This is a genomic window from Streptomyces sp. CLCI03 (assembly GCF_053615355.1).
Map to the genome: position 1 here is coordinate 6,498,324 of NZ_CM132132.1, position 112,698 is coordinate 6,611,021.

Genomic DNA, 112,698 nt, shown 5'->3' on the forward strand with positions numbered 1-112,698 from the left:
TCACGGGCGCCCCCAAGTCCTCCGCCCTGCGGATCATCGAAGCCCTGGAGACCGCCCCACGCGGCCCCTACTGCGGAGGCATCGGCTGGGTCGACGCCGACCGGGGCACCGCCGAGCTCGCCGTGGGCATCCGTACATTCTGGATCGACCGCGAGGCCGCCGGTGGACCCCGCCTGCTCTTCGGCACCGGGGCGGGCATCACGTGGGGCTCCGACCCCGACCGCGAATGGGCGGAGACCGAACTCAAGGCCGCCCGGCTCCTGCGGGTGGCCATGGGCCACGAGGTGAGCGGCGGCACGCAGGGGACGAACGACACGATCGGAAGGACCGCACCATGAAGATCTGGCTCGACGGAGCCCTGACCGAGGTGGACAGCGCGAAGGTGTCCGTCCTCGACCACGGCCTGACCGTGGGCGACGGCGTCTTCGAGACACTGAAGGCGGAGCGCGGCCGCGCCTTCGCGCTCACCCGGCACCTGGAACGGCTCACCCGCTCGGCCCGGGGCCTGGGGCTGCCGGACCCCGACCTCGACGAGGTCCGCCGGGCCTGCGCCGCCGTCCTGGAGGCCAACCCGCTGGAGCACGGGCGCCTGCGCGTCACCTACACCGGCGGAGTCTCCCCCCTCGGCTCCGACCGCGGGGACGCCGGGACCACCCTGATCGCCGCCGTCGCCGACTCCCCCCGCCGGCCGGACACCACATCCGTCGTCACGGTGCCCTGGGTCCGCAACGAACGCTCCGCCGTGGCCGGGCTGAAGACCACCTCGTACGCCGAGAACGTGGTCGCCCTCGCCGCCGCGCACCGGGCCGGGGCCTCCGAGGCGCTGCTCGCCAACACCCTCGGCAGCCTCTGCGAGGGCACCGGCTCGAACGTCTTCGTGGTACTCGACGGAGAGCTGCACACCCCGCCGCTCGCCTCCGGCTGCCTGGCCGGCATCACCCGGGCCCTGATCGTCGACTGGGCCGGTGCCAAGGAGACCGACCTGCCCTTCGACGTGCTGGAGCGGGCCGAGGAGGTCTTCGTGACCTCCTCGCTGCGCGACGCCCAGGCCGTACTGCGGATCGACGACCGCGAACTGGGGTCCGCCCCCGGGCCGGTCACGGCCGAGGTGATGCGGATCTTCGAGGTGATGGCGGGCGCGGACCTCGACCCGTAGGGCGACCGGGACGGGAGCGGGGGCGGCTTCCGCCGGAGGAGGGCTGTCGCGGCGGCCGGGGGAGGGGTAGAACTCAAGGGATGACCACCACCCTGCGGCCGTCCGGGCCGCTCCAGCACACGGCGGACGGCGCGCGCTCGCGCCCGTACGAGATCCGGGTCAACAGCAGGCGGGTCGGCGCCCTGCTGATCGCCTCCGACACCCCCTTCGGGCCGACGGTCGGCGAGATCCGCGACCTCGCCGTCGAGCAGGGCGACCGGCGGCGGGGGCGGGCCACCGTCGCCGCGCTCGCGGCCGAGGAAGTGCTGCGCGGCTGGGGCTGCCGCCGGGTCCGCGTCTCGGTCCCGGCGGACTCGGAGGCCGGCCTGTGCATGGCCGAGGCCCTCGGATACACCGAGTACAGCCGGAACATGGCCAAGGACCTGCCGGCCGAGCCCCCCGCCCTCCCCGAGGAGGTACGCGGTCGCCCCATGACGGACACCGAGTACGAGGCCTGGTACGCCGGGGCCGTCGAGGCCTACGCCGCGAACTGGAGCAGCCGCAGCATGTCCGCGGAGGCCGCCCGCGCCAAGTCGGTGGCCGACCACGAGAGCCAACTGCCTCGGGGCCTGGCCACCCCCGGCGCCACCTTCGTCGTCCTGGAGGCGGCCGGGGTGCCCGTCGGCCACGTATGGCTCGCGCCGCGCGCGGAGGGCTCGTACATCTACGACGTCGAGGTCCGGGCCGAGCACCGGGGCCGCGGGTACGGCCGCCACCTGATGGCCCTCGCCGAACGCGCCGCCCTCGCCGCCGGCCACCGCTCTCTGGCGCTCCAGGTCTTCACCGACAACACCCCGGCCCTGAGGCTGTACGTCTCCCTCGGCTACCGACCCACCAACTTCAACTACGCCAAGGACCTCGTCTAGGACCTCGTCCAGGACCTTGTCCAGGACGGCCCTAGGCGGCGAGCAGGCGGTCGGCGATCTCCTCGATCCGGGCGCGCAGGCCGTCCTGGCTCTTGCCGCCGTCGAGACGCTGCCCGTCGATCACGTACGTCGGGGTGCCGGTCACACCGATCGCCTTGCCCTCGGCCTGGTCGGCGTCGACGATCAGGATGTGCCGGCCGTCGATCAGGGCGGTGTCGAACTCCTCGATGTCGAGCCCCAGTTCACGCGCCACGTCCAGCAGGACCGGCTCGCCGCGCTCGGCCAGCTCCGCGGTGCGCGCCAGCACCGCTTCCGCGTAGGGCCAGCCCTGGCCCTGCTCCACGGCCTCCTCGGCGGCCTGGGCCGCGGCGAAGGAGTGCTTGTGCTTCTCCAGGGGGAAGTGGCGCAGCCGGATGTCCAGCCGGTCGCCGTAGCGGGCCCGCAGGGCGCGTACGTCGTCCAGGGCGCGGTGGCAGTCCGGGCACTGCAGTTCGCACCAGACGTCGAGGATCACGGAATCGGTCATACGGACAGTCTCCCAGTCCCCGCCCGCCCCACCGACCGGGACCGGGAGCGTGGGACCTGGCCCCAGGGAGGAGGCGCGACCCGGAGATGTCCCGGAGATCCGCCCGGGGGCGGCCCGGACCCTGGCCGCCGCGGCGGCGGCCGGTGCAGGATGGATAGGGACAGATCGCCGAGCCGCCGAGAGTCCGGAGGACCGCATGCTTGCCGAGACCATTTGCTCCGCGGTGTCAGTGGCGGGCCTGGGCATCGCCGCGGTCACCGCCTACCGCAAGCGCTTCCTGGCCGCCACGCGGATCACCGCGTACGCGTTGGTGCCGGTCGCCCTGGTGATGACGGGGTTCGTGGAGTGGGTGTCCGGGATGGTCTTCAACCCGACCGTCTGGGCCGGCTTCGGGCTGCTGGGGCTGTCCTGGCTGCTCTTCATGACCACCCGGGCCATCGAGCGCCGCGGCCTGCCGGCGTCCGAGGGGTCCGGGAAGCCCGCGAAGAAGGTCAAGGGGAGCCCGGCCGCCGGGGCCGTCGCCCCGACCGCCTCCGCGCCGTCCCTGGGCACCACCCGGGCCCCTTCGCAGACGCAGCCCGCCGCCCCCGCGGATGACTTCTCCGACATCGAGGCCATCCTCAAGAAGCACGGGATCTGAGCCCGCGCGGCGAGCGCGGGGCCCGAGCACGCGTCGCGGTCCTGATCGGCCCGGATCGCGCTCGTCCACAAGATCGAGCGAACTCCCGCGCGGATGTTGGCGTGTTGAGGGCCGGTGCGGGGTGCGCTAGGTCATCATCGGCGCGACATGTTCGACACATCGCACCGTGACCCGCCGGTACCCGCCCCTGTGGTGGAGGAGCCGCGAGGCTGTCTCTTCGCCCTCTCCCAGCCACCCCTGATGATCTTCCTAGCGGTGATCGGCATCCTGCTGCTGCTCGCCGCGGTGCACGATCTCTTCATGCTCTGACGCCTCCGCGTCGGCCTCCTTGCGCCGTGCCCGGTACGCCGCCACGTGCAGCCGGTTCCCGCAGGTCCGGCTGTCGCAGTAGCGCCGGGACCGGTTGCGCGACAGGTCGACGAAGGCGCGCCGACAGTCCGGGGCCTCGCAGCGGCGCAGCCGTTCCTGCTCGCCGGAGACGACGATGAAGGCCAGCGCCATGCCGCCGTCGGCCGCCAGGTGGTCGCCCACCGACGCGCCCGGCGCGAAGTAGTGCACGTGCCAGTCGTAGCCGTCGTGGTCGGTCAGCTGCGGGGTGGTGCCCGCCGTGGCCACGAGCTCGTTGATCAGTATGGAAGCCGCACGCGGGTTCGGAGAGGCGAAGACCTGCGCGAACTTCCCGCGCACCGTCCGCACACCGGCCAGGTCGCGGGCGCTGAGCTCGCCGACGTCACTGATCGCGTACTCCTGGACGAATCCGCGCAACGCGCCGATGTCCGAGAGCCCGTCGGGCTGGTCGGTCTCGGCCGCGGTGTTCACCAGCGCGACGACGACGTCGAGCGCGCGACGGGTGTCGTGGGGGATCTGCACGGGGTCTCCCTCAGGGGCCGGGCCTGCGACGACGGGAGCCGTCGCCGCTGCCGCCCGACAATAGCGGGTCCCGCGGAGCACACCGGCGCCGTCCTCGCGGGTGGCTTCCGCGGGAACAGCGCCGGCATCGCCGTATGTGGTTGTCCGACCCGCACCGTCGCCCCGAGTCGGACGGTGTCGAGCGGCTGTAGGCCTGGCTCAGCTTTCGGCCAGGATGTGGGAGAGCTCCTTGTCGAGGTCGAAGTGTCGGTGCTCGGTCCCGGGTGGGACCGCGGCGTCCGTCCGCTTGAGGAACGACTCGAGTGCTCGGGCGGGTGCTTCGAGCAGTGCTTCTCCCTCCGGTGAGCTCAGGGCGATGCAGACGACGCCCTGACCGTGGCTGCGGGACGGCCAGACGCGGACGTCGCCGGTACCGGTGGGCCGGTGGAGGCCCTCCGCGAGGAGGTCGCGGGCGAATACCCATTCGACCGTTTCCTCGGCGCCGGTGTGGAAGGTGGCGTGCACGGCGTAGGGGTCGGCCGTGTCATACCGCAGGCCCGCGGGAACAGGCAGTGAGGACTCGCTCGACACAACGAGGCGCAGGTGCAGCTCGCAGCTGACCGTGGTGTTCATAAGCGCCAGGGCCTTTCGCTCAGTGTGCGCTCGGGGATTCGCACGTCGGCGAAATCGACATGCCACCTACGGTGCCGTTGTAAACCCCTCTGACCGTTTTGCGGACCTCTGGGTCCCTCGGACGGCGGATCCAAACCCGCATTCCCGTGTGCATCGAGCTCCGGTAGATTCGGGTCCATGAATACGGGGAGTGACCGCGGAACCCACGGGTCCGCCGCTGAAGACGCCACCACGGAAGCCGCCGCCGGATCGACCGCGGAAGCCGCCACCGAGGCCGCCGAGGCCGCCGAGGAGACGCCGCACGTGTCGAAGGCCCCGGCCTTCATCAAGCGGAACAGGAGCCTGCACCTGAGCTGGCAGGTCGGCGTCTTCATCGTCGGCCTCGCGGTGATCGGCGCCGGCATCGCCATGCTCGTCCTGCCCGGCCCCGGCTGGGTCGCGATCTTCGCGGGCCTGGCGATCTGGGCCACCGAGTTCGCCTGGGCCCACCTCGTGCTGCGCTGGACCAAGCGGAAAGTCACCGAGGCCGCACAGAAGGCGCTCGACCCCAAGGTCCGCCGCCGCAACATCATCCTGACCAGCGTGGGCCTCGTCATCGCGGGCGCGCTGATCGGCTTCTACCTGTGGAAGTACGGGCTCGTCCTGCCCTGGAGCCTCAAGGACCAGTGATGGTCAAGGAGCACCGCTGACATGCGGTAATGTTTGCGGTGCGTCCGGGCGATTAGCTCAGTGGGAGAGCACTTCGTTCACACCGAAGGGGTCACTGGTTCGAACCCAGTATCGCCCACCCGGACCAGGGGCCCGGAGACTTCACCGTCTCCGGGCCTCCGGCGTTCCCCCGTACGGACACCGCCTAGCGCAGTCGGCCGATCGCGGCCCGCAGTCGGCGGGCGTCGCGCAGCCGTCGCTCGTACGTCGCCCCCACCGCCAGCAGCAGCAGGCCCGCCAGGGCCGGCGGCACCCAGCGCGGGAGCGCACCCGCGACCTGCACCACGTACGGGGCCAGCTCGTGCACCGCCACCGCCGCCAGCACCGCCCCGCCGAGCAGCAGCGGAGCCTGCAGTCGCCACCGGGCGCCCACCAGCGTCACCGCCAGCGCCGCCGCCCCCAGCAGCAGCGGACGCATCCAGCCCGGGTCCCCCCAGGCCGCCAGCAGGCTCGGCACCAGCGTCGCCGCCAGGCCCGGGCCGTACGCCGTCCAGGACGAGGCCTGCGGGTCCCGGCGCCGCCGAAGCAGCCCCACCACGAGGGCGGGCACCGTCACCGGCAGCGTGTAGGCCTCCGGCGCGCTCACCCCGGCCTCCGCCAGCCGCACCCAGGTCGCCGCCGCCAGCAGCGCCCCGGCCGCCCAGCCCAGGACCCGCCGCTCCGGTCGTACCGCGGCGCCCGCGCAGACGACCCCGGCCAGCGCCAGGACCAGCGCCAGTGTTCCGGCCCGGCCGGCCGACAGGCCCAGCGCCAGTACGCCCGCCACGGCCGCCGCGATCTCGACGGGCAGTCGGACCTCACCCAGCCGCGGCCCGAGCGCCGCCGCCAGTGCCGGGACCGCGAGCACCGGGAGCGCCCACCAGACCACTGCCAGGTCGCTCACCGCGCCCACCGCCACCAACAGGCCCGTGGCGTACCCGACGGCGCACACGGCAGCCCCGGAGCGGACCGGCCGCGGAGCCGCCCCGTACGCCGCCCCCGCCGCGCAGCCCGCGCCCAGCAGCCCCCACACCGCGAAGGTCGCCGTCCGGCCGTCCAGCGCGCCCAGGGACACGCTCGCGGCACCGACCGCCGCACACACCGCCGCCGCGATCCGGACCCCGCGCCCCGAGGAGCGCAGGGCCAGGACACCCACCGCCGCGACCACCACGAGCTGCGCGGCGAAGACCGCCACCACCGGGAACCCGAACAGCATCGGGGCCGTGAACAGCCCCGCCCAGGCCAGGACCACCGCCACCACCGTCGGCTCCGGCCGGGACAGCGCCCGCGCCGTCCACCAGCCCGCGCCCGCCGCGATCAGCAGGATCAGCGTGACCGCCGCCCCCGGCGCGTACGGATCCCGGTCCGGGGTCGTCTGCGCCCACACCTCACCCAGCACCCGCAGCCGCGCCGCCAGGGCCGTGGCCGCCGCGGCACCCGCCGACAGCGCCGCCAGGCAGGCCACCACCGCCCCGGCGCGGGCCGACCCGCGCCGGACCGCCGCCGGGAGCGCGGGGACCCGTACCGCCGCCAGCAGCGGCAGCGCGAGGAGCAGGTGCACCAGCACCGTCCAGGCCGGGTCCAGGACCGGCCGGGCCACCCCACCCAGGCCGGCCACCGCCGCCAAGGCGCCCACCAGCGCCGCGGCCGAGGCACGCGGCTCGCGCCAGGCGGCGGCCACCCCGAGGGCCGCGCCCGCCAGCAGCAGCGCCGCCGGGGCCACGGCCGCCGCCGCGGACCCCGCCGACCACGACTGGGCCACCCCGATCAACAGCGCCCCGGCCGCCGTCACGGCCGCCGGGATCGCCACCCACCTGACCCGCAGCGCGAGCGCCGCGTCCAGCGCCGCCGTCGCCAGCAGCGCCCAGCCGAGCGCCTGCGGGCCCGGCCGGGCGGCCAGCGCCGCCAACGGCAGCGCGAACTGCGCCGCCAGCACCGCGGCCGGCAGCGGGAGCCGCAGCGTGCGCAGCCCCGAGCCGTAGCCGGCCCAAGCGGCCGCCAGCACGGCGGCCGCCCCCGCCGCGTAACCGGTGCCGTCCACGTCCGGCATACCGACCGCGTGGAGCGCGTACGCGTCGAGCACCGTCAGCAGCAGGCCGACCGCCGCGACCGACTCCGCCGTCGACCGCAGGCCGCGGCGCAGCAGGAGCACGGGCGCGGCCAGCGCCGCCGCCGTCACCGCGGCGAGCACCGCCGAGCGGCCGGCGATCCCCATCGAGCCCCAGCTGACCAGCGTGAACGCGAGCGCGGCGACCGCCAGCAGCACCGCGCCCAGGGTGAGCAGCACGTTCTGCGCGCTCGGGGCGGAGGCCTCCTTCGCCGGCCCGGCGGGCCCGGCGGACACCGCGGGCCCCCAACGGACGGGAGCGGGACCGGAGCCGGGCTGGAGCAGCAGACGCAGCAGCCAGTCCCGACGGCCCAGCAGATACAGCCGCCGGGCATCGAGTTGAGCCAGCTCGCGGTCGATGAGCGCCAGCTCTTCGGCGGGCGGCAGAGGCGTGTTCATATCCGGAGTGTGGCGGCGGTCACGCAGTCAGGACATGGGTGTGCGTACTCAGATGTGCCCTGAGTAGGTACCCGGCCATCGGCCCGCGGGCCCCCTCGGCGGAAGCGGTTTGAACCAGCCCCGAGCCTTCTGTATTGTTCAGTGCGTTCCCGGGCGATTAGCTCAGCGGGAGAGCACTTCGTTCACACCGAAGGGGTCACTGGTTCGATCCCAGTATCGCCCACCGGGACAGGCCGGTCCGTCATCGACGGACCGGCCTTCCGCATGTTCGGGCCCCTGTCGCCCTAGGCGGCCGTCGACAGGTCCGGCCGCAGCGGCCAGTGCGGATCCACCGCCTCCGGGGTCCCCTGACGCGCGAACCACGCCTGCAGACCCCGCGCCTGCGCCGCGTGCCACACCGCCTGCAGCGTGTGCAGCTCGGCCGGCGTCAGCCGCTCCAGCCGGGCCGCGAACCGCCGCCCCACCGCCCGGACGAGCTCCAGCGAGGCCATCGCGTCCGCCGCCGCGTCGTGCGCGCCCTCCAGCTCGATCCCGTAGTGCGCGCACAGGTCCGTCAGCGTCCGGCGACCCTTGCGGTACCGGTCCAGGTGCTTGTCCAGCACCCGCGGGTCCAGCACCGTGAGCGGCCGGTTGTCCAGGTACCGCGACAGCGAGGACGCCCGGTGCCGGCGCAACTCCCGGTCCAGCAGCGTCAGATCGAACGGCGCGTTCATCACCACCACCGGCCGACCGGCCACCTGCTGCTCCCCGAGCGCACGTGCTATCTCCTCCACCACCGGCGCCGGCCAGCGCCCGTGACGCTGCAGGTGCTCATCGGTCAGCCCGTGCACTTCCGTGGCCCCCGGGGGCACCGGAACCCCGGGATTGACCAGCCAGCGCGTGGTGCGGACCCGGCCGCCCGCACACTCCTGGACGATGAGCGCGGCGGACACGATCCGGTCCTGCTCGACGTCCACCCCGGTGGTCTCCGTGTCGAATGCGGCCAGCGGGCCCTCGTACCAGCGTGTCATGGCGAACTCCTCGTCCCCGAGCGGCGGGTGGAGCTTCCTGAACACACGACCCCCGCCGCATCGGTGATACCCGGGCTGTTTGCCCCGTACGCCGTTTGCGGGCGGTCTGCTACGGAGACAACTTCCTTGGGGGACCGTACGCATGACCGGTCGTCACCCAGCACCGCTCGCGGCAGAGCCCGCAAGGCACGGGGGAGCCGGCCATGGCGCTCACACAGCCCGAACCGGGCGGGGTGCTGCACGAGGGGACAGGTCCGCGGACCGGAGCCCTGCGCGGCACGCTCGCCACCACCGCCTGCATGGAGACCCTCCAGGTGGGATACCTGCACGCCGTCGCGGCCGCCGCCGGGTGCTCGCTGTCCCAACCCTTCCCCGACAACGGCATCGACTGGCACGTATCCCACGGAGCGCCCGAACACGTCGTCGACGACGAGGTCACCATCAAGGTGCAGCTCAAGGCGACCTACCAGATACCGCCGCGTCCGGCCGGGGCCACCTTCGGCTTCACCCTCGACAACGAGCACCTGGTGAAGCTGGCCCGGACGCCCGTCGCCGTCCACAAGATCCTCGTCGTGATGCTCGTGCCGAGGGAGCGCGACCAGTGGCTCGCCGCCGGACACGACCGGCTCGACCTGAGGCACTGCTGCTACTGGACCAACCTCGCCGGACACCCCGTGACCGGCCGGCGCCGCACCACCGTACGGATTCCGACCACGCGGATCTTCGACGACCGTGCGCTGTGCGAGATCATGACCCGGGTCGGGTCGGGAGGGACACCCTGATGAACCCGCACTCACCCCACCTCGAACCGATCCCGTCCCCGTCCCCGCCGTACACCCCGGGCGGCCCCGATCCCGCGCAGGTCGACCCGCAGGTGCTGGGGGCGCTGCTGCACCGGCACGGATGGCTGCGGCGCGGCGGCGCGGCCGGTCGGTACGGCCGCTGGACCCCGCCCGGCCGCTCGGGCACCAGCCTGCTCGTCCCGGAGAGTCGCGCCTTCCCCGACTGCGCGGACCTGCTGGACGAGGCGCTCACCGCCCTCGCGCACAGCGGCCTGCCCTCGGCCCGGGAGGTGCTCCTGGGGCTGAGCGTGCCCAGCGACGAGATCCGCTGGGAGCGGGAGATCCCGGAGGGGCCCCACGGGTACCGGGGCGAGGCCTCCTGGCCCGTACAGGAACAGCTGCGCTCGGCCGCCCGCCGGCTCCTGCTCGCGGGAGCCCTCGCCGACCGGGCCCGGGCCGGGTACTACGGGGCCCGGCACCAGGCGCAGGCCGAACGCACCCTGGACGGGGTGCTGGTGGGGCCCGCCCCGGGCGGGCGCCGACTGAGCGCGTACGTCCCCGTGGACGGCGGCCGGGGCCCCGTGACCCGGCTGCACCACGCCCTGCACGCGGCCCGCGAGGCGGTGGACTACCAGCGGGCCACCGGCGGCATGGAGGCCTTCGACGCGGCGGTGGCCGCCGGGGTCAGCCGGGAACTCGCCGAGGCGCTCATCGCCCTGGTCCGGGGCTCGGAGGGGGCCCGCATAGCACTCGCCTGGGCACCGGCGGCCGGGGTCCCGGCGGGCTGCGCGGCCCGCCCCGAGCCGGTGGAGTTCTCCCCGGGCGACCTGCCCGTGCTGCGCGAGGCCGCCGCCCGCTACACCCGAGCGGAACCGGCCGTACCGGTCCGGCTCGCCGGGGCCGTGGTGCGGATGCGGCGCAAGGCCGCCGGGGGCGGCGGGACGGTACGCCTACGGGTGCTGGCCGGGGCGGAGGTCCCGTACGTCCGGGCGGCCCTCGACGAGGAGGCGTACCGCATCGCGGGCCACGCCCACCTGGTGGGCCTGCCGGTCCGGATCACGGGCCGCCTCCAACGCCGGGGCGGTTTCCGGCGACTGTCCGACGCGGCGGAGGTGACACCGGTACCTCTGGACGAGGTCGAGCGCGACCGCCTGATGAAGTCCCTGGACGCGGCCTTCGACCCGGAGGACGTCCTCCCCTCGGACGACTAGGCCGGCCCGGAAACGGTTCGACAAACGCTGTCGCGAACGGCGACGCTTCGTGCGATGACCAGAATCGACGACACGCCTCCCACGTGGGACGAGCGCACCCAGCTCACCACGTTCCTCGACTACGCACGCGCCACCGCCCGCGCCAAGTGCCAGGGAGTCTCCGCGGAGGACGCCCACAAGGCGCTCCTGCCGAGCTCACCTCTGATGACCATGAGCGGACTGATCAACCACCTCCGCTGGGTCGAGTACTACTGGTTCCAGGTGGTCTTCCTCGGCCAAGCGGACGAGGGTCCCTGGACCGAGGAGGACCCCGACCGTGAGATGCGCATCGCGGTCGACTTCCCGCTCGCGCAATTGCTCGACGAGTACGCCGAACAGAGCGCCCGCCACCGCGAACTGGTAGCCGGGCAGGCCCTGGACGCCAAGGCCGAGCGAGCCGTCCGCGACGGCCTCCACGTCGACCTGCGCTGGATCCTCCTCCACCTCACCGAGGAGACGGCCCGCCACAACGGCCACCTGGACATCCTGCGCGAGCTGCTCGACGGTACGACCGGCACCTAGCGGGTGTCTTTCGGATCATGCCGGGCGGAAGGCGGTGGCGCGGACGGTGTCGCCGCACAGGGCGAACCGGCCGCCGTCGGACGGTGCCACCTGGAAGCCCATCCGCCCGACGCCCACCACCAGCGAGGGGGCGACGGTCGGATCGGCGCCGGAGGCGCAGTAGCCGTCCGCCTCGCCGAGGACCGGGGTGAAGGTCAGCAGCGTCGAGGCGGACCCGCCGTGGGCCAGCACCACCGGCCTGGCCTCGCCCCGGGGGATGACACGCAGCGGCTTGTTGCGGTCAGGGGAGCCCTGGCCCGAGAGCGCCACCGTCGGGAAGCCCCGCAGCTCACAGGTCGGGCCCTCGTTGACCACGGTGAACCGCACCCGTTCGGAATCCGTCCGGTCCGCGCCGGTGGCCGAGAGCTGGTCCCCGGTGCACGCGGCGGCGGGCGCCGCCACCGCCGGGGTGGCGACGAGCATCCCGCCCGCCAGCAGGGCCGTCGCGGCGCCCAGAGCGGCCGCCTTCCTGGTCACTCCCATGGGTGTCACCTCATGCCAGGTCGGAAGATCCCCTTCCACCTTCCCACGGGGTGCTGTCGGCGGCCCGGCCGAAGGAGGCCATGGTCAGCCCCGGGACGGGGGAGAAGTCCGGCCCACGGGTGAAGCCCAGGCGCTGGTACAGGGCCACAGCGGGCGCGTTGGCCGCTCCCGTGGTGACCTCGACCGTGCGACCCGGGAACAGCTCGGTCAGGGCATGGCGCAGCAGCAGCGAGGCGACACCCCGCCGGAACCAGGCCGGATCCACGCACAGCCGGTCGATGGAGACCCCGTCCTCGGGTTCCGACGCCCAGGCGAGGAAGCCGGCCAGGGCGCCGCTCTCGGAGAAGGCACCCACCCAGCGGAGGTCGGTCTGCCGCATCTCGGCGAGGCTCTCACCCAGGGCCGGGATCCCGTCGAAGCCGATCAGCTCGGCCTCCACCGCGTACGCGGCGTGCCCGATCCGGTGCACCGCCGTAGCGGTGGCGTCGTCGCTCAGGTCCAGCGCGCGTATCTGCATGGCGGGCCACGCTACCGGCGTCCACCGCCGGGCAACGGGTGGGGTGGGGCACACCGGGGCGTCCCCGCAGGTCGAGCGAACCCACCGCCGGGCGACGGGCCGACCCGGCCAAGGGTTCGCGAGCCGAGGAGACGCCCCGGGGGACCCCGCCCCACGGACCCGCCCGCGCCCGCCCTGACCGGAGCCACGGCTTCGCGACGGGCCGGTGCCCCTCCCCGCCCCGCGGTGCCCCTCCCCGCCCCGCGGTCCACCGGCTCGCCCCGCGGTCCACCGGCCCGGCCCGCGGCCCACCGGCCCGAGCCGGGAGCCCCCGTCCGGCGGGCCACCCGGTAACCGTTTAGCGGCGCGGCCACTCCGCTCGGTACGATTCAGGCGCGCGGCGTTCGCCCGCGCACCCCCTGAGTCAGGAGAGACCGGTGTCAGACGTCCGTGTGATCATCCAACGCGATTCCGAGCGGGACGAGCGCGTGGTGGCCACGGGCACTACGGCGGCGGAGCTCTTCGCCGGCGAGCGCACCATCGTCGCCGCGCGCATCGCGGGCGAGCTCAAGGACCTCGCGTACGAGGTGAAGGACGGCGAGACCGTCGAGCCGGTGGAGATCTCCTCCGAGGACGGCCTCAACATTCTGCGCCACTCGACCGCGCACGTCATGGCCCAGGCCGTGCAGGAGCTGTTCCCCGAGGCCAAGCTGGGCATCGGCCCGCCGGTCCAGAACGGCTTCTACTACGACTTCGACGTGGCCCGGCCCTTCACCCCGGAGGACCTCAAGGCCATCGAGAAGAAGATGCAGGAGATCCAGAAGCGCGGTCAGCGGTTCTCCCGCCGTGTGGTCACCGACGAGGCGGCCCGCGAGGAGCTCGCCGACGAGCCGTACAAGCTGGAGCTCATCGGCATCAAGGGTTCCGCGTCCACCGACGACGGCGCGAACGTCGAGGTGGGCGGCGGCGAGCTGACCATCTACGACAACCTGGACGCGAAGACCGGCGACCTGTGCTGGAAGGACCTCTGCCGCGGTCCCCACCTGCCCACCACCCGGAACATCCCGGCGTTCAAGCTCATGCGCAACGCGGCCGCCTACTGGCGCGGCAGCGAGAAGAACCCGATGCTCCAGCGCATCTACGGCACCGCGTGGCCGTCGAAGGAGGAGCTGAAGGCCCACCTCGACTTCCTCGCCGAGGCCGAGAAGCGCGACCACCGCAAGCTCGGCAACGAGCTCGACCTCTTCTCCATCCCGGACGAGATCGGCTCCGGCCTCGCCGTCTTCCACCCGCGCGGCGGCATCATCCGCCGGGTCATGGAGGACTACTCGCGCAAGCGGCACGAGGAGGAGGGCTACGAGTTCGTCTACTCCCCGCACGCCACCAAGGGCGCGCTCTTCGAGAAGAGCGGCCACCTGGACTGGTACGCGGAGGGCATGTACCCCCCCATGCAGCTCGACGGTGGTACCGACTACTACCTCAAGCCCATGAACTGCCCGATGCACAACCTGATCTTCGACGCGCGCGGCCGCTCCTACCGCGAACTGCCGCTGCGCCTGTTCGAGTTCGGCACCGTGTACCGGTACGAGAAGTCGGGTGTCGTCCACGGTCTGACCCGCGCCCGCGGCTTCACCCAGGACGACGCGCACATCTACTGCACCCGTGAGCAGATGGCGGAGGAGCTCGACACCACCCTCACCTTCGTGCTCAACCTGCTGCGCGACTACGGTCTGACCGACTTCTACCTGGAGCTGTCCACCAAGGACCCGGAGAAGTTCGTCGGCTCGGACGAGGCCTGGGAGGAGGCGACCGCGGTCCTCGCGCAGGTCGCCGAGAAGCAGGGCCTCCCGCTGGTCCCGGACCCGGGCGGCGCCGCCTTCTACGGGCCGAAGATCTCGGTGCAGTGCAAGGACGCCATCGGCCGTACCTGGCAGATGTCGACCGTGCAGCTCGACTTCAACCTGCCGGAGCGCTTCAACCTGGAGTACACCGCGCCCGACGGCTCCCGTCAGCGTCCGGTCATGATCCACCGCGCGCTGTTCGGCTCCATCGAGCGGTTCTTCGCCGTGCTGCTGGAGCACTACGCGGGCGCCATGCCGCCGTGGTTGGCCCCGGTCCAGGCGGTCGGCATCCCGATCGGCGACGGGCACGTCGAGTACCTGCAGGAATTCGCCGCGGCGGCGAAGAAGCAGGGCCTGCGGGTGGAGGTGGACGCCTCCTCCGACCGGATGCAGAAGAAGATCCGCAACCACCAGAAGCTCAAGGTCCCGTTCATGATCATCGTCGGTGACGAGGACATGGCCGCGGGCACGGTCTCCTTCCGCTACCGCGACGGTTCGCAGGAGAACGGCATCGCCAAGGACGAGGCGCTGGCCAAGCTGGCCAAGGTCGTCGCGGACCGCGTCCAGGTCTGATCGGACCGCTCCCGTACGAGGAAGGCCCCCGGAAAGTGATCACTTTCCGGGGGCCTTCCTCGTACGCCAGGCCAAGGTCATATGCTTGCCGCCATGACGACTCAGCCGGAGCAGCAGATCGGTGTGGGCACGCAGGACGCGTTCCAGCGTCTGTGGACGCCCCACCGGATGGCCTACATCCAGGGGGAGAACAAGCCGACCGGCCCGGAGGCCGGGGACGGCTGTCCCTTCTGCGGGATTCCGGACATGTCCGACCAGGACGGCCTGGTCGTCGCGCGGGGCCGGCACGTGTACGCGGTGCTGAACCTCTACCCGTACAACGGCGGCCACCTGATGGTCGTCCCGTACCGGCACGTCGCCGACTACACCGAGCTGGACGGGCCGGAGACGGCCGAGCTCGCCGACCTCACCAAGCGGGCCATGGTCGCGCTGCGCAAGGCCTCGGGCGCGCACGGATTCAACATCGGCATGAACCAGGGCGCGGCCGCCGGCGCCGGCATCGCCGCGCACCTGCACCAGCACATCGTGCCCCGCTGGGGCGGGGACACGAACTTCATGCCGGTCGTGGGCCACACCAAGGTGCTGCCCCAACTCCTGGCGGACACCCGCCAGATGCTCGCCGACGCCTGGCCCGTGGACTAGGCGCAACGTCAGGCCCGGTCAGGCCTGGGCCGGGCGGTCCCTGTGCCAGGCCCGTACCTCGGCCTCGACGTCGAACTCCGTCAGGCCCAGGGGCGGGCCCGGCGGGGGCATGCGCAGGGCCGCCGCGATCTTCTCGTTGATCTCCGTGAGGACGTCCCGTACCTGGCGTTCCGAGCGGGCCGCCCGGACCTTCTCCACGGCGTCCTCGGCCTCCTTGCGCAGCGCGAGCGCCGGCGGCAGGACGGCGAAGCCCTCGCGGTGCAGCTTGTCCTTGATCCACCACTGCTCGTCGTAGGGCGCGTCCAGCGAGGCCAGCGGCTTGCCGTAGCCGGGCAGGCTCGTGAAGTCGCCCCGTTCGGTGGCCTGTCGGATCTGCCGGTCCACGAAGGACTCGAAGCTGACACCCGGTGGCTTGCGCTCGGTCATGTTCCCTCCTCGGTCCCTGCTCGGCCGTCCCTCCAGCGTACCTACGCGTCGTAGACGTCGGCCTTGCGCGGAGCGGGCTCCTGGACGAGCCCGCTCATGATCGAGGAGCGGTTCGTGAAGCGGTCCGTGTCGACGCCGTTCTCCTCCAGCACCTTGAAGGTCGCCGCGTGGATCGACCGCAGGACCGGGGCCACCGTGCGCAGGGCGTCGTCCGCCATGAACCGGTGCCGCCACATCGAGCTCGCCCACACGTGACGCAGGCCGAACGGCTCGGGCAGGACCAGCTTGCCGCCGAAGAACTCCAGGAGCGGCGGGTACCAGGTCAGCGGGGCCCGCACCGCGAGGCGCACCACCTCCTGCGCGTCCACCAGCGGCAGCGGGCGCTCCACGGTCTCCCAGAAGCGGATGCTCTTGGGCACCTCCACCACCGGGGCCGCGGACTTGGACGTGAACAGCCCGTGCACGGGGCCCAGGGCGTGCGCGGTGACGTCCACGCGCAGCGTCTTGTACAGCACGGTCACCGTGACCAGCATGTTGATGACCAGCTGGCCGTCCCAGAGCGGGTACTGGATGCCCAGGTAGTGCCGGTTGCCGGCGCTGAACTGCTGCTCGTTGCAGATCCGGGTGATCTCGTGCGGCTTGATCAGGAAGGCGTCCACGTTCTCGCCGGTGGGGCGGGCCACCTCGGCGGCCCCCTCGCCGATCGGGGTGACGATCCAGTGCTGGATCGCGGCGGGCGGGAAGCCGCCGGTGTGCAGGGGGCCCCGCTCCAGCTTGCGGAGCTGGGCGTCGATCCCGCGTATGACGTCCCAGCTGCGGAAGGGATGGATCTCCATGCCCTCGCTCTTGGGGGCCAGCTCCTCGGCCATCTGCCAGCTGCCCCAGCGGGTGCCCATGCCGAGGATGCCCTTGGGGCCCGCGTAGAAGACCTGGTTGCTACGGTCCTCAGCGGTCAGCTTGGCGAGCTGGTGGCGCAGGTCCTCGCGGGCCTTCTCGTCGGGGTTGCCGGGCACGGCCTCCGGGATCTTGGCGCCGACCCCACCGCCCGACAGCAGTCCGTCCCAACGGGAGCGCAGGTCCTGGGCGGTGGCCTCACAGGTGCGGCGGGCCAGCAGCCAGCCCAGGGCCGGGGCGATGATCATGCCGCGGGCGTACAGGCCGAGGAATCCGGTCAGCGGCAGCTTGAACATCAGGACGGCCACCACCAGGGCGACGCCGACGAGGAGGACGGTGCCCAGCCACGAGCTCCTGCCCTCCTTGGAGGCGAGGCTCTTGCGCAGCTGGAACAGGCCCAGCCACAGCAGCAGCCCCGGCAGGAACAGCACACCGCAGACCAGCATGATCAGCCGGAGCTTGCGGTCGCGGGCCTTGCGGATGTGCGAGGCGGCCAGGCAGTGCTCCACCACCGTCTGAGGATCCGCGCCGAAGGACTGGATCAGTGGCTTGCGGCCGGCCCCGAGCGTGCGGGCCTCCACGGCGCGGCAGAAGGCCTCGCCGAGGCTGGGCTCGAAGAGGGAGATCTTCGGGGGCTTGACCGTCGCGGGGTGGTTCTCGTTGTTGGCGGTGAGTATCTTCTCGAGCTTGCTGTCCTTGCCGCCGTCCCGGTACGCGGCCGAGGCCAGGGCGTTGGTCGCCGCCGTCTGCCCGCCACCCCCCAGCAGCGGAACCTGAGCTCCGGGCCTGAAGTCGAATCCGTCGTCCGCCACCGCTGCCCCCATCGCTGTGCGTTCCTGCTCTTTTGGTGCGCCGATGAGCCTATCGGCGGATCTCACCCCATGGTCATGGGACAGGGAAATGCCGCCCACCGCAAGCTGGTTGGGTGGGCGGCCGATCCACTGCTACATCAATCAGGTTCCCTTCTCGGCCTGTTCACGCACCTTTTCCGCGATCTGCGGCGGCATCGGTTCGTGGCGGGCGTACGCCCGGGCGAAGCGGCCGGTCCCGTGCGAGACGGAGCGCAGCTCGACGGCGTAGCGGCCGATCTCGATCTCCGGGATCTCGGCGCGGACCCGGGTGCGCCCGGCCGAGGCCTGGTCGGTGCCGACGACGCGGCCGCGGCGGCCCGCGAGGTCGCTCATGACGGGGCCGACGTACTCGTCGGGGACGACGACGGCGAGCTCGGCGACCGGTTCGAGGAGCTCGATCCGGGCCTCGGCGGCCGCCTCGCGCAGGGCGAGGGCGCCGGCCGTCTGGAAGGCGGCGTCGGAGGAGTCCACCGAGTGCGCCTTGCCGTCGAGGAGGGTGATGCGCACGTCGACCAGCGGGTAGCCGGCGGCGACCCCGCGGGCGGCCTGGGTGCGTACGCCCTTCTCCACGGACGGGATGAACTGGCGGGGCACGGCGCCGCCGACGACCTTGTCGACGAACTCGATGCCGCTGCCGGGCGGGAGCGGCTCCACCTCGATCTCGCAGATGGCGAACTGGCCGTGGCCGCCGGACTGTTTGACGTGCCGGCCGCGCCCGGCGGCCTTGGCGCCGAAGGTCTCGCGCAGGCTCACCTTGTGCGGGACGGGGTCGACCTGGACGCCGTAGCGGGTGCGCAGCCGCTCCAGGGCCACGTCCTGGTGGGCCTCGCCCAGGCACCACAGGACGAGCTGGTGGGTGTGCGGGTTCTGCTCCAGCCGCATGGTCGGGTCCTCGGCGACGAGCCGGGCCAGGCCCTGGGACAGTTTGTCCTCGTCGGCCTTGCTGTGGGCCTCGATCGCGAGGGGGAGCAGCGGGTCGGGCATGGTCCACGGAGCCATGAGGAGCGGGTCGTCCTTGGCGGAGAGGGTGTCGCCGGTCTCCGCGCGGGTGAGTTTGGCCACGCAGGCCAGGTCGCCGGCGATGCAGCGGGTGAGGACGCGCTGCTGTTTGCCGAAGGGGGAGGAGAGGGAGCCGATCCGCTCGTCGACGTCGTGGTCCTCGTGCCCCCTGTCGGCGAGCCCGTGCCCGCTGACATGCACGGTCTCCTCGGCCTTCAGGGTGCCGGAGAAGACGCGGACGAGGGAGACACGGCCGACGTAGGGGTCGGAGGAGGTCTTGACGACCTCGGCCACGAGGGAGCCGTCGGGATCGCAGGTGACGTCCGGGCGGGCGGAGCCGTCGGGACGGGTGACGGGGACGGCGGCGCGCTCCAGCGGGGTGGGGAAGCCGCCGGTGACCAGTTCGAGGAGTTCCACGGTGCCCAGGCCCTGGCGGGCGCCGTCGGTGGCGGGGGCGGCCATCAGGACGGGGTGGAAGGTGCCGCGCGCCACCGCCCGCTCCAGGTCGTCGACGAGGGTCTTCAGGTCGATCTCCTCGCCGCCCAGGTAGCGGTCCATGAGGGACTCGTCCTCGCTCTCGGCGATGATCCCCTCGATGAGTCGGGCGCGGGCGTCGGTGATGAGGGCGAGCTCCGCGGGGTCCGGGTCGCGCTCCACGCGCTCGCCGGACGTGTACGCGTAGACGCGCTGCGAGAGCAGACCGAGCAGGCCGGTGACGGGGGCGTGCCCGTCGGGGCCGGGCGGGCCGTGCAGGGGGAGGTAGAGGGGGATGACCGCGTCGGGGTCGTCTGCGCCGAAGATCTCGCCGCAGACGGTGGTCATCTGTGTGTAGTCGGCGCGGGCGGCCTCCAGGTGGGTCACGACGATGGCCCGGGGCATGCCGACGGCCTCGCACTCGTCCCAGACCATGCGGGTGGCGCCGTCGATGCCGTCCGAGGCCGAGACGACGAAAAGGGCCGCGTCCGCCGCGCGCAGACCGGCCCTGAGTTCCCCGACGAAGTCGGCGTATCCGGGGGTGTCCAAGATATTGATCTTGATTCCGTCCCATTCGACGGGGACGAGGGACAGCTGGACGGACCGCTGCCGGCGGTGCTCCATCTCGTCGTAGTCGGAGACGGTGGCGCCGTCCTCGACCCGGCCGGCCCGGTTGACCGCTCCCGCGGTCAGGGCGAGTGCTTCGACCAGTGTGGTCTTGCCGGATCCGCTGTGGCCGACCAGCACGACATTCCGGATGGAAGAGGGGCGGTCGGCCGTCAGTGCCCTGCCGGCGGCTCCGGCTTGGTGTGATGTGGCTCCCATGATGCTCATGCCTCCCGGTGGTGACGGTGAGGAGGATCGGGTGAGGTGGGGATCGAGGTGTCCGGATCGGTGTCCCGGCCGCCTCCACGGAGGAGGAATGCGGGATTCTTCGAGCTTTGCACTGGTGTCACATCCCGTCCATACGTCGTACCGGGGAGGTACCCGGAGGCGTACCCAGGGCCCACCGGAGCCGGTCCATGGCGTGAAGTACGTCTTACGTGGCACGAACCGGTGGGTGCGCGGCGTCCGCGCGGTGGCGTGCCGGCTACGATGGGCCAGCCGGTGGCCGTGGTGGCCGTGCGGCCCAGCGACCCTCCGGGAAGGCCATGCTGAACAAGTACGCGCGTGCATTCTTCACGCGTGTTCTCACGCCATTCGCCGCTTTTCTGCTCCGGCGGGGGGTGAGCCCGGACGCGGTCACCCTGATCGGCACGGCCGGAGTGGTGGCCGGAGCGCTGTGGTTCTTCCCCCGCGGCGAGTTCTTCTGGGGCACCATCACGATCACCCTCTTCGTCTTCTCCGACCTGGTGGACGGGAACATGGCCCGCCAGGCCGGAGTCTCCAGCCGGTGGGGAGCCTTCCTCGACTCCACCCTCGACCGGGTCGCCGACGCGGCGATCTTCGGCGGCCTCGCCCTCTGGTACGCGGGCAACGGCAACGACAACGCACTGTGTGCGGTGGCGATCTTCTGCCTGGCCAGCGGCCAGGTGGTCTCGTACACCAAGGCGCGCGGCGAGTCGATCGGGCTGCCCGTGGCCGTCAACGGACTCATCGAACGGGCCGAGCGGCTGGTGATCTCGCTGGTCGCGGCCGGCCTGTCCGGTCTGCAGACCTTCGGCGTGCCCTCCTGGATCGGCGTGCTGTTGCCGATCGCCCTGTGGATCGTGGCGGTGGGCTCGCTCGTCACCCTGATCCAGCGGGTCGTCACCGTACGTCGCGAATCGGCTGAGGCCGACGCGGCGGCGGCCGCCGCCGAGGGCGGCGCGGCCTGATGGGCGCCATGCAGGACAAGCTGGTCGACTCGCTGTACGGGCTCGGCTGGGCCGGGGTCAAGAAGCTGCCCGAGCCGGCCGCCGTGGCCCTGGGCCGGCGGATCGCCGACTTCGCGTGGAAGCGGCGCGGCAAGAGCGTGCTGCGGCTGGAGTCGAACCTGGCGCGGGTGGTGCCCGACGCCGGTCCCGAGCGGCTGCGCGAGCTGTCGCAGGCCGGCATGCGCTCGTACATGCGGTACTGGATGGAATCCTTCCGGCTGCCGACCATGGACCCGAAACGGTTCAGCACGGACGTCGAGTTCAAGGACGAACACCTGCTGCGCGAGGCCCTCGACTCCGGCCGCGGCGTGGTCGTGGCCCTGCCGCACCTCGCCAACTGGGACCTCGCCGGAGCCTGGGCCATCGGCCACATGAACGCGCCGTTCACCACGGTCGCCGAGCGCCTCAAGCCCGAGACCCTCTACGACCGCTTCGTGGCCTACCGCGAGAGCCTGGGCATGGAGGTCCTCCCGCACAGCGGCGGCGCCGCCTTCGGCACCCTCGCCCGGCGACTGCGCTCCGGCGGACTGGTCTGCCTCGTCGCGGACCGGGACCTGTCGGCCTCCGGGGTCGAGGTGGACTTCTTCGGCGCCACGGCTCGCATGCCGGCCGGACCGGCGTTGCTGGCCCAGCAGACCGGCGCCGTGCTGCTCCCGGCCACCCTGCACTACGGCGACACGCCGAAGATGTACGGCCGGATCCACCCCGAGGTGGAGGTGCCGAGGACCGGGACCCGGACCGAGAAGACCACCGTCATGACCCAGGCGGTGGCGGACGCCTTCGCGTCGGGCATCGCCGAGCACCCGGAGGACTGGCACATGCTGCAGCGGTTGTGGCTGGACGACCTGGAGGAGCGCCCGTAGTGAAGATCGGCATCGTGTGCCCGTACTCGTGGGACGTGCCGGGTGGCGTCCAGTTCCACATCCGGGACCTGGCGGAGCACCTGATCCGCCTCGGCCACGAGGTGTCGGTGCTCGCCCCTGCGGACGACGACACCCCGCTGCCGCCCTACGTGGTCTCGGCCGGGCGGGCGGTGCCGGTCCCGTACAACGGATCGGTGGCCCGCCTCAACTTCGGGTTCCTCTCCGCCGCCCGGGTGCGGCGCTGGCTCCACGACGGCACCTTCGACGTGATCCACATCCACGAGCCGGCCTCGCCCTCGCTGGGGCTGCTGTCCTGCTGGGCGGCGCAGGGGCCGATCGTGGCGACGTTCCACACCTCGAACCCCCGGTCCCGGGCGATGATCGCGGCGTACCCGATCCTGCAGCCGGCCCTGGAGAAGATCAACGCCCGCATCGCGGTGAGCGAGTACGCCCGGCGCACGCTCGTGGAGCACCTGGGCGGCGACGCGGTCGTCATCCCCAACGGCGTCGACGTGGACTTCTTCGCCAAGGCCGAGCCCAACCCGGACTGGTCGGGGCGGACCCTGGGCTTCATCGGCCGCATCGACGAGCCCCGCAAGGGCCTGCCCGTGCTGATGGCGGCCTTCCCGAAGATCGTGGAGGCCTGCCCGGACGTACGGCTGCTCGTCGCGGGCCGCGGCGACGAGGAGGAGGCGGTCGCCTCCCTGCCGTCGGACCTGCGCAAACGGGTCGAATTCCTCGGCATGGTCTCGGACGAGGACAAGGCACGGCTGCTGCGCAGCGTGGACGTGTACGTGGCCCCGAACACCGGTGGCGAGAGTTTCGGCATCATCCTGGTCGAGGCCCTCTCGGCGGGCGCCGCCGTGCTCGCCTCCGACCTGGACGCCTTCGCGCAGGTCCTGGACCAGGGCGGGGCGGGCGACCTCTTCGCCAACGAGAACGCCGACGCCCTGGCGACGGCGGCGATCACCCTGCTGCGCGACCCGGAACGCCGGGCCGAACTCAGCGCCCGCGGCTCGGCGCACGTCCGCCGCTTCGACTGGTCCACGGTCGGCGCGGACATCCTGGCCGTCTACGAAACGGTGACGGACGGCGCGGCGGCGGTGGCCACGGACGAACGCGTCCCGCTCCGCACCCGCCTCGGCTTCTCGAAGGACGCCTCGTCCTCCTGACCGGACCGTCTCCGTCGGGCCGGCCGCCGGGGGCGAGCGTCACCTCGTGGACCGCGCCCCCCGGGGTGGTCATGCGGCAGGACCGCCCCTGTCAGGGCGGCCGGCGCGAGCCACCCCGGCAACACGACGTCTCGTGGACCCCCTGGAGAAGGACGAGACGGTCTTCATGGCTCCGACCGAGCCCGGCCATGGCCGTGACTGCGAGCGCCGTCCCCACCGTGAGCAGCGCGATGGCCGACGGCTTGCGGTAGCGCGTGAAGTTCATGATCCCCCCAGGATGTGGATCAAGCAGCTCAAGCGGTGCGGTGCCGATCGGCCCGACCTGATCGGCATGCCCTCCGCTGAGCGCACGGCCACGGCGGCACCAGGCCCGATGGGGGGCCGGGGGGTCCGGAGCGGTAGGGTCGCGCAGCGTGATCGAAACCCTTGTCTGGATCGCCCTGGCTCTCGGAGTCATCGGGGTCTACCTCAGCTGGACCGCCGGCCGGCTCGACCGGCTGCACTCGCGGATGGACGCCGCGCGGGCCGCGCTCGACGCCCAGCTCGTGCGGCGGGCCTCCGTGGTGTTGGAGGTGGCCACCTCCGGGGTGCTCGACCCCGCCTCCTCCCTGGTGCTGTACGAGGCCGCGCACGCCGCCCGGCAGGCCGAGGAGGACCACCGCGAGGTGGCGGAGAGCGAGCTCAGTCAGGCGCTGCGGGCGGTCTTCGCCGATGCCGACCAGGTCGACGTGCTCAAGGCGGCCCCCGGCGGGGCGGAGGCCACGGAGGAGCTGGCGGCGGCCGTCCGTCGGGTGCCGATGGCGCGGCGCTTCCTCAACGACTCGGTACGGGCCGCCCGCGCGCTGCGCAGGCATCGCAAGGTCCGCTGGTTCAGACTGGCGGGGCACGCGCCCTTCCCGCTCGCCTTCGAAATGGACGACGAGCCGCCGGTGGATCTTGCAGATCGGCCGGTCTAGACCCCCCTGACCGTTTCCAAGGGCCGCGAGGGACAAATGAAGGAGCCACAGGCTCCACATTGGCCCTTGTAGTGGACTGATGCCTTGGGGTTTCCTCAGCCGAGTAGTACGAGCAGTACCCCGTCTTCCTTTCGAGCTCCCTTCGAGTGAGGTCAATCCGTGAGCACGCTTCCCACCTCCCCCCAGTCCGCCGAGTCGGCGATCGGCACCTCGCGCGTCAAGCGCGGCATGGCCGAGCAGCTGAAGGGCGGCGTGATCATGGACGTGGTCAACGCCGAGCAGGCGAAGATCGCCGAGGACGCCGGCGCCGTGGCCGTCATGGCCCTGGAGCGGGTCCCGGCCGACATCCGCAAGGACGGCGGCGTCGCGCGCATGTCGGACCCCAACATGATCGAAGAGATCATCGAGGCCGTCTCGATCCCGGTCATGGCCAAGTCCCGCATCGGCCACTTCGTCGAGGCCCAGGTGCTGCAGTCCCTCGGCGTCGACTACATCGACGAGTCCGAGGTCCTGACCCCGGCCGACGAGGTCAACCACTCCGACAAGTGGGCGTTCACCACCCCCTTCGTCTGTGGCGCCACCAACCTGGGTGAGGCCCTGCGCCGTATCGCCGAGGGCGCGGCCATGATCCGCTCGAAGGGCGAGGCCGGCACCGGCAACGTGGTCGAGGCCGTCCGCCACCTGCGTCAGATCAAGAACGAGATCGCCCGCCTGCGCGGCTACGACAACAACGAGCTGTTCGCCGCGGCCAAGGAGCTGCGCGCCCCGTACGAGCTCGTCAAGGAGGTCGCCGAGCTCGGCAAGCTCCCGGTCGTGCTGTTCTCCGCCGGTGGCGTCGCCACCCCGGCCGACGCCGCGCTCATGCGCCAGCTCGGCGCCGAGGGCGTCTTCGTCGGCTCCGGCATCTTCAAGTCGGGCGACCCGGCCAAGCGCGCCGCCGCCATCGTGAAGGCCACCACCTTCTACGACGACCCGAAGATCATCGCGGACGCCTCCCGCAACCTGGGCGAGGCCATGGTCGGCATCAACTGCGACACCCTCCCCGAGTCCGAGCGCTACGCCAACCGCGGCTGGTAATCGGTCATGACGAACACCCCCGTGAACCCCGTGATCGGGGTACTCGCTCTCCAGGGCGACGTACGGGAGCACCTGATCGCCCTGGCCGCGGCGGACGCCGTGGCCAGGCCGATCCGGCGTCCCGAGGAGCTCGCCGAGGTCGACGCCCTGGTGATCCCCGGCGGCGAGTCCACCACCATGTCGAAGCTCGCCGTGCTGTTCGGCATGCTGGAGCCGCTGCGCGAGCGCGTGGCCGCCGGCATGCCCGTGTACGGCACCTGCGCCGGCATGATCATGCTGGCGGACAAGCTCCTGGACGGCCGTGAGGACCAAGAGACCCTGGGCGGCATCGACATGATCGTCCGCCGCAACGCCTTCGGCCGCCAGAACGAGTCCTTCGAGGCGAAGATCGACTTCGCGGGCATAGCGGGCGGCCCGGTCGAGGGCGTCTTCATCCGCGCCCCCTGGGTCGAGTCCGTCGGCGCCGCCGCCGAGGTGCTCGCCACGTACGACGGCCACACCGTCGCCGTGCGCCAGGGCAACGTACTCGCCACCTCGTTCCACCCCGAGCTGACCGGAGACGACCGCGTTCACGCGTACTTCGTCGACATGGTGCGCGCGGGGCTGTAACGGCGTCCCGGTAGGATCTGAGGCGAACATTGTTGGTGACGCGAAGGAGACAGGCAGATGTCCGGCCACTCTAAATGGGCTACGACGAAGCACAAGAAGGCCGTGGTTGACGCCAAGCGCGGCAAGCTCTTCGCGAAGCTGATCAAGAACATCGAGGTCGCGGCCCGTATGGGCGGTGCCGACATCGATGGCAACCCGACGCTCTTCGACGCCATCCAGAAGGCCAAGAAGAGCTCGGTCCCGAACAAGAACATCGACTCCGCGGTCAAGCGCGGCGGCGGTCTTGAGGCCGGCGGCGCCGACTACGAGACGATCATGTACGAAGGCTACGGCCCGAACGGCGTCGCGGTGCTCATCGAGTGCCTCACCGACAACCGCAACCGCGCCGCGTCCGACGTGCGGGTCGCCATGACCCGCAACGGCGGTTCGATGGCCGACCCGGGCTCGGTCTCGTACCTGTTCAACCGCAAGGGTGTCGTCCTGCTGCCCAAGGGCGAGCTCTCCGAGGACGACGTCCTGGAGACGGTGCTCGACGCGGGCGCCGAAGAGGTCAACGACCTCGGCGAGAGCTTCGAGATCATCAGCGAGGCCACCGACATGGTCGCGGTCCGCACCGCGCTCCAGAGCGCCGGTATCGACTACGACTCGGCCGACTCCAACTTCCTGCCGACCATGCAGGTCGAGCTGGACGAAGAGGGCGCGCGCAAGATCTTCAAGCTGATCGACGCGCTGGAGGACAGCGACGACGTGCAGAACGTCTTCGCCAACTTCGACGTCTCGGACGAGGTCATGGAGAAGGTCGACGCCTGACCGGCGTCCACCGCTCACAGCATCGGGCAGCGGGCCGACGGGGACACACCCCGGCGGCCCGCTGCTTTGTCAGTGCCACCCGATAACCTGCGAAGCTGCACGTACAGGAGAGCGAAGAAGGGGGCACGGGTGCGCGTACTGGGCGTTGACCCGGGGCTGACGCGATGTGGTGTCGGCGTCGTCGAGGGGGTGGCCGGCCGCCCCCTGACCATGATCGGCGTGGGGGTCGTACGGACGCCCGCGGACGCCGAGTTGGGCCTGCGACTCGTCGCCATCGAGCAGGGAATCGAGGAATGGCTCGACACGCACCGGCCCGAAGTCGTCGCCGTGGAGCGCGTGTTCAGCCAGCACAACGTCAGCACCGTGATGGGCACCGCCCAGGCGAGCGCCGTCGCGATGCTGTGCGCCGCCCGTCGCGGGATACCGGTCGCCCTGCACACTCCCAGCGAGGTCAAGGCCGCCGTCACCGGCAGCGGCCGGGCCGACAAGGCCCAGGTCGGCGCGATGGTCACCCGGTTGCTCAGGCTGGACGCGCCGCCCAAGCCGGCGGACGCCGCCGACGCCCTCGCCCTGGCCATCTGTCACATCTGGCGGGCCCCCGCCCAGAACCGCCTCCAGCAGGCGGTCGCCCTGCACGCCTCGAAAGGCCGTACCCGATGATCGCCTTCGTCAGCGGCCCCGTCGCCGCACTCGCCCCCACCCTTGCCGTGATCGAGGTCGGGGGAGTGGGCATGGCCGTGCAGTGCACGCCCACCACCATCTCCGGCCTGCGGATGGGGGAGACGGCCCGACTGGCCACCTCCCTCGTCGTACGCGAGGACTCGCTGACCCTGTACGGCTTCGCCGACGACGACGAGCGGCAGGTCTTCGAGATCCTGCAGACCGCCAGCGGGGTCGGGCCACGGCTCGCCCAGGCGATGCTCGGCGTGCACAGCCCCGACGCGCTGCGGCTGGCCGTCTCCACCGGCGACGAGAAGGCGCTCGTGGCGGTGCCGGGCATCGGCAAGAAGGGCGCCCAGAAACTACTCCTCGAACTGAAGGGCAAGCTCGGGGCCCCGCTGGGCAGCAGCGGCCTCGTGGGCGCCCAGCGGGCCGCGGCCTCCGGGCCCGCCCCCTGGACCGAGCAGCTCTCCGCCGCACTGATCGGCCTCGGCTACGCCCCGCGCGACGCGGAGGACGCGGTCGCGGCGGTCACCCCGCAGGCCGAGGCCGCCATCGCCGCCGGCGGCGCCGCCCCCGTCCCGCAGCTCCTGCGGGCGGCCCTCCAGTCCCTGAACCGGGCCCGCTGACCCGATCGAGCCCCGCCGGCGTCCGGGGCGCGGCCTCCGGGCGGAGCCCCGTGGCGCGCCCGGAGGGGCCGAAGAAACGCACCACCACCGAGAAGGCAGACTGACAGCGTGAACTGGGAAGACGAGAGCGACGACCGGATCGTGGCGGCCGCCGCCGACGGCGAGGACACCGCCGTCGAGGCGGCGCTGCGGCCGAAGGACCTCGGGGAGTTCGTCGGCCAGGAGAAGGTCCGCCAGCAGCTGGACCTCGTCCTCAAGGCGGCCCGGCAGCGCGGAGCCACCGCCGACCACGTCCTGCTCTCCGGCGCGCCCGGCCTCGGCAAGACCACCCTGTCCATGATCATCGCGGCCGAGATGGGCGCGCCCATCCGCATCACCTCCGGCCCCGCCATCCAGCACGCCGGCGACCTCGCCGCGATCCTCTCCTCCCTCCAGGAGGGCGAGGTCCTCTTCCTCGACGAGATCCACCGCATGTCCCGGCCCGCCGAGGAGATGCTCTACATGGCCATGGAGGACTTCCGCGTCGACGTGATCGTCGGCAAGGGCCCCGGAGCCACCGCGATCCCGCTGGAGCTGCCGCCCTTCACCCTGGTCGGCGCCACCACCCGGGCCGGACTGCTGCCCCCGCCCCTGCGGGACCGCTTCGGCTTCACCGGGCACATGGAGTTCTACGCCCCCGAGGAGCTGGAGCGCGTCATCCACCGCTCCGCCCGCCTCCTCGACGTGGAGATCGACACCGCCGGCGCCGCCGAGATCGCCGGACGCTCCCGTGGCACCCCGCGCATCGCCAACCGGCTGCTGCGCCGGGTCCGCGACTACGCCCAGGTCCGGGCGGACGGTGTGATCAACCGCGAGGTGGCCGGTACCGCCCTTCAGGTGTACGAGGTGGACGGGCGCGGCCTCGACCGACTGGATCGCGCCGTTCTCGAAGCACTGCTCAAGCTGTTCGGCGGCGGGCCCGTGGGCCTGTCCACCCTCGCCGTGGCCGTCGGCGAGGAACGGGAGACCGTGGAGGAGGTCGCCGAGCCGTTCCTGGTCCGCGAGGGGCTGCTCGCGCGCACGCCCCGGGGACGGGTGGCGACGCCCGCCGCATGGGCCCACCTGGGACTCGTACCGCCGCAGCACGGCGGGAGTGGATCAAGCGGACAACAGGGCTTGTTCGGGGCCTGACGGCGCGGAGGTTCGCCCCCTCAGGAACTGCGGTGCCATGCTGGGCGTTGTTCCATCGGTGCGGACTCGCCTAGACTCCGCCGATGCCGACCCTTCGGGTCGGTGTGCCCACCCCCGTAGAAAAGGCCGCCGTCCGCGTGCGGTCGTGCGAAGGATCTCCGTCCCGTGAATCTCGTGACACTCCTCCCGTTCATCGTGCTCATCGGGGCGATGTTCCTGATGACCCGCTCCGCGAAGAAGAAGCAGCAGGCAGCCGCGCAGATGCGCGACCACATGACGCCCGGCACCGGGGTCCGCACCATCGGCGGCATGTACGCCACGGTGAAGGAGATCGGTGACGACACGGTCACTCTCGAGCTGGCCCCCGGCGTCCACGCGATCTTCGCGAAGAACTCCATCGGTGCCGTTCTGGAGGACGCGGAGTACAACCGCATCGTCCACGGCATCGACGACGACGAGGCGACCGACACGCCGGTCGTCCCGGACGACGCCTCTTCCCTGACCGAGGCCCCGAAGACGGACCTCACCAAGGACGAGGACGAGGCTCCCAAGCTCGACCTGGGCAAGAAGGACGAGGACGCGCCCAAGGGCGACGACGAGCCCAAGGACGGAAAGTCCGACGGCGAGGCCGGCGCGAAGTAACGCTCGGCGGGGGACCGTGGAGGCGCCCGACCGGCGACCCGCACGGTCCCCGTCTGTGACACTTCTGCGGGGGGCAGGGGTCCCCACCACACATTTCGTGGCCGTCCCCGCGCTGACCCGGCGCGGGACGGTTGGACAGGGAGAAACGACAAGGTGGCAGCACCGAAGAAGGGCCGGCGGCCCACGGGGGCTCAGGGGAGGCCGGGGCGCGCCCTGGCGATCATCCTGATCGCGATGGTGGCGCTCACCGCTGGGATGTTCCTCTCCAAGCAGACGACTCCCAGGCTGGGCATCGACCTCGCCGGCGGCACGAGCATCACGCTCAAGGCCAAGAGCGAGCCCGGCAAAGAGAGCGCCATCAACGAGACCAACATGAACACGGCGGTCGGCATCATCGACCGCCGCGTCAACGGTCTGGGCGTGTCCGAGGCGGAGGTCCAGACCCAGGGTCGCGACCACATCATCGTGAACATCCCCAAGGGGACGAACGAGCAGCAGGCGCGCGAGCAGGTCGGTACCACCGCCCAGCTGTACTTCCGCCCGGTCATCGCCTTCGCGGACGGCTCCCCGGCCGCTCCCGAGGGCACCCCGAGCCCGAGCCCCTCCGCGAGCGGCTCCACGGCTCCCAAGGCCGGGGATGGCAAGTCCAGCCCCTCCGCCACCCCGTCGTCCAGCGCCACTTCCCAGGGCCGCGCGCTCAGTGAGGCCCTCAAGGCCCCGGCCGCCCCCACTCCCTCGCCCTCGGCGAGCGAGTCGAAGAAGGCAGACGACACCAAGGCTCCGTCGCCCTCCGCCTCCGCTCCGGCGACCGGTGACGATGCCGCCGCCGCGGCCCTCCAGGCCAAGTTCGCGGCACTGGACTGCAACGACCCGGCGCAGCGCGCCGCCGCCGGCCAGGGCGCCAAGCCCGAGGAGCCGATGATCGCCTGTGGTCAGCGCGGCGACGCCTGGGGCAAGTGGGTCCTCGGCCCGGCCCAGGTCAACGGCCAGGACGTGAAGGAGGCCAAGGGGCAGATCGACCCCCAGCGCGGCCAGTGGATCGTCACCATGCAGTTCACCGACAAGGGCGCCGACAAGTTCGCCAAGATCACCGGTGAGCTCGCCACCAAGCAGATGCCGCAGAACCAGTTCGCGATCGTGCTCGACGGCAAGGTCATCTCCGACCCGTCCGTGAGCCAGGCGCTGACCGGTGGCAACGCCGAGATCTCGGGCGGCTTCACCCAGCAGTCCGCGCAGGACCTGGGCAACATGCTCTCCTACGGCGCCCTGCCGCTCTCCTTCTCCGAGGACAGCGTCACCACCGTCACCGCCGCGCTCGGCGGTGAGCAGCTGAAGGCCGGCCTGATCGCCGGTGCCATCGGCCTCGCCCTCGTGGTGATCTACCTGCTCGTGTACTACCGGGGCCTGGCCTTCATCGCCATCGTCAGCCTCCTGGTGTCCGCGATCCTGACCTACACGATCATGTCGCTGCTCGGAAAGGGCATCGGCTTCGCGCTGAACCTGCCCGCCGTCTGCGGCGCCATCGTGGCGATCGGCATCACGGCGGACTCGTTCATCGTGTACTTCGAACGCATCCGGGACGAGATCCGTGAGGGCCGCACCCTGCGTCCGGCCGTCGAGCGCGCCTGGCCGCGCGCCCGTCGCACGATCCTGGTCTCCGACTTCGTGTCGTTCCTCGCCGCGGCGGTGCTCTTCATCGTCACGGTGGGCAAGGTCCAGGGCTTCGCCTTCACACTGGGACTTACCACCCTGCTCGACGTGGTCGTGGTGTTCCTCTTCACCAAGCCCGTCATGACCCTGGTGGCGCGGACGAACTTCTTCGCGAGCGGTCACCCGTGGTCCGGGCTGGACCCGAAGCGGCTGGGCGCCAAGCCTCCGCTGCGACGGTCCCGCCGCACCGGTTCCGCCCCCGCCCCCGTCGACGCAAAGGAGGCGTGAGAGATGTCGAAGCTGGGAGATCTCGGCGCCAAGCTGTACCGCGGTGAGGTCGGCTACGACTTCGTCGGCAAGCGCTTTCTCTGGTACGGCGTTTCCATCCTGATCACCATCACGGCGATCGTCGCCCTGGCCGTCCAGGGCCTCAACATGGGCATCGAGTTCAAGGGCGGCGCCGTCTTCACCACCCCGAAGACGACCGTCTCCGTCGCCGCGGCGACGGAGGCCGCCGAGAAGGTCTCGGGCCACGACGCGATCGTCCAGGAGCTGGGCACCGGCGGACTGCGCATCCAGATCTCGGGTGTGGACACCGGCGCCGCCACCGACATCAAGCAGAAGCTCGCCACCGACCTCAAGGTCGACCAGGCCGCCATCAACGCCGACCTGGTCGGCCCCAGCTGGGGCGAGCAGATCGCGAACAAGGCCTGGACCGGCCTCGGGATCTTCATGGTCCTCGTGGTGATCTACCTGGCCATCGCCTTCGAGTGGCGCATGGCGGTCGCGGCGCTGATCGCGCTGATCCACGACCTCACCATCACCGTCGGCGTGTACGCGCTCGTCGGCTTCGAGGTCACCCCCGGTACGGTCATCGGTCTGCTGACGATCCTCGGTTACTCCCTCTACGACACCGTCGTCGTCTTCGACGGTCTGAAGGAGGGCTCGAAGGACATCACGAAGCAGACCCGCTGGACGTACAGCGAGATCGCCAACCGCAGCATCAACGGCACCCTGGTCCGCTCGATCAACACCACGGTCGTGGCGCTGCTCCCGGTCGCCGCCCTGCTGTTCATCGGTGGCGGTTTCCTGGGCGCGGGCATGCTGAACGACATCTCGCTGTCGCTGTTCGTCGGCCTCGCGGCCGGTGCGTACTCCTCGATCTTCATCGCGACCCCGCTGGTCGTCGACCTCAAGGAGCGCGAGCCGGCGATGAAGGCGCTCAAGAAGCGGGTGCTCGCCAAGCGGGCGGCCGCGGCGGCCAAGGGCGAGTCACCGGACGAGGCCTACGAGTCCGAGGACGAGCCGCAGGTCGTGGCCCAGGGCCGGTCGGGGCGGCGACGTTGACCGCGCCGCTGTCCGAGGACGTCCGGGACCTGCTGCTCAACCGGATCAAGGACGTGCCGGACTACCCGAAGCCGGGCGTGATGTTCAAGGACATCACCCCGCTGCTGGCGGACCCCAAGGCGTTCGCCGCGCTGACGGACACGCTGGTGGACCTGGCCGGGCGGTACGGCGCGACGAAGATCGTCGGGCTGGAGGCGCGCGGGTTCATCCTCGCGGCTCCGGTCGCCGTGCAGGCCGGGATCGGCTTCGTGCCGGTGCGCAAGGCCGGGAAGCTGCCGGGCGCGACGCTGGCGCAGTCGTACGAGCTGGAGTACGGCACCGCGGAGATCGAGGTCCACGCGGAGGACCTGTCGGCCGGTGACCGGGTCATGGTCATCGACGACGTCCTGGCCACCGGTGGTACCGCGGAGGCCTCGCTCTCGCTGATCCGGCGGGCCGGGGCCGAGGTCGCGGGCGTGGCGGTCCTGATGGAGCTGTCGTTCCTGCCGGGGCGCGCCAAGCTGGCGCCCGCCCTGGGCGATGCTCCGCTCGACGCGCTGATCGTGGTCTGAGTACCGCTCTGCCGAAGCGGCGGGTATCCGGTTCTTCCGGGTGCCCGCCGCTTCTGCGTGCGGCCCCGCTGCGGGGGCCGGCCCCCGGACCCCCGGGAGCGGAGCTGCACGGCGCAGGGGCTCGCGGAACGAGGGACGCGAACCCTCGCTACCATGGGTTGTCCGGACCGGACACGGGCACCGGAACCACCCCCGAACTCCGGGGGGACCCCCGTGAGGAGCGCTCTTGCCAGACGAGGTCCAGCCAATCTCCGCCGCGCAGCCCGACCCGCAGGCCGAGCAGGCCAAGGCGGCCCCCGCCACGCCCCCGCCGGCGCCGCCGGTCAAGCCCGCGCCGACGAAGTCCGCCGGGTCCTCGAACCGCGTGCGCGCCCGTCTCGCCCGGCTCGGCGTACAGCGCTCGAACCCGTACAACCCGGTTCTGGAGCCGCTGCTCCGCATAGTCCGCAGCAACGACCCGAAGATCGAGACGTCGACGCTGCGCCAGCTGGAGCAGGCCTACCAGGTGGCCGAGCGCTGGCACCGCGGCCAGAAGCGCAAGAGCGGCGACCCGTACATCACCCACCCGCTCGCGGTGACCACCATCCTCGCCGAGCTCGGCATGGACCCGGCCACCCTCATGGCCGGTCTGCTGCACGACACGGTCGAGGACACCGAGTACGGGCTCGAAGACCTGCGCCGCGACTTCGGCGACGCCGTGGCCCTGCTCGTCGACGGCGTCACCAAGCTGGACCGGGTGAAGTTCGGCGAGGCCGCGCAGGCGGAGACCGTCCGCAAGATGGTCGTGGCGATGGCCAAGGACCCGCGCGTCCTGGTCATCAAGCTCGCCGACCGGCTGCACAACATGCGCACCATGCGCTACCTCAAGCGGGAGAAGCAGGAGAAGAAGGCCCGCGAGACCCTTGAGATCTATGCCCCGCTGGCGCACCGGCTGGGCATGAACACGATCAAGTGGGAGCTCGAAGACCTCTCCTTCGCGATCCTCTACCCGAAGATGTACGACGAGATCGTGCGCCTGGTCGCCGAGCGCGCGCCCAAGCGCGACGAGTACCTCGCCGTCGTCACCGACGAGGTGCAGGTCGACCTCAGAGCCGCCCGCATCAAGGCCACCGTCACGGGCCGCCCGAAGCACTACTACAGCGTCTACCAGAAGATGATCGTCCGCGGCCGTGACTTCGCGGAGATCTACGACCTGGTGGGCATTCGCGTCCTCGTCGACACCGTCCGGGACTGCTACGCGGCCCTGGGCACCGTGCACGCGCGATGGAACCCGGTCCCCGGCCGGTTCAAGGACTACATCGCGATGCCCAAGTTCAACATGTACCAGTCGCTCCACACGACGGTCATCGGGCCCAGCGGCAAGCCGGTCGAACTGCAGATCCGCACCTTCGACATGCACCGCCGCGCCGAGTACGGCATCGCCGCGCACTGGAAGTACAAGCAGCAGACCGTCGCCGGCACCTCCAAGGTCCGCACCGACGTCCCGCAGGCCGCCAAGGGCAGCGCCGGCCAGGACACGGTCAACGACATGGCCTGGCTGCGCCAGCTGCTGGACTGGCAGAAGGAGACCGAGGACCCGGGCGAGTTCCTCGACTCGCTGCGCTTCGACCTCTCCCGCAACGAGGTCTTCGTCTTCACCCCCAAGGGCGACGTCATCGCGCTGCCCGCCGGAGCCACCCCGGTGGACTTCGCCTACGCCGTCCACACCGAGGTCGGCCACCGGACGATAGGGGCCAGGGTCAACGGCCGGCTCGTCCCGCTGGAGTCCACCCTCGACAACGGTGACCTGGTCGAGGTCTTCACCTCCAAGGCCGAGGGCGCGGGCCCGTCCCGCGACTGGCTCGGCTTCGTCAAATCCCCGCGGGCCCGCAACAAGATCCGCGCCTGGTTCTCCAAGGAGCGCCGCGACGAGGCCATCGAGCACGGCAAGGACGCCATCGCGCGGGCCATGCGCAAGCAGAACCTGCCCATCCAGCGCATCCTGACCGGCGACTCGCTCGTCACCCTCGCGCACGAGATGCGCTACCCCGACATCTCCTCCCTCTACGCGGCGATCGGCGAGGGCCACGTGGCCGCGCAGGGCGTCGTGCAGAAGCTGGTGGCGGCCCTCGGCGGCGAGGAAGCGGCCAACGAGGACATCGAGGAATCGATCCCGCCGGCGCGCGGCCGCAAGCGGCGCAGCAACGCCGACCCGGGTGTCGTCGTCAAGGGCGTCGACGACGTATGGGTCAAGCTGGCCCGCTGCTGCACCCCGGTGCCGGGCGACCCGATCGTCGGCTTCGTCACGCGCGGCAGTGGCGTATCGGTTCACCGCGCGGACTGCGTCAACGTGGACTCCCTCTCCCAGGAGCCCGAGCGGATGCTGGAGGTCGAGTGGGCGCCCACCCAGTCCTCCGTCTTCCTGGTCGCCATCCAGGTCGAGGCGCTGGACCGGTCCCGGCTGCTGTCGGACGTCACCAGGGTCCTGTCGGACCAGCACGTCAACATCCTCTCGGCGGCCGTCCAGACCTCCCGTGACCGGGTGGCCACCTCCCGGTTCACCTTCGAGATGGGCGACCCCAAGCACCTGGGGCACGTCCTGAAGGCCGTCCGGGGCGTCGAGGGCGTCTACGACGTCTACCGCGTCACCTCGGCCCGCAGGCCGTAGCGGACAGCGCGAGGGCCCCGGCACGGATCTCCGTACCGGGGCCCTCGGCGTACGCGGGCGGCCCCGAATCAGCCGCCGAACTCCTCCAGGCCCTTCAGCGCCTGGTCCAGCAGGGCCTGGCGGCCCTCCAGCTCGCGCGAGAGCTTGTCGGCCTTGGCGTTGTTGCCCGCCGCACGCGCCGCGTCGATCTGCTCACGCAGCTTGTCGACCGCCGCCTGGAGCTGACCCGTCAGACCGGCCGCACGGGCCCGCGCCTCCGGGTTCGTACGACGCCACTCGCCCTCCTCGGCCTCCTGGATCGCCCGCTCGACCGAGTGCATCCGACCCTCGACCTTCGGCCGGGCGTCCCGCGGTACGTGGCCGATGGCCTCCCAGCGCTCGTTCAGGGAGCGGAACGCGGCACGGGCCGCCTTCAGGTCCGTGATCGGAACGAGCTTCTCGGCCTCGTCGGCCAGCTCCTCCTTGAGCTTCAGGTTCTCGATCTGCTCGGCGTCACGCTCGGCGAAGACCTCGCTGCGGGCAGCGAAGAACACGTCCTGCGCGCCGCGGAAGCGGTTCCACAGGTCGTCCTCGGCCTCGCGCTGCGCCCGGCCCGCCGCCTTCCAGTCCGCCATCAGCTCGCGGTAGCGGGCGGCCGTCGGACCCCAGTCGGTCGACTTCGACAGCGACTCGGCCTCCGCGACCAGCTTCTCCTTGACCTTGCGGGCATCCTCGCGCTGGGCGTCCAGCGAGGCGAAGTGCGCCTTGCGGCGCTTGGAGAAGGCGGAACGGGCGTGGGAGAACCGGTGCCACAGCTCGTCGTCCGACTTGCGGTCGAGACGCGGCAGCCCCTTCCAGATGTCCACCAGGGCGCGCAGCCGCTCACCGGCACTGCGCCACTGGTCGCTCTGCGCCAGCTGCTCGGCCTCGACGACCAGCGCGTCCTTGGCCGCACGGGCCTCGTCCGTCTGCTTGGCCTTCGCCACCTTGCGTTCCTCGCGGCGCGACTCGACGGTCGTGACCAGCTTGTCCAGCCGCACCCGCAGGGCGTCCAGGTCACCCACGGCGTGGTGCTCGTCGACCTGCGTGCGCAGGTGGTCGATCGCCGTCTGGGCGTCCTTGGCGGACAGATCAGTGGTCCGCACCCGCTTTTCGAGGAGGCCGATCTCGACCACCAGGCCCTCGTACTTGCGCTCGAAATAGGCCAGGGCCTCCTCAGGGGTGCCGGCCTGCCACGATCCGACGACCTGCTCGCCATCGGAAGTACGCACGTACACGGTGCCCGTCTCGTCGACTCGGCCCCACGGGTCGCTGCTCACAGCGCCTCCTCCACCTGATGCCTTGCGAGGGGTTCACCCCCTGGGCATCGTCCACAGTTTCCTGGGGCGGGCAGCGCCCGCCCTGCACAACGCCAACATAGGCGACCGCCGGGCCGGCTGTCCGCATCCCGCACGACGGAATATCGGCGTTCGGGCGGCGGACCGGCCGGTCCCGGGGTCGGCGCATCACGTCAGTTCTGGGTGACGGTGCCCTTCTCGATCTTCACCTCGGTCTTGGGCGCGCCGTCCTGGCCGCCGTCGACCGTACCCGCCTTCGCGATCTCCTCCAGGACCTTCACACCGGCCGCGTCGATCTTGCCGAACGGCGTGTACGTCGGCGCCAGCGGGCTGTCCTTGTAGACCAGGAAGAACTGGCTGCCGCCCGAGCCCGGCCGGCCCGTGTTGGCCATCGCCACCGTGCCGGCCGGGTAGACGACCTGGCCGTTCGCGTCGGCCTTGCCCAGCGAGTCCAGGTTCTCGTCCGGGATGTTGTAGCCCGGGCCGCCGCGGCCGGTGCCCTCGGGGTCACCGCACTGGAGTACGAAGATTCCGGCGGACGTCAGTCGGTGGCACTTGGTGTTGTCGAAGTAACCCTTGTCGGCGAGCGACTTGAAGGAGTTCACGGTCTGCGGGGTCTTCGCCGCGTCCATCGCGAAGTTGATGTCACCCGCGCTCGTCTTCAGCGCGAAGGTGTACTTCGCCTTCTGGTCGATCGCCATCTCCGGCGAGGGGGACTGCTTGGGCGCCGGCTCGCTCGCCGAGGCCGACGGGCTCGCGGACGGGTCCGCCGCCGAGTCCTTCTTGTCCTTGTCGAAGACCCCGCCGACGATCAGGCCCACCAGCGTCGCGATCACCACGGCCACCGCCGCACCGATCACGGCCGCCCGTTGGCGCGACTTCCGCCGGGCCTCGGCCCGGCGCTTCTGCTGGCGCTCGTACTTCTCCTTGGCGAGCTGTCGCCGTCGCTGATCGCTCGTGACCACCGGGTCGTCTCCTTGTACGTGTCCGCTACTGCTGTCCGGGCTGGGATAGGCCGTACCGTATATGGGTTCGCTGTGTAATGAGCGGCGCCGGTAGGCTCTGAGCAGCAGCATTCCTGTCTGCAGCCTCCCGCCGGACGACGATTGAGGACGAACGTGCTGATTGCCGGGTTCCCCGCAGGCGCTTGGGGCACCAATTGCTACGTGGTCGCCCCCGCCGCCGGTGAGGAGTGCGTCATCATCGACCCGGGCCATCAGGCCGCCCAGGGTGTCGAGGAGACGCTGAAGAAGCATCGGCTCAAGCCCGTCGCGGTCGTTCTGACCCATGGCCACATCGATCATGTGGCCTCGGTGGTCCCGGTGTGCGGAGCACACGACGTACCGGCCTGGATCCACCCCGAGGACCGCTACATGATGAGCGACCCGGAGAAGGCCCTCGGCCGCTCCATCGGGATGCCGCTCATGGGCGAGCTGACCGTGGGGGAGCCGGACGACGTCCGTGAGCTGTCCGACGGCGCCACCCTGAAATTGGCCGGAATGGAATTCTCCGTGGCGCACGCGCCGGGGCATACCAAGGGGTCGGTGACCTTCCGGATGCCCGAGCTGACCGACATCCCGCCGGTCTTCTTCTCGGGCGATCTGCTCTTCGCCGGCTCCATCGGACGCACCGACCTGCCCGGCGGCTCCCACGCCGAGATGCTCGAATCGCTGGGCCGCGTGTGCCTGCCGCTCGACGACTCGACCGTGGTGCTGTCCGGCCACGGTCCCCAGACCACCATCGGCCGCGAGCGCGCGACCAACCCCTACCTGCGGGAAGTCGCCGCCGGGCTCGGAGACGGCACCGCCGCTCCACGACGAGGAATGTGACGAAGGTTTCGTGAGCACTTTCAAGGCCCCCAAGGGCACGTACGACCTGATCCCGCCGTACTCGGCCAAGTACCTGGCGGTCCGCGACGCCATCTCCGCCCCGCTGCGCAAGGCCGGGTACGGCTACATCGAGACGCCGGGCTTCGAAGACGTGAACCTCTTCGCCCGCGGTGTCGGCGAGTCCACCGACATCGTCACCAAGGAGATGTTCACCCTCACCACCAAGGGTGGCACCAACCTCGCCCTGCGCCCGGAAGGCACCGCCTCCGTGCTGCGCGCCGCCCTGGAGGCCAGCCTGCACAAGCAGGGCAACCTCCCGGCCAAGCTCTGGTACTCGGGCTCGTACTACCGCTACGAGCGTCCGCAGAAGGGCCGCTACCGCCACTTCTCGCAGGTCGGCGCCGAGGCCATCGGCTCCGAGGACCCGGCGCTCGACGCCGAGCTGATCATCCTGGCCGACCAGGCCTACCGCACCCTCGGCCTGTCGAACTTCCGCATCCTGCTGAACTCGCTCGGCGACAAGGAGTGCCGCCCCGTCTACCGCGAGGCGCTGCAGACCTTCCTGCGCGGCCTCGACCTCGACGAGGAGACCGTCCGCCGGGCCGAGATCAACCCGCTGCGCGTCCTCGACGACAAGCGGCCCGAGGTGCAGAAGCAGCTCGTCGGCGCGCCGGTGCTGCGGGACTACCTGTGCGACGCGTGCAAGGCGTACCACGAGGAGGTGCGGGCGCTGATCACCGCCGCCGGCGTCGTCTTCGAGGACGACGAGAAGCTGGTGCGCGGGCTGGACTACTACACCCGGACCACCTTCGAGTTCGTCCACGACGGTCTGGGCGCGCAGTCCGCGGTGGGCGGCGGCGGCCGCTACGACGGCCTGTCCGAGATGATCGGCGGACCGGCCCTGCCGTCGGTGGGCTGGGCGCTCGGCGTGGACCGCACCGTCCTGGCCCTGGAGGCCGAGGGCATCGAGCTGGACATCCCGGCGACGACGACGGTCTTCGCGGTGGCGCTCGGCGAGGCCAAGCCGGCCGTGTTCGGGCTGGTGACCCAGCTGCGCAAGGCGGGCGTCGCGGCGGACATGTCGTACGGCGGCAAGGGCCTCAAGGGCGCCATGAAGGACGCCAACCGCAGCGGTGCGCGCTTCGCGATCGTGGCGGGCGAGCGGGACCTCGCCGAGGGCGTCGTCCAGCTGAAGGACATGGAGTCCGGCGAGCAGTCGCCCGTCCCCGTCGCGGAGCTGGTCGACACGGTCCGCGCCCGCCTCGCCTGACGACAACCGGTCGCGGCGGCACCGCAGTACGCACGACGGGGGCCGGGGATCTTTCCCCGGCCCCCGTCCGTTCACAGGCTCGTACGGCACAATGGCCCGTGCTTGATCACCTGGTAGATGTGGAGCGGGCGGTATGACGACACGAAGCGCGGACGCGGACACCGCCCGGGGCAGGACCGTCGGAGGGAGCCGGGCCCTGGCCCTGCTGCTGGTGATCACCGGCGCCGCGGGTCTGCTCGCCGCCTGGGTGATCACGATCGACAAGTTCAAGCTGCTGGAGGACCCGAGCTTCAAGCCGGCCTGCAGCCTGAACCCGATCGTCTCCTGCGGCAACATCATGACCAGCGACCAGGCGTCGGCCTTCGGTTTCCCGAACCCGATGCTCGGACTCGTCGCCTACGGGATCGTGGTCTGCGTCGGCATGAGCATGCTCGCCGGGGCCTCTTTCCGCCCCTGGTACTGGCTCACCTTCAACGCCGGCACCCTCTTCGGCGTCGTCTTCTGCACCTGGCTCATGTACCAGTCGCTGTACAACATCAACTCGCTCTGCCTGTGGTGCTGCCTGGCCTGGGTCGCCACCATCTTCATGTTCTGGTACGTCACCGCGCACAACGTCGCCGAGGGCCTGCTGCCCGCCCCGGGCTGGCTCAAGTCCTTCCTCGACGAGTTCACCTGGGTCCTGCCCGTCCTGCACGTCGGGATCATCGGCATGCTGATCCTGACCCGCTGGTGGGACTTCTGGACCTCCTGAGCGCGGGCGGCCCTGTCGGTGGGCTCGCATAGGCTTCCTGTGTGGAACCAGACCTGTTCACCGCCGCTGCCGAAGACCGCCAGGAGAAGGACCCCGCGAGTTCCCCGCTCGCCGTCCGGATGCGCCCGCGCACCCTGGACGAGGTCGTCGGCCAGCAGCACCTGCTGAAGCCCGGATCACCGCTGCGGCGGCTGGTCGGGGAAGGGGCCGGCGGCCCGGCCGGTGCCTCCTCGGTGATCCTCTGGGGCCCGCCCGGCATCGGGAAGACCACCCTGGCCTACGTGGTCAGCCAGGCCACCCAGAAGCGTTTCGTGGAACTGTCCGCCATCACCGCGGGCGTCAAAGAGGTACGGGCCGTCATCGAGGGCGCCAAGCGCGCGGCCGGCGGGTACGGCAAGGAGACCGTCCTCTTCCTCGACGAGATCCACCGCTTCAGCAAGGCCCAGCAGGACTCGCTCCTCCCCGCCGTCGAGAACCGCTGGGTGACGCTGATCGCGGCCACCACCGAGAACCCGTACTTCTCGATCATCTCCCCGCTGCTGTCGCGCTCGCTGCTGCTGACGCTCGAACCGCTGACCGACGAGGACCTGAGCGCCCTGATGCGGCGCGCGCTCACCGAGGAGCGGGGCCTGGGCGGAGCCGTCACGCTCCCGGCGGACGCCGAGGCGCACCTGCTGCGGATCGCCGGTGGCGACGCCCGGCGGGCCCTGACCGCGCTGGAGGCGGGCGCCGGGTCGGCCATCGCCAAGGGCGAGGACGAGATCACCCTCCGGACGCTGGAGGAGGCGGTCGACCGGGCGGCCGTCCGGTACGACAAGGACGGCGACCAGCACTACGACGTGGCCAGCGCGCTGATCAAGTCGATCCGCGGCTCGGACGTGGACGCCGCCCTGCACTACCTGGCCCGGATGATCGAGGCCGGCGAGGACCCCCGGTTCATCGCCCGCCGCCTGATGATCTCCGCGAGCGAGGACATCGGCCTGGCGGACCCGACGGCCCTGCCGATCGCGGTGGCCGCGGCCCAGGCGGTGGCGATGATCGGCTTCCCCGAAGCGGCGCTGACCCTCTCGCACGCCACGATCGCGCTGGCGCTGGCCCCGAAGTCGAACACCGCCACCACCGCGATCGGCGCGGCACTGGCCGACGTACGGGCAGGCCTCGCCGGCTCCGTCCCGACGCACCTGCGGGACGGCCACTACAAGGGCGCGGCCAAGCTGGGCCACGCGCAGGGGTACGTCTACCCGCACGACGTGCCGGGCGCGATCGCCGCGCAGCAGTACGCGCCGGACGAGATCCAGGGCAAGCGGTACTACGAGCCGACCCGCTACGGCGCCGAGGCCCGCTACGCGGACGTGGTGGAGAAGGTCCGCGAACGCCTGCGCGGAGGCACCTCGTAGCGGTGGCCCCCGAAGGGGCGCCCTAGGCTGCCCAGGTGACCACACACCTCCCCACCTGCGCGTGCTGCGGCGACGCGCTCGCCGACGAGAACCGCATCGACTTCGGCTGCAACCTGCCCGACGCCGCCCTCGGCCTGCCCGAGGAACGCCTCCACCGGCTCGGCGTGCGCGCCCTGCTCCGGGCGGACGGGGTCGGCTGCTTCATCCGCTGCCTCTTGTCCGTCCGGCTGACGCACGGCACCGAGCTGGTCCTCGGCGCCTGGGTGCAGGTGGACGAGGACACCCTGCGCCGCGCCCACGAGCTGTGGGAGCGGCCCGGCTACGCGGAACTCTCCGTCCGGGGCACCTTCGCCAACCGGATCCAGCCCTGGGGCGACGACCTCCTCGGCGCCGAGGTCACCGCGAAGGTCGCCGACCCCGAGGAACTGCCCTGCGTCGTCGACATCCACGACCCGGCCGCCGCCCACGTCCTGACCCGGACCTGGGACCGCGACCACGTCCTCAGCCGCTTCCCGTTCCCGCTGCCCGTGGACGTCCGCACCGACCTCGGAGACCACTGGTCGGTCCTGCGGACCTCCGGGCTCACCGCGTCCTTCGCGGACGGCACGGACCATTTCACCGCCCCGGACCGCAGCGCCGCCGTCAACCTGGCGACCGACGACGTCCCGGGCCGCGCCCCCGCGGACTTCCTGACCGTCCTGATGTCGGGCGCCCCCGACACCCGACCGGCCCAGCGGGTGCGCGAGCCGCTGGGGGAGGGCGTGCGGTACGCGTTCTGGCTGACTCCGCAGGATCATGGCCGGCCGCGCCACGAGTTCTACGGCATGGCCGTCACCGACGGGACCGCCGCCGGTATCTACTGCACCTACGAGGACCCCGCCGACCTGGAATGGGCCCAGCGGATCTGGCGCTCCCTCGACCGCACGGTCGACACGCCCTAGGTGCGTCGTCCCGCCGAGGTCCCGGCGGGCGAGCCTAGGCTCCGGGCATGGCAACGTCTCGGCCGTTCGCCCTGGCCCTCGTGCTCGCCCTCGTCGGGCCCGTGGTGGCCGGATGCCACCACGACGACACCGCGTCGGCCCGGGCCAGTGCGGTCGCCCTGGTCGGGCGGGTGCCGCTGGCCGGCGCCGGATTCCCGCCGGACGCGGCGACCGCCGAGGCGCAGCTGGCCCGGCTGAAGGTCGAGCGGGGCCGCAACTGGCAGACGTACAAGCGCGAGAACTTCGGCAGGTACTGGTCCGACGAGACCGACGCCGTCGGCGGGCGCAACGGCTGCGACACCCGCGACGACGTGCTGCGCCGGGACCTCGACGATCTCCGCGAAGGGGACCGGAACCCGTGCGTCGTGTGCTCTCCGGCACGCTCCACGACCCGTACACCGGCAAGGTGCTGCCCTACACCTACCGGCGGGCCACGCAGATCCAGACCGACCACGTGGTCGCGCTCGGCGCCGCCTGGCGGGGCGGCGCGTACGCGTGGACCCCGCAGCGCAGGCTGGAGTACGCCAACGACCTCGACGTCCTGCTCGCCGTGGACAAGCCGACCAACTACGACAAGGGCAGCCGGACGGCCGACAAATGGCGGCCGCCGCGGCGTGCGTACTGGTGCGAGTACGCGCGCCGCTACACCGGCATCAAGGCGAAGTACGGCCTGTCCGTGACGGCGCCGGAGAAGCTCGCCCTCCAGGACATGCTCGCGACCTGCACCCCCTAGTACGAGGCGGCCGAGAACAGGGAGTGCATGGCCCGGCGCAGGCCGCAGATGTCCGCGACCGGCTCCGGGAAGTCGAAGCGGGCGTCGAAGGAGCCGGCCGGGCCGCCGGTGAAGCGGACGCGCAGGCCCAGGCGGTCCAGGGAGAGGGGGACGGCGCTCATCCCGCGGGCCTCGCGGGCACCGAGCAGGCCGCCCAGTTCGCCGAGCCGGTCGCCGTGGGCGGCGTGCAGGTGCTGCAGGAGTTCCGACTCGTGCGCGACCATCGGGTCCGGCTCGGCCGCGGCCAGGTCCTCCGGGTCCACGTGCTCGGCACCCCACAGGTCGTCCACGGAGATCTCGCCGATCTCCAGGCGCAGCATCATCCACGCCGGGCGTCCGGCGTGCGGGGGATCGAGGGACTCCCGCATGCCCAGCAGCTCACCCACGGGTTGTCGCTCCGCGAGCAGCGCGGCGCAGGCGGCGCGGTCGTCCCCGCGCACCGGCGTCAGCCACCCGGCGAGCCAGGCGCGGCCTCGGATACGATGGGGCACGGACACCGGCGCCACATCCGTGATCTCGATCACGGCGGTGAGGTCGTCGTCCTGGGCGTGAGCGGCTGCCCTGGCAGCCGCGGATTCCCCTGACACAAGGAGAATCACGTCCCCGTCCGGGGTGACGGTCCGTGCGACCGGCAGCCCTGTCCCGAACTCCTCGGCCTCGTGACTGTCACGAGCACCGATCAGCGTGAGGGATACTGAGGCGTTGGACTCTACGAGGGTTCGTACGCGTTCGGCTCCGGTGAGCTGCCGAACGCCTTCCCTGGGACGCGGCTGACCTTGCTTATCGTCGGCGCAAGCGGATTCTGTTTCGTCTGAATCCGAACTGCGCTGCGCACTGGGCAGGGGGATCCCATGTGGTCGAGACATTACGTCCTCCTCGCTAAGGTAAGCCTCACCTAACTTACATGGAGGTAGGTTCCCCGTGAACCAGAAGCGACCCAAGGTCAAGAAGTCGCGTGCCCTCGGCATTGCGCTGACCCCGAAGGCCGTCAAGTACTTCGAGGCCCGCCCCTACCCGCCGGGCGAGCACGGCCGTGGCCGCAAGCAGAACTCGGACTACAAGGTTCGTCTGCTCGAGAAGCAGCGTCTGCGCGCTCAGTACGACATCTCTGAGCGTCAGATGGCCCGCGCGTACGACCGCGCCAAGAAGGCCGAAGGCAAGACGGGCGAGGCGCTTGTCGTCGAGCTCGAGCGTCGCCTCGACGCCCTGGTCCTGCGTTCGGGCATCGCCCGGACCATCTACCAGGCTCGCCAGATGGTCGTTCACGGCCACATCGAGGTCAACGGTGACAAGGTCGACAAGCCGTCGTTCCGTGTCCGCCCGGACGACGTCATCACCGTGCGCGAGCGCAGCCGCGAGAAGGTTCCGTTCCAGGTCGCCCGTGAGGGTGGCTACGCAGGCGAGGGCGAGACCCCGCGCTACCTGCAGGTCAACCTGAAGGCCCTGGCCTTCCGCCTGGACCGCGACCCGAACCGCAAGGAAATCCCGGTCATCTGCGACGAGCAGCTCGTCGTCGAGTACTACGCCCGCTGACGCAGGCCTGGTCTCACCGATCGGTCAGCCCGCCGTCCCCTCCATGGGGCGGCGGGTTTTCCGTTTTCCCGGACGCGGCGGCCACGACCCTACGGCTGGTCCGCCGCCGCCCGGCCCGACCGCACCCTGGAGCCGCGCAGCCGACCCGCCTGCCGGGGCACCCCGCCGGCGCCGCACCGCTCCTCGGGGCTGCTCAGCGCCCGCCCGACCAGCGCCTCACGGCTCAGCGCCCGCCCCTCGGCCTCGTACGCCGCGTAGCGCTCGGCGCCCAGCAGCTCGCCCGCCTGCTCCCGGCACATCAGCCGCGGGGCGTTGAAGTACCCCGAGCCGAACAGCTGCAGCCCCACCCCGCCCCACATCGGCTCCGCCGCGCCCTGGAGCACCGCCGCCTCGGCGGCGTCCCCCTCCGCGACCGTGACCAGTGCGAGCAGCTCCAGCGCGAGCACCAGACCCACCAGGTCGTGGAAGACATGGTTGATCGCCACACACTCGGTCAGCAGCCGCCGTGCCTCCTGCGCGCGCCCCGCGTCCAGGGCCGCGTACGCGAGGACGTACAGGGCGTACGCCTTCGTCCAGCGCTCCCCGCGCTCCTCGCAGATCTCCCGGACCTCCCCGCACAGCGCGAGCGCGCCCGGCAGGTCACCGAGGAAGGCCAGCGCCATCCCCAGCTCCACCTGGCACATCAGCACGTTGCTGTTCAGCTCGCCGGCCGCCCGGTACTGCTCCAGCGCCGTGCCCAGCAGTTCCCGGGCCCGCGCCATGTCGTCCGAGACCAACGCCAGGCAGCCCATCCGGTGCACCGCGTACGCCGAGGCCACCGGGTTCCCGCTCTGCGCCGCGCCGTCCCGGCACTCGTACAAGGCGCTCATCGAGGCCGCCGCGTCCCCCTGCAGCGCCGCGACATAGCCCAGCACCCACAGGGCCTTCAGTCGCGAGCTCTCGTACTCCACCGCCCGGTCCACCGGCTCCAGGGTCCGCTCCAGCCAGTGCCGCCCCTCGGTCAGCCGCCCGCAGCCCGCCCAGTAGAACCACAGCGTCCCCGCCAGGTACTGGCCCAGATGAGCCTCGTCCGGCTCGTCCAGGCAGCACTCCAGGGCGAGCCGCACGTTCGGCAGCTCCACCTCCACCAGCGCGGCCACCTCCTGCTGACGCGGGCTGAACCAGTCCGACTCGCACCACGTCGCCAGGCCCAGGTACCAGTCCCGATGGCGCCGCCGCAGCCGCCCGGCGTCGCCGAGGGACTCCAGCCACCCCGCCCCGTACACCCGTACGGTCTCCAGCATGCGGAACCGCACCCCGGCGGGCGTCTCCTCGCGGATCAGCAAGGACTGGGCCAGGAGCTCCCCGACCAGGTCCAGCACGTCCTCCACCGGCACATCCGGACCCGCGCACACGTATTCGACGGCGTCGAGGTCGAACTGCCCGGCGAACACCGACAACCGCGCCCACAGCAACCGCTCCGCCGGCGTGCACAGCTCATGGCTCCAGCCGATCGCCGTCCGCAGCGCCCGGTGCCGGGCGAGCCCGCCGCGCGCACCGCCCGTCAGCAGCGCGAAGCGGTCCTCCAGCCGCGCCAGCACCTGCTCGGGGGACAGCGTCCGCAGCCGGCCCGCCGCCAGCTCCAGCGCCAGCGGGATCCCGTCCAGGCGGGCGCACAGCTCGACCAGCGCCGCCCGGTTCTCCGCGGTCACCGCGAACCCCGGGTCGGCCGCGGTCGTCCGCTCCACCAACAGGGCCAGCGCCTCCTCGGGGGGCGGCGGGGCGAGCGGGAAGGTCGACTCCCCGTCCAGGGCCAGCGGACGCCGGCCCGCCGCGAGGACCTGGAGGCCCGGGCACCGGCGCAGCAGCTCCCGTACCAGGTCGGCGCACTCGTCGACCAGCTGCTCGAAGCCGTCCACGACCAGCAGCATCCGCTTCCCGGCCAGGTGCTCGGTCAGGACGGTGCGCGGCGGCCGGGTGGTGTGGTCGGTCAGCTGCAGCGCCTCGGCGAGGGCCAGCTCCAGCAGCGCGGGATCCCGTACGGTGGCCAGCTCGGCCAGCCGGACCCCGTCGCCGTAGCGTTCCTGCGATTCCTCCGCGGCGACCCGGGCGGCCGCCAGTACGAGCCGGGACTTGCCGACCCCGCCCACGCCGGTCACCGTCACGAGCCGCGAGGACTCCAGGAGCCGCCCCAGCCGGGCGAGTTCGCCACCCCGCCCGATGAACCGGCCGAGCTCCGAGGGAAGATTGCCCCCGGCGGTACTTCGAAGGGGTCTCTGTCGCATGGGACACGGAGGGTACTGGTCCGGATGCGCTGCGTTCAAGGCGGGCCCGGTCCTCCCGGATTTCCGGTACGGCCGAGGATCTCCGGCGCGATAGGGTCGGAGGGCGAATAGTCCTGCGGTTCAGGTACAGACAGAGAGCGGTGTGACGTGTCCGGTGTAGAGGTGGCCGGGATCATCGTGGCCGTCTTCTGGGCCATCCTGATCTCCTTCCTCGCCGTGGCCCTGGTGAGGCTGGCCCAGGTGCTCAGGGCGACCACCAAGCTGGTGGCCGACGTGACCGACCAGGCCGTCCCCCTGCTCGCCGACGCCTCCACCACCGTCCGCTCCGCGCGCACCCAGCTCGACCGGGTCGACGCCATCGCGAGCGACGTGCAGGAGGTCACCTCCAACGCCTCCGCGCTGTCCTCGACCGTGGCCACCGCCTTCGGCGGGCCGCTGGTGAAGGTCGCGGCCTTCGGCTACGGCGTCCGCAAGGCGCTGGGCAAGGGGGACCCCGCGCCGTCGGGCGGGACGCCGCCGAAGGCATCCCGCCGAACCGTGATCGTCGGACGTACGGTGCCGGCCGCCCGGCGCCGCAAGCAGAAGGGCTGACACCGCCGATGTTCCGCCGAGCCTTCTGGTTCACCGCAGGCGCAGCCGCCGGCGTGTGGGCCACCACCAAGGTCAACCGTCAGCTGAAGAAGCTGACGCCGGAGAGTCTCGCCGCCCAAGCGGCCGACAAGGCCGTGGAGGCGGGACACCGCCTCAAGGATTTCGCCCTCGACGTCAAAGCGGGAATGACGCAGCGCGAGGACGAGCTGAACGACGCACTCGGGCTCCACCAGGACCCAGCCCGGCTCGACAACGTCACGGCCCTCCCCGGGCCGCGGCGGCTGCGGGCCATCGAGAACACCAAGACCACACACCGCCCCAACCTTTCGTACGACCGGAATGAGGACCACTGATGGAGTCGGCTGAGATTCGCCGCCGCTGGCTGAGCTTCTTCGAGGAGCGCGGTCACGCCGTTGTCCCTTCGGCGTCGCTCATCGCGGACGACCCGACTCTGCTGCTGGTGCCCGCGGGCATGGTGCCGTTCAAGCCCTACTTCCTGGGTGAGACCAAGCCGCCCGCCCCGACGCTCACCAGCGTCCAGAAGTGCGTCCGGACGCCGGACATCGAAGAGGTGGGCAAGACCACCCGCCACGGCACGTTCTTCCAGATGTGCGGCAACTTCTCCTTCGGGGACTACTTCAAGGAAGGCGCCATCAAGTACGCCTGGGAGCTGCTCACCAGCTCCGTGGCGGACGGCGGCTACGGCCTGGAGCCCGAGAAGCTCTGGATCACCGTCTACCTCGACGACGACGAGGCCGAGCAGATCTGGCGCGAGAAGATCGGCGTCCCCGCCGAGCGCATCCAGCGTCTGGGCAAGAAGGACAACTTCTGGTCCATGGGCGTCCCGGGCCCCTGCGGCCCGTGCTCCGAGATCAACTACGACCGCGGCCCCGAATTCGGCGTCGAGGGCGGCCCGGCCGTCAACGACGAGCGCTACGTGGAGATCTGGAACCTGGTCTTCATGCAGTACGAGCGGGGCGCCGGCGACGGGAAGGAAGACTTCCCGATCCTCGGCGACCTGCCGTCGAAGAACATCGACACGGGCCTGGGTCTCGAACGCCTCGCGATGATCCTGCAGGGCGTGCAGAACATGTACGAGACCGACACCCTGCGCGTCGTCATGGACAAGGCCACCGAGCTGACCGGCGTCCGGTACGGCGCCGCCCAGAACACGGACGTCTCGCTGCGCGTGGTCGCCGACCACATCCGCACCTCGGCCATGCTCATCGGCGACGGCGTCACCCCCGGCAACGAGGGCCGCGGCTACGTGCTGCGCCGCATCATGCGCCGCGCCATCCGCAACATGCGCCTCATGGGCGCCACCGGTCCGGTCGTCCAGGACCTGATCAACGTCGTCATCGAGACGATGGGGCAGCAGTACCCGGAGCTCGTCACCGACCGCAAGCGCATCGAGACCGTCGCGCTCGCCGAGGAGGCCGCCTTCCTCAAGGCCATCAAGGGCGGCACCAACATCCTCGACACCGCCGTGACCGAGACCAAGGCCACCGGCGGCACGGTCCTCTCCGGCGACAAGGCCTTCCTGCTCCACGACACCTGGGGCTTCCCGATCGACCTCACCCTGGAGATGGCCGCGGAGCAGGGCCTCTCCGTGGACGAGCCCGGCTTCCGCCGCCTGATGCAGGAGCAGCGCGACCGCGCCAAGGCCGACGCCAAGGCCAAGAAGACCGGCCACGCGGACATGTCCGCCTACCGGGAGATCGCCGACGGTTCCGGCGCCACCGAGTTCACCGGCTACGCCACCACCCAGGGCGAGTCCACCATCGTCGGCCTGCTGGTCAACGGCGTCTCCGCGCCCGCCGCCTCCGAGGGCGACGAGGTCGAGGTCGTCCTCGACCGCACCCCCTTCTACGCCGAGGGCGGCGGCCAGCTCGCCGACCAGGGCCGGATCAAGCTCGACTCGGGCGCCGTCATCAACGTCCGCGACGTGCAGCAGCCGGTCCCGGGTGTCTCCGTGCACAAGGGCTCCGTCCAGGTCGGCGAGGTGACGGTGGGCGCCTCCGCGTACGCCGCCATCGACATCCACCGCCGGCGGGCCATCGCCCGCGCCCACTCGGCCACGCACCTGACCCACCAGGCACTGCGCGACGCCCTCGGCCCGACGGCCGCCCAGGCCGGTTCCGAGAACAGCCCCGGTCGCTTCCGCTTCGACTTCGGCTCCCCGAACGCCGTCCCCGGGTCGGTCCTCACCGACGTCGAGCAGAAGATCAACGACGTGCTGTCGCGCGAACTCGACGTCACGGCCGAGATCATGAGCATCGACGAGGCGAAGAAGCAGGGCGCCATCGCCGAGTTCGGCGAGAAGTACGGCGAGCGCGTGCGCGTCGTGACCATCGGCGACTTCTCCAAGGAGCTGTGCGGCGGCACCCACGTCGGCAACACCGCCCAGCTGGGTCTGGTGAAGCTGCTCGGCGAGTCCTCCATCGGCTCCGGCGTGCGCCGCGTCGAGGCCCTCGTGGGCGTGGACGCGTACAACTTCCTCGCCAAGGAGCACACGGTCGTCGCCCAGCTCCAGGAGCTGGTCAAGGGCCGTCCGGAGGAGCTGCCGGAGAAGATCGCCTCCATGCTCGGCAAGCTGAAGGACGCCGAGAAGGAGATCGAGAAGTTCCGCGCGGAGAAGGTGCTGCAGGCCGCCGCCGGGCTCGCCCGGAACGCCCAGGACATCAAGGGCGTCGCCCTGGTCGTCGGCCAGGTGGCGGACGGCATCGGCGCCGACGACCTGCGCAAGCTGGTCCTCGACGTCCGTGGCCGCATCCCGGGCGACCGCCCGGCCGTCGTGGCCCTGTTCACCGTGGCGAACGACCGCCCGCTGACCGTGATCGCCACCAACGAGGTCGCCCGCGAGCGCGGTCTCAAGGCCGGCGACCTGGTCCGTACCGCCGCCAAGACCCTCGGTGGCGGCGGTGGCGGCAAGCCGGACGTCGCCCAGGGCGGCGGCCAGAACCCGGCCGCCGTTCCGGAGGCCATCAGCGCCGTCGAGCGCCTCGTCGTCGAGACGGTCTGACGATGACTCTGCGCCGCGGCCGCCGGCTCGCCATCGATGTCGGTGACGCCCGTATCGGGGTCGCCTCGTGCGACCCCGACGGGGTGCTGGCCACACCGGTGGAAACCGTTCCGGGCCGGGACATCCCCTTCGCCCACCGGCGGCTGCGGCAGCTCGTCGAGGAGTACGAGCCCCTCGAAGTCGTGGTCGGCCTTCCCCGCTCGCTCAGCGGGCGGGAGGGGCCGGCCGCGGTCAAGGTGCGGGCCTTCGCGAACGAACTCGCCAAGGGCATCAAGCCGGTGACGGTCCGGCTGGTGGACGAGCGGATGACCACGGTCACCGCCGCACAGGGCCTGCGGGCCTCCGGGAAGAACGCCAAGAAGGGCCGGTCGGTCATCGACCAGGCGGCCGCTGTGGTGATCCTTCAAAACGCTCTTGAGACCGAACGGGTATCAGGTAATCCGCCTGGTGAGTGCGTCGAAGTGGTTGTCTGATCGCGATACGGTAACGTTCCGCGCGATGAGACGGCATTCGAACAGCCGTCGCCCACCGTCAAAGAGGCGGAACCGGGTGCCACGGACGACGGAGTCCGTGGCCTCCGTCTCGCGGCTCTAGGGGACCGATGACTGAGTATGGCCGGGGCCGTGGCCCCGAACCCTGGCACCCTGAGGACCCCCTGTACGGGGACCAGGGGTGGACCGGGCACCAGACCCAGCAGGGCCAGGTGCCTTACGCCGGTGCCCCGCAGCAGCAGGAGTACCCACAGGAGCCGCAGTACCAGCAGCAGCACCCCCAGCAGCAGTACCAGCAGTATCCGGAGTACCAGCAGCCGCAGTATCCGCAGCAGCAGTACCCGCAGCAGGGGCAGTACCCGCAGCAGGCGCAGCAGCCCCAGCAGCAGTACATGCAGGGCCAGTACCCGCAGCAGCAGTACGCCGAGCAGCCGCAGGCCTATGCCCAGCAGCAGCCGCAGCAGCAGCCGCCGGTGTACGACAGCCAGGGCTGGGACACCGGCCAGGGCCAGTACACGGCGGCGGCGCAGACCGACCTGTACGCGGGCGTGGACCCCTACACCCAGCAGCCCGTGGCGGGCTACCCCGGTGAGGCCCCCGACCTCTACAGCACGGAGGACGCCTACGCGCCGCCGCAGCCCCCGGGCCGCCGGCACCTGGAGCCGGAGCCCGTCGAGGAGCCGGAGGCCGCGGAGGAGCCGGAGGAGAGCCCGCTCGCGGCCGGTGGAGGCCGTGACGGCGACGGCGACGACGACGGCGACGGTCGTCGGGGTGGCCGCTCCAAGGGCGGTAAGCCCAAGAAACGCAGCGGCACGGCCTGCCTGGTCGCCGCGGTCGTCATCCTCGGCGTGGTCGGCGGTGGCGGTTACTACGGCTACAACTACATCAAGGCCAGGTTCAGCTCGGCCGAGGACTTCGCGGGCGAGGGCAGCGGCGACATCGTCGACGTGGAGATCCCCAAGGGCTCGGGCCTGATGCAGATGGGCCTGATCCTCAAGAAGGCGGGCGTCGTCGCCAGTGGGCAGGCGTTCGTCGACGCCGCGTCCAAGCTCCCTCCGGGCAAGGCCATCCAGGCCGGTGTCTACCCGCTCCGGAAGAAGATGTCGGCCGCGTCCGCGGTCGAGGTGATGAGCGACCCCTCCAAGCTGAACGTCATCACGGTCAGCGAAGGCATGCGCAACTCCGCGGTGTACGCGGCCATCGACAAGAAGCTGGGCCAGCAGGAGGGCACCACAGCCGAGACCGCCAAGCGCGAGGTCAAGAACCTCGGCCTGCCGGCCTGGGCGAACAACGACCCGAAGCTCATCGACCCGCTCGAAGGCTTCCTGTACCCGGCGCGGTACGACCTCAGCAAGGACAGCACTCCCGACTCGCTGCTCAAGCAGATGGTCAAGAACGCGACCGAGAAGTACGCGGAGCTGGGCATCGAGGGCAAGGCCAAGGAACTGGGCCTGGCGAATCCGCTCCAGGTGGTCACGGTCGCCAGCCTCGTCAACGCCGAGGGCAAGAACCACGACGACTTCCGGAAGATGGCCGAGGTGGTCTACAACCGCCTCAAGAAGACCAACGACGTCACCAACCAGAAGCTCCAGTTCGACTCGACGTACAACTACGTCAAGAACCAGAGCGAGATCAACTTCAACCTGAAGGAAGCCCAGGCCTTCGACAACCCCTACAACACGCACTTCATCAAGGGGTTGCCCACCGGTCCGATCAACAACCCGGGCCTGGACGCGCTGACCGCTACGCTCAGTCCGGACCACGGTGGCTGGATGTTCTTCGTGTCGGTCGACGGCAACACGACGACCTTCACCAAGACCTACGAAGAGCACACGAAGCTGGCCGACGAGTTCCAGCAACGGCAGAAGCAGAAGAATGGCGGATAGCAGGACATGTCACGCATAAGGGCCGCGGTGTTGGGTTCGCCCATCGAGCACTCGCTCTCACCGGTGCTGCACCGCGCCGCTTATCAGGAGCTCGGCCTCGACGACTGGTCGTACGACCGCTTCGAGATCGACGAGGCCGCGCTCCCGGAGTTCGTGACAGGACTCGGCCCCGAGTGGGCCGGGTTGTCCCTGACCATGCCGCTCAAGCGGGCGATCATCCCGCTGCTCGACGGCATCAGTGACACGGCCGCCTCCGTCGAGACGGTCAACACGGTCGTGTTCACCGAGGACGGACAGCGCCTCGGAGACAACACCGACATCCCCGGCATCGTCGCCGCGCTCCACGAGCGCGGCGTCGAGAAGGTGTCCTCCGCCGCCATCCTCGGCGCCGGGGCCACCGCCTCCTCGGCGCTCGCCGCGCTCGCGCGGATCTGCTCCGGAGAGGTCACGGCGTACGTCCGCTCGGCGGCCCGCGCCGACGAGATGCGGCAGTGGGGCGAGCGGCTCGGGGTGCCCGTCCGTACGGCCGACTGGTCCGAAGCGGCCGCGGCCCTGTCCGCGCCGCTGGTGATCGCCACCACCCCGGCCGGTACGACCGATGCCCTGGCGGCGTCCGTACCCGCGGGGGCGGGCACCCTCTTCGACGTCCTCTACGACCCCTGGCCGACCGCGCTGGCGGCCGCCTGGTCGAAGCAGGGCGGCCAGGTCGTCGGTGGGCTCGACCTCCTCGTCCACCAGGCCGTGCTCCAGGTGGAACGCATGACCGGCCGGACCCCGGGCCCGCTCGCCGCCATGAGGGCCGCCGGAGAGCGCGCGCTCGGCGCCCGTTAAGCTTCCCACCTGCGTATTCACAGGGGGCGGCATGGACGGCGACAGCACGGGCCAGGTACTCGCGTCGAAGTGGGATCTCCCCTTCGTCGTCTTCACCATGGCCAGAGTGGCCTTCGGTGGTCTGCCCCTGTGGGCCAAAGCGCTCATCATCGGACTCTTCGCTTCCGTCGTCCTGTGGTACGGGATCACCTGGCAGCGCGAGCGCGGCCGGCGGTCCCGTTGACGCCTCAGGCGTCCGACAGCTGGACCGGGGCCCGATAAACCCCTCCGGACATGGGAGGATCGGGTGAGGCGGGTCCGGGCCGCGCACCCGATCGCGCCGTCGCTGTACCAGGCGCGAGCATGAGGAGCATCGTTGAGCAGGTTGCGTTGGCTGACCGCAGGAGAGTCGCACGGACCGGCACTGGTCGCGACGCTGGAGGGTCTTCCCGCCGGCGTCCCGGTCACCACCGAGCTGGTGGCCGATCACCTGGCCCGGCGCCGACTCGGCTATGGCCGCGGTGCCCGCATGAAGTTCGAGCAGGACGAGATCACCTTCCTCGGTGGCGTCCGTCACGGCCTGTCCCAGGGCGGACCGGTCGCGGTCATGATCGGCAACACGGAGTGGCCGAAGTGGGAGACGGTGATGTCGGCCGACCCGGTCGACCCGTCGCTGTTGAAGGAGACCGGTCGTAACGCGGCGCTGACGCGTCCGCGGCCCGGTCACGCGGACCTGGCGGGCATGCAGAAGTACGGCTTCTCCGAGGCCCGGCCGATCCTGGAGCGCGCCAGCGCCCGTGAGACCGCCGCCCGTGTCGCGCTCGGCGCCGTCGCCCGGTCCTTCGTCAAGGAGGTCGCGGGCATCGAGATCGTCTCGCACGTGGTGGAACTGGCCTCCGCCAAGGCCCCCTACGGCGTCTACCCGACCCCCGCCGACGTCGAGAAGCTCGACGCCGACCCGGTGCGCTGCCTCGACGCCGACGCGTCGAAGGCGATGGTGGCCGAGATCGACCAGGCCCACAAGGACGGCGACACCCTCGGCGGCGTCGTCGAGGTGCTGGCCTACGGCGTCCCCGTCGGCCTCGGCTCCCACGTCCACTGGGACCGCCGCCTCGACGCCCGCCTCGCCGCCGCCCTCATGGGCATCCAGGCCATCAAGGGCGTCGAGGTCGGAGACGGTTTCGACCTCGCCCGGGTGCCCGGCTCGAAGGCGCACGACGAGATCGTCTCCACCCCCGAGGGCATCAGGCGGACCTCCGGCCGTTCCGGCGGGACCGAGGGCGGTCTGACCACCGGCGAGCTGCTGCGGGTCCGTGCCGCGATGAAGCCCATCGCGACCGTCCCGAAGGCCCTCGCGACGGTGGACGTGGCCACGGGTGAGGCGGCGGTGGCGCACCACCAGCGCTCCGACGTGTGCGCGGTGCCGGCCGCCGGCATCGTCGCCGAGGCCATGGTCGCCCTCGTGCTCGCCGACGCGGTCGTGGAGAAGTTCGGCGGTGACTCCGTCCCGGAGACCCGTCGCAACGTCCGCTCGTACCTCGACCACCTGCAGATCCGGTGACCGCCGGACCACTGGTCGTCCTCGTCGGACCCATGGGATCCGGCAAGTCCACGGTGGGGGCACTCCTCGCCGAGCGACTCGGCGTCCCCTACCGGGACACCGACGCCGACATCGTCGTGGCCCAAGGCCGGGAGATCTCCGACATCTTCGTCGACGAGGGCGAGCCGTACTTCCGTGACCTGGAGCGGCAGGCGGTCGCCGCCGCCGTCGCCGGGCACACCGGAGTCCTCGCCCTCGGCGGCGGCGCCGTCCTCGACGAGGGCACCCGTGCCCTGCTGGCCGGGCTGCCCGTCGCCTACCTGTCGATGGACGTGGAAGAAGCCGTACGGCGCGTCGGCCTCGGCGCCGCGCGCCCGCTGCTCGCCGTCAACCCGCGCCGCCAGTGGCGCGAGCTGATGGACGCCCGGCGCCCCCTGTACACCGAAGTCGCGCGCGTCGTCGTGGCCACCGACGACCGCACCCCCGAAGAGGTCGCCCAGGCGGTCCTCGACGCTCTGGAGTTGAAGGACGTATGACAGACCAGGTGACGCGGATCCACGTCGGCGAGAGCGCCGGACACGACGCGTACGACGTGCTGGTCGGACGGCAGCTGCTCGGCGAGCTCGGCTCCCTGATCGGTACGAAGGCCCAGCGGGTCGCCGTGATCCACCCCGAGGCGCTGGCCTCGACCGGTGAGGCGCTGCGCGACGACCTGGCCGAGCAGGGCTACGAGGCGGTCGCCATCCAGGTGCCGAACGCCGAGGAGGCCAAGACGGTCGAGGTCGCGGCCTACTGCTGGAAGGCGCTCGGCCAGTCCGGCTTCACCCGCACCGATGTGATCGTCGGCGTCGGCGGGGGAGCCACCACCGACCTCGCGGGCTTCGTCGCGGCCAGCTGGCTGCGCGGAGTGCGCTGGGTCGCCGTACCGACCACCGTCCTCGCGATGGTGGACGCGGCGGTCGGCGGCAAGACCGGCATCAACACCGCCGAGGGCAAGAACCTGGTGGGCGCCTTCCACCCGCCGGCCGGCGTCCTCTGCGACCTCGCGGCGCTGGACTCGCTGCCCGTCAACGACTACGTCAGCGGGCTCGCCGAGATCATCAAGGCCGGGTTCATCTCCGACCCGGTGATCCTCGACCTGATCGAGGAGGACCCGGCGGCGGCCCGTACGCCCGAGGGCCCGCACACCGCCGAGCTCATCGTGCGCTCGATCCAGGTCAAGGCCGACGTGGTCTCCAGCGACCTCAAGGAGTCGGGACTCCGCGAGATCCTCAACTACGGCCACACCCTCGCGCACGCCATCGAGAAGAACGAGCGCTACAAGTGGCGGCACGGCGCGGCCGTGTCCGTCGGCATGGTCTTCGCCGCCGAACTCGGCCGGCTCGCGGGCCGGCTCGACGACGCGACGGCCGACCGGCACAAGGCGGTCCTCGCCTCGGTCGGGCTGCCCCTGACCTACCGCGGCGACCAGTGGTCCAAGCTGCTCCAGACCATGCAGGTCGACAAGAAGTCCCGCGGCAACCTGCTGCGCTTCATCGTCCTCGACGGGCTGGCCAAGCCGACCGTCCTGGAAGGTCCCGACCCGGCGCACCTCGTCGCCGCCTACGGTGAGGTGTCGGCGTGAGCCGGCCCGTCCTGGTGCTGAACGGCCCGAACCTGGGCCGGCTCGGCTCGCGCGAGCCCGATGTGTACGGGGCCACCTCGTACGCGGGTCTGGTGGAGAGCTGCCACGCGCTGGGCGAGGAGCTCGGCTTCGACGTCGAGGTCCGCGAGACCAACGACGAGGGCGAGCTGATCCGCTGGCTGCACGAGGCGGCGGACGGGAGGATCCCCGTGGTCATCAACCCGGGGGCCTTCACCCACTACTCGTACGGCATGCGGGACGCGGCCGCGCAGCGCACGGCGCCGCTGATCGAGGTGCACATCTCGAACCCGTACGCCCGGGAGGAGTTCCGTCACACCTCGGTCATCGCCGCGGTGGCGACCGGCACGGTGGCGGGCTTCGGCATCGGTTCGTACCGGCTGGCGCTGCGCGCACTGGCGGACGAGATCTCCGCCTGACACTCTGCCTGACGGCGCTGATGGACGGCCGGACCCCGGCAGTCATATAACGTTCTCGCATCAGTCGCTTGAACGAGACGGAGTGGCAGCGGATGCAGCACGGAGTGGGGAATGGGGGCGCGGGCCCGTGGCAGCCGGGACCGCGCCCGTCGGCGCCCCCGCAGCCGCCGATACCCCCGGCGCACGGCTGGCCGGGTTCACCCCCGCCGCAGTCTCCGCCTCAGCCGCACCACCAGCCCCATCAGCAGCCGTCGTATCCCTCGCAGCCGGTGCCCGCCGTGCCGGAGGCCACCGGGCACATCCCGCTGCCTCCCGCCGTGCCGGGCACCGGCGGAGCCGTCCTCGCCGTCCTGCTGATCGGCCCGGCCGGTGCCGGCAAGACCACCGTCGCCCGGCACTGGGCCGGCAGCCGGCCCGTACCGACCGCCCACGTCAGCCTGGACGACGTCCGCGAGTGGGTCTGCTCCGGCTTCGCGGACCCCCAGGCGGGTTGGAACGAGCACTCCGAGGCCCAGTACCGCCTCGCCCGCCGCACCTGCGGCTTCGCCGCCCGCAACTACCTGGCGAACGGCATCTCCTGCATCCTGGACGACGCCGTCTTCCCCGACCGGCCCGTGGTCGGGCTGGGCGGCTGGAAGCGACACGTGGGGCCGAACCTGCTGCCGGTGGTGCTCCTGCCCGGCCTGGAGATCGTCCTGGAGCGCAACGCCGAGCGCTCCGGCAACCGTCGGCTCTCCGACGAGGAAGTCGCGCGGATCCACGGCCGGATGGCCGGCTGGTACGGCTCCGGACTGCCGATCATCGACAACTCCCACCTCGACGTCGAGGGCACCGCCCGCGCCCTCGACGAGGCCCTGGCCCGCGCCCTGTCCGCCCCCGGCGGCCGACCCGGCCCCTAGGTCGTCTCTTTCGGATCTTGTCGGTCGAGCCCGGGTCGTCCGGTGCGGTGCCTCGCAAGGCGGAGGGGCGCTCGTGTACCGGACGTACTCGTGTGCCCCGACAACGCGGCGAGGTGCCGTGCCGGGCGGGCCGGGCCCGGCAAGATCCGAAAGAGACGACCTGACCCCTCCCGGAGCCCGTCCGGACGCGCTCGCCGGGCCGGATCGGCGGGGCGCTCGTACGCTCGAAGACATGTCAGACGTGTACGCCGCCCGCCGGGACCTGCTTCGCGACCGATGCGCCGCCGCGGGGAACGCCGCCGCACTGATCACGCGTCCGGCGAACGTCCGCTACCTCTCCGGGGCGTCCCCGCTCGGCGCGGTGCTGCTCGTCGGCCCCACCGAGGACATGCTCTTCTGCGCCGGAGCGCCCACCGGCGAGGCCGACGAGGGCCGCCTCGACGAGCACCTGAACGCCTCCGTCCTGGGCAGCCCCGGCGGGGACCCGGCCGTCGCGGCCGCCGATCTGGCCGCCGCGCTCCGGGCCGACTCGCTCGCCGTGGAGGAGCACCACCTCACCGTCGGCCGCCACCGGGCCCTGCGCTCCGTCGCGCCCACACTGCGCCTCGCCGACCTCGGCACCGCCGTCGAGCAGCAGCGCCTCGTCAAGGACGAGGAGGAGATCGCCTACCTCCGGATCGCTGCGGAGATCGCCGACCAGGCCCTCGGGGAGCTGCTGGAGTCCATCCTCGTGGGGCGCACCGAGCGGCACCTGGCCCTGGAGCTGGAGCGCCGACTCGTCGACCACGGGGCGGACGGCCCGGCCTTCCCGACCTCCGTCGGCACCGGCCCGCACTCCGGCCGCTCCCGGCACCGGCCCTCCGACCGCAGGGTGGAGGAGGGCGACTTCCTCACGGTCTGCCTGGGCGCCAACTACCGTGGCTACCGGTGCGAGATCGGCCGGACCTTCGTGATCGGCACCAGCCCGGCCGACTGGCAGATCGAGCTGTACGACCTCGTCTTCACCGCCCAGCGGGCCGGACGCGAGGCCCTGCTGCCCGGAGCCGCGTACCGGGACGTGGACCACGCCGCACGTTCCGTCCTGGACTCCGCGGGCCACTCGGAAGCCCTCGCTCCGTGGACCGGACACGGCGTGGGCCTCGAAATCGACGAGGACCCGCAGCTTGCACCTACGGCAATGGGTAAACTGGACGCTTGCGTGCCGGTCACCGTCGAACCGGGGGTTCACCTCCCGGGCCGGGGAGGTGTCCGGATCGATGACACGCTCGTCGTGCGCCCCGAGGCGGACGGCGGTCCCGAGCTACTCACCATTACGACCAAGGAGCTGCTCGCGCTCTAGCCGGCTCTGCCGGGCCTGTGCGCGCACCCGTGGTCTTCCAGTGCAGGAGATTCCGCAACCGTGGCTTCCACGAACGACCTCAAGAACGGCATGGTGCTGAAGCTCGACGGGGGCCAGCTCTGGTCCGTCGTCGAGTTCCAGCACGTCAAGCCCGGCAAGGGCCCGGCCTTCGTGCGCACCAAGCTCAAGAACGTGCTGTCGGGCAAGGTCGTCGACAAGACCTTCAACGCCGGCGTCAAGGTCGACACGGCCACCATCGACCGCCGCGACATGCAGTTCTCGTACATGGACGGCGACTACTTCGTCTTCATGGACATGGACACCTACGACCAGCTGATGGTCGACCGCAAGGCCGTCGGCGACGCCGCCAACTTCCTGATCGAGGGCTTCACCGCCTCCGTCGCCCAGCACGAGGGCGAGGTGCTCTACGTCGAGCTCCCGGCCGCGGTCGAGCTCAAGATCCAGCACACCGACCCGGGCGTCCAGGGCGACCGCTCCACCGGTGGCACCAAGCCCGCCACCCTGGAGACCGGCTACGAGATCCAGGTCCCGCTCTTCATCACCACCGGCGAGACGGTCAAGGTCGACACCCGCACCAGCGACTACCTCGGCCGGAAGAGCAACTAACCCGTGGCTGCTCGGAGCAATGCGCGCAAGCGCGCCTTCCAGATCCTCTTCGAGGCGGACCAGCGTGGCGTGCCCGTGCGCGAGGTCCTCGCGGACTGGATCCGCCACGCGCGGTCGGACGACCGGCAGCCGCCGGTCAGCGCCTTCACGATGGATCTCGTCGAGGGTTACGCCGACAAGGTGAACCGCATCGACGATCTGATCATCACCTACGCCGTGGACTGGGACCTCGACCGCATGCCGGTCGCGGACCGGAACATCCTGCGGCTCGGTGCCTACGAGCTGATCTGGGTGGACGACACCCCGGACGCCGTGGCCATCGACGAGGCCGTCCAGCTGGCCAAGGAGTTCTCGACGGACGAGTCCCCCTCGTTCGTCAACGGGCTGCTGGCCCGCTTCAAGGACCTGAAGCCGAGCCTGCGGCGCAGCGAGAGCTGACCGCACGGCCCAGTGCCCGCACCGCCCTACGGAAGGGCCCGCGACGTCCGCGTCGCGGGCCCTTCCGTATGAGAAAGCGGGGGAGCGGTGGCCCGGGTGCCGGAGGTCGGCGGTCAGGGAACGAAAAAACCGGCGGGCGCCGGACCCCCGCAAGGGTCCGGCGCCCGCCGGTAAACGTTTCTGCTGGTCCGAAGCCCGGGACTCAGAGTTCCTCGTGGGCCACCGCGCGCCGCGCGTCCGCGTCCAGCACGCCCCAGCTGATCAGCTGCTCGGTCAGGACCGAGGGCGACTGGTCGTAGATGACGGCCAGGGTGCGCAGGTCGTCCTGGCGGATCGACAGCACCTTGCCGTTGTAGTCGCCACGCTGGCTCTGGATCGTCGCCGCGTAACGCTGCAGCGGGCCCGCCTTCTCGGCCGGGACGCCCGCCAGGCGCTCCAGGTCGAGACGCAGCTTCGGCGGCGGCTCGGCAGCCCCGCCGGGAGTCGTACCCGGCAGCAGCTCCTGCACCGGAACCCCGTAGAAGTCCGCCAGCTCGGCAAGACGCTGGACGGTCACGGCGCGGTCCCCGCGCTCGTAGGAACCGACCACCACGGCCTTCCACCGACCCTGGGACTTCTCCTCGACACCGTGGAGGGAAAGGCCCTGCTGGGTGCGGATGGCGCGGAGCTTGGCCCCGAGCTGTTTGGCGTATTCGCTGGACATAACGCTCCCGGACGCTGTGACGCTGTGACTGGTGGACACTGCGACTACGTGACTACGGACCTCCGTGCGGCTCAGCCGCGCGGCTGGTAACTCACTGTGAGGTTACGCAGCGTTACTTGGATGCGTCAAGCCGAATGGTCTTCGTCGCCCCCCTGGGGGCTCGTCCCAGGAGCCCTCTGAGAGCCCTTCCGTACCGGCCCGGTCCGAGTCACCGGCCGCTCCCTGGTACCGTGTGAGGCGTACATCAGACGTCCTTTAAGGTCCGTCCCGTGAGGCGGAGAAGGAGGTCCTTTTCATGGACACCCAGCAGAACACCGATTCCATGCGCCCCGTTCTCGAAGCGCAGGACATCGCGCGGGTCCTGACCCGCATCGCCCACGAGATCGTCGAACGCGCCAAGGGCGCCGACGACGTGGTGCTCCTCGGCATTCCCACCCGCGGTGTCCACCTCGCCCGCCGGCTGGCCGCCAAGCTCGAAGAGATCACCGGTACGAAGATCCCGGTCGGCTCCCTCGACATCACCATGTACCGCGACGACCTGCGGATGAAGCCCGCCCGCGCCATCGGTCGCACCGAGATCCCCGGCGACGACCTCGACGGCCGCCTGGTCGTCCTCGTCGACGACGTGCTCTTCTCCGGCCGCACCATCCGCGCCGCCCTCGACGCCCTCGGCGACCTCGGCCGCCCCCGCGCCGTGCAGCTCGCGGTCCTCGTCGACAGAGGCCACCGCGAACTGCCGATCCGCGCCGACTACGTCGGCAAGAACCTCCCCACGTCGCTGCGGGAGACCGTCAAGGTCCAGCTCCAGGAGGAGGACGGCCGTGACGCCGTGCTGCTCGGCCAGCGGACCCCCCAGGCAGCAGGCCAGTAGACCGTTCGAGTGACGGGCCCCGACCGGGCCCGCGCCGAGCCCTGCCCTGCCCGCTCGCACCCCTGCCCGTCAGTCCGCCCGCCCTCCCGACCTACGGAGCCATCCAGATGAAGCGTCACCTCATCTCGGCCGCCGACCTCACGCGCGACGACGCCGTCCTGATCCTCGACACCGCCGAGGAGATGGCCCGTGTCGCGGACCGGCCGATCAAGAAGCTGCCCACCCTGCGCGGCCTCACCGTCGTCAACCTCTTCTTCGAGGACTCGACCCGCACCCGGATCTCCTTCGAGGCGGCCGCCAAGCGGCTCTCGGCCGACGTCATCAACTTCTCCGCGAAGGGTTCGTCCGTTTCCAAGGGCGAATCCCTGAAGGACACCGCGCTGACCCTGGAGGCCATGGGCGCCGACGCGGTCGTCATCCGCCACCACGCCTCCGGCGCCCCCTACCGGCTCGCGACCTCCGGCTGGATCGACTCCGCCGTCGTCAACGCCGGCGACGGCACCCACGAGCACCCCACCCAGGCCCTGCTGGACGCCTTCACCATGCGCCGCCGCCTGGTCGGTCGTGACGCGGGCCTCGGCAAGGACCTCGGCGGCCGCCGGATCACCATCGTCGGCGACGTCCTGCACAGCCGCGTGGCCCGCTCCAACGTCCACCTGCTGCACACCCTCGGCGCCGAGGTCACCCTGGTGGCCCCGCCCACCCTCGTCCCGATCGGCGTGGAGACCTGGCCCTGCGAGGTCTCGTACAGCCTCGACGACGTGCTGCCGAAGTCCGATGCGGTGATGATGCTGCGTGTGCAGCGCGAACGCATGAACGCCGCCTTCTTCCCGACCGAGCGCGAGTACTCCCGCCGGTACGGGCTCGACGGCGACCGCATGGCGAAGATGCCCGAGCACGCCATCGTGATGCACCCCGGCCCGATGAACCGCGGCATGGAGATCACCGCCCAGGTCGCCGACTCCGACCGCTGCACGGCCGTCGAGCAGGTCGCCAACGGCGTCTCCACCCGGATGGCCGTCCTCTACCTGCTGCTCGGAGGCTCCGAGCCCGCCGTCACCACCACCCCCGCCGCCCCCGCCCGTACCGAGGAGAGCAAGTAACCATGAGCAAGATCCTTATCCGTGGCGCGAAGGTACTCGGTGGCGAGGCGCAGGACGTCCTGATCGACGGCGAGACCATCGCGGAGGTCGGCCAGAACCTCTCCGTCGAGGGCGCGACCGTCATCGAGGCCGCGGGCCAGGTCCTCCTCCCCGGCCTCGTCGACCTGCACACCCACCTGCGCGAGCCCGGCCGCGAGGACTCCGAGACCGTCCTCACCGGCACCCGCGCCGCCGCCTCCGGCGGCTACACCGCCGTGTTCGCCATGGCGAACACCTTCCCGGTCGCCGACACCGCCGGCGTCGTCGAGCAGGTCTGGCGCCTGGGCAAGGAGTCCGGCTACTGCGACGTGCAGCCCATCGGCGCGGTCACCGTCGGCCTGGAGGGCAAGCAGCTCTCCGAGCTGGGCGCCATGCACGAGTCCGCCGCCCGCGTCACCGTCTTCTCCGACGACGGCAAGTGCGTGGACGACGCCGTGATCATGCGCCGCGCCCTGGAGTACGTGAAGGCCTTCGGCGGCGTCGTCGCCCAGCACGCCCAGGAGCCCCGCCTCACCGAGGGCGCCCAGATGAACGAGGGCATCGTCTCCGCGGAACTGGGTCTCGGCGGCTGGCCGGCCGTCGCCGAGGAGTCGATCATCGCCCGCGACGTCCTGCTCGCCGAGCACGTCGGCTCCCGCGTCCACATCTGCCACCTCTCCACCGCCGGCTCCGTCGAGATCGTCCGCTGGGCCAAGTCCCGCGGCATCGACGTCACCGCCGAGGTCACCCCGCACCACCTCCTCCTCACCGAGGAGCTCGTGCGCTCGTACAACGCGGTCTACAAGGTCAACCCGCCGCTGCGCACCGAGCGCGACGTACTGGCCCTGCGCGAGGCGCTCGCCGACGGCACGATCGACATCGTCGCCACCGACCACGCCCCGCACCCGCACGAGGACAAGGACTGCGAGTGGGCCGCCGCCGCCATGGGCATGGTCGGCCTGGAGACCGCTCTCTCCGTCGTCCAGCAGACGATGGTCGAGACCGGACTGCTCGACTGGGCGGGCGTCGCCGAGCGGATGTCCTTCGCTCCGGCACGCATCGGCGGCCTGGAGAACCACGGCCGTCCCGTCTCGGCAGGTGAACCCGCGAACCTGACCTTGGTCGAGACCTCGTACCGTGGTGTCGTGGACCCCGCACACTTCGCCTCCCGCAGCCGCAACACGCCTTACGAGGGCCGTGAGCTGCCGGGGCGCGTCACTCATACCTTCCTGCGGGGCCGGGCAACGGTCGTGGACGGGAAACTGGCGTGACACCTGCAGTAATCCAACTGGCCGCCGAGGCCGCCGAACGACAGTCGGCGGAGGTGACCAGCTTCGGTGCCCGCATGGCGTGGGTGATCGGCCTGGCCGTCTTCGTCGCGTTCGTCTACTGGCTGATGCGGCAGGGCTGGAAATGGCGCGGCGCTCTGCAGAACGATCTGCCGGAGCTGCCCGCCGCACCCGACGGGCTTCCCGAGCACCGGCTGGCCCTGACCGGCCGGTACCACGGGTCCACCACCGCCGGACAGTGGCTCGACCGGATCGTCGCCCACGGTCTGGGCCTGCGCAGCCGGGTCGAGCTCACGCTCACCGACGCGGGCCTCGACGTGGTCCGACCGGGGGCGAACGACTTCTTCGTACCGGCCGCGCAGCTGCGCGGCGCCCGCCTCGACAAGGGAATCGCGGGCAAGGTACTCACCGAGGGCGGTCTGCTCGTCGTCACCTGGGCGCACGGCGACAAGCTGATCGACTCCGGATTCCGCTCCGACCGCGCGGCCGAACACGCCGCCTGGGTCGAAGCCATCAATCTCATGAACTCATCCATCACGACGGAAGGCGCCGAACGATGACGACCTCCACCAGGGGAGCAGCCAAAGCTCCCGCCGTACTCGTCCTGGAGGACGGTCGGATCTTCCGCGGCCGCGCCTACGGCGCTGTGGGGGAGACCTTCGGCGAGGCCGTGTTCTCCACCGGAATGACCGGCTACCAGGAGACCCTCACCGACCCGTCGTACCACCGACAGGTCGTCGTGATGACCGCCCCGCACGTGGGCAACACCGGCGTCAACGACGAGGACCCCGAGTCCTCCCGCATCTGGGTCGCCGGCTACGTCGTACGCGACCCCGCCCGCGTCCCCTCGAACTGGCGCTCGCAGCGCTCGCTGGACGAGGAGCTCGTCAAGCAGGGCGTCGTCGGGATCTGCGGCATCGACACCCGCGCCCTCACCCGCCACCTGCGCGAACGCGGCGCCATGCGCGTCGGCATCTTCTCGGGCGAGGCCTGGGTCGGCGTCCGCGACGAGGCCCTGCTGGCCAAGGTCACCTCGCAGCCGCAGATGAAGGGCGCGAACCTCTCCGCCGAGGTCGCCACCAAGGAGGCGTACGTCGTCCCCGCCATCGGTGAGAAGAAGTTCACCGTGGCCGCCGTCGACCTCGGCATCAAGGGCATGACCCCGCACCGGATGGCCGAGCGCGGCATCGAGGTCCACGTGCTGCCCGCCACCGCCACCGTCGAGGACGTCTACGCGGTGAACCCCGACGGCGTGTTCTTCTCCAACGGCCCGGGCGACCCGGCCACCGCCGACGGCCCCGTCGCCGTCATGCAGGGCGTGCTGGAGCGCAAGACCCCGCTCTTCGGCATCTGCTTCGGCAACCAGATCCTCGGCCGCGCCCTCGGCTTCGGCACCTACAAGCTGAAGTACGGCCACCGCGGCATCAACCAGCCGGTCCAGGACCGCACCACCGGCAAGGTCGAGGTCACCGCGCACAACCATGGCTTCGCCGTCGACGCGCCCCTCGACAAGGTCTCCGAGACCGCCTACGGCCGCGCCGAGGTCTCCCACGTCTGCCTGAACGACAACGTCGTCGAAGGCCTCCAGCTGCTCGACCAGCCTGCCTTCAGCGTCCAGTACCACCCCGAGGCGGCCGCCGGCCCGCACGACGCCGCGTACCTCTTCGACCGCTTCGTAACCCTGATGGAGGCCGAGCGTGCCTAAGCGCACCGATATCCAGTCCGTCCTGGTCATCGGCTCCGGCCCGATCGTCATCGGACAGGCCGCCGAGTTCGACTACTCCGGCACCCAGGCCTGCCGCATCCTCAAGGCCGAGGGCCTGCGGGTCATCCTGGTCAACTCCAACCCCGCGACGATCATGACCGACCCGGAGATCGCCGACGCCACGTACGTCGAGCCGATCACCCCCGAGTTCGTCGAGAAGATCATCGCCAAGGAGCGCCCCGACGCGCTCCTGCCCACCCTCGGCGGCCAGACCGCGCTCAACACCGCGATCTCCATGCACGAGCAGGGTGTGCTGGAGAAGTACGGCGTCGAGCTCATCGGCGCCAACGTCGAGGCCATCAACAAGGGCGAGGACCGCGACCTCTTCAAGGGCGTCGTCGAGGCCGTCAAGGCCAAGATCGGATACGGCGAGTCCGCCCGCTCGGTCATCTGCCACTCGATGGACGACGTCATCAAGGGCGTCGACACCCTCGGCGGCTACCCCGTCGTCGTCCGCCCCTCCTTCACCATGGGCGGCGCCGGCTCCGGCTTCGCCCACGACGAGGACGAGCTGCGCCGCATCGCCGGCCAGGGCCTCACGCTCTCCCCGACCACCGAGGTGCTCCTGGAGGAGTCCATCCTCGGCTGGAAGGAGTACGAGCTGGAGCTGATGCGCGACACCAAGGACAACGTGGTCGTCGTCTGCTCCATCGAGAACTTCGACCCGATGGGCGTCCACACCGGTGACTCGATCACCGTCGCCCCGGCGATGACCCTGACCGACCGCGAGTACCAGCGACTGCGCGACATCGGCATCGCGATCATCCGCGAGGTCGGCGTCGACACCGGCGGCTGCAACATCCAGTTCGCCATCGACCCGACCGACGGCCGCGTCATCGTCATCGAGATGAACCCGCGCGTCTCGCGCTCCTCGGCGCTCGCGTCGAAGGCCACCGGCTTCCCGATCGCCAAGATCGCCGCCAAGCTGGCCATCGGCTACACGCTCGACGAGGTCCCCAACGACATCACCGAGAAGACCCCGGCCTCCTTCGAGCCGTCCCTCGACTACGTCGTCGTCAAGGCCCCGCGCTTCGCCTTCGAGAAGTTCCCGCTGGCCGACGCCACCCTCACCACCACCATGAAGTCGGTCGGCGAGGCCATGGCCATCGGCCGCAACTTCACCGAGGCCCTCCAGAAGGCCCTGCGCTCCCTGGAGAAGAAGGGCTCGCAGTTCACCTTCGTCGGCCCCACCGGCGACAAGGACGAGCTCCTCGCCACCGCAGTCCGCCCCACCGACGGCCGCATCAACACCGTCATGCAGGCCATCCGCGCAGGCGCCACCCAGGAAGAAGTCTTCGAGTTCACGAAGATCGACCCCTGGTTCGTCGACCAGCTCTTCCTCATCAAGGAGATCGCGGACGACCTCGCCGCCGCCGAGAAGCTCCAGCCCGAGCTGCTCGCCGAGGCCAAGCGCCACGGCTTCTCCGACGCCCAGATCGCCGAGATCCGCGGCCTGCGCGAGGACGTCGTCCGCGAGGTCCGGCACGCGCTCGGGGTCCGCCCGGTCTACAAGACGGTCGACACCTGCGCCGCCGAGTTCGCCGCGAAGACCCCCTACTTCTACTCCTCGTACGACGAGGAGTCCGAGGTCGCGCCCCGCACCAAGCCCGCGGTGATCATCCTGGGCTCCGGCCCGAACCGCATCGGCCAGGGCATCGAGTTCGACTACTCCTGCGTCCACGCCTCCTTCGCCCTCAGCGACGCCGGCTACGAGACCGTGATGGTCAACTGCAACCCAGAAACCGTCTCCACCGACTACGACACCTCCGACCGCCTGTACTTCGAGCCGCTGACGCTTGAGGACGTGCTGGAGATCGTCCACGCGGAGTCGCTGGCCGGCCCCATCGCCGGTGTCGTCGTCCAGCTCGGCGGCCAGACCCCCCTCGGTCTCGCCCAGGCCCTCAAGGACAACGGCGTCCCCGTCGTCGGCACCTCCCCGGAGGCCATCCACGCCGCCGAGGACCGCGGCGCCTTCGGCCAGGTCCTCGCCGACGCCGGCCTGCCCGCCCCGAAGCACGGCACCGCCACCACCTTCGCGGGTGCCAAGGCGATCGCCGACGAGATCGGCTACCCGGTCCTCGTGCGCCCGTCCTACGTGCTCGGCGGCCGCGGCATGGAGATCGTCTACGACGAGGCCCGCCTGGAGTCGTACATCGCCGAGTCCACCGAGATCTCCCCGACCCGCCCCGTGCTGGTCGACCGCTTCCTCGACGACGCGATCGAGATCGACGTCGACGCCCTCTACGACGGCCACGAGCTCTACCTCGGCGGCGTCATGGAGCACATCGAGGAAGCCGGCATCCACTCCGGCGACTCGGCCTGCGCGCTGCCCCCGATCACCCTCGGCGGCTACGACATCAAGCGCCTGCGCGCCTCCACCGAGGCCATCGCCAAGGGCGTCGGCGTCCGCGGCCTGATCAACATCCAGTTCGCGATGGCCGGGGACATCCTCTACGTCCTGGAGGCCAACCCGCGCGCCTCCCGGACCGTCCCCTTCACCTCGAAGGCCACCGCCGTCCCGCTCGCGAAGGCCGCCGCCCGCATCTCGCTCGGCACCACCATCGCCGAGCTGCGCGCCGAGGGCCTGCTGCCGAAGACCGGCGACGGCGGCACCCTGCCGATCGACGCGCCGATCTCCGTCAAGGAGGCCGTCATGCCGTGGTCGCGCTTCCGCGACATCCACGGCCGCGGCGTGGACACCGTCCTCGGCCCGGAGATGCGCTCCACCGGCGAGGTCATGGGCATCGACGCCGTCTTCGGCACCGCCTACGCCAAGTCGCAGGCCGGCGCCTACGGCCCGCTGCCCACCAAGGGCCGCGCGTTCATCTCCGTCGCCAACCGCGACAAGCGCTCGATGATCTTCCCGGCGCGCGAGCTCGTCGCCCACGGTTTCGAGCTGATGGCGACCTCCGGCACCGCCGAGGTGCTGCGCCGCAACGGCATCAACGCCACCGTGGTGCGCAAGCTCAGCGAGGGCGAGGGCCCGAACGGCGAGAAGACCATCGTCCAGCTGATCCACGACGGCCAGGTGGACCTGATCGTCAACACCCCGTACGGCACCGGCGGCCGTCTCGACGGCTACGAGATCCGCACGGCCGCCGTGGCCCGCAGCGTCCCCTGCCTGACCACGGTCCAGGCGCTCGCCGCCGCCGTCCAGGGCATCGACGCGCTCAACCGCGGCGACGTGGGCGTCCGCTCCCTCCAGGAGCACGCGGAGCACCTGACCGCGGCCCGCGACTGACGCAGGCCCGCACAGCCAGCCCGGACACGGGGAGGGGGACACCGGTTTCACGACGGGTGTCCCCCTCTTCACGAGCGCAGAGGGATTTTCCGACGATGTACAAAACGTTTTTCAATCTGTTCTTCAAGCGGATGGACCCGGAGCAGGCCCACTACCTGGCCTTCCGCTGGATCCGCCTGGCGGCCCGCACGCCCGTGCTGCGCACCTTCGTCGCGGCCGCCCTGGCCCCGCGCTACGAGGAGCTGCGCACCGAGGCCCTCGGCCTGCGCATGCACGGCCCCTTCGGCCTCGCCGCGGGCTTCGACAAGAACGCCGTCGCCATCGACGGCATGTCGATGCTCGGCTTCGACCACATCGAGATCGGCACGGTCACGGCCGAGGGGCAGCCCGGCAACCCCAAGAAGCGCCTCTTCCGCCTCGTGCCGGACCGCGCGCTGATCAACCGGATGGGCTTCAACAACGAGGGCTCGGCGGCCGTGGCGGCCCGCCTGGCGGCCCGTGAGGCGGTCTTCAGGACGATCGTCGGCGTCAACATCGGCAAGACCAAGGTCGTGCCCGAGGAGGAGGCCGTGGGGGACTACGTCACCTCCACCGAGCGTCTCGCCCGGCACGCCGACTACCTCGTGGTGAACGTCTCCTCCCCGAACACCCCGGGCCTGCGCAACCTCCAGGCCACCGAGTCGCTGCGGCCGCTGCTGACGGCCGTGCGCGAGGCCGCCGACCGCACGGTGACCGACCGCCGGGTACCGCTGCTCGTCAAGATCGCCCCCGACCTCGCGGACGAGGACGTCGACGCGGTCGCCGACCTGGCCCTGGAGCTGGGTCTGGACGGCATCATCGCCACGAACACCACCATCGCCCGCGAGGGGCTGGGCCTGAAGTCCTCCCCGGCCCTGGTGAAGGAGACCGGTGGGCTCTCCGGCGCCCCCGTCAAGGAGCGCTCCCTGGAGGTCCTGCGCCGCCTGTACGCCCGTGTGGGGGACCGCCTGGTCCTGGTCGGGGTCGGCGGCATCGAGAACGCCGAGGACGCCTGGCAGCGGATCCTGGCCGGTGCCACGCTGATCCAGGGCTACAGCGCCTTCATCTACGAGGGCCCGTTCTACGCCCGCGCCATCCACAAGGGCCTCGCCGCGCGCCTGGCCGCCAGCCCGTACGCGACGCTCGCCGAAGCGGTGGGCGCCGAGACCCGAAAGGCCTCCAAGTGACTGTGACCCCGTTCGGCACCCGCCTGCGCGCGGCGATGGACTCCCGGGGCCCGCTGTGCGTGGGCATCGACCCGCACGCCGCCCTGCTGGCCCAGTGGGGCCTCCAGGACGACATCGCGGGCCTGGAGCGGTTCTCCCGTACGGTCGTCGAGGCGCTCGCCGAGTCGGTGGCGGTCTTCAAGCCGCAGGCGGCCTTCTTCGAGCGGTTCGGCTCGAAGGGCGTGGCCGTCCTGGAGCGGGCCGTCGCGGACGCCCGGTCGGCCGGGACCCTGGTGGTCATGGACGCCAAGCGCGGCGACATCGGCTCGACCATGGCGGCGTACGCCTCGGCCTTCCTGGACCCGACCTCGCCGCTGTTCTCGGACGCGCTGACGGTCTCCCCGTACCTGGGCTACGGCTCGCTGAAGCCGGCCGTGGACCTGGCCCGGGAGTCGGGCGCCGGCCTGTTCGTCCTGGCGCTGACCTCGAACCCGGAAGGTGCGGAGGTACAGCGGGCGGTCCGCGAGGACGGCCGGACGATCGGCGCGACGATGCTGGCGCACCTGGCGGCCGAGAACGCGGACGCCGCCCCCATGGGCTCCTTCGGCGCGGTGGTCGGCGCCACCCTGGGCGATCTGTCCTCCTTCGACCTGGACATCAACGGGCCGCTGCTGGCTCCCGGCATCGGCGCGCAGGGCGCGACGGCGGCGGACCTGCCGGGCGTGTTCGGCAAGGCCGTGCGCAACGTCGTCCCGAACGTCTCGCGAGGGGTCCTGAAGCACGGTCCGGACGTGACCGCCCTGCGCGACGCGGCGCGGCGCTTCGCCGACGAGATCCACGAGGCCGTCACCGCGTAATCGGTCACTTCGAGAGGCCGGCCGCACCCGCGCGGGCCGGCCTCTCGCTCTTCTTGGCGAAACTCGAACGCTCTTCATCGGACAAAACCGGGGTATTTTGTCCGTGATGTACGGTTCAGTGGAGGCTGACCAGGACTTTTCGTCCGTTCTCGCTGACTGGAGCGGTGTTGGCCGCTAGTCTCCGACCAGAGTGAACGTGCAGCGAACGAGTTCCATCGCTGTTCGGGAGCTCGCGAGGTGTGTTGCCTTCAGGGTTACCCACCGGTCCGTATCCGACAGTTCGACATCCGAGGTGACGTAGGCGTGGCTCTTCCGCCCCTTACCCCTGAACAGCGCGCAGCCGCGCTCGAAAAGGCCGCCGCGGCTCGCCGGGAGCGGGCCGAGGTGAAGAATCGACTCAAGCACTCCGGCGCCTCGCTCCAAGAGGTCATCAAGACGGGCCAGGAGAACGACGTCATCGGCAAGATGAAGGTCTCCGCCCTGCTGGAGTCTCTGCCTGGCGTGGGCAAGGTGCGCGCCAAGCAGATCATGGAGCGTCTCGGCATCTCCGAGTCCCGGCGTGTCCGAGGTCTCGGTTCCAACCAGATCGCCTCTCTGGAGCGCGAGTTCGGCAGCACCGGCGCCTGAGGCGTCGACTGAAGTTCTCCCGGCGTTCTCAGGCAGTCCTGAGAAGCTGGATAATCGCTCTATGGCAGCAGAGGTTCGTCCGCGGCTGACCGTGCTCTCCGGCCCTTCAGGGGTCGGCAAGAGCACGGTCGTCGCGCATATGCGCAAGGTTCACCCCGAGGTATGGCTCTCGGTGTCGGCCACCACCCGCAAGCCGCGGCCCGGTGAGCGACACGGAGTCCACTACTTCTTCGTCAATGACGACGAGTTCGACAAGCTGATCGCCAACGGCGAGCTGCTGGAGTGGGCCGAGTTCGCGGGCAACCGCTACGGCACACCCCGCGGCGCGGTGCTGGAACGCCTGGACAACGGCGAGCCGGTACTGCTGGAGATCGATCTCCAGGGCGCGCGACTCGTCCGCGAGTCCAAGCCCGACGCCCAGCTGGTCTTCCTGGCACCGCCCAGCTGGGACGAGCTGGTCCGCCGGCTGACCGGGCGGGGCACCGAATCGGCGGAGGTCATCGAGCGTCGGCTCGCCGCCGCCAAGATCGAGCTCGCTGCCGAGTCCGAGTTCGACACCACCCTGGTCAACACCTCCGTCGAGGACGTGGCGCGTGAGCTGCTAGCCTTGATGGCAGTTGTCTGATCGTTGATCGTTTTTTTGATTCGGTCGATTCCAGGACGGCCCAATCTTTCACCCATCTTCGGAAGGTAGAGCGTGTCCTCTTCCATCACTGCGCCCGAGGGCATCATCAACCCGCCGATCGACGAGCTGCTCGAGGCCACGGACTCGAAGTACAGCCTCGTGATCTACGCGGCCAAGCGCGCGCGTCAGATCAACGCGTACTACTCGCAGCTCGGTGAGGGCCTGCTCGAGTACGTCGGCCCGCTGGTGGACACCCACGTCCACGAGAAGCCGCTTTCGATCGCGCTGCGCGAGATCAACGCGGGTCTGCTGACCTCCGAGGCCATCGAGGCCCCGGCCCAGTAAGGCACGAGAAGTCCTTTCATCACAGGCCCGGCAGAACATCTGCCGGGCCTGTGGTGTGTCATGGGTGGGTACGACGACGATCAGAGCCGAGGCGTCGGCCGCGTCGGACACCGAGAAGGGAAGTGCGTGGTGGACAAGCCGAAGGTCGTACTGGGGGTCAGTGGCGGGATCGCCGCCTACAAGGCGTGCGAGCTGCTGCGCCGACTGACCGAGTCCGGCCACGACGTTCGGGTGGTGCCCACCGCGGCCTCCCTGAACTTCGTGGGGGAGGCCACCTGGTCCGCCCTCTCCGGGAACCCGGCCTCCACCGAGGTCTGGGAGTCCGTCCACGAGGTGCCGCACGTGCGCATCGGGCAGTCCGCCGACCTCGTCGTCGTCGCCCCCGCCACCGCCGACATGCTGGCCAAGGCCGCCCACGGGCTCGCCGACGACCTGCTGACGAACACCCTGCTCACCGCCCGCTGCCCCGTGGTCTTCGCCCCCGCCATGCACACCGAGATGTGGGAGCACCCCGCCACCCAGGAGAACGTGGCCACACTGCGCCGGCGCGGCGCGCTCGTCATCGAGCCCGCCGTCGGCCGGCTCACCGGCAAGGACACCGGCAAGGGGCGGCTGCCCGACCCCGAGGAGATCTTCGAGGTCTGTCGTCGGGTGCTGGCCCGCGGGGTGGCCGAGCCCGACCTCGCCGGGCGGCACGTGGTGATCAGCGCCGGCGGTACCCGGGAGCCGCTGGACCCCGTCCGCTTTCTCGGCAATCGCTCCTCCGGCAAGCAGGGCTACGCCCTCGCCCGCACCGCCGTGGCCCGCGGGGCCCGGGTCACCCTGGTCTCGGCCAACACCGCGCTGGCCGACCCGGCCGGGGTGGACGTCGTACGGGTGGGGACGGCCGTGCAGCTGCGGGAGGCCGTGCTCAAGGCCGCCGCGGACGCCGACGTCGTGGTCATGGCCGCGGCCGTCGCCGACTTCCGGCCCGCCGAGTACGCCGGTGGAAAGATCAAGAAGAAGGACGGGCAGGACCCGGCGCCCGTGGCGCTCGTACGCAATCCGGACGTCCTCGCGGAGATCTCGGCCGATCGCGCCAGGGCCGGGCAGGTGGTCGTGGGATTCGCCGCGGAGACCGACGACGTCCTCGCGAACGGCCGGGCCAAGCTCGCCCGCAAGGGATGTGACCTTCTCGTCGTGAATGAGGTCGGCGAGGCTCGAACCTTTGGTTCTGAGGAGAACGAAGCGGTCATCCTGGCCTCTGATGGTTCTGAGACTCAGGTGCCCTATGGTCCGAAGGAAGCCCTGGCCGAGGTCATTTGGGACCAGGTGGCGGTCCGGCTCCAGCCGCGACGCGCCTGAGTCGATTCCCCTTCTCCAGGCCACTTCCGTGCGTAAGAATGGGAGTGCCGCAGGTCACACGGCTCCCATAAGGCGAGACGGGTGGTCCAGGAAACGGTGGCGACCGATAAACTGCATCCGGAACGTGATCGGGCGCAGCCCCCGATGTGGTTCCGCCAAATGATCAGCCAGCAGCCGCTGCAACCCCAGGGAGCGTTGTGTCCCGTCGTCTGTTCACCTCGGAGTCCGTCACCGAGGGCCACCCCGACAAGATCGCTGACCAGATCAGCGACACGATCCTCGACGCGCTCCTCACCGAGGACCCGACCTCGCGCGTCGCCGTGGAAACCCTCATCACCACGGGTCTCGTGCACATCGCGGGAGAGGTGACGACGAAGGCCTACGCGCCGATCGCGCAGCTCGTCCGGGACAAGATCCTCGAAATCGGCTACGACTCCTCGAAGAAGGGCTTCGACGGCGCCTCCTGCGGCGTCTCGGTGTCCATCGGCGCCCAGTCCCCGGACATCGCGCAGGGCGTCGACACCGCCTACGAGAAGCGCGTCGAGGGCGACGAGGACGAGCTCGACAAGCAGGGCGCCGGCGACCAGGGCCTGATGTTCGGCTACGCCTGCGACGAGACCCCCGAGCTCATGCCGCTGCCGATCCACATCGCGCACCGCCTGTCCCGCCGGCTCTCCGAGGTCCGCAAGAACGGGACCATCCCGTACCTGCGCCCCGACGGCAAGACCCAGGTCACCATCGAGTACGACGGCGACAAGGCCGTCCGCCTCGACACCGTCGTGGTCTCCTCGCAGCACGCCTCGGACATCGACCTCGACTCGCTGCTCGCTCCCGACATCCGCGAGTTCGTCGTCGAGCACGTCCTGGCCCAGCTCGTCGAGGACGGCATCAAGCTCGACACCGAGGGCTACCGCCTCCTGGTGAACCCGACCGGCCGCTTCGAGATCGGCGGCCCGATGGGCGACGCCGGCCTCACCGGCCGCAAGATCATCATCGACACCTACGGCGGCATGGCCCGCCACGGTGGCGGCGCCTTCTCCGGCAAGGACCCGTCGAAGGTCGACCGTTCCGCCGCCTACGCCATGCGCTGGGTCGCCAAGAACGTGGTCGCCGCCGGCCTCGCCTCGCGCTGCGAGGTCCAGGTCGCGTACGCCATCGGCAAGGCCGAGCCCGTCGGCCTCTTCGTCGAGACCTTCGGCACCGCCAAGGTCGAGACGCAGAAGATCGAGGACGCGATCGGCGAGGTCTTCGACCTCCGCCCGGCCGCGATCATCCGCGACCTCGACCTGCTGCGCCCGATCTACGCCCAGACCGCCGCCTACGGCCACTTCGGCCGCGAGCTGCCGGACTTCACCTGGGAGCGCACCGACCGCGTGGACGCGCTGCGCGCGGCCGCCGGCCTGTAAGCACACCCCGCCCCACGGCGGACCCGTACGGCCCCGGACCTCCATCGGTCCGGGGCCGTACCGCGTTGATCGACCGGCGCACGCATGCCTATGTTTTTTCCTGCTCTCCCGGTGCGCCGGATGGCGGCTTCATCTGGAGTCGGGCGCGAGCCCGGCGTCGAAGGACGGTTCCACCACCACCACCGCCCGCCCGCCTCGATCTCGGGAGAGCGCCCCCTGTCGGTGCCGTTTGTAAGAATGCTGCTGTGAGCAGCGACAACGGCGAGAGCGAAACCGAGGCGGGGGGCCCGCCGGAGCAGCTCGCACTGATCCGGGACATCGTCGCCGAGGCGAAGGCCAAGGCGCCCAAGGCGAAGCCGCGCACCTGGCGCGGGGCCGCCCTCGCCGCCGAGCTGCCCGTCGCCCGCGTCCTGGTGAACAAGGGCGTGCTCCACCTCGACCGGACCTTCGACTACGCCGTCCCCGAAGAGCTCTCCGAGGCCGCCCAACCCGGCGTCCGCGTCCGCGTCCGGTTCGGCGCCGGCTCCCACCATGTGCACGGCGGCCGCCGCGAGGGCGGCGGCCTCATCGACGGCTTCATCGTGGAACGCCGCGCCGAATCCGACTACGAGGGCGCACTGGCCGCCCTCGCCCACGTCGTCTCGCCCGAGGTGGTCCTCAGCCCCCGGTTGCTCGCCCTCGCCCGGGCCGTCGCCGACCGCTACGCGGGCAGCCTCGCCGACGTGCTCCAGCTCGCCCTGCCCGCGCGGAGCGCCCGCGCCGAGGCCAAGCCCTCACCGGAACCCCTACCGCCACCCGCCGCCCCCGAGCCCGCCGGCTGGGAGCGGTACGGCGCCGGCCCCGGGTTCCTGCGCGCCCTCGCCACCGGTGGCAGCCCGCGCGCCGTCTGGACCGCCCTGCCCGGCCCCGGCTGGGCCGACGAACTCGCCCGCGCCATGGCCGCCACCCTGGCCTCCGGGCGCGGCGCCCTCGCCGTGCTCCCCGACGGACGGACCGCCGCCCGCGTCGACGCCGCCCTGACCGCCCTGCTCGGCGAGGGCCGGCACGCCCTGCTCACCGCCGAATCGGGACCCGAGAAGCGCTACCGCCAATGGCTCGCCGTGCACCGCGGCTCCGTACGGGCCGTCATCGGCACCCGGGCCGCCATGTTCGCCCCCGTACGGGACCTCGGGCTGGTCGCCGTCTGGGACGACGGCGACTCCAGCCACAGCGACGACAACGCCCCCTTCCCGCACGTCCGGGAGGTACTGGAACTGCGCGCCGTGGGCGACGGCTGCGGCTTCCTCGCCGGCAGCACCAGCTGCACCGTGGAGGCCGCCCAACTGGTCGAGTCCGGCTGGGCGAGGCCCCTGATCGCCGACCGCGAGACCGTACGGGCCTGCGCGCCCCGGATCCGGACCGTCGGGGACGAGCTGCTCGCCCGCGACGAGGCCGCCCGCGCGGCGCGCCTGCCGAGCCTGGCCTGGGAGACCGTCCGGGAAGGGCTGAAGACCGGGCCCGTCCTGGTCCAGGTACCGCGGCGGGGCTATGTGCCCCGGCTGGCGTGCGAGCGGTGCCGCACCCCCGCCCGCTGCACGGTCTGCGCCGGGCCGCTGGAAGCCCCCGACGAGCGGGACCTGACGTGCGGGTGGTGCGGGCGCGGCGAGCCGTCCTGGCACTGCGAGGAATGCGGATCGTTCCGGCTCCGGGCGCAGGTGGTCGGCGCCCGACGCACCGCCGAGGAACTGGGCCGCGCCTTCCCGGCCGTCGCCGTACGGACCTCCGGGCGCGACCACGTCCTCGACGAGGTACCCGACCGGCCCGCGCTCGTGGTCTGCACCCCGGGCGCCGAACCGGTGGCGGCGGGCGCCGGGTACGCGGCCGCGCTGCTCCTCGACGGCTGGGCCATGCTGAGCCGGCCCGACCTGCGGGCCGGCGAGGACGCGCTCCGGCGGTGGATCGCGGCCGCCTCCCTGGTCCGCGGCGACGGGCAGGTCGTGGTGGTCGCCGAGCCGACGCTGCGGCCCGTCCAGGCGCTCGTCCGCTGGGACCCGGTGGGGCACGCCGTACGGGAACTCGCGGAGCGGTCCCAGCTCGGCTTCCCGCCGGTGTCCCGGATGGCGGCGGTGGCCGGTCGGGGCGAGGCGGTGGAGGCCTTCCTGGCCGGAGCCGGCCTGCCGCCCGACGCGGAGATCCTGGGACCCGTACCGCTCCCGGGGCGGCGCGGGGAACCGTCCCCCGGGGAGCGGGCGCTGGTCCGGGTACCGCCGGGCAGCGGAGCCGCCCTCGCGACCGCACTGAAGAAGGCGCAGGCGGCCCGGCTGGCGAAGGGGGTTCCGGCGGCGGAGGCCGTCCGGGTCCGCATCGACCCGCCCGACATCGGCTGACGCCGCCACGCCGCCACGCCGACCCTGTGCTCGGGTGGGCGGGCGCGGGTGGCCGGGGCCGAACGCCGAAACCCCCGGTGGGGCGACCCGTACGGTCGTCCCACCGGGGGCGGAATCGGATGCGGCGCGCAGGGCCCGCCGGCCGTCGGGTGTCGGCGTCCCGGCGGCAGGACGGCCGTCAGCCGTTGCGCGGACCGGGGAAGGCGGGGGAGCGGGGAACCTCTCCGAGCCTCGGGCCCGTGACACCCCCGGCGGCGGCCGCCTGGGCCTCCTCGCGTACCGGCTGCGGCGGCATCGAGCGGGCCGCCGGGACGGTCGGCAGCGGCCCCATCGTCCGGGTGGTGGTGGTCGTCGTCCCCTCGGCCAGCGGCTCCGCGGACTCGGCGGACTGCGCCCGCCGGGCCCCGTAGCGCCGGTGCACGGCCTGCTTGGTGACGCCGAGCGCCGAACCGACCGCGTCCCACGAGAAACCGAGCGAGCGGTCGAAGTCCACCGCCGCGGTGACCAGCGTCTCGACGCTGTCCCGCAGCTCCTGCGCGAGGCGGACGGTCGGCGCGGGCGCCCGGCCGTAGACGACGAAGCCGGTGGAGGGACCCGATCGGCGCGGGCGGTACACGTTGCCGAGCTGGGCCGTGAGCGTACGCAGGGCATCCACCTGCCGGCGAACCCGCTCGATGTCCCGTACCAGGAGGTGCAGGCTGGCCCGGGCTTGAGCGTCGTGGGTGGCGTGGTCGGCCATGAAGAAGCCTCTCGAACCGGTGCTGAAGGGCGGATCGGGCCGCAGACACCGTTCGCACGCGGCCCGTTTTGGTCAATCTCTCTTGACCAACGCGCCACCCGTCGCCCAGGTCACGCTGTGGGGGCGTGTCGGCATATGCGAGGGGCGTGCGCGTGTGCGTACGCCCCCTCAACACCACAGGTGGGCGGCCCGACCGACGCCCCATAGACTGGTGCGCTGCTGACAGCCGAGATTAGCGAGGTAGTCCCCCAGTGAAGCTCGTCTTCGCAGGCACCCCCGAGGTCGCCGTACCCGCCCTGGACGCCCTGATCGCCTCCGGGCGGCACGAGGTCGCCGCGGTCATCACCCGGCCCGACGCACCGGCCGGTCGCGGCCGCCGTCTCGTCGCCAGCCCGGTCGCCGAACGCGCCGAGGAAGCGGGCATCGAGGTGCTCAAGCCCGCCCGCCCCCGCGACCCCGACTTCCAGGCCCGGCTGCGCGAGATCGACCCGGACTGCTGCCCGGTCGTCGCCTACGGGGCCCTGATCCCCAAGAGCGCCCTCGACATCCCCCGGCACGGCTGGGTCAACCTGCACTTCTCGCTGCTGCCCGCATGGCGCGGAGCCGCGCCCGTCCAGCAGTCGATCATCGCGGGCGACGAGGTGACCGGCGCTTCCACCTTCCGCATCGAGGAAGGCCTGGACACCGGCCCGGTCTACGGCATCCTCACCGAGGAGATCCGGCCCACCGACACCAGCGGCGACCTGCTCACGCGGCTGGCCTTCGCCGGGTCCGGACTGCTCGCCGCCACCATGGACGGCATCGAGGACGGCACCCTGCGCGCCGTCGCCCAGCCCCACGACGGGATCTCGCACGCGCCCAAGATCACGGTGGAGGACGCCCGGATCGACTGGACCGCCCCCGCGATGCGCGCCGACCGCGTGGTCCGCGGCTGCACGCCCGCGCCGGGCGCGTGGACCGTCTTCCGCGGGGAACGCCTCAAGCTGATCTCGCTGGGCCTGGTGCCCGACCGGACCGACCTGGAGCCGGGCGCGCTCTCCCCGGCCAAGAACAACGTGTACGTGGGCACCGGCTCGCACGCCGTGGAACTGCTGTGGGTGCAGCCGCAGGGCAAGAAGCCGATGCGGGCCGCCGACTGGGCCCGCGGGGTCAGGATCGCTCCCGGCGAGCGGCTCGGCGGAGCCGACGTAGGCTGATCGGTGGAGGCGTCCGCGCGCGGACGCCCCCGCGTCCCACCCGCGGACGAGCAGGACCAGCAGGACCAGCAGGGCCGGCAGGACCCGTAGAAGTCGCCGAACTCGTAGCACTCGTAGAACTCGTAACCCCGGAGCACCTTTCACGTGAGCGAACAGCCCCGTCAGCCCCGTCGTAAGCCTGCCCCCGCAGGCGCCGGTGGCAAGCAGGCCAAACCGTACCGTCGGCCCCAGAAGGACCCCGTCCGGATGCTGGCCTTCGAGGTGCTGCGGGCGGTGGACGAACGCGACGCCTACGCCAACCTCGTGCTGCCGCCGCTGCTCAAGAAGGCCCGCCAGGACGAGAAGTTCGAAGCGCGCGACGCGGCGCTGGCCACCGAGCTGGTCTACGGGACGCTGCGCCGCCAGGGCACCTACGACGCCGTCATCAAGGCGTGCATCGACCGCCCGCTGCGGGAGGTGGACCCGCCGGTGCTCGACGTGCTCTCGCTCGGCGCCCACCAGCTGCTCGGCACCCGCATCCCCACCCACGCGGCGGTCTCGGCGAGCGTGGAGCTGGCCCGCGTGGTGCTCGGGGACGGGCGCGCCAAGTTCGTGAACGCCGTCCTGCGGAAGATCGCCGCGCACGACCTCGACGGCTGGCTGGAGCGGGTCGCACCGCCGTACGAGGAGGACGCCGAGGAGCACCTCGCGGTGTACCACTCGCACCCCAGGTGGGTCGTCAGCGCCCTGTGGGACTCGCTGGGCGGTGGGCGCGCGGGCATCGAGGACCTGCTGGAGGCCGACAACGAACGGCCCGAGGTGACCCTGGTGGCCCGCCCCGGCCGGTCCACGCCGGAGGAACTCCTGGACGCGGTCGGCGAGGAGTCGGCCCTGCCGGGCCGCTGGTCACCGTACGCCGTCCGCATGGCCGAGGGCGGCGAACCGGGCGCGCTGGAGGCGGTCCGCGACGGTCGCGCCGGCGTGCAGGACGAGGGCAGCCAGCTGGTAGCCATGGCCCTTGCGGCCGCACCGGTCGAGGGCCGCGACGAGCGCTGGCTGGACGGCTGCGCGGGCCCCGGCGGCAAGGCGGCGCTGCTGGCGGCGCTCGCGGCGCAGCGCGGGGCGTTCCTGCTGGCCTCGGAGAAGCAGCCGCACCGGGCACGGCTCGTGGAGCGCTCGCTCGCGGGCAACCCGGGCCCGTACCAGGTCATCGCGGCCGACGGCACCCGCCCGGCCTGGCTGCCGGGATCCTTCGACCGCGTCCTGATGGACGTCCCCTGCTCGGGCCTGGGCGCGCTGCGCCGCCGCCCGGAGGCCCGCTGGCGCCGCCGCCCGGAGGACCTGGAGGGCTTCGCGCCGCTCCAGCGCGGGCTGCTGCGCGAGGCGCTGTCGGCGGTGCGGGTGGGTGGCATCGTGGGCTACGCGACCTGCTCGCCGCACCTCGCGGAGACGCGGGTCGTCGTGGACGACGTCCTGAAGGGCCGCGGCGCCGGCCACTCCCCGGTGTCCGCGGAACTGATCGACGCACGGCCCTTCATGCAGGGCGTGCCGGCCCTGGGCGACGGCCCGGACGTCCAGCTGTGGCCCCACCTGCACGGCACGGACGCGATGTACCTGGCACTGCTGAGGAGAACGGCCTAGCCGGGCCGGGGCCGTTGAGGTGTGCCCGGACGACGTCGGCGGGCGGCCGCACACCGAGCCTGCGCTCGACGTCGCTCCCATCCTTCTGCAGGGGGCTCGCCCGGCGCCGGCGCGATCTCGACAAGACGGGCGAGGGTGTCGGTCACGGCGGCCGGATCATGACCCCACGGGGCGCTCGTGCGTCGTCCCGTCCCGGCTGCACCCGCGGTCGGGGGTCCCGTCCTGTCGTGTGTGGGGCGACTTGCGGGGTCGTGGCCGGAACCCGGTGGGGGCATGGCAGGCTTGGGGCATGGCCGCTCAGATTTATCCCAGCATCCTGTCCGCCGACTTCGCCCGACTCGCCGAGGAGGCGAAGGCCGTCGAGGGGGCCGACTGGCTGCACGTCGACGTGATGGACAACCACTTCGTCCCGAACCTGACCCTCGGAATGCCGATCGTGGAATCTCTGAGCAGGGCCACGGACATCCCGCTGGACCTTCACCTGATGATCGAGAACCCGGACCGCTGGGCGCCCCAGTACGTGGAGGCCGGGGCGGGCTCGGTCACCTTCCACGCCGAGGCCGCCGCCGCGCCCGTGCGGCTCGCGCGGGAGATCCGGGCCAAGGGAGCGCGCGCCTCCATGGCGCTCAAGCCCGCGACGCCGATCGAACAGTACGAGGACATCCTCCCCGAGCTGGACATGCTGCTGATCATGACGGTCGAGCCCGGCTTCGGCGGCCAGCCCTTTCTCGACATCATGCTCCCCAAGATCCGCCGCACCCGCGAGCTGATCTCCAAGCACGGCCTGGAGCTGTGGCTCCAGGTGGACGGCGGGGTCTCGGCCTCGACCATCGAGCGCTGTGCCGAGGCCGGCGCGGACGTCTTCGTGGCGGGCAGCGCGGTCTACGGAGCGGTCGATCCCGCCACCGCCGTGCGTACGCTGCGTGAGCAGGCGGGTGCGGCGATCGCGGCAGCGCCGTGGGCTTGCGACCACTGAACCAAGGGTTGATGAACAGCTCGGTGAACGGGAGCTGTCCAGGCTGATCAACGGCCGTCGGATCTGACAGGATGAACGGCGAGTCGAGAGTGTGAACAGCAGTGAGGAGAGCGCGGTGTCTGCAATGTCGGCGGGACGGTCAGCCCTGCGGATGGGACCCGCGGAGCTGGTGCAGGCGGCGGCCATGGCGCGCCGCTTCTACCTGGAGGGCAAGTCCAAGATCCAGATCGCCGAGGAGTTCGGCGTGAGCCGCTTCAAGGTGGCCAGGGTCCTGGAGACCGCCCTCGAACGGGACCTCGTACGGATCGAGATCCGGGTACCGGCCGAGCTCGACGCCGAGCGGTCGGACGCGCTCCGGGCCCGGTACGGGCTTCGGCACGCCGTCGTCGTGGAGTCGCCCGCCGATGCCACCGAGGACGCGCCCGACCCGGAGAACCTGGGCGCGGTCGCCGCCGACCTGCTGGGCGAGCTCGTCAACGAGGGCGACGTACTGGGCCTGGCGTGGGGGCGGTCGACCATTCACATGGCCGCCTCCCTGCACCGGCTGCCGCAGTGCACCGTGGTGCAGTTGACCGGGGTGTACGACGCGGGGACCGCCGAGCGCGGTTCGGTCGAGGCAGTACGTCGGGCCGCCCAGGTCTCGGGCGGTGACGCGCACCCGATCTACGCGCCGATGCTGCTGCCCGACCCCGCGACCGCGGCCGCGCTGCGCAGCCAGACGGGGATCGCGCGCGCCTTCGAGTACTTCGACAAGGTGACGGTCGCGGCCGTGTCGATCGGTTCGTGGGAGCCGGGCATCTCGACCGTGCACGACATGCTGACCGACGAGGAGCGGGAGCACTACGCCTCGCTGGGTGTGGCGGCGGAGATGTCCGCGCACCTGTTCGACTCCGAGGGGCGTCGTGTGGGCCGGGACCTCGGCGAGCGGTGCATCACCGTGGAGGCGGACCGGCTGCGGCGGATCCCCGAGGTCGTGGCGATCGCGGGCGGGCTGCGCAAGGCCTCGGCGATCGGGGCCGTGTTGAGGTCGGGGCTGGTGACCAGTCTCGTCACGGACACGGCGGTCGCCGACTACCTCCTCACCGAGTCGGCCCCAGGGCTGCGGCCGGCGTTGGACCGGGCCGACCCGGACGACTGACGCGGTCTGACCGGGCAGGACGGGCCGTGGCGGCCGTGCGCGGTCGCCGCCGGTGCGGATGGTGCTGGAATTGAGATCCGAACGGCGGACCGCGCGGCGGCCTCCGGGGCGCATACTGGTTCCAATGACAAAGTCAGCAGTACCTCGCCGCCATTTGCCGTCCAGCCCGTTCAAGGCCCCCGTGGAGCAGCCCATCCGGCAGTTCAACGTCGGCGACCGGGTTACCCACGACGAGCACGGCCTCGGCCGTGTCGTCGGAATCGAGGAGGGGATCGCTGTTCTCGTCGACTTCGGTTCGGTCCAGAAGCGAATCCTGAGTCCCTACACCAAGATGGCCGCCCTCTGAGGCGACCGGGCGATTCGCGAGCGAATCGGATATTTGGCACGATCGGTGCATGATCTTTCGGAACGTGCCCCGATCGTTGCTGCGTTTGCTGGGGGCTCTGTTCCTGTGTGCCGCGCTGGTCGGTGCGGTGGGGTGTGGCGGGCAGAAGCCCGTGCCTGCCGCCGCCAGTGCGAGTTCGGGCGCGAGCGCCTCCGAGGCGGCGTCCGCCTCTGCCGTCCCGGGGTGGGCGAAGGGGATGGCCACCGTTCGGGCCGACGGGCTGCCGCAGCAGGCCCGTGACGTGCTCGCACTCATCGACAAGGGTGGGCCGTACCCCTATCGGCAGGACGGCACGGTCTTCGGGAACTTCGAGAAGGCCCTGCCCAGGCAGAAGCGTGGTTACTACCACGAGTACACCGTGCGGACGCCGGGAGAGCGTGATCGCGGAGCCCGGCGGATCGTGACGGGTGAGGGTGGGGAGTTCTACTACACGGACGACCACTACGACACCTTCAAGGCGGTTCTCCGATGAGCCTGGACCCGCAGCCGCTCGCCCCGGCGCTCGAAGCCGCCGAAGCGGCGGGTCGGACGACCGTACGGCTGGACCTGGACGGGGTACGCGGCAAGGCCGAGCTGATGCGGCGCTGCGGGGATGCCTTGCGGCTGCCGGAGTGGGTCGGCGGGAACTGGGACGCGCTGGCCGATGCGATGCGGGACCTGTCGTGGTTGCCGGTGCCGGTGCCGGTGCCGGTGCCGGGCGGTGGTGGGTGGCTGGTGGCGGTGACGTCGTGGCGTGGGTACGCGGATGCGCGGCCGGGCGAGTGGGAGACGCTGGTCGAGGTGCTGGAGGAGGCGGTGGCCTTCTGGCGGGAGCGTGGGGGTGGGCCGGAGCTGGTGGTTGTGCTGGCCGAGGCCGAAGCCGAGGCCGGGCCGTCCGGGCCGGTTGCCGGGGCTCCGCCCCGGACCCCGCGCCTCGAACGCCGGCGAGGCTGAAAGAGCGGGGCTCCGCCCCCCCGCGCCTCGAACGCCGGCGAGGCTGAAAGAGCGCCTCACGCGCCGGTGGGGCTGAAGGGCAGCGCCTCGGAGGTCGGCGGGGCGGACAGAGGGCCTCGAACGCCGGCGGGGCTGAGTGTGTTGGGGGCAGGTGGGAGACCTGCCCCCAGGGGTCAGGCTTCCGGGGTTTTCGGGATCCAGGGTGGGGTTCGGCCCCAGGACCAGACCGGGATCTCGGCCGCGTCGACCGGGGGTGGGTTGGGGCCCGAGTAGATCAGGGCCATGCGGGTGCCCCACTCGATGTAGTAGGCGAACACGCCGCGGAACTCCGGGTCCGTCGGGAGGCCGACCTCGTCGGCCGTGTCCATCAGCAGGTCCACCCAGCGGCGGCGCTGCTGTTCGGTGATGCCCCGGCCCAGGTGTTTGGTGGCCATGTGCTGGTGGCCGCCGTGGTGGGCGGTGTAGTCCGAGGGGCCGCCGAAGACCTCGGCCAGCCAGACCGCGACGTGCTGGGGGTGTTCCGAGTCCATGCCGGCGAAGACCGGGGCCAGGATCTCGTCCTGCAGGGCGTGGGTGTAGAAGGCGTCCGTGAGGCGGCTCATCGCCTCCGCTCCGCCCATCCACTCGTAGATGGTGGGTGTGGTGCTCATCGCTGTTCGGCGGCCTTTCCCGGGCCCACGACGCCCGTCACGAGGTAGTGCTGCATCTCCTCGATGGCCGTCACGTACGGACGGATCGCGTTGAAGAAGGCCGGGAAGTGCTCGCCCTTGCGGAAGCCGCCCAGGTGGTCCTCGATCGAGGTCCAGCGGATCCGCAGGATGTAGCGCTCCTTCTCCTCCTCGCAGCGGGCCAGTTCGTAGTCGATGCACTCGGGCGAGGCCGCCAGGGACTCGGCGGCCCGGGCGTACGCGTCCTCGAAGGCCGACTGGTCGTCCAATGCGATCCGGTAGCGGATGTATTCGACGGTGGTGGTCATGGGTGCGTGCCTCTCCCTGGGTGTCGGTCGTCGTCAGCCTTACGCGATCACGCGCCGCCGTGGGGCGGATTCGTCATTCGGAGTCGGACTTCATGGAGTCGGTCGGTTCGGACACGTCCGGGCCCTGGGCGCGGACCCGTTGGACCTTGTCCAGGGAGTCGCGCAGTTCGGTCAGCCACTCGTCCGTGTTGCGGCCCACGAGCCGGACGCACCAGGCGAGGGCGTCGGCCCGGCTGCGGGCCACGCCGCCGGCGACCAGGGTGTCGAGGACCTGGCGTTCGGACTGGCGCAGGCGGGTCATCACCGGGACGGCGAGGTGGGTGAAGAGGGTCGTCTCCTCACCCACCCGCACGCCCCAGGCGACCTTCCTGCGGTACAGCTCTTCGGCCTCGCGGGCCACCTCGATGCGCTGTTCGCGGGTGCGTTCGCGGAATTCCTTGACCGATTCGGTCGCCGGTATGACCCCGACGACCGTGATCTCCTCGCGGTCGAGGGTGACCGAGTCCAGGGACTCGTAGACGTCGACCGGCAGGCGCTCGGCGAACCACGCGCGGAGCTGTTCGCTCTGTTCGGCTGTAATCATGTAATCAACGTTGCATCCGTTGCTTCCTTGATCGCAAGGCTGACGCTGCGGCGTTCGCTCTCAGCCCATCGAGCGGTAGCGGTGGATCAGCGAGACGGCCATCGCTCCCTCGCCCACCCCCGACGCGACCCGTTTCACCGAGTGGGCGCGGACGTCGCCGGCCGCGAAGACGCCGGGGACGCTCGTCTCCAGCGGGTACGGGGCGCGCTCCAGGCTCCACTCGGCCGGGAGTTCGCCGCCGTTCGAGATCAGGTCCGAGCCGGTGAGGACGAAGCCGTACTCGTCCCGCTCGACGACGCCCGCGAGCCAGTCGGTGTGCGGGCGGGCGCCGATGAAGGTGAACATGAAGCGGGCCGGGATCTCGGTGTCCTCGCCGGTGTCCGCGTCGTGGAGGGTGATGCGCTCCAGGTGTTCGTCCCCGGCCAGGGAGACCACGGTCGTGCGGACCTTCACCTCGATGTTCGGGGTGCGGTCGATCTCGTCGATCAGGTAGCGGGACATGCTCGCGTCCAGGGACGCGGCGCGGACCAGGATCGTCACGCGGGCGGCGTACTTGGCGAAGTGCACCGCGGCCTGGCCCGCCGAATTGGCCCCGCCGACGATGAACACGTGCTGCGAGATGCAGGCCGAGCTCTCCGTGGTGGCCGCGCCGTAGTAGAGGCCGGCCCCCTCGAAGCGGTCCGCGCCGGGGGCGTCGAGACGGTTGTACGAGACCCCGGTGGCCAGCAGCACCGTCTCGGCGGAGATCTCCGTGCCGTCGGCCAGGGTGAGGATCTTGGCCGGGTCGTCCCGTGTCAGCGAGACCACCTCCACGGGGTGCAGGATCTCGGCGCCGAACCGGGAGGCCTGGATGGTGGCCCGGCGGGTCAGGTCGCCGCCCGAGAGGCCCGAGGGGAAGCCGAGGTAGTTCTCGATCAGGCTGGACGTGCCCGCCTGGCCGCCCGGGGCGCGGGAGTCCAGCATGAGCGTCGACAGGCCCTCCGAGGCCGAGTAGACGCCCGCCGCGAGGCCAGCCGGGCCCGCCCCGACGATGACGCACTCGTAGTGCGGGCGCGAGGCGGTGGTGGCCAGGCCCAGGCGCTGGGCGAGCTGGGTGTCGGTCGGGGCCGAGAGGACCGACCCGTCCGGGAAGCGGACGAGGGGGAGCGCCCCGTCTGGCTGGACGGCGATCAGGGTCAGCGCCTCGGGGTCCCGCTCGACGTTGAGGAAGCGGAACGGTTGGCCGTTGCGGGTGAAGAAGTCCCGGACGGCGTGGGTCCCGGGGGAGACCAGGTGGCCGGCGACGATGATCCCGTCGTAGGCCGGCCGGTAGGTGGCCAGCCAGTCCGACAGCAGGTCGTCCAGGACCGGGAAGAGCCGCTCGTGCGGCGGGTCCCAGGGCTTGAGCAGGTAGTAGTCCAGCCGGACCCGGTTGATGGCGGTGATCGCGGCGTCGGTCTCCGCGTAGGCCGTCAGCAGCACGCGGCGGGCGTCCGGGAAGCGGCTGACCGCCTCCAGCAGGAATTCGACGCCGGTCACGTCCGGCATGCGCTGGTCCACGAGGAACAGCGCCGGGTCGTGGCCGCGTTCGTCGAGGGAGTCCAGGATCTTCAGGGCGTCGGCCGCCGAGGAGGCGCCGAGGACCCGGTAACGGTCGCCGTAGGCGCTGCGCAGATCGCGTCGGACGGCGCGCAGCACCTGCGGGTCGTCGTCCACGGCGAGGATGACCGGCTTCTTGTGCTCCGCGCGTTCGGCGGCCGCGGCCGCCGAGGGGGCGGGTGTGGCGGCGGAACTCTCCGGGGCCGCGCTCATGCCGGGTCCAGCATCAGTTGGTCGGCGTAGCACCAGGCCCAGTCCTCGCCGGGCTCGTGGGAGGCCGCGATGGCGTGCTCGGTGGTCCGGTAGTGCCGGGTGGCGTGACGGTTCCTCGACGAGTCGCAGCATCCGACGTGCCCGCAGCTGAGGCACATCCGCAGGTGCACCCAGGTGTCGCCGGCGATGAGGCACTCCTCGCAGCCCACGGCCGTGGGTTTCACCGGACGTATCTGATCGATGTGTGTGCACAACAGGTCCATCGTCATCGTCCCCGTCCCTCTCCTCGTGCTCTTGCCCGTGCGCTCTCTTGTGGTGTCGCTCGTGCGGTCGGTGATTCGTGGCGCGGCTCGTACGCCTGTGATTCACAGCGCGTCCAGACCATAGGGCGGCACCACCGGAACGGTTCATCGATTCGGCCGAAGTCAGGTAGTCCTGAAGCTACTTCCTGACGTCCGCGGACGACTTCCTGATGTGCGGCCACGACCTGCCCCGCTACCTCACGAAGTCGCACACCAGCGCTTTGACGAAGCACCTGGGCGCGGCCAGTGTGGGGGACGCCAACGACAACAGGCGGCGCCTGGAGGAATACGTGAGCAGAAAGATTCTGGTCATTGTCTCCGAACACGGTTACTGGGCCGAGGAACTGATAGGCCCCGTGTCGAAGTTCGATGAGCGGGGATATGAGGTCATATTCGCCACGCCGACCGGAAAGCGTGCGCACGCTCTCCCGCCGAGCCTCGACGCGAACTACATCGACCCCCCGCTGGGACGCTCGGTCACCACCGAGGAGAACGCCCGACTGGGGCGGGAGTTCGAGCAGTCGAGCCGGCTCGACTCGCCGCTCGACATCGAGGCGTGGGTCCCCGAACGTCCGTACACCAGCGACGAGGGCTATCTGCCCAAGCTGGAGCAGTACCACCGCGATCTGGACAAGCTCGACGCCGACATCGCCGGGTACGACGCGATCCTCGTCGTCGGGGGCAGCGGCCCCATCGTGGACCTCGCCAACAACGAACGCGTGCACGCCCTGATCCTGGCCTTCCACAAGGCCGGCAAGGTCGTCGCCGCCGAGTGCTACGGCGTCGCCTGCCTGGCCTTCGCCCGCGACTGGAGCGACCGCGGGAGCATCATCCGGGGCAAGCACGTGACCGGCCACTGCAAGGAGTACGACTACAAGGACGGCACCGGATTCCTCGGTACCGACTTCAACATGGGGCCGCCGCCGTATCCGCTGGAGTACATCCTGCGCGACGCGACGGGCCCGCGCGGCGCCTACCACGGGAATTTCGGCAAACCGGTCTCGGTCATCGTCGACTTCCCCTTCGTCACCGGGCGTTCCACCCCCGATTCCTATCTCACGGGGCAGAAGATCGTGGAAGTCCTGGAGGACGGTCTCACCCGATACGGCTGGTGATCCCGGAGGGCACAGGGAAATCGGAGAGTAGAGGGGGAATTCATGGAAGCCACTCCCGGACGGGAAAGGCTGATCGAGCAGTTCAAGGCCGACGGCCTGAAGGTGATGTTCGGAAATCCGGGGACGGTGGAACAGGGATTCCTCGACGCGGTGGACGCGGCGGAGGACTTCCGTTACGTCCTCGCCCTCCAGGAGACCGTGGCCGCCGGCATCGCCGACGGGTACGCCCGGGCGACCGGCGGCGCGGCCCTGCTCCAACTGCACTCCGGTGTCGGCCTGGGCAACGGCATCGGCATGCTCTACCAGTCGCTGCGCGGCCACACCCCGCTCGTCGTGGTCGCCGGTGACGCCGGGGTGCGCTACGACGCCATGGACGCGCAGATGGCCTGCGATCTGGTGGCGATGGCCAAGCCGGTGACCAAGTACGCGACGCGGGTCACCGACCCGCGGTCCGTGCTGCGCACCGTCCGTCGCGCCGTGAAGATCGCGCTCACCCCGCCCCGCGGACCGGTGTTCGTGGCGCTGCCCATGGACGTGCTGGACGAGCTCAACTCCGAGCCCGTCCTGCCCTCCACGGAGGTGCTCACCGACGTGTCGCCCTCGCCCGCCTCGGTGGGGCGGGCGGCCGAGCTGCTCGCCTCCGCCGAGCGGCCGATCGTCCTGGTCGGTGACGGGGTCGCGCTCTCCGGGGCACAGAAGGAGCTCGTCGCCGTCGCCGAGCTGCTGGGCGCCGACGTGTACGAGGTCGACTCGTCCGAGGTGAACATCGCGGCCTCGCACCCGCTGCGACGCGGCCAGACCGGGCACATGTTCGGCCCGCACAGCAAGGAGCTCGTCGGGGACGCCGACGGGGTGCTGATCGTCGGCACCTACGTCTTCCCGGAGGTCTTCCCCGAGCTGGAGAGCCCCTTCAGGGCGGGCGCCAAGGTCGTCCACATCGACCTGAACGCCTACGAGATCGCCAAGAACCACCCGGTGGACCTGGGCCTGGCCGCGGACCCCAAGCAGGCGCTGCGCGCGCTGGCCGGCGTACTGGAGCGGCGGCTCGGCCCGCAGCGCAGGGCGGCGGCCGCCGCACGCCTGGACGTACGGACCCGGGAGCGGGTCCGCGAGATCCGGTCGGCGGGGTCCGGCGCGGACGACGGCACGCCGATGGCCGTCTTCCTGAAGACCTTGGCGGAGCGCACCGGCGGGGACCTGATCGTCTTCGACGAGGCGCTGACCACCTCGCCGCTGGTCACCCGGTACCTGCCGGCGGAACGCCCCGGCGACTACCACCTCACCCGGGGCGGCTCGCTCGGCGTGGGCTTCCCGGGCGCGGTCGGGGCCAAGCTGGCCCGGCCCGAGCGGCTGGTGGTCGGCTTCGCGGGCGACGGCGGGTCCATGTACACGTACCAGGCGCTGTGGACGGCGGCCCGGCACGGCATCGACGCCAAGTTCGTCGTGTGCAACAACCGCAAGTACCGGCTGCTGGACGACAACATCGCCCAGTACTGGCGGGAGCGGGACATCCCCGAGCACGGCTTCCCGGGCTCCTTCGACCTCTCCCACCCCGAGATCGACTTCGCCGGGCTGGCCCGGTCGCTCGGCGCCGGCGGGATGCGGGTGGAGAAGCCGGACGAGGCGGTCGCCGCCGTGGGTCGGATGCTGTCGCACCCCGGGCCGTTCCTCGTCGACATCCAGATCTGATTCCAGAGCCATCCGACGCAAGCCCCGTACGGACAGGAGGAGACCGCATGCCCGCCGAGCGGCAGCTGACCGAGGAAGCGATCCGCAGTTTCGCCGAGAACTGGTACGTGGCGCTGGACCAGCACGTGGATCCGGACGACGTGCTCGCCCTGATCACCGAGGAGCTGGAGTTCAAGGTCCCCGAGGACACCTTCCTCGGACACGAGGGGTTCGGCCGCTGGTACGAGGCCGTCACCCACCGCTTCTTCGACGAGGTGCACACCGTCACGAAGGTGGAGCCCGTCATCGAGGGCGACCGGGCGGTCGTCCGGGTCCTCGTCAACTGGCAGGCCAAGATCTGGGACCCGCCGGCCGCCCGCAGCCAGTGGCTGGGCTTCGACGCCGACCAGACCTGGACGGTCGTGGCCGGTCCGGACGGACCGCTGATCAAGCAGTACACCGTCAACGACCTGGCGCCGATGCCCGGTTCCGGCTCGCTCTGAGCACGGGCACAGGCGAAGGGAGAAGCGACGATGACCGAAGTGACACGGGAGCGGGTCGAGGCGGCGTACGCCGCCCTCGGTTCCGGCGACCGGGCGCGCATCCTGGAGTACTACTCCGAGGACCTGCGCTGGCTGGTGCCGGGCAACCACCCGCTGGCCGGCTGGTACGAGAGCCTGGACGCCTTCCTGGAGCTGATGGGGCAGACCCACAAGCTCACGGGCGGCACCTTCCGGATGGACATCCAGGCGGTCCTCGTCGGCGAGGACTGCAGCGCCGACGTGTGCCGCAACGTGGCCCTGCGGGACGGCGCGGACGAGACGAGCACCTCCGCGTACGAGCGGATGGACTACCCGGTCTTCCACTTCATGCGGTGGCGCGGCGGCCGGATCGTCGAGGGCCGGGACGGTCTCTTCGGGGACTCGGCGACCGCCTTCAGCCAGTTCTGGGCGCCGTTCGCGCCGGACGGAACCCGTAGGGACCGATAGACCGACAGGGGGATGAGCGCGATGGACCGACACGAGAGCCACACCGAGATCCTTCGGAAGTACTACGAGTACGCCAACGCCGGTGACTGGGACCGCTGGTGCGACCTGTTCGCCGACGACCAGGTGATGGACGAGCAGCTCGCCGGCCACATCGAGGGCCTGGAGGTCCTGCGCTCGATGATGAAGGGCATGGGCACGATGTACCGGGTCTTCCACAACGAGCCCGTGCACTTCGTCGTCGACGGCGAGAAGGCCGCGGCCGTCTCGCACCTGACCGCGGTCAGCGCCTCCGGCGAGCCCATCGAGGCCGAGGTCATGAACTTCTTCCGGATCGTCGACGGAAAGATCGCCTACATGGCGAACTACCACGACACGGTCCCCTTCCAGGTGCTGGGCCAGGACTGAGGGGAGCGCGGTCATGGCTGCAGAACGAGCAGAGGAATACGACTACGTCATCGTGGGCTCCGGCACCGCCGGCAGCGTCCTGGCGGACCGGCTCTCCGAGGACCCGGACGTCTCGGTCCTCGTCCTGGAGGCGGGCGGCTCCCGCATCCCGCCCGAGGTGGACGACCCGTCCTCCTGGTACAAGCTCCTCGGCGGGCCGGTGGACTGGGGCTACACCAGCACCCCGCAGCCCGGACTCGACGGCCGCCGTACGTACGAACCGCGCGGCAAGGCCCCCGGCGGCAGCAGCAACCTCTACATCATGATGCACATCCGCGGCCACGCCTCGGACTTCGACAACTGGGCCTACCAGGGCGCCGCCGGCTGGTCCCACGAGGACGTGCTGCCCTACTTCGCGCTGCTGGAGGGCCAGGAGGACGTCACCGCCGCGACCACCGGCACCCGCGGCCCGCAGCGGATCACCAACGCCGGCCGGCACGACCCCAACCCGGTCTCCCGGGCCTTCATCGACGCCGCCGTCGAGCTGGGCCACCAGGAGATCGAGGACTTCAACACCGACGGACCGCGGCGCGGCCTCTTCGGCACCGGCTGGCACCACATCGACGCGGCCGACGGCCGCCGCCAAGGCGTCCTCGCCGCCTACCTGGAGCCGGCGCTACGGCGCCCCAACCTGACCCTGCGCACCGACGCGCAGAGCACCCGCCTGCTCTTCGACGGGGACACCTGCACGGGCGTCGAGTACGTCCAGCTGAAGGCTCCCGCCACGCTTCCGGCCGGCGACGCCCCGGGCCGGACCGTCCGGGACGGCCACAGCGTCCCCGCGGCGCCCGGGTCGCACACCGTACGGGCCCGACGCGAGGTGATCGTGGCGGCCGGGGCGATCGAGTCCCCGAAGCTGCTGCTGCTCTCCGGCATCGGCCACCCCGAGCAGCTGCGCGAGCACGGCATCGAGGTCACCGCCGCCCTGCCCGGGGTCGGCGAGAACTTCCACAACCACGTCCTGACCGGGCTGATGGCCGAGGTCACCCAGGAACTGCCGCCGCCGGCGCAGAACCTGTCGGAGAGCGCTCTATTCCTGTCCTCACGGCCCGGGTTGCCCGCCCCCGACCTGCAGATCGCCTTCGTCCACGTGCCGTTCGACGTGATCGTCGGCCAGGACCACCCCGACACGGTGTCCATCCTGCCCGGCGTCGTACGGCCGGTGTCGCGCGGCTGGATCAAGCTGGCGAGCGCCGACCCGCTGGCCCATCCGCTGATCAACCCGAACTACCTGGGCGACCGGTGGGACCTGGAACGGATGGTGCAGGGCGTCAAGATCGCCCGGGAGATCTTCGCGACCTCCGCCTTCTCGCCCTGGTACAAGCAGGAGCTCCAGCCCGGCCCGGGCCACGTGAGCGACGACGACCTGCGGACCTTCGTGAAGCAGAAGTCGGAGAGCTACCACCACCAGGCCGGCTCCTGCCGCATGGGCGTCGACGACCTCTCCGTCGTCGACCCCGAGCTGCGGGTGCACGGCGTACGGAACCTGCGCGTGGTCGACGCGAGCGTGATGCCCGCGGTCCCGTCCGGCAACTGCCACACCGCCATCGCGATGATCGCCGAGCGCGCGGCGGACTTCCTGAAGGGGGCCTCCCGTGTCTGACGCGATCCTGCGCGAGGGCGCGCTGTCCGGGACCCGGATCGCGGTCCTGGTCGAGAGCGACTACTACGAGCCGGAGATCTTCTACTACCAGCGCCGCTTCGCCGAGGAAGGCGCCGAGGTCGACTTCCTGACCCGGCTGTGGGGCAACGACTCCATCACCTTCACCGGGCACGAGTACCGGGCGCCGTTCACCGCCGACAAGTCCCTGGAAGGCCTGAGCGACGACGAGCTGCGCCGCTACGCGGCGATCATCGTGCCCTCCGGCATGGTGGCCGACCGGCTGCGCTACACGGAGGACGTGGACGTCCTCGCCCCGGCGACCGAGCTGCTGCGCCGGGCCTTCGAGGAGCCGACGGTCCTCAAGGGGATCATCTGCCACGGCATGTGGCTGGCCTCCTCGATCCCGGACCGGATCCGCGGCCGCAAGGTGGTCTGCCACAACAACCTCATCGGTGACGTCCGGAACATGGGCGGGGAGTACGTCGACGAGGACGTGGTGGTCGACGGAGACCTGGTCACCGGCCGCACCGGCGCCCACCACCACCTCTTCGCCCGCCGCATCATCGAACTGATCGCGGCCGGTCGGGGCCGGGGAGCCGGCTGATGGCCGCCGGGCTGCGGTGGTCCCACGTGGGCCTGAACTGCACCGACCAGAAGACCACCGAGGAGTTCTACACCCGGTACTTCGGCTTCACCCGGGCCCGTGTGGTCGACCTCGGCGAGTCGCGGATCGTGTTCCTGCGCAAGGGGGACGCGTATCTGGAGCTCTTCGCGGCCGGCGACACCGCACCGGCCCGGGCGGCGAACGACGACGGTCCGCAGGCCCCCGGCCGTATGCGCCACCTGGCCTTCCAGACCGACAGCGTGGACGCGTTCCTGGCCGAGCTGGGCGACGCGGCGGAAGTGACCCTGGGACCACTGGACTTCGACGACTTCATCTGCGGCTGGCGGACCGTGTGGGTCCGCGACCCCGACGGGGTCATCGTCGAGGTCAGCCAGGGATACGAGGACGACGGCTCTCACGACAAGGACGGTGCGTGACCCATGGCTGACGCCGTGACCTTCTCCTTCTCCGACACGATCGCGGGCTACGTCACCCGCTTCGACTCCGGGACCCGGCTGCTGAGGCTGAAGACCGCCGACGGGCGCGAGTTCGACGTCTCCCTCGCCGGCAACCCCAGCGCCGAGCTGGTCCGCAACCTGGACGAGCCCTACATCGACGCCTCCGGGCACATCGACGAGATGCTCTCGCCCGGCCGGTTCCTCTTCGTCTACGGGGTCCACTACCCGGAGCGCGGCGGCAGCTTCGACGCCAAGCGCCTGGTCTTCCTGGGCCGCGGGGCCGAGGACTACCGCTTCGAGGAGCCCAGCTGGTGGATCAAGCAGATCGAATCCCTGGCCGACTTCTACAAGAGGGCGCAGTTCGGCGACGGGCCGGTCGACTTCACCGAGTACCGCACCGAGATCCGGCTCGGCGGTGACAAGACCGCAAGCCACGTCCAGGAGACCGACACGATCTCCCGGCTGGTCTACGGCATGGCCTCGGCCTACCTGCTGACCGGCAAGGACGAGTACCTGGAGGTCGCCGAGCGCGGCACCGAGTACCTGCGCAAGCACATGCGGGTCGTGGACAGCGAGGAGGACGTGGTCTTCTGGTACCACGGCATCAGCGTCGACGGGGACAGCGAGCGCAAGCTCTTCACCTCGGAGTTCTCCGACGACTACGACGCGATCCCGATGTACGAGCAGATCTACGCGCTGGCCGGCCCCATCCAGACGTACCGGGTCACCGGTGACATCCGGATCAAGAACGACGCGGACGCCACCATCCGGCTGTTCGACAAGTTCTTCTTCGACCCGGAGCAGGGCGGCTACTACTCCCACATCGACCCGATCCTCTTCAGCGCCGACCACGAGTCCCTCGGCGAGAACGCCGAGCGCAAGAACTGGAACTCGGTCGGCGACCACGCGCCCGCCTACCTGATCAACCTGTACCTGGCGACGGGCGACCAGAAGTACGCCGACTTCCTCGAGTACACCTTCGACACCATCGCGGACAAGTTCCCGGACTACGAGAACAGCCCCTTCGTCCAGGAGCGCTTCTTCCGCGACTGGTCGCACGACACCGCGCACAGCTGGCAGCAGAACCGCGCGGTGGTCGGCCACAACCTGAAGATCGCCTGGAACCTGATGCGGATGAACTCGCTGAAGGCCAAGCCGGAGTACGAGCAGCTCGCCAAGAAGATCGGCGAGATCATGCCGGCGGTCGGCAGCGACGTGCAGCGCGGTGGCTGGTACGACGTGGTCGAGCGGCTCAAGGATGGCGACCAGGAGGCGTACCGGTTCGCCTGGCACGACCGCAAGGCCTGGTGGCAGCAGGAGCAGGCGATCCTCGCCTACCTCATCCTGAACGGCACGGTCGGCGGCGACGCGAACCTGCGCGAGGCCCGGCAGGCCCAGGCCTTCTACAACACCTTCTTCCTCGACCACGACGAGGGAGCCGTCTACTTCAACGTGCTCGCCAGCGGTACGCCGTACCTGCTCGGCACCGAGCGGCTCAAGGGCAGCCACTCGATGTCCATGTACCACTCGGCGGAGCTCTGCTACCTCTCCGCCGTCTACAACAACCTGCTCATCAACGGGCGGGAGATGGACTTCCACTTCCAGCCCGACCCGACGAACCTGCCCGACCGCGTCCTGCGCGTCTCGCCCGACCTGCTTCCCGCCGGTTCGGTGCGGATCGCGTCCGTGGAGATCGACGAGAAGCCGTACACCGACTTCGACGCCGACGCACTCACCGTACGGCTGCCCGATGTCCAGGGCCGGGTGAAGGTCAAGGTCCGGCTGCGCCCGGTGACCAAGTAGCGCTCAACGGGGGGCGCCCCAACCAGAGGGGAACGCAATGACTCTCAACGTCAAGGAACGCCGGAACAAGACGGGCACCGTGCTCGTCGCCACCGGCGAGATCAACAGCGAGACATCCGGCTCGCTGCTCCAGGCACTGCTGCCGCTGGTCCGCGAGGGCAAGCCGCTGAAGATCGACCTCACCGCGGTCACCTACGTCTCCAGCGCGGGCCTGCGCACCCTGCTCGTGGTCTACCGCGAGGCCCAGCACGCCGGCGTCGCGGTCACCCTCTACGGGGTGAGCGAAGAGGTCCGGTTCGTCATGTCGGCCACCGGGTTCCTCGACTTCTTCGAGACCGGCGAGGCCGTCGCCGCGGCCGCCAAGGCCAAGGCCAAGGCCAAGGCCAAGGCAGCGCGATGACCGAGACCCGGTCCGAGCAGGTGCTGCGCGTCGACGCGTACCCGACCCACGAGGTGGGCGGGTACCGCGTCCGCGCCGGCAAACCGTTCCCCTTCGGGGCCAACGTGGTCCCCGGCGGGGTCAGCTTCTCCGTCTTCTCCGACCAGGCCACCTCCATGACCCTGGTCATCTTCAAGCGCGGAGAACCCGAGCCGATGGCCGAACTGGAGTTCCCCGAGGAATTCCGCACCGGCAGCGTCTTCGCCATGACCGTCTTCGGCCTCGACCACGAGAACATCGAGTACGGGTACCGGGCCGACGGCCCCTACGACCCCGTCACCGGGCATCGCTTCGACGCCCGGCAGGTGCTCTCCGACCCGTACGCCCGCCTCATCGCAGGCCGTGACGTGTGGGGCGTGGAGCCGGACCGCAGCCGCGGCTACCAGTACCGCTCCCGCGTCTGCCTCCAGGACTTCGACTGGGGCGACGACACGCCGCTGGGCATCCCGGCCGAGGACCTCGTCGTCTACGAGACCCACGTACGCGGCTTCACCCGGCACCCCTCCTCGCAGGTCACCGCACCCGGCACCTTCGCGGGGCTGCGCGAGAAGATCCCGTACCTGAAGGAACTCGGGATCAACTGCATCGAACTGCTGCCGGTGTTCGAGTTCGACGAGAGCGACAACCCCCGCAGCAACCCGGAGACCGGCGAGCAGCTCTTCGACTACTGGGGCTACAACACCGTCTCGTTCTTCGCGCCCAAGGCCGGCTACGCGGCCACCGGACGCTACGGCATGCAGGGCGACGAGTTCCGCACCCTGATCAAGGACCTGCACGCGGCCGGCATCGAGGTCATCCTCGACGTCGTCTTCAACCACACCGCCGAGGGCAACGAGCAGGGCCCGACGATCTCCTTCAAGGGGCTCGACAACGCCACGTACTACATGCTCACGCCCGACGGGTACTACTTCAACTTCAGCGGCACCGGCAACACCGTCAACTGCAACCACCCCGTCGTGCGCAACTACGTGCTCGACTGCCTGCGCCACTGGGTCGCCGACTACCACATCGACGGCTTCCGCTTCGACCTGGCGGCCATCCTCGGCCGGGCCCTGGACGGCACCCCGCTGCCCAACCCGCCGCTGCTGGAACTGCTCGCCTACGACCCGGTCCTGCGGCACACCAAGCTCATCGCCGAGGCCTGGGACGCCGGCGGCCTCTACGAGGTCGGCAACTTCCCGGCGTACGGCCGCTGGGCCGAGTGGAACGGCAAGTACCGCGACACCGTACGCAGCTTCCTCAAGGGCGACCCCGGCGTCACCGGCGAACTGGCCACCCGGATCGCCGGATCACCCGACCTGTACGCCACCCGCGGCACCGCGGCCTCGGTCAACTTCCTGACAGCGCACGACGGTTTCACCCTCGCCGACCTGGTCTCCTACAACGACAAGCACAACGAGGCCAACGGCGAGAACAACAACGACGGTGCCAACGACAACAACAGCTGGAACTGCGGCGCCGAAGGTCCCACCGACGACCCGGAGATCAACGCGCTGCGCATCCGGCAGATGAAGAACGCCCTCGCGATCCTCTTCACCAGCCAAGGCATCCCGATGCTGCTGGCCGGCGACGAGGTCGCCCGCACCCAGCAGGGCAACAACAACACCTACTGCCAGGACAACGAGCTCTCCTGGTTCGACTGGGACCAGGTCGACGACAACACCGAACTGCTCCGGTTCACCCGGGAGCTGATCGAATTCCGCAAGCACCACCGCGAGCTGCGCTCCACCGCCCACCCCACCGGCCAGGTCCGCGAGCACCTGGGCCTGCCGGACATCAGCTGGCACGGGGAGCGGGCCTGGCAGCCCGACTGGTCGGCGGAGAGCCGGCTGCTGGCGGTGGCCCGCTGCGGCACCGGTGACGACGACGTGGTGTACGTGGCCATGAACGCGCACTGGGAGTCGCACGACCTGGAACTGCCCGCCCTGCCGGGAGGCCGGAGCTGGCACCTGTTCGCCGACACCGGGGCCGAGGCACCGTACGACATCCGCACCCCCGGAGCCGAACAGGAGCTGGACAACGCCGGGAAGTACCTGATCGGCCCGCGCTCCGTGGTGATCCTCGTGGGCCGCACCGACGATCGCGACGACCTCGACACGCCCTGACCGAACACGCCCTGACCGAAGGAGACCCTGACATGCCGCTTTCCGTGTCCCTGAGCATCGAGGGCGACACCACCGTGATCGAACTGACGGGCGAGCTGGACGCCAAGACCGCGCCGGACTTCCACCGGACCATCGAGAAGGCCGCCGGCCACGGCACCCGCACCGTCGAGATCAGGATGGCCGGCGTCGGCTACATGGCCAGCGCCGGACTGCGCTCCCTGGTCTTCGCCCAGCAGAAGGTCGCGAACGACGTCACCATCAAGGTGGTCGGCGCCATCGAGCCCGTGTCCCGGACCATCCGGACCGCCGGGCTGGACCGGAGCATCGTCCTGACCGATGAGTGACCACCGTGACTGACATGGTCGAACTGGCGAGCACGCCCTGCGTACTGGAAGTGCCCGCGACGGTGGGGGCACTGGGCGACATCGCCGCGCTCGTCCTACGACTGGCCGAGGCGGCGGGCCTGGACAAGGGCGCCACCTACCGGCTCCGGCTGGCCGTGGACGAACTGGCCACCAACGTCGTGATGCACGGGTACCGGGGCGGCGACGGACGGATCACCGTCCGCGGCCGCTCCGGCCCGGGCGGGGTGCAGATCGTCATCGAGGACTGCGCACCCCCCTTCGACCCCGTCGAAGGCCGCCTGCCGCCCGCCTGCCCCGGGATCCCCCCGGAGCAGCGGCGGATCGGCGGCCTCGGCATCCACCTGGCGCTGACCAGCGTGGACGAGTTCGGCTACGCGCACAGGGACGGCCGCAACATCAGCACCCTGACTGTGAAGGCTGAGGGGACGGACCGATGCCCTCCACGACCGTGATCATCCTCGACGCGTACCCGCCACCGCCGCCCGAGCTGCTCGACGCTCTGCGGACGATGGACGCGGCACTCGTCACCCGCTCCCTGAAGGAGCTGCGCGAAGGAGCACTGGAACTGCTGCCCGTCGCGGACGTGCTGCTCGCCCCCGCCGAGTCCGACGGGGAGGCCGTACGGATGGCCGTACGCCGGCTGCGCCGCTGGGCCGGGGCCCCCATCGTGGTCGTCTGGACCGTGACGGAGTTCGCCGCCCTGGAGAAGCACGTCCGGATCGGGCACGACTACCTCGTACCACCCTTCCTGCCCGCCCTCGTCGGGGCCCGGCTGCACAGCTGCTCGGAGCGCGCCGGACTCGGCCGCACCCTGCGCGAAGCCGACGCCCGCGCCGAACTCATGGGCTACGAGAAGGAACTGGAGATCGGCCGGGAGATCCAGGCGGGCTTCCTGCCCGAATCGATGCCCGTCCCCGACGGCTGGGAGATCGACGTGCGGTTCCGTCCCGCCCGGCAGGTCGCCGGCGACTTCTACGACGTCTTCGAGATCTCCCGCGGCCGTCGGCTCGCCTTCGTCGTCGCCGACGTCTGCGACAAGGGGGTCGGAGCCGCGCTGTTCATGGCGCTCATCCGCTCCCTCCTGCGGCACACCGCGCAGAACAGCGGCCTGCAGCACCTGGTCGCCGCCGGACGAGCCGGCGGCAGCCGCCGGATCCCGGTCGTCGGCGCCACCCCGCTGCTCAACGCGGTCACCGCCACCAACGGCTACCTCACCCGCAACCACCTGCGGCAGGGCTACTTCGCCACCCTCTTCTTCGGGGTGCTCGACCCGCTCACCGGCAGCCTCGTCTACATCAACGGCGGCCACAACCCGCCCCTGCTGCTGCCCGCCGACGGCAGCCCGCCCGTCGCCCTCCACATCACCGGACCGGCCGTCGGCATCCTGCCCGACTGCGTCTACACCCTCGGCTACGCCCAGCTCGACCCGGGCGACACCCTGTTCGCCTTCACCGACGGAGTCCCCGAGGCCCGCTGCCCGAACGGCAGCTTCCTCGGCGACGACCGCATGCTGGAACTGCTCACCGGGCCACCGACCAGCGGCAAGGACGTGGTCGACCGGATGGACTGGGCGGTGCGCGAACACACCGGCACCGCCGAACAGCACGACGACGTCACCATGCTGGCCCTGCACCGGCCACGCGCGGCGCGGGGGCCGCGCGCGGACGGCGCCGGCACCCGGGTGGTGGCCTAGATGACCCGCACCATCGTCGTGCACTCGCACCGCGGTGGGACGGGCAAGTCCTCGGTACTGGCCAACCTCGCGCTGCTCCTCGCGGCCGAGGGGCGCCGGGTGGGGGTGGTCGACACCGATATCCAGTCACCCACCCTGGACCTGCTGTTCCGCCTGGGGCCAGGCCCCTCCCTGACCGACTACCTGCTCGGCCGCTGCGAGATCGAGACCACCGCCCAACAGACCGGCACCGTTTCCGGTCCGGGGGCCCTGTACGTCGTACCGGCCCGGACCGGGACGGCCGCCCTGCGCGAGATCATGGCCGGCGGCTACGACGTGGGGCTGCTGCCGGAGGGCTTCGACCGGCTGGCCGCGCACCACGACCTCGACGTCCTGCTGCTCGACACCCACGCCGGGCTCAACAACGAGTCGGTGACCGCCATGGCGAGCGCCGACGTACTGATGATCATGGCGCGGGCCGACCGGATCGACCTCTCGGGGGTCGAGGAGACCATCGCCCTCGCCGGACGCCTGACCTGCCGGCGGAACCTCGTACTGAGCATGGCTCCCGAGGGCATCGACCGGGAGGCGGCCCGCCGGCGCTCGGAGGCGGTCTACGGGGCGCCACTGGCCGGGATCCTTCCCTACTCGCCGGAAATGGCGGCTCTGTACGGGGAACGCATATTTGCCGAAGCCCACCCCGACCACCCCCTGGTCGGTGAATTCCGCACCATCATCTCGGCGTTGGACGCACGTGACGAAGTATCGCGGGCCTGACGTCGTCCCCCTTACGCCCCCCGCGGGTGGCGTGTTGAATCGGCAGCGAATCCAGAACAAGGAGAGAATCATGAAGATTCTCGTCGTCATGACGGCCAAAGCCACACTGCATCTGCTCGACGGTGAACAGCACCCCTCGGGATTCTGGGCCGAGGAATTCGTCGTGCCCTTCTCGCTCTTCAAGGCGGCCGGCCACGACGTGGACGTGGCGACGATCGCGGGCACGGCGCCGACCGTCGACCGGACGAGCATCGACCCCCAGTTCCTGCGGTGGGTCCGTCCCGAGGGTTCGCCGGACGAGGACGCGGCCAACGCCGCCGAGTACGTCCGGGTCATCGGGGACACCCCCCAGCTGAGCGCCCCCATCGCCCTGGAGACCCTCACCGAGAAGGACATCGCCGACTACGACGGCGTGTACGTCAGCGGCGGCCACGGCGCCATCGGCGACCTCCCCAAGTCCGACGAGCTCGCCCAGATCCTGCGCTGGGTCATCGCGCAGGACAAACCGCTCGCCACCGTGTGCCACGGCCACACCTCGCTGCTCGCGCTGCGCGACGGCGAAGGCCGCTGGCCCTTCGAGGGCTACCGCATGACGGCCTTCTCGCACGACGAGGAACTGGTCACCAACATGGCCGGCCGGCTCCCGCTGATCCTGGAGGTCGAACTCACCCGGCTCGGCGCCCGCTACGAGAAGGCGGAGGCCATCTGGGACTCGCACGTGGTCGTCGACCGCAAGCTGACGACCGGCCAGAACCCCTACTCCTCCAAGGCCCTCGCCGAGACCTTCTTGACGCAGCTCGCGAAGGGCTAGTCCCCCCGCACCCCGAAACCGGAAGGCAGCCATGACCAAGCGTGAGCTGAGCGGCCAGCCCCTCGCCAACCCCGGGAAACTGTTCATCGGCGGCGCCTGGGTCCCGGCCCAGGACGGCCGTACCGAACCGGACATCAGCCCCGTGGACGGGCAGGAGATCGTGCCGGTGGCCCAGGCCGCCGCCGCCGACGCGGACGCGGCCGTCGCCGCCGCCCGCACGGCGTACGAGGAGGGCCCCTGGAGCAGACTGTCCGCCCAGGAGCGCGCGCTGCGGCTGAACCGGGTCGGTGAGCTCATCGAGCGCGACCTGGAGGAGATCGCCCTGCTGGAGACCGTGGACATGGGCAAGCCGTTCGCGTTCTCCAGCACGGTCGACGCCCCCATGGCCGCCCAGCTCATGCACTACTACGCCGGGGCCGTGACCCGCGTCGACGGCTCCTCGCGGGCCCCGGCCGGCGGCCAGCTCGCCTACACCCTGCGCGAACCGCTGGGCGTGGTCTGCGCCATCACCCCGTTCAACTTCCCGCTGCTGCTGTCGATGACGAAGATCGCACCGGCACTCGCGGCGGGCAACACGGTGGTCCACAAACCCTCCCCGGCCACCCCGCTGACCGCCCTGAAGATCGCCGAGCTCTTCCAGGAGGCGGAGATCCCCGACGGCGTGCTGAACGTCATCACCGGTCCGGGCGTCGAACTGGGGGAGACCCTCACCGGCCACCCCGACATCGACAAGATCGCCTTCACCGGCTCCACCTCGGTCGGCCAGACGATCATCCGCAAGGCGGCCGGCACCCTGAAGAAGGTGACGATGGAGCTCGGCGGCAAGTCCGCCAACATCGTCTTCGCCGACGCCGACCTCGACGCCGCCGAGGAACTCGCCTTCTTCGGCATCTACTACAACAAGGGCGAGATCTGCACCGCCGGATCCCGGCTGCTGCTGCAGCGCCCCATCCACGACGAGATGGTCGAACGCCTGGTCCGCCGGGCCGCCGACCTCAAGCCCGGTGACCCGCGCGACCCGGCCACCCTCTTCGGACCGCTGGCCCACCGCGGCCAGTTCGACAAGGTCAGCTCCTACATCGAGGTCGGCGAGAAGGAAGGCGCGATCCTGCGCACCGGCGGCAGCGGATGGACCCCCGAGGGAGCCTCCAGTCAAGGCCTGTACTTCCTGCCGACGATCTTCACCGGCGTCGACAACGGCATGCGGATCGCCCAGGAGGAGATCTTCGGCCCGGTCCTGTCGATCATCCCCTTCGACACCGAGGAGGACGCCGTACGCATCGCCAACGACAGCGCGTACGGCCTCGCCGCCGGCGTCCACACCAAGGACCTGCGGCGCGCCCACCGGGTCGCCTCGCAGATCAAGGCCGGCACGGTCTGGGTCAATTGCTACAACCAGTACGACCCCGCCGTGCCCTACGGCGGCTACAAGGCCTCCGGCTACGGCCGCGAGTGCGGCCCCGAGTCGCTGGAGAGCTACACCCAGACCAAGTCGGTCTGGATCGGCATGGACTGAGAGCGCTACCGAGATCGACCGAGACCTCCACTCCCGAGGAGCGGCAATGCGGACAGGCATCATCGGCACCGGGCGGATCGGCTCGACCCTGGCCAGGATCCTCGTGGCGGCAGGCCACCGGGTCGTCCTCGCCAATGCCCGGGGCCCGCGGACCCTCGACCCGCTCGTGGCCGAGCTGGGACGGGCCGCCTCGGCGGCGCACCCCGCCGAGGCGGCCGACCGGGCCGAACTCCTGGTGCTGATGGTGCCCTTCGAACGCGTCCGCGGACTGCTCCCGCCGTACGCCGTGCAGGACAAGGTGCTGGTGGACGCCACCAACGCCTTCGGCGGCCCCGGCGGCGCGCCCGCCGACCTCGGCGGACGCGGCTCCAGCGACCTGGTCGCCGAGTGGTACCCCGACGCCCAGGTCGTCAAATCCCTGAACACCATGCATTTCGAAACCCTCGCCGTCGCCGGTACCACGACCGCACCCGGAGAACGCCTGGCGCATTTCACCGCGGGCGACGACGTGAAATCGAAGGAAATCGTCGCGGGAATCATCTCGGATCTGGGATTCGCACCCGTGGACACCGGCCCGTTGCACTCCGGAGGAATTCTCCAACAGCCCGGCGGGCCCCTTTTCAACCGGCCGCTCACGGAAGCGCAGGCGCTGGCATGGATATCACACTGAAGGTGAACGGAAGACCCGAGCAGTTCTCGGCGCAGCCGAACGAACTGCTCGTGGAACGGCTCCGCGACGGCCTCGGGCTGACCGGCACCAAGGTCGGCTGCGACACCGGCCAGTGCGGCACCTGCGTCGTCCGCCTCGACGGCAGGTCCGTCAAGAGCTGCCTGGTCCTCACCGCCTCCGCCGCCGGCGGCGAGGTGGCCACCATCGAGGGCGAGACCACCCGCGGCGGCGAACTGTCCGGCCTCCAGGAGGCACTGCGCCAGGAGCACGGCACCCAGTGCGGCTTCTGCACCCCCGGCATGGTCATGGCCCTCGGTGAACTCGTCGACGCCACCGCCGGCGGCGAGGCCCCCACCGAACCAGAGATCCGCGAATGGCTCACCGGCAACCTGTGCCGGTGCACCGGCTACCACAGCGTCGTACGGGGCGTGCAGCGCGCCTGCGCGGCCGCCCGCGCCGAGGCGCCCGCCACCGTGCCCGCCACCGTGCCCGAGCCCGCCGCCGTCGCCGCTTCCACCGCAGCCGGACAGGAGGTGTGAGGGACATGACCGCAGTGACGGGGGAGGCCCCGGCCACGGGGAGCGGAGTCCTCGGACAGCCGCTGGACAGCCGCGAGGACCCGCAGCTGCTGCGTGGCGAGGCCACGTACGTGGCGGACATCGACCTGCCGGGCACCGCCCACATGGCCATCCTGGGCAGCCCGGTGGCGCACGCCAAGATCCTCTCCATCGAGACCAAGGCCGCCGAGCAGCTGCCCGGCGTGCTCAAGGTGGCCACCGCCGCCGACTTCACCGACGTCATGCCGCTGCCCTGCATCTGGATCCCCGGCGGCGTCGAGAGCCACTTCCCGCCCCACCCCTACGGACTTCCCGGCGCCCGCCCGGTCCTCACCGGCGACACCGTCCGGCACGTGGGCGACCCCATCGCCGTGGTCGTCGCCGAGACCCCGCGCCAGGCCACCGCGGCGCTCGCCGCCATCGCCGTCGAGTACGAACCGCTGCCCGTCGTCACCCGCGCCGACGAGGCGCTCGCCGAGGGCGCGCCCCAGCTGCACGAGGCCGTCCCGGGCAACCTGAACGCGTACTGGACCTGCGGCGACAAGGACCGCACCGACGCGGCCATCGCCGAGGCCGAGGTCACCGTCGAGCTCGACCTGGTCAACCAGCGCACCATCAACAGCCCCATCGAGCCCCGCGGCGCGGTCGGCGACCACAACGCGGCCACCGGCGAGTACACGCTCTACGCCTCCACCCAGGGCCCGCACAACCACCGCTTCCTGCTCTCGGCGCTGGTCCTCGGCATCCCCTTCAACAAGCTCCGGGTGATCGCCCCGACCGTCGGCGGCAGCTTCGGCACCAAGGGCTACCTGTACCCGGACATGGCGCTGGTGCTGCTGCTGTCCAAGGAGCTCGGCCGGCCCGTGAAGTGGGTGGACACCCGCACCGGGCTGATGAACTCCACCGTCCAGGGCCGCGACCACCGCCAGCACGTCACCCTCGCCGGCACCCGCGACGGCCGGATCACCGCCGTCCGCTGCACCAGCTACGCCAACCTCGGCGCCTACCCCTCCACCATCGGCCCCGGCGTCGCCACCGCCCTGATGGGCCGCTCCATCAGCGGCATGTACGACATCGACGCCGCCTTCTGCGAGGTGTACGCCGCCTTCACCAACACCGTCTCGCTCGGCGCCCAGCGCGGCAGCGGACGCGCCGAGGCAGCCTTCCTCATGGAGCGCCTCGTCGACCGGTACGCCTCCGAGATCGGCATGGACCCGGCGGCCGTCCGCCGCAAGAACCTGGTGCCGAAGGAGAAGTTCCCGTACGACAACGGCCTCGGCTGGACCTACGACTCGGGGAACTACCAGCTCAACTTCGACAAGGCCATCGAGCTGTCGGGCTACGCCGACATGCCCGCCCGCAAGGCCGAGGCCCGCACCCGCGGCAAGCGGCTCGGCGTCGGCCTCGCCACCTACGTCGCGATCTGCGGGGTCGGCCCCTCGACCCGGATGTCCCAGGAGGGCATGCTCGGCGGCACCTGGGAGAGCGCGAACATCCGCGTCCACCCGACCGGCGAGGTCACCGTCACCGTGGGCTCCGCCTCCACCGGCCAGAGCCACGGCACGGTCTTCGCCCAGGTCGCCGCCGACGAACTCGGCATCGACCCGGACACCGTCCAGGTCCTGGAGGGGGACACGCAGAAGGCCCCGTACGGGCAGGGCACCTACGGGTCCCGCTCCTACAGCATGGCCGCGCCCGCCGTCGCCCTCACCGCCCGCAAGATCAAGAGCAAGCTGATCCGGGCCGGCGCCGTCTTCCTCGGCGTTCCCGAGGACAAGGTCGTCTACGAGGGCGGCCGGGTGTACGAGGACGGCAACGAGCGGAACACCAAGACCTTCGCCGAGCTGGCGATGTCCATGTGGTACGGCTGGGGGCTGCCGGCGGAGATCGAACCCGCCCTCGACGAGACCACCCACTTCGACCCGCCGGACTTCAACTACCCCTTCGGGACGCACGTGGCGGTCGTCGAGGTCGACGAACTGACCGGCGAGACCGAGGTGGTGTCCTACACCGCCGTCGACGACGCCGGCCACATCGGCAACCCCAAGATCGTCCTCGGCCAGATCGAGGGCAGCATCACGCACGGCCTCGGCCAAGCCCTGATGGAGGCCGCCGTCTACGACGAGCAGGGCCTGCTCGTCAGCTCCGACCTCACCTCGTACGCCTTGCCGCGCGCCGCCGACGTGCCGTTCTTCACGCTCGACAAGACCGTCACGCCCAGCCCGCACAACCCGCTCGGCGCCAAGGGCGCCGGCGAGATCGCCACCGTCCCGCCCGCCGCGGCCGTCGTCAACGCCGTCGTCGACGCCCTGGCCGACCTGGGCGTCCAGCACATCGACATGCCCCTCACCCCCGAGAAGGTCTGGCGCCGCCTGAGAGGGGAAGCCCAGTGATCCTCACCGAGTTCGACTACGTCCGGCCCGCAGACCTCGACGAGGCGCTGGCCCTGCTGTCCGGGACGCGCGGCGCCCGGATCCTGGCCGGCGGCCAGAGCCTGCTGCCCGACCTGCGCTCCGGAGCCGACCGGGCCGCGCTCCTGGTCGACATCCGGCGGCTGGCGGAGCTGCGCTCCGTCACGCGCACCCCCGACGGCACCCGGCTGCGGATCGGGGCCCTCACCACGCTCGCCGAGCTCGCCGCCGACCCGCTGGTGCTCGCCGAGGCCCCGGAACTGGCCGCCGCGGCCCGCGCCAACGGTGACCCCCAGGTCCGCAACCTCGGCACCGTCGGCGGCAACCTCGTCGCCGCCGGACGGGCCACCGACCTACCGGTCGCCGCCATGGCCGCCGACGCCGTGGTCGAACTGGCCGGCCCCGGCGGGCGGACCACCCTCGCGGCGGAGGAGCTCGCGGCCGGTCCCGCACCCGCCGACGCGGTCCTCACCGCCCTGCTGGTGCCGGCCGCCGGCCCGGCCGCCGCGTTCGAGAAGACCGCCGACCGCGCCACCCGCTACCCGGTGTGCGCCACCGCCGTACGGATCACCCCCGGCGGGCCCCGCATCGCCGTCACCGGGGCCACCTCCCGGCCCTTGCGGCTGCGCGGGGTCGAGGACCGCCTGCGCGGGGGCCCGTACCGCACGGAGGCCGTGCTCGCGGCCTTCCGCGCCGAACCCAGGGAACTGTTCGTCCCCGGGCGCGGCACCTCGGCCGAGTACCTCGGCCATCTCGTGGGGGTCCTCACGGCCCGAGCCTTGCAGAGGGCCGAGCAGGCTCTCGCCCGATAGCCCGACACGGGCACACCACGGGGCCCGCCACGGGCCCCATCACGGGGGAGTGGAGTGACGCAGTGGCCGACACGTCCGAGACGACCACAGGGGTAACGGTGCAGCGGGCCGCGCACGCGGCCGGCGCGCCCAGAGGCTCCGGCTTCTGGGTGGTGGGAGCGGTCCTCGTCCTGCTGATGCTCTCCTCCTCCGTGCCCTCCGCCCTCTACGTGCTCTACCAGCAGGAGTGGGGACTGTCCTCCGGCACCATCACGGTGGTCTTCGCCCTCTACGCGGTCACCGTGCTGGCCGGACTCCTGCTGTTCGGCTCCCTCTCCGACACCCTGGGCCGCCGCCCGGTCCTGGGCGGCGCCCTGATCCTGGCCATGGTCTCCATGGTCCTGTTCGCCGCGGCCCAGGGCCTGGGACTGCTGCTCGCCGCCCGTGCCGTCCAAGGGCTCGCCGTCGGCCTGGCCACCGGGGCGATGGGAGCCGCCCTGCTGGAACTCAGCCCCACGACCAGACCCGCGCTCGGCGCCCAGGTCAACAGCGCCGGCCCCACCGTGGGCATCGGGCTCGGCGGGATCGGGGCCGGACTCCTCGTCCAGTTCGCGCCCGCCCCGACGGTGCTGAGCTACCTGCTGCTGGTCGGCGCCTTCGCCGTGACCCTGGTGGGGGTGGCCCGGATGCGGGAGAGCGCCCCGGGCGCCGGCGGCCGCTTCCGGGTGGTCCCGCACCGGATCCGGATACCGGCGGACGCCCGGGGCCGCTTCGCCGTCCTCGTCCTGACCATCGTCGCCGTCTGGTCGGTGGGCGGCTTCTACCTCTCGCTCGGCCCGCACCTGGCGCTGTCCCTGCTGCGGTCCACCAACTACCTGGTCGGCGGGGCAACGGTCGCCCTGCTCGCGGGCGCCGCCACCGCCGCTCAGCTCATGCTCGGCCGCACCGAGGCGCTGCGCACCGCCGTGCTCGGCCTGCTCGGTCTCCTCGCCGGACTCGGCCTGGTGCTGCTCTCGTTGGGGATCCGCTCGGCCGTCGTGTTCCTCGTGGCCACGGCGGTCCTCGGCAGCGGCTGGGGCGCGGCCTTCCTCGGTTCCTTCCGTGCGCTGAGCGCCCTCGCACGGCCGGCGCACCGCGGTGAACTGACCGCCGCCGTATACGTCTTCGCGTACCTCGCGATGAGCGTGCCGGCGGTCCTCGCCGGGATGCTGACCAACATCCACGGGCTGCACCGCACCTCGGTCGGCTTCATGGCCGCCGTGGCCGGCGTGTGCGCGCTGGCCCTGCTGGCCACCCTGCGACTGGCCGCCCGTACCCGGGCCGAGGGGAGTGCGGCGTGAACGCGGCGGACATGAAGGACCCGGAGCTACGGGCGGCCCTGCGCGAGGTGGAGATCTTCGCCGGGATCACCGACGAGCAGCTGGACTGGCTGGTCTCGGTGTCCGAGCCCCGGATCCTGGCCGACGGTGACGTCCTCTTCCGGGACGGCGAGGAGGCCACCGGCTTCCACGTCCTGCTCGCCGGCGGGCTGGTCGTCACCAAGGTCGTCGACGGCCGGGAGGAGGTGCTCACCCGGCACTCCACCGAGGAGGAGAGCGCCGCAGCCGAGGAGCACGACGGCAAACCCTCGGCCGCCCACCGGTTCACCGGCGAACTGCCCCTGCTGACCGACGGCTCCTACGTGGCCACCGCGGCCGCCAGCGGCCCGTCGACCACGGTGGTGGCCTATCCGAAGCCGGTCTTCTTCGAGATGCTGACCCGCTGCCACGGGGTGGCCGCCGTACTGATCCCCGTACTGGCCTGGCGCATCAAGTCCTCCGAGGTCCAGGCCCGCAAGCGGGCCACCGTGGAGGCGCTCGGCACCCTGGCCGCCGGGCT

At 71.2% G+C, this 112,698-nt stretch carries 112 protein-coding genes and 2 tRNA genes (2 of these 114 running past the window's edge); 93 read left to right on the plus strand and 21 right to left on the minus strand.

Annotated features, from left to right (window positions below):
* The 3 genes from ACWG52_RS29980 to ACWG52_RS29990 all read left to right on the plus strand — a co-directional run.
* On the plus strand, positions 1-338 hold the 3' portion of the coding sequence (locus ACWG52_RS29980; RefSeq protein ID WP_375935773.1) for a chorismate-binding protein. Its footprint begins 748 nt before the window's first position; 338 of the gene's 1,086 nt are visible here — the last part of the coding sequence; the start codon falls outside the window, past its left edge; it ends in the stop codon at positions 336-338.
* Positions 335-1,156, plus strand: coding sequence for an aminotransferase class IV (locus ACWG52_RS29985; protein WP_389814961.1), 822 nt, complete (start codon positions 335-337; stop codon positions 1,154-1,156). Before ACWG52_RS29980 ends, ACWG52_RS29985 begins: the two co-directional genes overlap by 4 nt.
* Positions 1,157-1,236: 80 nt before the next feature.
* The gene (locus ACWG52_RS29990; RefSeq protein ID WP_453126451.1) at positions 1,237-2,061 is read left to right on the plus strand and encodes a GNAT family N-acetyltransferase; all 825 of its coding nucleotides are present in this window, start codon (positions 1,237-1,239) and stop codon (positions 2,059-2,061) included.
* Positions 2,062-2,092: 31 nt separating this feature from the next.
* Here ACWG52_RS29990 and ACWG52_RS29995 read toward each other — a convergent pair whose 3' ends face one another.
* Entirely contained in the window at positions 2,093-2,587 is a 495-nt protein-coding gene (locus ACWG52_RS29995) for a DsbA family protein (protein ID WP_375935778.1), read from the minus strand.
* Between the two features lie 196 nt (positions 2,588-2,783).
* On the opposite strand from ACWG52_RS29995, the gene ACWG52_RS30000 reads away from it, so the two are divergent.
* Entirely contained in the window at positions 2,784-3,227 is a 444-nt protein-coding gene (locus tag ACWG52_RS30000; RefSeq protein ID WP_389814968.1) for a hypothetical protein, read from the plus strand.
* 249 nt (positions 3,228-3,476) lie between these two features.
* On the opposite strand, the gene ACWG52_RS30005 is transcribed toward ACWG52_RS30000, so the two are convergent.
* Both ACWG52_RS30005 and ACWG52_RS30010 read right to left on the minus strand, forming a co-directional pair.
* Positions 3,477-4,097 carry a CGNR zinc finger domain-containing protein gene (locus ACWG52_RS30005; protein ID WP_389814971.1) on the minus strand — a complete coding sequence of 207 codons (621 nt, stop codon included), beginning with the start codon at positions 4,095-4,097 and terminating at the stop codon, positions 3,477-3,479.
* Between the two features lie 198 nt (positions 4,098-4,295).
* Complete coding sequence (locus ACWG52_RS30010) at positions 4,296-4,709, minus strand: SsgA family sporulation/cell division regulator (RefSeq protein WP_030011909.1); 414 nt, start codon at positions 4,707-4,709, stop codon at positions 4,296-4,298.
* A 177-nt stretch (positions 4,710-4,886) separates the two neighbouring features.
* On the opposite strand from ACWG52_RS30010, the gene ACWG52_RS30015 reads away from it, so the two are divergent.
* Both ACWG52_RS30015 and ACWG52_RS30020 read left to right on the plus strand, forming a co-directional pair.
* Complete coding sequence (locus ACWG52_RS30015) at positions 4,887-5,378, plus strand: TIGR02611 family protein (RefSeq protein WP_453126454.1); 492 nt, start codon at positions 4,887-4,889, stop codon at positions 5,376-5,378.
* Between the two features lie 46 nt (positions 5,379-5,424).
* A tRNA-Val gene (locus ACWG52_RS30020) sits at positions 5,425-5,496 on the plus strand.
* Positions 5,497-5,562: 66 nt separating this feature from the next.
* On the opposite strand, the gene ACWG52_RS30025 is transcribed toward ACWG52_RS30020, so the two are convergent.
* Positions 5,563-7,902 (minus strand): SCO7613 C-terminal domain-containing membrane protein, encoded by a 2,340-nt coding sequence (locus ACWG52_RS30025; RefSeq protein WP_390141238.1) that lies wholly within the window; start codon positions 7,900-7,902, stop codon positions 5,563-5,565.
* Positions 7,903-8,053: 151 nt separating this feature from the next.
* On the opposite strand from ACWG52_RS30025, the gene ACWG52_RS30030 reads away from it, so the two are divergent.
* Positions 8,054-8,125, plus strand: a tRNA-Val gene (locus ACWG52_RS30030).
* A gap of 61 nt (positions 8,126-8,186) precedes the next feature.
* On the opposite strand, the gene ACWG52_RS30035 is transcribed toward ACWG52_RS30030, so the two are convergent.
* Positions 8,187-8,912: a 3'-5' exonuclease gene (locus ACWG52_RS30035; RefSeq protein ID WP_030723568.1), complete on the minus strand. Its 726-nt coding sequence runs from the start codon at positions 8,910-8,912 to the stop codon at positions 8,187-8,189.
* A gap of 203 nt (positions 8,913-9,115) precedes the next feature.
* Here ACWG52_RS30035 and ACWG52_RS30040 point away from each other — a divergent pair, with 203 nt between their 5' ends.
* From ACWG52_RS30040 to ACWG52_RS30050, 3 genes are read left to right on the plus strand one after another with little or no spacing between them, the layout of a single operon-like run.
* Positions 9,116-9,694 carry a DUF4365 domain-containing protein gene (locus ACWG52_RS30040; RefSeq protein ID WP_030013543.1) on the plus strand — a complete coding sequence of 193 codons (579 nt, stop codon included), beginning with the start codon at positions 9,116-9,118 and terminating at the stop codon, positions 9,692-9,694.
* Positions 9,694-10,905 carry a hypothetical protein gene (locus ACWG52_RS30045; protein WP_390141240.1) on the plus strand — a complete coding sequence of 404 codons (1,212 nt, stop codon included), beginning with the start codon at positions 9,694-9,696 and terminating at the stop codon, positions 10,903-10,905. The genes ACWG52_RS30040 and ACWG52_RS30045 overlap by 1 nt, the downstream gene beginning before the upstream one ends.
* Positions 10,906-10,959: 54 nt before the next feature.
* Entirely contained in the window at positions 10,960-11,466 is a 507-nt protein-coding gene (locus tag ACWG52_RS30050; protein WP_389814986.1) for a DinB family protein, read from the plus strand.
* 15 nt (positions 11,467-11,481) lie between these two features.
* On the opposite strand, the gene ACWG52_RS30055 is transcribed toward ACWG52_RS30050, so the two are convergent.
* Positions 11,482-11,988, minus strand: a complete 507-nt coding sequence (locus ACWG52_RS30055) for a DUF4232 domain-containing protein (RefSeq protein ID WP_389814989.1) — start codon at positions 11,986-11,988, stop codon at positions 11,482-11,484.
* 10 nt (positions 11,989-11,998) lie between these two features.
* Positions 11,999-12,505 carry a GNAT family N-acetyltransferase gene (locus ACWG52_RS30060; protein ID WP_389814992.1) on the minus strand — a complete coding sequence of 169 codons (507 nt, stop codon included), beginning with the start codon at positions 12,503-12,505 and terminating at the stop codon, positions 11,999-12,001.
* A 416-nt stretch (positions 12,506-12,921) separates the two neighbouring features.
* Between ACWG52_RS30060 and thrS the strand changes: the two genes are divergently transcribed.
* Both thrS and ACWG52_RS30070 read left to right on the plus strand, forming a co-directional pair.
* Entirely contained in the window at positions 12,922-14,898 is a 1,977-nt protein-coding gene (thrS, locus tag ACWG52_RS30065; protein WP_030387175.1) for a threonine--tRNA ligase, read from the plus strand.
* Between the two features lie 81 nt (positions 14,899-14,979).
* The gene (locus tag ACWG52_RS30070; RefSeq protein ID WP_030010101.1) at positions 14,980-15,540 is read left to right on the plus strand and encodes an HIT family protein; all 561 of its coding nucleotides are present in this window, start codon (positions 14,980-14,982) and stop codon (positions 15,538-15,540) included.
* 18 nt (positions 15,541-15,558) lie between these two features.
* Here ACWG52_RS30070 and ACWG52_RS30075 read toward each other — a convergent pair whose 3' ends face one another.
* The 3 genes from ACWG52_RS30075 to ACWG52_RS30085 all read right to left on the minus strand — a co-directional run bounded on the left by ACWG52_RS30075 (position 15,559) and on the right by ACWG52_RS30085 (position 20,009).
* Entirely contained in the window at positions 15,559-15,966 is a 408-nt protein-coding gene (locus ACWG52_RS30075; protein WP_389814996.1) for a DnaJ family domain-containing protein, read from the minus strand.
* A gap of 41 nt (positions 15,967-16,007) precedes the next feature.
* Positions 16,008-17,684: a hypothetical protein gene (locus ACWG52_RS30080; RefSeq protein ID WP_389814999.1), complete on the minus strand. Its 1,677-nt coding sequence runs from the start codon at positions 17,682-17,684 to the stop codon at positions 16,008-16,010.
* 129 nt (positions 17,685-17,813) lie between these two features.
* Positions 17,814-20,009 carry an elongation factor G-like protein EF-G2 gene (locus ACWG52_RS30085; protein ID WP_389815130.1) on the minus strand — a complete coding sequence of 732 codons (2,196 nt, stop codon included), beginning with the start codon at positions 20,007-20,009 and terminating at the stop codon, positions 17,814-17,816.
* A gap of 326 nt (positions 20,010-20,335) precedes the next feature.
* Between ACWG52_RS30085 and pgsA the strand changes: the two genes are divergently transcribed.
* The 15 genes from pgsA to ACWG52_RS30160 all read left to right on the plus strand — a co-directional run bounded on the left by pgsA (position 20,336) and on the right by ACWG52_RS30160 (position 35,823).
* Positions 20,336-21,001 (plus strand): phosphatidylinositol phosphate synthase, encoded by a 666-nt coding sequence (gene pgsA / locus ACWG52_RS30090; protein ID WP_033222568.1) that lies wholly within the window; start codon positions 20,336-20,338, stop codon positions 20,999-21,001.
* Positions 21,001-21,903: a phosphatidylinositol mannoside acyltransferase gene (locus ACWG52_RS30095; protein WP_389815003.1), complete on the plus strand. Its 903-nt coding sequence runs from the start codon at positions 21,001-21,003 to the stop codon at positions 21,901-21,903. The genes pgsA and ACWG52_RS30095 overlap by 1 nt, the downstream gene beginning before the upstream one ends.
* A complete protein-coding gene (locus ACWG52_RS30100; protein ID WP_389815006.1) occupies positions 21,903-23,075 on the plus strand; it encodes a glycosyltransferase family 4 protein in 1,173 nt (390 codons plus the stop codon). Before ACWG52_RS30095 ends, ACWG52_RS30100 begins: the two co-directional genes overlap by 1 nt.
* Positions 23,076-23,488: 413 nt before the next feature.
* Complete coding sequence (locus tag ACWG52_RS30105) at positions 23,489-24,031, plus strand: LemA family protein (RefSeq protein ID WP_030723593.1); 543 nt, start codon at positions 23,489-23,491, stop codon at positions 24,029-24,031.
* Between the two features lie 159 nt (positions 24,032-24,190).
* The gene (gene pdxS / locus ACWG52_RS30110) at positions 24,191-25,108 is read left to right on the plus strand and encodes a pyridoxal 5'-phosphate synthase lyase subunit PdxS (protein ID WP_030010552.1); all 918 of its coding nucleotides are present in this window, start codon (positions 24,191-24,193) and stop codon (positions 25,106-25,108) included.
* 6 nt (positions 25,109-25,114) lie between these two features.
* Entirely contained in the window at positions 25,115-25,717 is a 603-nt protein-coding gene (gene pdxT, locus ACWG52_RS30115) for a pyridoxal 5'-phosphate synthase glutaminase subunit PdxT (RefSeq protein ID WP_030765684.1), read from the plus strand.
* A 57-nt stretch (positions 25,718-25,774) separates the two neighbouring features.
* Positions 25,775-26,527 (plus strand): YebC/PmpR family DNA-binding transcriptional regulator, encoded by a 753-nt coding sequence (locus tag ACWG52_RS30120; RefSeq protein WP_033222575.1) that lies wholly within the window; start codon positions 25,775-25,777, stop codon positions 26,525-26,527.
* 129 nt (positions 26,528-26,656) lie between these two features.
* The gene (ruvC, locus tag ACWG52_RS30125; RefSeq protein WP_030765689.1) at positions 26,657-27,187 is read left to right on the plus strand and encodes a crossover junction endodeoxyribonuclease RuvC; all 531 of its coding nucleotides are present in this window, start codon (positions 26,657-26,659) and stop codon (positions 27,185-27,187) included.
* Complete coding sequence (gene ruvA, locus ACWG52_RS30130; protein ID WP_033222576.1) at positions 27,184-27,816, plus strand: Holliday junction branch migration protein RuvA; 633 nt, start codon at positions 27,184-27,186, stop codon at positions 27,814-27,816. The genes ruvC and ruvA overlap by 4 nt, the downstream gene beginning before the upstream one ends.
* Positions 27,817-27,924: 108 nt before the next feature.
* The gene (ruvB, locus tag ACWG52_RS30135) at positions 27,925-28,986 is read left to right on the plus strand and encodes a Holliday junction branch migration DNA helicase RuvB (protein ID WP_030723602.1); all 1,062 of its coding nucleotides are present in this window, start codon (positions 27,925-27,927) and stop codon (positions 28,984-28,986) included.
* A gap of 165 nt (positions 28,987-29,151) precedes the next feature.
* A complete protein-coding gene (gene yajC, locus ACWG52_RS30140; RefSeq protein WP_033222578.1) occupies positions 29,152-29,628 on the plus strand; it encodes a preprotein translocase subunit YajC in 477 nt (158 codons plus the stop codon).
* Positions 29,629-29,781: 153 nt separating this feature from the next.
* Entirely contained in the window at positions 29,782-31,566 is a 1,785-nt protein-coding gene (secD, locus tag ACWG52_RS30145) for a protein translocase subunit SecD (protein WP_389815019.1), read from the plus strand.
* A gap of 3 nt (positions 31,567-31,569) precedes the next feature.
* Positions 31,570-32,625: a protein translocase subunit SecF gene (secF, locus tag ACWG52_RS30150; RefSeq protein WP_389815022.1), complete on the plus strand. Its 1,056-nt coding sequence runs from the start codon at positions 31,570-31,572 to the stop codon at positions 32,623-32,625.
* Entirely contained in the window at positions 32,622-33,176 is a 555-nt protein-coding gene (locus ACWG52_RS30155; protein WP_389815027.1) for an adenine phosphoribosyltransferase, read from the plus strand. Before secF ends, ACWG52_RS30155 begins: the two co-directional genes overlap by 4 nt.
* Before the next feature lie 226 nt (positions 33,177-33,402).
* Positions 33,403-35,823, plus strand: a complete 2,421-nt coding sequence (locus tag ACWG52_RS30160) for a RelA/SpoT family protein (protein WP_390141246.1) — start codon at positions 33,403-33,405, stop codon at positions 35,821-35,823.
* Between the two features lie 68 nt (positions 35,824-35,891).
* Here the strand turns inward: ACWG52_RS30160 and ACWG52_RS30165 are convergent, their stop codons facing one another.
* Together ACWG52_RS30165 and ACWG52_RS30170 are read right to left on the minus strand one after the other, a co-directional pair.
* Complete coding sequence (locus ACWG52_RS30165; protein WP_389815037.1) at positions 35,892-37,121, minus strand: DUF349 domain-containing protein; 1,230 nt, start codon at positions 37,119-37,121, stop codon at positions 35,892-35,894.
* Positions 37,122-37,312: 191 nt separating this feature from the next.
* The gene (locus tag ACWG52_RS30170) at positions 37,313-38,104 is read right to left on the minus strand and encodes a peptidylprolyl isomerase (RefSeq protein WP_389815040.1); all 792 of its coding nucleotides are present in this window, start codon (positions 38,102-38,104) and stop codon (positions 37,313-37,315) included.
* 153 nt (positions 38,105-38,257) lie between these two features.
* On the opposite strand from ACWG52_RS30170, the gene ACWG52_RS30175 reads away from it, so the two are divergent.
* From ACWG52_RS30175 to ACWG52_RS30200, 6 genes are all read left to right on the plus strand, one after another.
* Positions 38,258-38,968, plus strand: coding sequence for an MBL fold metallo-hydrolase (locus ACWG52_RS30175; protein WP_030723617.1), 711 nt, complete (start codon positions 38,258-38,260; stop codon positions 38,966-38,968).
* A gap of 10 nt (positions 38,969-38,978) precedes the next feature.
* A complete protein-coding gene (hisS, locus tag ACWG52_RS30180; protein WP_389815044.1) occupies positions 38,979-40,238 on the plus strand; it encodes a histidine--tRNA ligase in 1,260 nt (419 codons plus the stop codon).
* 133 nt (positions 40,239-40,371) lie between these two features.
* On the plus strand, positions 40,372-40,989 hold the full coding sequence (locus ACWG52_RS30185; protein ID WP_389815047.1) for a vitamin K epoxide reductase family protein: 618 nt from the start codon (positions 40,372-40,374) through the stop codon (positions 40,987-40,989).
* Positions 40,990-41,030: 41 nt separating this feature from the next.
* Positions 41,031-42,386, plus strand: a complete 1,356-nt coding sequence (locus ACWG52_RS30190) for a replication-associated recombination protein A (RefSeq protein ID WP_389815050.1) — start codon at positions 41,031-41,033, stop codon at positions 42,384-42,386.
* Positions 42,387-42,421: 35 nt separating this feature from the next.
* Positions 42,422-43,327 carry a DUF2199 domain-containing protein gene (locus tag ACWG52_RS30195; protein WP_389815053.1) on the plus strand — a complete coding sequence of 302 codons (906 nt, stop codon included), beginning with the start codon at positions 42,422-42,424 and terminating at the stop codon, positions 43,325-43,327.
* A 397-nt stretch (positions 43,328-43,724) separates the two neighbouring features.
* Positions 43,725-44,099: an HNH endonuclease family protein gene (locus ACWG52_RS30200; protein WP_453126467.1), complete on the plus strand. Its 375-nt coding sequence runs from the start codon at positions 43,725-43,727 to the stop codon at positions 44,097-44,099.
* On the opposite strand, the gene ACWG52_RS30205 is transcribed toward ACWG52_RS30200, so the two are convergent.
* The gene (locus tag ACWG52_RS30205) at positions 44,096-45,004 is read right to left on the minus strand and encodes a DUF2470 domain-containing protein (RefSeq protein WP_453126468.1); all 909 of its coding nucleotides are present in this window, start codon (positions 45,002-45,004) and stop codon (positions 44,096-44,098) included. The two genes, ACWG52_RS30200 and ACWG52_RS30205, sit on opposite strands and share 4 nt — an antisense overlap.
* Positions 45,005-45,059: 55 nt before the next feature.
* Between ACWG52_RS30205 and rpsD the strand changes: the two genes are divergently transcribed.
* Positions 45,060-45,671, plus strand: coding sequence for a 30S ribosomal protein S4 (rpsD, locus tag ACWG52_RS30210; protein ID WP_008740451.1), 612 nt, complete (start codon positions 45,060-45,062; stop codon positions 45,669-45,671).
* Between the two features lie 89 nt (positions 45,672-45,760).
* Here the strand turns inward: rpsD and ACWG52_RS30215 are convergent, their stop codons facing one another.
* On the minus strand, positions 45,761-47,935 hold the full coding sequence (locus tag ACWG52_RS30215) for an ATP-binding protein (protein WP_389815060.1): 2,175 nt from the start codon (positions 47,933-47,935) through the stop codon (positions 45,761-45,763).
* A 147-nt stretch (positions 47,936-48,082) separates the two neighbouring features.
* On the opposite strand from ACWG52_RS30215, the gene ACWG52_RS30220 reads away from it, so the two are divergent.
* The 15 genes from ACWG52_RS30220 (at position 48,083) to nusB (ending at position 61,639) form a co-directional block, all read left to right on the plus strand.
* Positions 48,083-48,526 carry a DUF948 domain-containing protein gene (locus ACWG52_RS30220; protein ID WP_389815063.1) on the plus strand — a complete coding sequence of 148 codons (444 nt, stop codon included), beginning with the start codon at positions 48,083-48,085 and terminating at the stop codon, positions 48,524-48,526.
* A gap of 8 nt (positions 48,527-48,534) precedes the next feature.
* Entirely contained in the window at positions 48,535-48,879 is a 345-nt protein-coding gene (locus ACWG52_RS30225; protein WP_390141257.1) for a DUF6167 family protein, read from the plus strand.
* The gene (gene alaS, locus ACWG52_RS30230) at positions 48,879-51,548 is read left to right on the plus strand and encodes an alanine--tRNA ligase (RefSeq protein WP_389815069.1); all 2,670 of its coding nucleotides are present in this window, start codon (positions 48,879-48,881) and stop codon (positions 51,546-51,548) included. Before ACWG52_RS30225 ends, alaS begins: the two co-directional genes overlap by 1 nt.
* A gap of 2 nt (positions 51,549-51,550) precedes the next feature.
* The gene (gene ruvX, locus ACWG52_RS30235) at positions 51,551-52,021 is read left to right on the plus strand and encodes a Holliday junction resolvase RuvX (protein WP_030009552.1); all 471 of its coding nucleotides are present in this window, start codon (positions 51,551-51,553) and stop codon (positions 52,019-52,021) included.
* A gap of 128 nt (positions 52,022-52,149) precedes the next feature.
* Positions 52,150-53,925, plus strand: coding sequence for an endolytic transglycosylase MltG (gene mltG / locus ACWG52_RS30240; protein ID WP_389815073.1), 1,776 nt, complete (start codon positions 52,150-52,152; stop codon positions 53,923-53,925).
* 6 nt (positions 53,926-53,931) lie between these two features.
* Positions 53,932-54,756 (plus strand): shikimate dehydrogenase, encoded by an 825-nt coding sequence (locus ACWG52_RS30245; protein ID WP_389815076.1) that lies wholly within the window; start codon positions 53,932-53,934, stop codon positions 54,754-54,756.
* A 31-nt stretch (positions 54,757-54,787) separates the two neighbouring features.
* The gene (locus ACWG52_RS30250; RefSeq protein WP_389815079.1) at positions 54,788-54,979 is read left to right on the plus strand and encodes a hypothetical protein; all 192 of its coding nucleotides are present in this window, start codon (positions 54,788-54,790) and stop codon (positions 54,977-54,979) included.
* Positions 54,980-55,111: 132 nt separating this feature from the next.
* Positions 55,112-56,296, plus strand: a complete 1,185-nt coding sequence (gene aroC / locus ACWG52_RS30255; RefSeq protein ID WP_453126471.1) for a chorismate synthase — start codon at positions 55,112-55,114, stop codon at positions 56,294-56,296.
* Positions 56,293-56,811 carry a shikimate kinase gene (locus ACWG52_RS30260; RefSeq protein ID WP_389815085.1) on the plus strand — a complete coding sequence of 173 codons (519 nt, stop codon included), beginning with the start codon at positions 56,293-56,295 and terminating at the stop codon, positions 56,809-56,811. Before aroC ends, ACWG52_RS30260 begins: the two co-directional genes overlap by 4 nt.
* A complete protein-coding gene (gene aroB, locus ACWG52_RS30265) occupies positions 56,808-57,899 on the plus strand; it encodes a 3-dehydroquinate synthase (RefSeq protein WP_189740279.1) in 1,092 nt (363 codons plus the stop codon). The genes ACWG52_RS30260 and aroB overlap by 4 nt, the downstream gene beginning before the upstream one ends.
* Positions 57,896-58,336 (plus strand): type II 3-dehydroquinate dehydratase, encoded by a 441-nt coding sequence (gene aroQ, locus ACWG52_RS30270; RefSeq protein ID WP_390167889.1) that lies wholly within the window; start codon positions 57,896-57,898, stop codon positions 58,334-58,336. The genes aroB and aroQ overlap by 4 nt, the downstream gene beginning before the upstream one ends.
* Positions 58,337-58,428: 92 nt before the next feature.
* Positions 58,429-59,235, plus strand: a complete 807-nt coding sequence (locus tag ACWG52_RS30275) for an AAA family ATPase (protein WP_386027178.1) — start codon at positions 58,429-58,431, stop codon at positions 59,233-59,235.
* Positions 59,236-59,467: 232 nt separating this feature from the next.
* Positions 59,468-60,574: an aminopeptidase P family protein gene (locus ACWG52_RS30280; RefSeq protein WP_389815092.1), complete on the plus strand. Its 1,107-nt coding sequence runs from the start codon at positions 59,468-59,470 to the stop codon at positions 60,572-60,574.
* A gap of 60 nt (positions 60,575-60,634) precedes the next feature.
* The gene (gene efp / locus ACWG52_RS30285; protein WP_030706328.1) at positions 60,635-61,201 is read left to right on the plus strand and encodes an elongation factor P; all 567 of its coding nucleotides are present in this window, start codon (positions 60,635-60,637) and stop codon (positions 61,199-61,201) included.
* A gap of 3 nt (positions 61,202-61,204) precedes the next feature.
* The gene (gene nusB / locus ACWG52_RS30290) at positions 61,205-61,639 is read left to right on the plus strand and encodes a transcription antitermination factor NusB (RefSeq protein ID WP_030008756.1); all 435 of its coding nucleotides are present in this window, start codon (positions 61,205-61,207) and stop codon (positions 61,637-61,639) included.
* 202 nt (positions 61,640-61,841) lie between these two features.
* On the opposite strand, the gene bldD is transcribed toward nusB, so the two are convergent.
* On the minus strand, positions 61,842-62,342 hold the full coding sequence (gene bldD / locus ACWG52_RS30295; RefSeq protein WP_030008755.1) for a transcriptional regulator BldD: 501 nt from the start codon (positions 62,340-62,342) through the stop codon (positions 61,842-61,844).
* A gap of 295 nt (positions 62,343-62,637) precedes the next feature.
* Here bldD and pyrR point away from each other — a divergent pair, with 295 nt between their 5' ends.
* The 14 genes from pyrR (at position 62,638) to ACWG52_RS30365 (ending at position 79,383) form a co-directional block, all read left to right on the plus strand.
* Positions 62,638-63,213 carry a bifunctional pyr operon transcriptional regulator/uracil phosphoribosyltransferase PyrR gene (gene pyrR / locus ACWG52_RS30300; protein ID WP_389815097.1) on the plus strand — a complete coding sequence of 192 codons (576 nt, stop codon included), beginning with the start codon at positions 62,638-62,640 and terminating at the stop codon, positions 63,211-63,213.
* 107 nt (positions 63,214-63,320) lie between these two features.
* On the plus strand, positions 63,321-64,316 hold the full coding sequence (locus ACWG52_RS30305; RefSeq protein ID WP_031150184.1) for an aspartate carbamoyltransferase catalytic subunit: 996 nt from the start codon (positions 63,321-63,323) through the stop codon (positions 64,314-64,316).
* 2 nt (positions 64,317-64,318) lie between these two features.
* The gene (locus ACWG52_RS30310) at positions 64,319-65,605 is read left to right on the plus strand and encodes a dihydroorotase (protein ID WP_390167891.1); all 1,287 of its coding nucleotides are present in this window, start codon (positions 64,319-64,321) and stop codon (positions 65,603-65,605) included.
* A complete protein-coding gene (locus tag ACWG52_RS30315) occupies positions 65,602-66,183 on the plus strand; it encodes a PH-like domain-containing protein (protein ID WP_030008751.1) in 582 nt (193 codons plus the stop codon). The genes ACWG52_RS30310 and ACWG52_RS30315 overlap by 4 nt, the downstream gene beginning before the upstream one ends.
* Positions 66,180-67,328 carry a glutamine-hydrolyzing carbamoyl-phosphate synthase small subunit gene (gene carA / locus ACWG52_RS30320; protein WP_389815103.1) on the plus strand — a complete coding sequence of 383 codons (1,149 nt, stop codon included), beginning with the start codon at positions 66,180-66,182 and terminating at the stop codon, positions 67,326-67,328. Before ACWG52_RS30315 ends, carA begins: the two co-directional genes overlap by 4 nt.
* On the plus strand, positions 67,321-70,629 hold the full coding sequence (carB, locus tag ACWG52_RS30325; protein WP_390141260.1) for a carbamoyl-phosphate synthase large subunit: 3,309 nt from the start codon (positions 67,321-67,323) through the stop codon (positions 70,627-70,629). The genes carA and carB overlap by 8 nt, the downstream gene beginning before the upstream one ends.
* A gap of 95 nt (positions 70,630-70,724) precedes the next feature.
* Positions 70,725-71,834, plus strand: a complete 1,110-nt coding sequence (locus ACWG52_RS30330; RefSeq protein WP_453126476.1) for a quinone-dependent dihydroorotate dehydrogenase — start codon at positions 70,725-70,727, stop codon at positions 71,832-71,834.
* Positions 71,831-72,670 (plus strand): orotidine-5'-phosphate decarboxylase, encoded by an 840-nt coding sequence (pyrF, locus tag ACWG52_RS30335; RefSeq protein ID WP_389815112.1) that lies wholly within the window; start codon positions 71,831-71,833, stop codon positions 72,668-72,670. Before ACWG52_RS30330 ends, pyrF begins: the two co-directional genes overlap by 4 nt.
* Positions 72,671-72,973: 303 nt before the next feature.
* Positions 72,974-73,297, plus strand: a complete 324-nt coding sequence (locus ACWG52_RS30340) for an integration host factor (protein WP_030008746.1) — start codon at positions 72,974-72,976, stop codon at positions 73,295-73,297.
* 61 nt (positions 73,298-73,358) lie between these two features.
* The gene (gene gmk / locus ACWG52_RS30345; protein ID WP_030008745.1) at positions 73,359-73,922 is read left to right on the plus strand and encodes a guanylate kinase; all 564 of its coding nucleotides are present in this window, start codon (positions 73,359-73,361) and stop codon (positions 73,920-73,922) included.
* Between the two features lie 72 nt (positions 73,923-73,994).
* Positions 73,995-74,267, plus strand: coding sequence for a DNA-directed RNA polymerase subunit omega (gene rpoZ / locus ACWG52_RS30350; RefSeq protein ID WP_004948662.1), 273 nt, complete (start codon positions 73,995-73,997; stop codon positions 74,265-74,267).
* Positions 74,268-74,396: 129 nt separating this feature from the next.
* Entirely contained in the window at positions 74,397-75,611 is a 1,215-nt protein-coding gene (gene coaBC / locus ACWG52_RS30355; protein ID WP_389815137.1) for a bifunctional phosphopantothenoylcysteine decarboxylase/phosphopantothenate--cysteine ligase CoaBC, read from the plus strand.
* A gap of 197 nt (positions 75,612-75,808) precedes the next feature.
* Positions 75,809-77,017 carry a methionine adenosyltransferase gene (gene metK / locus ACWG52_RS30360; RefSeq protein ID WP_030656249.1) on the plus strand — a complete coding sequence of 403 codons (1,209 nt, stop codon included), beginning with the start codon at positions 75,809-75,811 and terminating at the stop codon, positions 77,015-77,017.
* A gap of 245 nt (positions 77,018-77,262) precedes the next feature.
* Positions 77,263-79,383, plus strand: a complete 2,121-nt coding sequence (locus ACWG52_RS30365) for a primosomal protein N' (RefSeq protein WP_389818346.1) — start codon at positions 77,263-77,265, stop codon at positions 79,381-79,383.
* Between the two features lie 178 nt (positions 79,384-79,561).
* Here ACWG52_RS30365 and ACWG52_RS30370 read toward each other — a convergent pair whose 3' ends face one another.
* Positions 79,562-80,122: a hypothetical protein gene (locus ACWG52_RS30370; RefSeq protein ID WP_389818349.1), complete on the minus strand. Its 561-nt coding sequence runs from the start codon at positions 80,120-80,122 to the stop codon at positions 79,562-79,564.
* Between the two features lie 251 nt (positions 80,123-80,373).
* Between ACWG52_RS30370 and fmt the strand changes: the two genes are divergently transcribed.
* The 7 genes from fmt (at position 80,374) to ACWG52_RS30405 (ending at position 86,370) form a co-directional block, all read left to right on the plus strand.
* Positions 80,374-81,318, plus strand: coding sequence for a methionyl-tRNA formyltransferase (gene fmt, locus ACWG52_RS30375; protein ID WP_389818353.1), 945 nt, complete (start codon positions 80,374-80,376; stop codon positions 81,316-81,318).
* A gap of 144 nt (positions 81,319-81,462) precedes the next feature.
* Entirely contained in the window at positions 81,463-82,938 is a 1,476-nt protein-coding gene (locus ACWG52_RS30380; protein ID WP_389818356.1) for an RsmB/NOP family class I SAM-dependent RNA methyltransferase, read from the plus strand.
* Between the two features lie 289 nt (positions 82,939-83,227).
* Positions 83,228-83,914: a ribulose-phosphate 3-epimerase gene (rpe, locus tag ACWG52_RS30385; protein ID WP_030729526.1), complete on the plus strand. Its 687-nt coding sequence runs from the start codon at positions 83,228-83,230 to the stop codon at positions 83,912-83,914.
* A gap of 124 nt (positions 83,915-84,038) precedes the next feature.
* A complete protein-coding gene (locus ACWG52_RS30390; RefSeq protein ID WP_030729529.1) occupies positions 84,039-85,052 on the plus strand; it encodes a sugar-binding transcriptional regulator in 1,014 nt (337 codons plus the stop codon).
* A gap of 124 nt (positions 85,053-85,176) precedes the next feature.
* On the plus strand, positions 85,177-85,398 hold the full coding sequence (locus ACWG52_RS30395) for a CarD family transcriptional regulator (protein ID WP_030012151.1): 222 nt from the start codon (positions 85,177-85,179) through the stop codon (positions 85,396-85,398).
* A gap of 49 nt (positions 85,399-85,447) precedes the next feature.
* The gene (locus ACWG52_RS30400) at positions 85,448-85,909 is read left to right on the plus strand and encodes a ribonuclease domain-containing protein (RefSeq protein WP_389818362.1); all 462 of its coding nucleotides are present in this window, start codon (positions 85,448-85,450) and stop codon (positions 85,907-85,909) included.
* Complete coding sequence (locus ACWG52_RS30405) at positions 85,906-86,370, plus strand: barstar family protein (protein WP_453126482.1); 465 nt, start codon at positions 85,906-85,908, stop codon at positions 86,368-86,370. Before ACWG52_RS30400 ends, ACWG52_RS30405 begins: the two co-directional genes overlap by 4 nt.
* Before the next feature lie 173 nt (positions 86,371-86,543).
* On the opposite strand, the gene ACWG52_RS30410 is transcribed toward ACWG52_RS30405, so the two are convergent.
* From ACWG52_RS30410 to ACWG52_RS30430, 5 genes are all read right to left on the minus strand, one after another.
* Positions 86,544-87,020 (minus strand): group II truncated hemoglobin, encoded by a 477-nt coding sequence (locus ACWG52_RS30410; protein ID WP_389812788.1) that lies wholly within the window; start codon positions 87,018-87,020, stop codon positions 86,544-86,546.
* Positions 87,017-87,346, minus strand: coding sequence for a putative quinol monooxygenase (locus ACWG52_RS30415; protein ID WP_033226123.1), 330 nt, complete (start codon positions 87,344-87,346; stop codon positions 87,017-87,019). The genes ACWG52_RS30410 and ACWG52_RS30415 overlap by 4 nt, the downstream gene beginning before the upstream one ends.
* 73 nt (positions 87,347-87,419) lie before the next feature.
* Positions 87,420-87,929: a hypothetical protein gene (locus ACWG52_RS30420; protein ID WP_389812785.1), complete on the minus strand. Its 510-nt coding sequence runs from the start codon at positions 87,927-87,929 to the stop codon at positions 87,420-87,422.
* A 60-nt stretch (positions 87,930-87,989) separates the two neighbouring features.
* Entirely contained in the window at positions 87,990-89,720 is a 1,731-nt protein-coding gene (locus ACWG52_RS30425) for an FAD-dependent oxidoreductase (RefSeq protein ID WP_389812782.1), read from the minus strand.
* A complete protein-coding gene (locus ACWG52_RS30430) occupies positions 89,717-89,983 on the minus strand; it encodes a UBP-type zinc finger domain-containing protein (protein ID WP_033226151.1) in 267 nt (88 codons plus the stop codon). The genes ACWG52_RS30425 and ACWG52_RS30430 overlap by 4 nt, the downstream gene beginning before the upstream one ends.
* Before the next feature lie 329 nt (positions 89,984-90,312).
* Here ACWG52_RS30430 and ACWG52_RS30435 point away from each other — a divergent pair, with 329 nt between their 5' ends.
* The 23 genes from ACWG52_RS30435 to ACWG52_RS30545 all read left to right on the plus strand — a co-directional run.
* Positions 90,313-91,137 (plus strand): type 1 glutamine amidotransferase domain-containing protein, encoded by an 825-nt coding sequence (locus tag ACWG52_RS30435; RefSeq protein WP_033226149.1) that lies wholly within the window; start codon positions 90,313-90,315, stop codon positions 91,135-91,137.
* A gap of 42 nt (positions 91,138-91,179) precedes the next feature.
* Positions 91,180-92,826, plus strand: coding sequence for a thiamine pyrophosphate-binding protein (locus ACWG52_RS30440; protein ID WP_390140436.1), 1,647 nt, complete (start codon positions 91,180-91,182; stop codon positions 92,824-92,826).
* 47 nt (positions 92,827-92,873) lie between these two features.
* A complete protein-coding gene (locus ACWG52_RS30445) occupies positions 92,874-93,308 on the plus strand; it encodes a nuclear transport factor 2 family protein (protein ID WP_453126485.1) in 435 nt (144 codons plus the stop codon).
* Between the two features lie 30 nt (positions 93,309-93,338).
* Positions 93,339-93,794 carry a nuclear transport factor 2 family protein gene (locus tag ACWG52_RS30450; RefSeq protein WP_365266219.1) on the plus strand — a complete coding sequence of 152 codons (456 nt, stop codon included), beginning with the start codon at positions 93,339-93,341 and terminating at the stop codon, positions 93,792-93,794.
* 21 nt (positions 93,795-93,815) lie between these two features.
* Entirely contained in the window at positions 93,816-94,199 is a 384-nt protein-coding gene (locus tag ACWG52_RS30455) for a nuclear transport factor 2 family protein (RefSeq protein WP_390167897.1), read from the plus strand.
* Between the two features lie 13 nt (positions 94,200-94,212).
* Positions 94,213-95,841, plus strand: a complete 1,629-nt coding sequence (locus ACWG52_RS30460) for a GMC family oxidoreductase (RefSeq protein WP_389812772.1) — start codon at positions 94,213-94,215, stop codon at positions 95,839-95,841.
* Complete coding sequence (locus ACWG52_RS30465) at positions 95,834-96,445, plus strand: DJ-1/PfpI family protein (RefSeq protein WP_389812769.1); 612 nt, start codon at positions 95,834-95,836, stop codon at positions 96,443-96,445. Before ACWG52_RS30460 ends, ACWG52_RS30465 begins: the two co-directional genes overlap by 8 nt.
* Positions 96,445-96,882, plus strand: a complete 438-nt coding sequence (locus tag ACWG52_RS30470) for a VOC family protein (protein WP_266358667.1) — start codon at positions 96,445-96,447, stop codon at positions 96,880-96,882. The genes ACWG52_RS30465 and ACWG52_RS30470 overlap by 1 nt, the downstream gene beginning before the upstream one ends.
* Before the next feature lie 3 nt (positions 96,883-96,885).
* Positions 96,886-98,706: an AGE family epimerase/isomerase gene (locus ACWG52_RS30475; protein WP_390140442.1), complete on the plus strand. Its 1,821-nt coding sequence runs from the start codon at positions 96,886-96,888 to the stop codon at positions 98,704-98,706.
* 37 nt (positions 98,707-98,743) lie between these two features.
* Complete coding sequence (locus ACWG52_RS30480; protein WP_030769264.1) at positions 98,744-99,106, plus strand: STAS domain-containing protein; 363 nt, start codon at positions 98,744-98,746, stop codon at positions 99,104-99,106.
* Complete coding sequence (gene glgX / locus ACWG52_RS30485; protein ID WP_390140444.1) at positions 99,103-101,250, plus strand: glycogen debranching protein GlgX; 2,148 nt, start codon at positions 99,103-99,105, stop codon at positions 101,248-101,250. Before ACWG52_RS30480 ends, glgX begins: the two co-directional genes overlap by 4 nt.
* A 32-nt stretch (positions 101,251-101,282) precedes the next feature.
* A complete protein-coding gene (locus ACWG52_RS30490; protein ID WP_033226112.1) occupies positions 101,283-101,594 on the plus strand; it encodes an STAS domain-containing protein in 312 nt (103 codons plus the stop codon).
* Positions 101,595-101,608: 14 nt separating this feature from the next.
* Positions 101,609-102,067 carry an ATP-binding protein gene (locus ACWG52_RS30495; protein ID WP_453129086.1) on the plus strand — a complete coding sequence of 153 codons (459 nt, stop codon included), beginning with the start codon at positions 101,609-101,611 and terminating at the stop codon, positions 102,065-102,067.
* On the plus strand, positions 102,049-103,308 hold the full coding sequence (locus tag ACWG52_RS30500; RefSeq protein ID WP_389812758.1) for a PP2C family protein-serine/threonine phosphatase: 1,260 nt from the start codon (positions 102,049-102,051) through the stop codon (positions 103,306-103,308). The genes ACWG52_RS30495 and ACWG52_RS30500 overlap by 19 nt, the downstream gene beginning before the upstream one ends.
* Complete coding sequence (locus ACWG52_RS30505) at positions 103,309-104,064, plus strand: P-loop NTPase (protein WP_389812755.1); 756 nt, start codon at positions 103,309-103,311, stop codon at positions 104,062-104,064.
* 70 nt (positions 104,065-104,134) lie between these two features.
* A complete protein-coding gene (locus tag ACWG52_RS30510) occupies positions 104,135-104,875 on the plus strand; it encodes a type 1 glutamine amidotransferase domain-containing protein (RefSeq protein ID WP_390140447.1) in 741 nt (246 codons plus the stop codon).
* Positions 104,876-104,906: 31 nt separating this feature from the next.
* Positions 104,907-106,391 (plus strand): aldehyde dehydrogenase family protein, encoded by a 1,485-nt coding sequence (locus ACWG52_RS30515; protein WP_030729600.1) that lies wholly within the window; start codon positions 104,907-104,909, stop codon positions 106,389-106,391.
* 46 nt (positions 106,392-106,437) lie between these two features.
* Entirely contained in the window at positions 106,438-107,061 is a 624-nt protein-coding gene (locus tag ACWG52_RS30520; RefSeq protein ID WP_389812748.1) for an NADPH-dependent F420 reductase, read from the plus strand.
* Complete coding sequence (locus tag ACWG52_RS30525; RefSeq protein ID WP_389812744.1) at positions 107,046-107,600, plus strand: (2Fe-2S)-binding protein; 555 nt, start codon at positions 107,046-107,048, stop codon at positions 107,598-107,600. The genes ACWG52_RS30520 and ACWG52_RS30525 overlap by 16 nt, the downstream gene beginning before the upstream one ends.
* A 5-nt stretch (positions 107,601-107,605) precedes the next feature.
* Entirely contained in the window at positions 107,606-110,011 is a 2,406-nt protein-coding gene (locus ACWG52_RS30530) for a xanthine dehydrogenase family protein molybdopterin-binding subunit (protein WP_390167904.1), read from the plus strand.
* Positions 110,008-110,841, plus strand: a complete 834-nt coding sequence (locus ACWG52_RS30535) for an FAD binding domain-containing protein (protein ID WP_389812738.1) — start codon at positions 110,008-110,010, stop codon at positions 110,839-110,841. Before ACWG52_RS30530 ends, ACWG52_RS30535 begins: the two co-directional genes overlap by 4 nt.
* Before the next feature lie 62 nt (positions 110,842-110,903).
* Positions 110,904-112,160 carry an MFS transporter gene (locus ACWG52_RS30540; protein ID WP_389812735.1) on the plus strand — a complete coding sequence of 419 codons (1,257 nt, stop codon included), beginning with the start codon at positions 110,904-110,906 and terminating at the stop codon, positions 112,158-112,160.
* Positions 112,157-112,698, plus strand: partial view of an ATP-binding protein gene (locus ACWG52_RS30545; RefSeq protein ID WP_453126495.1) — the start only. 985 nt of this gene lie beyond the right edge of the window; 542 of the gene's 1,527 nt are visible here — the first part of the coding sequence; its start codon is at positions 112,157-112,159; the stop codon falls past the right edge of the window. Before ACWG52_RS30540 ends, ACWG52_RS30545 begins: the two co-directional genes overlap by 4 nt.

What these genes read in the sequence shown, in the direction of transcription:
- ACWG52_RS30525 (WP_389812744.1), top strand. Translation starts at nt 107,046, where the DNA reads ATGGATATCACACTGAAGGTGAACGGAAGACCCGAGCAGTTCTCGGCG.
- gmk (WP_030008745.1), top strand. Translation starts at nt 73,359, where the DNA reads ATGGCAGCAGAGGTTCGTCCGCGGCTGACCGTGCTCTCCGGCCCTTCA.
- ACWG52_RS30250 (WP_389815079.1), top strand. Translation starts at nt 54,788, where the DNA reads ATGGACGGCGACAGCACGGGCCAGGTACTCGCGTCGAAGTGGGATCTC.
- pyrR (WP_389815097.1), top strand. Translation starts at nt 62,638, where the DNA reads ATGGACACCCAGCAGAACACCGATTCCATGCGCCCCGTTCTCGAAGCG.
- ACWG52_RS30025 (WP_390141238.1), bottom strand. Translation starts at nt 7,902, where the DNA reads ATGAACACGCCTCTGCCGCCCGCCGAAGAGCTGGCGCTCATCGACCGC.
- ACWG52_RS30095 (WP_389815003.1), top strand. Translation starts at nt 21,001, where the DNA reads ATGGGCGCCATGCAGGACAAGCTGGTCGACTCGCTGTACGGGCTCGGC.
- pgsA (WP_033222568.1), top strand. Translation starts at nt 20,336, where the DNA reads ATGCTGAACAAGTACGCGCGTGCATTCTTCACGCGTGTTCTCACGCCA.
- ACWG52_RS30415 (WP_033226123.1), bottom strand. Translation starts at nt 87,346, where the DNA reads ATGACCACCACCGTCGAATACATCCGCTACCGGATCGCATTGGACGAC.
- ACWG52_RS30515 (WP_030729600.1), top strand. Translation starts at nt 104,907, where the DNA reads ATGACCAAGCGTGAGCTGAGCGGCCAGCCCCTCGCCAACCCCGGGAAA.
- ACWG52_RS30245 (WP_389815076.1), top strand. Translation starts at nt 53,932, where the DNA reads ATGTCACGCATAAGGGCCGCGGTGTTGGGTTCGCCCATCGAGCACTCG.
- ACWG52_RS30490 (WP_033226112.1), top strand. Translation starts at nt 101,283, where the DNA reads ATGCCGCTTTCCGTGTCCCTGAGCATCGAGGGCGACACCACCGTGATC.
- ACWG52_RS30410 (WP_389812788.1), bottom strand. Translation starts at nt 87,020, where the DNA reads ATGAGCACCACACCCACCATCTACGAGTGGATGGGCGGAGCGGAGGCG.
- ACWG52_RS30505 (WP_389812755.1), top strand. Translation starts at nt 103,309, where the DNA reads ATGACCCGCACCATCGTCGTGCACTCGCACCGCGGTGGGACGGGCAAG.
- ACWG52_RS30055 (WP_389814989.1), bottom strand. Translation starts at nt 11,988, where the DNA reads ATGGGAGTGACCAGGAAGGCGGCCGCTCTGGGCGCCGCGACGGCCCTG.
- ACWG52_RS30085 (WP_389815130.1), bottom strand. Translation starts at nt 20,009, where the DNA reads ATGGGAGCCACATCACACCAAGCCGGAGCCGCCGGCAGGGCACTGACG.
- ACWG52_RS30310 (WP_390167891.1), top strand. Translation starts at nt 64,319, where the DNA reads ATGAGCAAGATCCTTATCCGTGGCGCGAAGGTACTCGGTGGCGAGGCG.
- ACWG52_RS30070 (WP_030010101.1), top strand. Translation starts at nt 14,980, where the DNA reads ATGCTTGCCGCCATGACGACTCAGCCGGAGCAGCAGATCGGTGTGGGC.
- ACWG52_RS29985 (WP_389814961.1), top strand. Translation starts at nt 335, where the DNA reads ATGAAGATCTGGCTCGACGGAGCCCTGACCGAGGTGGACAGCGCGAAG.
- ACWG52_RS30425 (WP_389812782.1), bottom strand. Translation starts at nt 89,720, where the DNA reads ATGAGCGCGGCCCCGGAGAGTTCCGCCGCCACACCCGCCCCCTCGGCG.
- ACWG52_RS30475 (WP_390140442.1), top strand. Translation starts at nt 96,886, where the DNA reads ATGGCTGACGCCGTGACCTTCTCCTTCTCCGACACGATCGCGGGCTAC.
- secF (WP_389815022.1), top strand. Translation starts at nt 31,570, where the DNA reads ATGTCGAAGCTGGGAGATCTCGGCGCCAAGCTGTACCGCGGTGAGGTC.
- ACWG52_RS30395 (WP_030012151.1), top strand. Translation starts at nt 85,177, where the DNA reads ATGACAAAGTCAGCAGTACCTCGCCGCCATTTGCCGTCCAGCCCGTTC.
- carA (WP_389815103.1), top strand. Translation starts at nt 66,180, where the DNA reads ATGACGACCTCCACCAGGGGAGCAGCCAAAGCTCCCGCCGTACTCGTC.
- ACWG52_RS30225 (WP_390141257.1), top strand. Translation starts at nt 48,535, where the DNA reads ATGTTCCGCCGAGCCTTCTGGTTCACCGCAGGCGCAGCCGCCGGCGTG.
- ACWG52_RS30000 (WP_389814968.1), top strand. Translation starts at nt 2,784, where the DNA reads ATGCTTGCCGAGACCATTTGCTCCGCGGTGTCAGTGGCGGGCCTGGGC.
- ACWG52_RS30010 (WP_030011909.1), bottom strand. Translation starts at nt 4,709, where the DNA reads ATGAACACCACGGTCAGCTGCGAGCTGCACCTGCGCCTCGTTGTGTCG.
- ACWG52_RS30510 (WP_390140447.1), top strand. Translation starts at nt 104,135, where the DNA reads ATGAAGATTCTCGTCGTCATGACGGCCAAAGCCACACTGCATCTGCTC.
- ACWG52_RS30045 (WP_390141240.1), top strand. Translation starts at nt 9,694, where the DNA reads ATGAACCCGCACTCACCCCACCTCGAACCGATCCCGTCCCCGTCCCCG.
- ACWG52_RS30420 (WP_389812785.1), bottom strand. Translation starts at nt 87,929, where the DNA reads ATGATTACAGCCGAACAGAGCGAACAGCTCCGCGCGTGGTTCGCCGAG.
- ACWG52_RS30050 (WP_389814986.1), top strand. Translation starts at nt 10,960, where the DNA reads ATGACCAGAATCGACGACACGCCTCCCACGTGGGACGAGCGCACCCAG.
- bldD (WP_030008755.1), bottom strand. Translation starts at nt 62,342, where the DNA reads ATGTCCAGCGAATACGCCAAACAGCTCGGGGCCAAGCTCCGCGCCATC.
- ACWG52_RS30185 (WP_389815047.1), top strand. Translation starts at nt 40,372, where the DNA reads ATGACGACACGAAGCGCGGACGCGGACACCGCCCGGGGCAGGACCGTC.
- ACWG52_RS30330 (WP_453126476.1), top strand. Translation starts at nt 70,725, where the DNA reads ATGTACAAAACGTTTTTCAATCTGTTCTTCAAGCGGATGGACCCGGAG.
- ACWG52_RS29995 (WP_375935778.1), bottom strand. Translation starts at nt 2,587, where the DNA reads ATGACCGATTCCGTGATCCTCGACGTCTGGTGCGAACTGCAGTGCCCG.
- ACWG52_RS30455 (WP_390167897.1), top strand. Translation starts at nt 93,816, where the DNA reads ATGGACCGACACGAGAGCCACACCGAGATCCTTCGGAAGTACTACGAG.
- ACWG52_RS30520 (WP_389812748.1), top strand. Translation starts at nt 106,438, where the DNA reads ATGCGGACAGGCATCATCGGCACCGGGCGGATCGGCTCGACCCTGGCC.
- ACWG52_RS29990 (WP_453126451.1), top strand. Translation starts at nt 1,237, where the DNA reads ATGACCACCACCCTGCGGCCGTCCGGGCCGCTCCAGCACACGGCGGAC.
- ACWG52_RS30450 (WP_365266219.1), top strand. Translation starts at nt 93,339, where the DNA reads ATGACCGAAGTGACACGGGAGCGGGTCGAGGCGGCGTACGCCGCCCTC.
- ACWG52_RS30405 (WP_453126482.1), top strand. Translation starts at nt 85,906, where the DNA reads ATGAGCCTGGACCCGCAGCCGCTCGCCCCGGCGCTCGAAGCCGCCGAA.
- ACWG52_RS30445 (WP_453126485.1), top strand. Translation starts at nt 92,874, where the DNA reads ATGCCCGCCGAGCGGCAGCTGACCGAGGAAGCGATCCGCAGTTTCGCC.
- ACWG52_RS30215 (WP_389815060.1), bottom strand. Translation starts at nt 47,935, where the DNA reads ATGCGACAGAGACCCCTTCGAAGTACCGCCGGGGGCAATCTTCCCTCG.
- ACWG52_RS30480 (WP_030769264.1), top strand. Translation starts at nt 98,744, where the DNA reads ATGACTCTCAACGTCAAGGAACGCCGGAACAAGACGGGCACCGTGCTC.
- ACWG52_RS30080 (WP_389814999.1), bottom strand. Translation starts at nt 17,684, where the DNA reads ATGGGGGCAGCGGTGGCGGACGACGGATTCGACTTCAGGCCCGGAGCT.
- ACWG52_RS30040 (WP_030013543.1), top strand. Translation starts at nt 9,116, where the DNA reads ATGGCGCTCACACAGCCCGAACCGGGCGGGGTGCTGCACGAGGGGACA.
- ACWG52_RS30470 (WP_266358667.1), top strand. Translation starts at nt 96,445, where the DNA reads ATGGCCGCCGGGCTGCGGTGGTCCCACGTGGGCCTGAACTGCACCGAC.
- ACWG52_RS30460 (WP_389812772.1), top strand. Translation starts at nt 94,213, where the DNA reads ATGGCTGCAGAACGAGCAGAGGAATACGACTACGTCATCGTGGGCTCC.
- ruvX (WP_030009552.1), top strand. Translation starts at nt 51,551, where the DNA reads ATGACTCTGCGCCGCGGCCGCCGGCTCGCCATCGATGTCGGTGACGCC.
- ACWG52_RS30390 (WP_030729529.1), top strand. Translation starts at nt 84,039, where the DNA reads ATGTCGGCGGGACGGTCAGCCCTGCGGATGGGACCCGCGGAGCTGGTG.
- ACWG52_RS30370 (WP_389818349.1), bottom strand. Translation starts at nt 80,122, where the DNA reads ATGGCCGACCACGCCACCCACGACGCTCAAGCCCGGGCCAGCCTGCAC.
- ruvA (WP_033222576.1), top strand. Translation starts at nt 27,184, where the DNA reads ATGATCGCCTTCGTCAGCGGCCCCGTCGCCGCACTCGCCCCCACCCTT.
- ACWG52_RS30035 (WP_030723568.1), bottom strand. Translation starts at nt 8,912, where the DNA reads ATGACACGCTGGTACGAGGGCCCGCTGGCCGCATTCGACACGGAGACC.
- ACWG52_RS30500 (WP_389812758.1), top strand. Translation starts at nt 102,049, where the DNA reads ATGCCCTCCACGACCGTGATCATCCTCGACGCGTACCCGCCACCGCCG.
- ACWG52_RS30530 (WP_390167904.1), top strand. Translation starts at nt 107,606, where the DNA reads ATGACCGCAGTGACGGGGGAGGCCCCGGCCACGGGGAGCGGAGTCCTC.
- mltG (WP_389815073.1), top strand. Translation starts at nt 52,150, where the DNA reads ATGACTGAGTATGGCCGGGGCCGTGGCCCCGAACCCTGGCACCCTGAG.
- ACWG52_RS30495 (WP_453129086.1), top strand. Translation starts at nt 101,609, where the DNA reads ATGGTCGAACTGGCGAGCACGCCCTGCGTACTGGAAGTGCCCGCGACG.
- ACWG52_RS30400 (WP_389818362.1), top strand. Translation starts at nt 85,448, where the DNA reads ATGATCTTTCGGAACGTGCCCCGATCGTTGCTGCGTTTGCTGGGGGCT.
- ACWG52_RS30120 (WP_033222575.1), top strand. Translation starts at nt 25,775, where the DNA reads ATGTCCGGCCACTCTAAATGGGCTACGACGAAGCACAAGAAGGCCGTG.
- alaS (WP_389815069.1), top strand. Translation starts at nt 48,879, where the DNA reads ATGGAGTCGGCTGAGATTCGCCGCCGCTGGCTGAGCTTCTTCGAGGAG.
- ACWG52_RS30305 (WP_031150184.1), top strand. Translation starts at nt 63,321, where the DNA reads ATGAAGCGTCACCTCATCTCGGCCGCCGACCTCACGCGCGACGACGCC.
- rpe (WP_030729526.1), top strand. Translation starts at nt 83,228, where the DNA reads ATGGCCGCTCAGATTTATCCCAGCATCCTGTCCGCCGACTTCGCCCGA.
- ACWG52_RS30060 (WP_389814992.1), bottom strand. Translation starts at nt 12,505, where the DNA reads ATGCAGATACGCGCGCTGGACCTGAGCGACGACGCCACCGCTACGGCG.
- aroB (WP_189740279.1), top strand. Translation starts at nt 56,808, where the DNA reads ATGACAGACCAGGTGACGCGGATCCACGTCGGCGAGAGCGCCGGACAC.
- glgX (WP_390140444.1), top strand. Translation starts at nt 99,103, where the DNA reads ATGACCGAGACCCGGTCCGAGCAGGTGCTGCGCGTCGACGCGTACCCG.
- ACWG52_RS30015 (WP_453126454.1), top strand. Translation starts at nt 4,887, where the DNA reads ATGAATACGGGGAGTGACCGCGGAACCCACGGGTCCGCCGCTGAAGAC.
- ACWG52_RS30430 (WP_033226151.1), bottom strand. Translation starts at nt 89,983, where the DNA reads ATGGACCTGTTGTGCACACACATCGATCAGATACGTCCGGTGAAACCC.
- ACWG52_RS30205 (WP_453126468.1), bottom strand. Translation starts at nt 45,004, where the DNA reads ATGTCTCGACCACATGGGATCCCCCTGCCCAGTGCGCAGCGCAGTTCG.
- ACWG52_RS30280 (WP_389815092.1), top strand. Translation starts at nt 59,468, where the DNA reads ATGTCAGACGTGTACGCCGCCCGCCGGGACCTGCTTCGCGACCGATGC.
- ACWG52_RS30440 (WP_390140436.1), top strand. Translation starts at nt 91,180, where the DNA reads ATGGAAGCCACTCCCGGACGGGAAAGGCTGATCGAGCAGTTCAAGGCC.
- ACWG52_RS30075 (WP_389814996.1), bottom strand. Translation starts at nt 15,966, where the DNA reads ATGACCGAGCGCAAGCCACCGGGTGTCAGCTTCGAGTCCTTCGTGGAC.
- ACWG52_RS30275 (WP_386027178.1), top strand. Translation starts at nt 58,429, where the DNA reads ATGCAGCACGGAGTGGGGAATGGGGGCGCGGGCCCGTGGCAGCCGGGA.
- pdxT (WP_030765684.1), top strand. Translation starts at nt 25,115, where the DNA reads ATGACGAACACCCCCGTGAACCCCGTGATCGGGGTACTCGCTCTCCAG.